The following is a 115,343-nucleotide window of genomic DNA, read 5'->3' as shown; positions in this document are numbered from 1 at the left end:
GTTAAAAGCTCTCATATGCTCGTCAAAGCGGATTGCGTTGCGCGATACAGTGCCTTTATCAAAATCAATTGCGCCCGGTAACAAGTTATTCAAAATGGTGTCTGTCTGCCCATAACGCACATTCTGGCGAACCTGGACAACATCATTAACTTGATGATTTAACTCATAACCTACGGTGAACTGTTCTTGCTGGAAGTGGTTGTAGCTGTAATCGCCAAGCAGTGTGTCGGTCACTATGCCGCCTGGCTTAGTCAGCACTGCAACCGTGCCGCCAGAGGTGTCCCGTAGATAATCTGCTCGGAGGGTCAAACTGGTATCGGCATTAGGCAACCAGGTTAATGACGGGGCCAGATAGACGCGGTTATCCTCCACACTCGGCCCATTGTGATACTTAAATTGGGTATCACTGTCACGGGCGACTCCGATCAGGCGATAGAGATAATGGCCATCATCATCAATTTTATCAGTGGTATCAAACCGCACTTGTCGGCGATTAAAGTTACCTAACTCGGTTTCTACCTCATGCACGCTCTTCGCCGATGGTTGCTTGCTGATGCGGTTAACAATACCGCCAGCATCGCCAAGACCAAACAGGGTCGATGACGGGCCACGGACAATATCAATACGTTCGAGGGCATAAGGCTCAGTGCGGAAATAGCTATAACTATTATTGAGTTGGCGTAAACCGTCGCGATAATCATTGGTGGTCAGAGCATTGAATCCGCGAATGTAAATCCAATCATAACCTTTGGGGTCAACACCGTAGGTTTCAGTTTTGACACCCGGAACATAGCGCAGCGCTTCTGTAACACTTTGCACATTTTGTTGGTCCATACGTTCGCGGGTAATGACCGAAACAGACTGAGGCACTTTTAGCAGCGGCGTATCGGTTTTGGTGGCGGAGTTGCTTTGCTGCGGCACTGTGCTGTTAGCCCCAGATTGCGCAGTCACTGTCAGGGTATCGGCGGAGGCCGACAGGCGCGTGATAATCACCGTGCCATTTTCTATATTAAAGCTCAGACCGCTGCCGCTTAATAGCCTCTGCAATGCCATCTGGAGAGTCATATTGCCTTGCAGTGCGGGAGCCGTTTTCTGTGCCACCAATTCCGGCGTCACGATCAGTTGTACGCCGTTCTGCTGTGCCACGGCATTGAGTGAGGCGATTAATGGCTGGGCTGGTAGCGAAACTGACAACGTGGCAGCACTCATTACCATCGGTGAAAAGACGCCCAACGTGACGGCTGCCATACCGGACCTCACGCGAGCACTCTGATAAAGCGTAAAAAGAGTCATGCAATTTTCCCCAGAAAAAAAAGAAATAAGAATCATTATCTTTCTGAAGACGAGGCTGATGCCAAAACCCTGACGTCGCGCTAAAAATATTTTTATCTTTTTTCTGGCGTTCAACGCGCCTGTATTTGCGTTTTGCCCGACTGAGTCGTGAGTTTCACCGGGAGGACTTTCGGCAGTACATGAACAAAGCTATCAATACGGTGCACATCAAAACTCCCACTGATACGCATTGCCGCTACTTTACTGTCCCCGAGGCGGTAAGGCATGTCGCCGTAGCGGGCGAACTCGGCTAAGGCCAAATCTAGCGGTGTACTATCGAAAACGACCCGTGATTGCCGCCAATCCGCGATAACTCCGGTGGTAGCTGATGGCTGGCGAGTCAGCTTGCCGTTGACATCACTTATTGCCCGCTGGGAGGCGCGTAACACCAGTATGTGGCTGTCCTCCGTGGCAAACCGCAGCTTAGCCATCGCGCGCCAGAAGGTATTTTCCCACCAGGTGCGCTGCCCAACACGCACCGCACCGCTGCTGACTTCAACTGCCACACCGTTGCCGCTCATCGAATGCGGAATATAGCGAACGCCAAACTCGGTGCCTAAAACCGTCAAACGTGACGGCCCGCTCAGCACAATAAAAGGCTGATCAGCAAGATGGCGGACTTGAAAATAGGCCTGGCCCTTACTCATGGTCACTTCTCGGCGCTGGGGATAATAAGCAACTTGTAGTTGGGTATCCGCATCAAGAGTGAGCAAGGTGCCGTCAGGAAGAGTCAGCTGTTTGGTTTCTCCACGTGCGGTTTGAACCAACGCGGTCATTGATGGAGGAGCAAGCCACTGGCTAGCGGGCCAAATCAGCACCAATAACATTAGCCCTAATAATAGCGGCCCTAATAACCGCGGTGCTGCGGAGAACGGCGACCAGCGCCGGAAAAAGGATTGAGTGGCAGGGGAAGCTTTACTCGGCAAGGAGCTACGCAGTTGTGCAATGTTCTCTTTTGGCAACTGGCCAACAGTTTGCCAAAGTTGCTCCATTTGCTGATAACGAGCCGCATTTTCGCCCTGCAATAACCACTCTTCAAACTGTCGCTGCTCACGGGCTGATAATCTATTTTGTTGTTTTGTTAGCCAGTGTAATGCTTGCTCGTCTGCCACCAAATACTGATCATTGCTGTTATTCATGGCGATCATCCTCACTTTTTTTGCCGACTTTCTTGTCGCGCCATTCTTGTTGCTGCCAACTTTCGTTACTCACTCGGCAAGCCAGCATTGCTCGAATAATATGCTTCTCGACCATATTGATGGATATTCCCATCTGGCTGGCGACCTCTTTTTGTGACAATCCATCAAATCGATGCAGGATAAAAGCTTCACGGCAGCGGGGAGGCAGAGCCTCAATAGTTTGGGTCATTAAAGCATTATACTGACTTTCTTCAATTAATTCGTAAGGTTGAAGATAAGACGGAGCAGCAAAATCTGACTCATCGGCTTCTTCCGAGGGTTCATGAATATGAGTATCGGGGCGGCGGTAGTGGTCAATCAGCAAATTGCGGGCGATGCGATACAGCAAACTGCGGTGAGAGCGAATCGGCAGGGGTACCGTCAACGCCCGAATAAAAGTTTCTTGGGCCAAGTCCTCCGCATGATCGCGGTTGCGCAGCTTCCGATTAATAAATCGATATAATTCAGTATAATACTTTTCGAAAGCAGGCACTTTTTTCTCAGAACAGGGAGGAAGAATAAGTTGTGATAATCATCTTAAACATAATAATTCTTTTTACAAATGATAATCATTTATATAAAAGTGTGAAATGTTGATGTTATGGCTCATCGATGTTGTCTTGGCGAACAACCAATAACCCGCGACCGGTTTTATTGGTACAGCCGTGGTCCGTGAACTGTCAGCCGCTGGGCATCAGGTTCTTGGGCTGACACGAAGTCAACAGGGCGCAGATTCGCTTGCCGCCGCAGGTGTCGAGGCACATCTTGGCGATATTGAAGATTTTAATAGTTTACAACGTGGCGCGGATTTAGCGGACGCGGTGATCCACACCGCTTTCAACCACGACTTTTTCACTTTTGTGGCGAATTGTGCAAGAGACCGACAGGCGATCGAGGCCATGGGTGCAGCGCTGAAAGGATCGCAGCGACCACTGATCATCACCTCCGGTGTTGGTATGGGGGCGATCGGAGCTAATACTTTGGCGGTTGAAGATTATTTCAATTCCGCTCACTCAAACCCGCGTAAGGCGTCGGAACTGGTCGGTATTGCTGTTACCCAGCATCCCGGCTGGCACTTCACCGGTGTCGATCCTTCGCCTGATATGCTCGCTATCTGTGCTGAGAAATTGCAACGCGAAGGCCTTAGCAACCGATGCACCCTAATTGAAGGCTATCTGGATGATGTGCCCGTCAGTGGTGACTATGATGTCGCCCTGTGTTTGTTAGTCATCCATTTTATTCAGGATGCTCAGCGTCTGGGAATTTATTCACAGATGAACGCTCAGTTGGCTCCAGGTGGAAGAATGATCGCGGCTGAAATTGCCGGAGATATGCAAGCTGATGATTTTGATGAAAAAATGGCGATGTGGGCAGCAATGCATTCTGTTGCCAGCAACACTGAGCGTGATGCACAAGAAATCAAAGCGCAGTTGCGTGAGCGTTTGTTGTTATTGGCTCCGGAACAAACCGAGCAGTTAATCGCCGCGTCCGGTTTTAATCCGCCACAGCGCTTCTTCCAGTCGTTACTGATTCATGGCTGGACGGCGAAAAAGCAAAAAACCAGCCGTTAAGCTGGTTTCTTTAAATAGTGGTGCCCGGACTCGGAATCGAACCAAGGACACGGGGATTTTCAATCCCCTGCTCTACCGACTGAGCTATCCGGGCAACGGGGCGCATTAAACCGTATTGGCCGCTGATCGTCAACGAATTTATAGCTTAAAACCACTAAAACTGTGTTGATCGCTCTCTTTTCAGGCAAAAAAGGAAAAGTCTTCACAAATTGGCCTAAAATTTTACCCCCACGCCGCTTAGCTCAATGCACCATTTTTTCGGCATTGAGCGACTTCCAATACATCTTCTGCCAGGCGTTTAGCGACTTCAACATCGACCAGTTGGCGTTTTACCAGCAACTTGCTCAGGCAACCTTCCAAAATCAACTCCATTTGCTGGGCGACCATCTCGGCATCATCAGCCTCCATCTCTCTTAGCAATTCCAGCGTATAGTGCAGCGAGGCTTCTTTTTGCTGCTCCGCCAATTGGTGGATAGGGTGGGCATCCTCGGGATAGAAGCTACAGGCCGCAATAAACAGGCAACCGGGATAGCGCTGGTTTTGGACTTGTTCACTGAGTGTTTGATAGCGCGCCAGTAGCTTTTGTTTCGGCGATAATGTCTCATCCAGCTGCAATTGACGCCGCCAGGTATCGATCTGCTGACCATGGTAGCGCAGGCAATCGTACAGCAATGCTTCGCGGTCTGGCCAGAAACGGGCCAGATCACTGACTTCGACGGAGACTTCTTTTGCCAGCATTTCCAGCGTAGTATTTGCCAGCCCTTTCTGTTCTAACAGATTGAGCGCACAGCTTAAAACTTGTTCGCGTTGCACGTTGCTCTCCTCCAACCTCTTCCCGGCAAGTATGGTTTTCCACTGCTGATTACGCAAATAAATGCATTGGCACTTTCTGCCAGCAGCCTCTGTACCTTATCACTACTACAGCCCGATTTTTCTAATTCTTTACCACTGAGTTATTAGCCAAACTATAACGGTAAGCTTATCGCATGATTTTTGTGGTTTCGCAGTCTGTGAAGCGGGGCGCATTTTATGGCGCATCTGCTTGCCATAGAGGAGCGGCGCTATACTAATAAGCATCCCGCTATCTTGGGCGGCAGCGGGTCGCTGATGAGATTGAATCATTTATGAAAATAGTCATTGCTCCAGACTCTTATAAAGAAAGTTTATCCGCGTTGGATGTTGCTGTGCAGATTGAAGCGGGTTTTCGTACCCAATTTCCTGACGCACAATATATCAAGCTGCCAGTTGCTGATGGCGGCGAAGGCACGGTAGAAGCTATGGTTGCGGCTACGGCCGGTCGAGTTATTAAGACCACTGTGACCGGGCCGTTGGGGGCAAAAATTGATGCCTTTTACGGCATATCCGGTGATAAAAAATGTGCATTTATTGAAATGGCTGCTGCCAGTGGGCTAGAGCTTGTCCCTCCATCTTTGCGTAACCCGTTGAAAACCACCTCTTATGGTACCGGTGAATTGATTTGCAATGCGCTTGATCAGGGCGTGAAACAGATCATTATCGGCATTGGAGGCAGTGCCACCAATGATGGTGGTGCGGGGATGGCACAGGCGCTGGGTATCAAGTTGCTGGATAAGCAAGGGAAGCAACTTGGCTTTGGCGGCGGTAAGCTGATTGAGTTGGCCGCGATTGATATTTCAGGGTGCGATCCGCGGATTAAACAGTGCCAAATCGATGTGGCTTGTGATGTCACCAACCCACTGACGGGGCGGGCAGGGGCTTCTGCTGTTTTCGGCCCGCAGAAAGGGGCCACACCTACTATGGTTGCTCAACTGGATGAGGGGCTACGGCATTATGCCGAGGTGATTAAACGCAATCTGGATGTCGATGTTGACCAGGTTGAAGGGGCGGGTGCGGCAGGGGGACTAGGTGCGGCGTTACTGGCTTTTTGCGGCGCGACCCTCAGTCCGGGGATTGATATTGTGACCGATGCGTTGGGGCTGGATGCTTTAGTCCGCGATGCCACTTTTGTCATTACCGGAGAAGGGCGGATGGATAGCCAAACCATTCACGGCAAAGTGCCTATCGGTGTCGCCAGAGTGGCCAAGCGTTATAACAAACCGGTGATTGGGATTGCCGGTAGCCTGACCGACGATGTGGATGTGGTGTATGAGCACGGATTGGATGCGATTTTTAGTGTGATTTACCGTGTTTGCACTCTGGAGCAAGCGCTGGATGATGCAGCAGACAATGTGTTCAGGACTGCGCGTAATATTGCTGCAACCTTGGCAATAGGCATGGCGGTGGGGAAAGCTAAAAACGAGGGTGAATGAGCCGGACTCAATGCTCATCCACCTAAAAGGATATTAATCAGTTAACAGCTAGCGCGGTAGATTTTGTAAATGCTGCAAGAATTCCGTCGCATTCATAAAACCGGTCACGCTGGCTGCGGGGATTTCATTGCCTTGCGAATCGAAAAACAGGATGGTCGGCAAGCCCAACACATTTAACTGTCTCAACAGCGCGCCATGTTCGGTGCTGTTGGCTGTTACGTCAGCCTGGAGTAATACAGTATCGGCTAGCTGGCGCTGAATCTTGTCATCACTGAAAGTGTATTTTTCAAACTCTTTACAGGCAACACACCAGTCGGCGTATAAATCCAGCATCACCGGCTGACCTTTCGCTTGGGCTAATGCCGCCTGTAACTGAGGTAAATTGGTCACTGACTTAAAACTTAAGTGCTTAATTTCACTCTGTTGTATATGGTTGCCGAAAGCCCAGTCTTGCAGCGGGCGAGCAGCCACCAGTAAGGCGGCCAGCAGCAATAACTGACAAGCTCGCGCCCAACCGGAGTGAGCTTTCAGACTTAATACAAATGCCCAGCCGAAGAAGGCGATCGCCAGCAAGCTCCATAAACGTAAGCCCCAAACATCCCCCAGCACTCTTTCCAGCAAGAACACGGGCAGCGCCAGAATGACAAAGCCGAAAGCTTCTTTGACATATTGCATCCACGGGCCACTGCGCGGGATCAGTTTGTTGCCGAACAGCGTCACAATCACCAGCGGAATACCCATTCCTAAAGCATACAAATATAGTGTTCCGCCACCGGCCAGCATATTACCGCTTTGGGCGATATACAGCAGAATGGCGCTGAGCGGGGCGGTGGTGCACGGCGAGCAAATTAGACCCGCCAGTGCACCCATGGCGAACACACCGGCTAGTGAACCGCCGCGCTGGCTGCTGCTCCATTGCACCAGTCGGGTTTGCAGTGATGAGGGCAATTGCAGCGAATAGAGGCCAAACATCGAGAGCGCCAATAGCACGAACAGCGCTGATAGCCCAATCAATACATAAGGGTGCTGTAGCGCGGCCTGAAATTGCAAGCCTGCCGCCGCAACCACCAGGCCGAGTAAGGTGTAAGTCAGCGCCATTCCTTGCACATATACTACCGCGAGCAGCAATATCCGCCGCTGACTGTGGGGCTTTTCACGCCCGAGAATAATAGCTGAAATCAGCGGGTACATCGGCAAGACACAAGGGGTAAAGGCGATGCCAATACCGATGAGCAACGCCCATAAAGGGGAAAATGGCAGCTCAGTTGGTGCCGGAGTTGTGGTGGCAGCGATTGGCGGCATGGTGACTACGGATGAACCGGCGGTGACAGCGGAGAGCGGAACCACCCGTGTTTCAGGGGGATAGCAGAAACCAGCCTCGGCACAGCCCTGATAAGTCACACTGACACTGGCCTGTTCACCGGCCTGTGTTATCGGGATTTTCAGTGTTAACTGTTGCTTGAAAATGGCAACTTCGCCATAGAATTCATCGTGGTGCGCTATACCCTCCGGCAAGATAAATGTTCCGAGAGTGGCATTTTTGGGCACGATTTTGATTTGCTGGCGATACAGATAATAGTCAGGATGAATCTGCCAACTCAGCGTGAGCTGGTCGCCTTGTTGGCGGAAATCAAAGGCAAAAGCTTGATCGACTGGAATAAACCGGCTCTGGGCGCTTTTGGGGCCCAAAGTGGCATTATCACCAAATAGTGAAGCTTGTGCGCTGTGCGGAGCGAGTAAAATGCTGCACAGCAGCAGAATCAGAGTAATGAAGCGTTGAGCCATGACAGGTAATCTTTATCTCCGTCCCGTACCGGCAGCACCAGCAATTCCGGTGTCTGGTAGGGGTGATGTTGTTTGATATAGCTGAGAAGCGCTTGCTGATGGCCGGTATTGCTCTTGAACAGAAGCTGGACTTCATACTCTTGCTGAAGTTTACCTTCCCAGTAGTAAATCGAGGTCGCACCCGGTAACAACGTAGCGCAGGCGGCCAGTTTTTCCCCCAGAACCTGCGCGGCTAAATCCTGTGCGCTGGCCTCATCAGGTGCGGTGCACAATACCACAATTGCATCACAATCAGACATTTTAACCTCATTGGTAGTGCTGTTCTATGGTGGTGTGGGAAATTTAGAGATAACGCAATGAGTGAAGTCATCGGCTTATAAAACGTACTATACCCTGAAGTCGGGGGAGGTCAGAAGATGATTTATATCACAGTGGAATAGATGCGATGAAGCTCGCAAATGAGAGTGGGGCGCATCGCGCGCCCCATTTACCGATGATAGATTGCAGAACCAGACCGCCCATCACGAAGCCGAAACAAACGGCCAGTGCAACCCCGATGGTTCCTGGGATGAAGAATGGATGGTTGAATACGAAGCGGCCAATACGCGTGGTGCCGGTGTCATCCATTTGTACTGCTGCAACCAGTGTTGGGTAGGTTGGCAGAATGAACAGACCAGAAACCGCTGCGAAAGAAGCAATCGCTGCCAGTGGTGAAACATTCAGTGCCATTGCCATTGGCATCAATGCCTTGGCAGTTGCAGCTTGTGAGTAAAGCAGTGCTGAACAGAAGAAGAAAATAACAGCCAGCAACCATGAGTGAGCTTGAATCAAGCTACCCGCAGTTTCTTTAATCCAGTCCAGGTTGTGTTGTACAAAGGTATCGCCCAACCAGGCTACACCAAGGATACAAATACAAGCACTCATCCCAGCTTTGAAGGTGCTGGAATTCAGTATTGAGTCGGTATCAACTGAACACACCATCGTGGTGATGGTCGCCACACTCAGCATGATGATCAGGATGGCGTTAGTGGTGTTCATCAGTGGTGTTGCCACCAGACCGACACTTGGGCTGTTGATGATGGCATATGCCACAACACACAACACACCCGCCAGGAACAGCAGTACGGAGGTTTTAGCCCGTGGTTTAATCACTTTAACCGTGTCGCCACGTAGAGTGACCAGACCTTCTTCTAAACGTTTTAGATAGACGGGATCATCAGACAGTTTGGAGTTAAAGCACCAGGAAACAATCAGTGACATCACAAACACCGCACATAGGGTGGATGGGATGACTATCATCAGTAAATGTAAGTAGCTGACGCCGTGGCCTTCCATGACGGAAGACATATAGACCACTGCCGCAGAAATTGGGGATGCGGTAATGGCGATTTGTGCGGAAACCACTGCGGTAGACAGTGGGCGGCAAGGTTTGATGCCTTGTTCTTTCGCCACTTCTGCAATCACTGGCAGGGCTGACAGAGAAATGTTACCTGTCCCGGCAAAGATGGTCAGAAAATAAGTGACCAACGGAGCAAGGATGGTGATGTGTTTTGGGTTCTTGCGCAGTAACTTTTCAGTTTGTTGCACCAGATAATCCATACCGCCTGCAACCTGCATTGCAGATATGGCGGCAATAACAGCCATGATAATTGAAATAACATCAAACGGAATGCTGCCGGGTTTGACACCAATAATCGCCAATACCAGAACCCCAATCCCCCCTGCAAAACCGATACCGATACCGCCCAACCTGGCCCCTAAAAAATGGCCAGCAGAACAATGACTAATTCTACGGCTATCATAGTGTTTACTCCTTGATCCAAATGAAAAATTAAAGTTAAAAAGTTGTGTTTGCTAGAAAGTAAAAAGGCACGCTGTCCAGAGGAGCATGCGTGCCTTATAGGGCTACCGGATGATTATTTTATTGTTCATTTTCATCGGTATAACGTTTTGCCTTATAGGCAGGATGCATCAGGTTCTCGACAGAGAAAATATCGTCCAACTCGGCTTCAGTTAATAAGCCGCGTTCCAGAACCACTTCCCGCACATTTTTGCCGGTTTCCGCACAAATCTTGCCCACGATGTCGCCATTATGGTGACCAATGAATGGGTTCAGATAAGTAACGATACCGATAGAGTTAAAGACATAACGCTCGCAGACTTCTTTGTTGGCCGTAATGCCATTGATGCATTTTTCCAACAGGTTGTAACAAGCATTTGTCAGGATGTGGATGGACTCAAACATAGCCTGGCCAATCACCGGCTCCATGACGTTCAATTGGAGCTGACCTGCTTCGGCCGCCATAGTAATGCAAGTGTCGTTACCGATCACCTTAAAACAAACCTGGTTAACAACTTCAGGGATCACCGGGTTTACTTTTGCCGGCATGATGGAAGAACCGGCCTGCAATTCTGGTAGATTGATTTCATTCAGACCTGTGCGTGGGCCAGAAGAGAGCAAACGTAAGTCGTTGCAGATTTTTGACATCTTAACAGCCAGACGTTTCAGTGCGCTGTGCACCATCACGTAAGCACCACAGTCAGAGGTCGCTTCAATCAAATCTTCGGCCGGAACACAAGCCAACCCACTGATTTCAGATAGTTTTTGTATCGCCAGCTGTGAGTAACCTTCTGGTGTATTCAGAGCAGTACCGATGGCTGTGGCACCTAGGTTAACTTCTAACAGCAACTCTGCGGTACGTTGCAGATTTTTGGTTTCTTCTTTTAATAACACCGCGAAGGCTTTGAATTCCTGCCCCAGTGTCATTGGTACTGCATCCTGCAATTGGGTACGGCCCATTTTCAAGATTTTTTCGAATTCTTTGGATTTTCTTTCGAAGCCTTCTTTTAACTGATTGATAGCATCAATGAGCTTCATGATGGAAGCATAAACCGCAATGCGGAAGCCGGTTGGATAGGCATCGTTAGTGGACTGACATTTATTCAGATGGTCGTTAGGGTTAAGGTATTGATATTCCCCCTTCTGGTGCCCCATCAGTTCCAGGCCGATATTGGCCAGAACTTCATTGGTATTCATGTTTAAAGAAGTACCGGCGCCGCCTTGGAACACGTCAACCGGGAACTGATCCATACATTTCCCTTTATCCAGAACTTCGTCACATGCCTGAATAATGACATCAGCAATTTTGCGTGGGATGGTATGCAACTCTTTGTTCGCCATCGCCGCTGCTTTTTTTACCATGACCATGCCGCGTACAAATTCTGGCACATCACTGATCTTGCTGTTACTGATATAGAAGTTTTCAATCGCACGCAGGGTATGAACACCGTAGTAAGCCTCTGCGGGGACTTCTCGTGTACCTAACAGGTCTTCTTCAATACGAATGTTATTTGACATGAGAACCTTCTCTAATCTGCTGTCTTGTTTTGTATTTGTTAACTGCATTATGTCGCCGTGAGCAATTATGATGCGGAAATGAACCTTGAGTACGGAAAGATTAACCATTCATCTTATTGCTGACAGGATCATATGCTGCTTAGTGATAAAAAGCCTTGAACTAGGATCACTATATGGCCGGAATTAATTGAGATGATCTGATATCTGTGATTTCTCTCACAGTTGTACTAATCAGTAATAAAAGTATGCACCTAACTTGAAAAGCGATTCAACCACCACCATTTTATTAGGGTCGACCCTCGTTGAAGGGGGCGCTGACGCTGAAATCCGCTAATAAAGGAAAAAACAGAGTCAGCGCCAGCCGGGTCAAGGTTTTCATGGTATCTGTCAGTCAGGTTCATCCTGATGAGAGGTACTGAATGATTGGAATAAGGAGAATGCGGTGCGTTGGTTACCGTTAGCGCTGATATTTTTATTGGCATATATAGAAATATCGATATTTATCAAGGTCGCAGCCGTATTGGGTGTGATGGTTACCCTATTGTTGGTGGTCTTCAGTTCCTGTGTGGGGATATCTCTGGTGCGCAATCAGGGGATAAAAACTTTCATGCAGATGCAACAAAAACTGGCGGCGGGTGAAAGCCCTGCGGCTGAAATGGTGAAAAGTGTCTCACTGGTATTGGCCGGTTTCTTATTATTGATCCCTGGTTTCTTTACCGACTTCATCGGCTTGTTGCTGTTATTACCACCGATTCAAAAATCGTTGACGTTAAAGCTGATGCCACATTTGAATATTTATCGTGGCGGCGGTTTTGGCACGGGCAGTGGCCCTATGGGTGGCGGAAATACCTTTGACGGTGAGTTTCAGCGCAAAGCCGATGACCACTTCATCGTCGAGCATCGTCCGGATGCTGATGATAAATCGACAGATAATCGTTTTAAAGAGGATAAATAAGCCATCCACTTCTCTAATGGGTTGTTTATTAATCATAAATTAATAAAATTAATTTCTAAGCTTTCTTTGGTGGGTCGGCGGAGAGATGGCTAAAATTAGCCCTCTCAGGACAAGAAAAAACTGAAATTTTTTTTGTCCTCTCCCTTGAAGGGATGTGAAGTCGCCCCCATTAAGATAGCCACGGTATCGGTTGTGAAGGCAAGCCGGTACTAATCCTAAACCTGATACGGACCTTCTCAATAGGAGAGCTATCAATGAAAATTCGTCCATTGCATGACCGCGTTATCGTCAAGCGCAAAGAAGTTGAATCCAAATCTGCTGGCGGCATCGTTCTGACTGGCACTGCAGCGGGTAAATCTACCCGTGGTGAAGTTCTGGCTGTCGGCAATGGTCGCATCCTGGATAACGGTGAGATCAAACCACTGGATGTGAAAGTTGGCGACATCGTTATTTTCAACGATGGTTACGGCGTGAAGTCAGAGAAGATCGACCATGAAGAAGTGTTGATCATGTCCGAAAGCGACATTCTGGCAATTGTTGAAGCGTAATTCGCGCTCTCTAATCTTCTGAACTGAACGAGTTAAGGGAAATCATACCAATGGCAGCTAAAGACGTAAAATTCGGTAACGACGCACGCATCAAAATGCTACGCGGCGTAAACATTCTTGCTGATGCAGTAAAAGTGACCCTGGGCCCGAAAGGCCGTAACGTAGTTCTGGACAAGTCTTTTGGCTCCCCAACGATCACCAAAGATGGTGTTTCGGTTGCGCGCGAGATCGAACTGGAAGACAAGTTTGAGAACATGGGTGCACAGATGGTTAAAGAAGTTGCCTCTAAAGCGAACGACGCTGCGGGCGACGGTACCACTACTGCAACGGTATTGGCTCAATCCATTATCACTGAAGGCCTGAAAGCAGTTGCGGCCGGCATGAACCCAATGGACCTGAAACGCGGTATCGACAAAGCAGTTATCGCTGCTGTTGAAGAGCTGAAAAAACTGTCTGTACCTTGCTCTGATTCTAAAGCGATTGCTCAGGTTGGTACCATCTCTGCGAACTCAGACTCAACTGTAGGTGAGCTGATTGCACAAGCGATGGAAAAAGTCGGTAAAGAAGGCGTTATCACCGTTGAAGAAGGTTCAGGCCTGCAAGACGAGCTAGACGTAGTAGAAGGTATGCAGTTCGATCGTGGCTACCTGTCTCCTTACTTCATCAATAAACCAGAAACTGGTTCTATTGAACTTGAAAGCCCATTCATCCTGTTGGCTGACAAGAAAATCTCTAACATCCGCGAAATGCTGCCAGTTCTGGAAGCCGTAGCAAAAGCCGGTAAACCACTGCTGATCATTGCAGAAGACGTTGAAGGCGAAGCCTTGGCGACTCTGGTGGTTAACACCATGCGCGGTATCGTTAAAGTGGCTGCGGTTAAAGCACCTGGTTTCGGCGACCGTCGTAAAGCTATGCTGCAAGACATCGCTACCCTGACTTCTGGTACCGTTATTTCTGAAGAAATCGGTCTGGAACTGGAAAAAACCACTCTGGAAGATCTGGGTCAGGCGAAACGTGTTGTTATCAACAAAGACACGACTATCATTATCGATGGCGTAGGCGACGAAGCTGCGATTCAGGGCCGTGTTGCTCAGATCCGTCAGCAAATTGAAGATGCAACTTCTGACTACGACAAAGAAAAACTGCAAGAGCGTGTGGCTAAACTGGCTGGCGGCGTTGCCGTTATCAAAGTTGGCGCTGCAACTGAAGTTGAAATGAAAGAGAAAAAAGCACGCGTTGAAGATGCTCTGCATGCAACCCGTGCTGCGGTAGAAGAAGGCGTGGTTGCTGGTGGTGGTGTTGCACTGATTCGTGCTGCATCTGCTATCACTGCTGCTGGCCTGAAAGGCGACAACGAAGACCAGAACGTCGGTATCAAAGTTGCTCTGCGTGCGATGGAATCCCCACTGCGCCAGATCGTCGTTAACGCCGGTGAAGAAGCTTCTGTTATCGCGAACAACGTTAAAGCGGGTTCAGGTAGCTACGGCTACAACGCGTACAGCGAAGAATACGGCGACATGATCGCGATGGGTATCCTGGATCCAACTAAAGTGACTCGTTCTGCTCTGCAGTACGCAGCCTCTATTGCTGGCCTGATGATCACCACCGAGTGCATGATCACTGATCTGCCACGTGATGACAAAGGCGGTGATATGGGCGCTGGCGGCATGGGTGGTATGGGTGGCATGGGCGGCATGATGTAATGCCCCCCAACCCTATAGCTTCATTGATTGCTGATTAAGCTATAAACCTAAAGCGAGTGGGGTAACCTGCTCGCTTTTTTTATGGGAATAAAACCTGCTATACACTAACACCTGTCATAACCTGGCCTCGTCCATGTTTTATACCCGTCATACTTCAAGCTGCATGTGCGTTGATTACTTTCTTGAGTAAGCTTATAGGGGATTTACTCAATTGCTGGCTTCCTGCAACTCGAATTATTTAGGGCATATACTCAGCCTTTTCTGATTCACATTTTGCAAACTCGCGCCCTAAAAGCAGTTTTATTTTGCTCTGTGTGATGATTGCAGGACTTTTTTTATCTGCGGGACACATTTAATGTGTAAACTGTTAATCATTAGCCATCAGTCTCGACATCGGGTACCTGGATAATTTCGGCAGCGAATGCCCCAACGGCAGCGGTGCTTTCTGGTAATCTTTAGCGTGATTCTCAACTTCGAATGGGGAAAAAAATGCGGATTAAAGTGTTACTTGGTCTTTCAGCGGCATTGTTGCTGGCAGGCTGTAGCTCCACTAATCAATTGAGTTCAGCGGGCGAGCAAGTGAAGTTCTCCGATACCAAACCGGGTAGTGAATGCCAGTTGGTTGGGCAGGTGACGGGGACTCAGAGCAATTGGATCTCAAGCGGTGAAAGTAGCTCGATGCGCGGTGCGGCAAATGATCTGCGCAATAAAGCAGCGGCAATGGGCGGCAATGTTATCTATGGCGCAACCAGCCCGAGTGAAACCTTCTTATCAAGCTTTGCACCGCTAGACAGCAAAATGGTCGGCGAAGTCTATAAGTGTCCTTGATATCTGAAGCTCGAACGTGAATAAATCAGGGGAGGCTATAGCATCCCCTGATTGTTATACCCGTCATCTTTCAAATTACAGATGTGTTGGTTACACTCAAGCACCCGAATTATTCATCCTGCATCAATCGGAGGTCTAGTGGTGTTTTGCTAGGTTGCCCCCCAACTTCTCGCGTTAAGCGCGGCACCAGATACCCAGACACACGCCGCAGTAATCCTTTCATTAATTGCCGAGCTTCATCGTCATCGACCATAAAATGAGCCGCACCTTGTACCTTATCCAGCACATGGATGTAATAAGGCAGAATTCCGGCATCAAATAATGCATTACTTAATGTTGCCAACACCTCAGCATCATTATTGACGCCACGTAACAACACACTCTGATTTAACAGGGTTACGCCCGCTTGTTTCAGCTGTGCCATACTGTCACGGAAAGATGCGTCAATCTCATTGGCGTGGTTGATATGTGTCACCATCACCACCTGTAATCGCGAATTACTCAGCCGCTGGCATAGCTCAGTGGTAATGCGCGCCGGGATGACGACCGGCAAGCGAGTATGAATACGCAACCGTTTGATGTGGGAGATACTTTCGATCTCGTCCAATAACCAACTGAGTTCGCTATCTTTTGCCATTAACGGGTCGCCGCCGGAAAAAATAATCTCATCCAGTTCAGGATGTTGGCGAACATAATCTAGTGCCTGACGCCAATTGGCCTTGTTGCCTTGGTTATCCTGATAAGGGAAATGACGGCGGAAACAATAGCGGCAATTGACAGCGCAGCCGCCCTTGACCAGCAATAGCGCGCGGTTACGATACTTGTGCAATAGGCCGGGAACAACACTGCGCTGTTCATCAAGTGGATCGTCGGTAAAACCGGGAGCGGCAATAAATTCTTCCCGTGCGGTGAGCACTTGAAGCAATAATGGGTCTGATGGGTTTCCCGGTTGCATGCGCGAAACGAATGCGCGGGGCACTCTTAAGGGGAATAAACGACGCGCAGCAGTACCTTGTTGCAGGTTAGGATGTTCATTTAACAGCAAAATTCTTAGCAATTCGTCCGGATCTGTAATTACATCGGCGAGTTGTTGCAACCAATCTTCTCTAATTGGCATGTTTCGGGTTACAATACTTGCCATTTTTTAGGCTTATTACCAGTTTCTTGAGGACCATCATGGCCAGTTATTATAGCAACGATTTTCGTCCCGGTCTTAAAATCATGTTCGAGGGCGAGCCTTATTCAGTTGAGTCCAGCGAGTTCGTAAAACCAGGCAAAGGCCAGGCTTTTGCTCGTGTTAAAATGCGCCGTCTGCTGACCGGCGGGCGTGTTGAAAAGACCTTTAAATCAACAGATTCTCTGGAAGGCGCAGACGTTAACGACCTCAACCTGACTTACCTGTACAACGACGGTGAGTTCTGGCACTTCATGAATAACGAGACTTACGAACAACTGCAAGCCGATGCTAAAGCCATTGGTGATAATGCTAAGTGGTTGATTGATCAGGCTGAGTGTATTGTAACTCTGTGGAATGGTCAGCCTATCGCTGTCACCCCACCAAACTTTGTTGAACTCGAAATTGTTGACACTGACCCAGGTCTGAAAGGTGATACTGCCGGTACCGGTGGTAAGCCTGCAACTCTGAGCACCGGTGCAGTGGTCAAAGTGCCACTATTCGTACAGGTTGGCGAAGTCATCAAAGTTGATACCCGCTCTGGCGAATACGTTTCTCGCGTTAAATAAGTCAGTAGGCCACAATGTTTCAGTTGTGACGAAAACTGCGCTGAGAACAAAAGAAAACCGCTTAATCGGCGGTTTTCTGCTATCTGGATTTGGCCCATTGACGACAGTGATTTAAGTCAGAAAAAGTGCAACATTGTTTTTTTGACTATGCTTATAGGGCGAATTTACTCACGCTCCATAAGGAATTTTTATCATGTTAAAGAAAAGCATCGCTATTATTTTCTCATTATTAGTTATCTCTTCATTGAGCGCCTGTAATACCACCAAAGGTGTCGGTAAAGATGTTCAAAGCGCAGGTAGTGCTATTGAGCGCAGTGCTGAATAAATCTCATACCCGTCATACTGCAAGCTGCATGAGTGTTGGTCACGCTCAATAACCCGAATCACTTACGACGCTCATCGGGATGAATGAGCCTCATCCTTGAGGCTCACCCTGCGGGCTAGCATAAATGCTGTTCAAATCTGTTCCCGACTGATTTGTTTCGCGCGCGCAGCTTTCCTGCAATTCGAATTATTTAGGGCATATATGTCGTGTTATCGGCAGTTATTGCCTACGGTTTTTTGGCGGGGCATGAGATTGCTGCTTATTATTTAGCGTGCTAATCTATCATTCTTATCTATCTGCTGTCTGGGACGACCCAGCACGCATCTATTTTTCTGGGGACGACCCCGCCTGAGTGAAGGGGTTTACCATGGCTTGGATTATTCTGGCTATTGCAGGTTTATTGGAAGTGATTTGGGCTATCGGTCTGAAGTATTCCCATGGTTTTACGCGGCTGACACCCAGTATTGTCACTCTGGTCGCGATGGCCGCCAGTGTTTTCTTATTGGCTTATGCCATGAAAACTCTACCGGCAGGCACGGCTTACGCGGTTTGGACCGGTATTGGTGCGGTGGGGACGGCCATTTTAGGTATTGTGCTGCTCGGCGAATCGGCCAGTTTGGCGCGAGTATTCAGTCTGGGGCTGATTTTAGCGGGAATAATTGGGTTGAAATTAGCGTCATAAATGACAAGGGGGCTCTCCCCCTTAGTCGATTCTATCGGTGGTATAGAAACCTGGGCCTTTCAATATCATTGCCCGGCGATAATTTTCCCCTGCTCCACCCAGATCAATTGCTCCACCAGGAAACCATAATTCTTCGCGATAGCGACCAGGCGGTCTCGAGTTTGGTTATCAATCGTCGGTGTGCGCGATAAAATCCACAGATATTCCCGGTTAGGGCCAGCAATCAAAGCATGTTGGTATTCATCATCCAAATCAATGACGTTATAGCCGCCATAGAATGGGCCAAAGAAAGAGACTTTCAGTGAAGCTTGCTGTGGGGAGCCAATGAAATAGGCTTTCCCGATACTCTCCTGCCATTGCTGTTTCTTCGTGTTATAACCCCGGTTAATGACTTTTACGCCGCCATCATCGCGGAGTGAGTAATTAGCCGTGACACGGTCTAACCCCCGCTCAAAGGAGTGGTCTAGCCGGGCAATTTCATACCACGTGCCGAGATAGCGGGGTAATTGGAAGTTATCGACGATTTTCACGTCTTTTGGCGGCGTTACACTACAAGCGACCGAAAGCAACGTCGCTATTATTACGGATAATTTTGACCACAGACGCATCTGTATTCCTTAATATTCCAATTATTAGTCTGTAATTGAGAATAGCTATCATCCATGAAAGACGCAAATGGATGAATCTGAGTTATTGGTGGGAATGGGGTATAAGCGGGAGAATAAAAAACGGCCCGGCATAAGCGCACGGGCCGCTGAGTGCGTGCGTGGACAATTACAGTGTCAGAACACCGATGATTGCAACCACAGTCAAAATGGCAGCCAGGCCATAGAAAACCCATTTCCCGGCAGGGATGTGGATTTTCAAATCATGCATGGCGTGGTGGATACGGTGTAAACCACACCACAGTGGCAGAATAATCATTAGCAGCAGGAATACGCGGCCAATGAAACTCTGACAAAATGCCAGTACGCGCTCGTAGCTCAATGCTTCGCCGGGGAAAGCGCCCAGAGGCAGCAAAATAGCCACTAACAGAATAACCGCGGGTGCAATAATGGCACTCCACATGCCGCCCGCACCAAACAGACCCCAGAAGATAGGTTCATCGGAGCGCTTAGGGACTTGATTCATCTTGTTCTCCTCCGGGTTAGAGTAAGGCAACGGCCAGAATAATCGCGGTAGCCACGATAGTCACAACCCACAGCGCCTTGATAACTGGCTCTGGACCCATTTTTTCGTCTTTAATAATAATATTGGCGGCTTTCGGTGCCAGTTCAAACCAGGTTTTGGTATGTAACACGGCGGCCAATAACGTAATGATATTGATCAGTAACACCAGCGGGTTTTGCAGGAATCCGACGAAACCTTCCCAGCCGGCCGGGCCACTTTTCAGTGCGAATACTCCGTAAATCAGCAGGATACTGAACCATACTGTGGGCACGGAGGTACCTTCACGCAACATATAAAAACGATAGAAACCGAGCTGTTGCCACCAGTTCGGGGCCATGGTACGGACGTAAGCTTTACGTTTAGTAGTCATTACTGTTTCCCCTCCCTTATTGTGGTTTCAGCATGGCGATCATGAAGTCTTTGGCACTCTCAACCTTGCCTTGCTGGATCGCAGCGGCAGGATCAACGTGTTTAGGACAAACTTCAGAACAGTAGCCGACGAAAGTACAACTCCAGACACCATTTTTGCCGTTAAGCTGTGGCATACGTTCTTTCTTACCGTGGTCACGGTTATCCAGATTGTAACGGTGGGCCAGAGTGATGGCTGCTGGGCCAATAAACTCAGGATTCAGACCAAACTGCGGGCAAGCGGCGTAGCACAGGCCACAGTTAATACAGCCAGAGAACTGATGGTATTTCGCCATCTGAGCAGGAGTCTGTTTATTCGGGCCGTCTTGTGGTTTGCGCTCATTGCCAATAATATAAGGTTTGATGGCTTCCAAACTCTCAATAAAGTGAGTCATATCAACCACTAAATCGCGTTCGATAGGGAAGTTACCCAGCGCCTCAACTTTCATCCCGCCGGTATATTCGCGCAGGAAAGTCTTACAGGCGAGTTTGGGCACCTTGTTGACCATCATGCCGCACGAACCGCAAATCGCCATCCGGCAAGACCAGCGATAAGACAGGTCAGGCGCCAAATTATCTTTGATATAACCCAGCGCATCCAGCAGAGAAGTCTGCTCATCGTAAGGCACTTCAAAGGTTTCGAAGTGAGGTTCGCTATCACGTTCCGGGTTATAGCGCATGACTTCCATTTTCAGGAGTTTCATATCAGTCATTCGCCTGCTCCTTATCCTTTAAATCTTTCGCATCTTTGGCGTCTTTCGCATCTTGCGCAGTGGCTTCACCACCATAAACGCGTTTTGCCGGTGCCAGCTTGGTAATTTTTACGTCGCTGAGTTCAAGGCGTGGTGCGCCGTTTGGATTATGGAAAGCGAGTGTGTGCTTGAGGAAATTAACATCATCACGCTCGGTGCAACCTTCATCCAGGCGCTGGTGCGCGCCGCGAGATTCTCTACGATTGAGAGCAGAGTGAGCCATACATTCGGCGACATCCAAACCATAACCCAGCTCAATGGTGTAGAGCAGGTCGGTATTGAACACACTGGAGTTGTCAGTAATTTTCACACGTTTGAAGCGCTCTTTCAGCTCAGCCAGTTTATCCACGGTTTTCTGCATCAGTTCCGGTGTGCGGTAAATGCCACAACCTTCTTCCATTGACAGGCCCATCTCATCGCGGATTTTGGACCAGTTTTCAGTCCCTTCCTGTTTCATCAGGTTACTCAGGCGTGTTTCCACATCACGGGTTTGGGCATCCAGCGCACTGCCGTTAGCGGGCCCGGTTTCCATGGCGCGCAAAGCGGCTTGTTCGCCCGCAAGACGGCCAAATACCACCAGTTCTGCCAATGAGTTAGAACCCAGGCGGTTTGCACCGTGCAGACCAACAGAAGAACATTCGCCGACTGCAAACAGCCCTTTGATTCGGGTTTCACACTGTTGGTTGGTTTCAATGCCGCCCATGGTGTAATGCGCGGTTGGGCGCACCGGGATGGGCTCTTTAACTGGATCGACACCGACATAAGCTTTTGCCAATTCACAAATAAATGGCAAGCGCTCAAGCAGTTTCTTCTCACCCAAATGGCGCAAGTCTAGATAGACCACATCGCCACGCGGTGTCGCGATAGTGCGGCCAGCGCGCCATTCATGCCAGAACGCTTGCGAAACTTTATCGCGCGGGCCCAATTCCATGTATTTGTTCTTTGGCTCGCCGAGCGGGGTTTCTGGCCCCATGCCGTAATCCTGTAAATAACGGTAGCCGTCTTTGTTGACCAGAATACCGCCTTCACCACGGCAACCTTCTGTCATCAAGATGCCAGAACCCGGTAGGCCGGTTGGGTGATACTGCACAAATTCCATGTCACGTAGTGGAACGCCGTGGTGGAATGCCATCCCCATACCATCACCGGTAACAATACCGCCGTTGGTGTTATAGCGATAAACCCGACCTGCGCCGCCAGTGGCCATGACCACCGCATTCGCACGGATTTGCACCCGCGTGCCTTCCATCATATTCATGGCAACAACACCACGAGCTTGGCCATCATCGACTAGAATATCTAGCACAAAGTGCTCATCAAAGCGTTGAATTTGCGGATATTTTAACGAGGTTTGGAATAGGGTATGCAGCATGTGGAAGCCGGTTTTATCCGCAGCAAACCACGTACGTTCAATTTTCATCCCACCAAAGCGGCGAACGTTAACAGATCCATCGGGTTTACGGCTCCATGGGCAGCCCCAAATTTCCAACTGCGCCATTTCTTCCGGGCAGCTATGAACAAAGTGGTCGACAACATCTTGTTCGCATAACCAGTCACCACCAGCGACGGTATCGTGGAAATGATAGTCAAAGGTATCGTGGTCCTGTGTGACAGCAGCTGATCCCCCTTCGGCGGCCACAGTGTGGCTGCGCATTGGGTATACTTTCGAGATCAGAGCAATCTTCAGCTGAGGGTTGGCTTCCGCTGCGGCTATTGCTGCACGTAAACCAGCGCCCCCGGCCCCGATAATGGCAAGATCGGCGTTAAAGGTTTGCACTGCGCTTCTCCATTGTTCAAATGTTCAAGTGAAAAATATATAAAGTGAATCTCTATTCTTAATGGCTTTTAATATTATTAGCTGGCTAACTGATTGGTTGTTAACCAGAATGATGTTATTAAGAATAGCTATTTCTTACTTTTTGCATGGGAATAATTATACCCAATGCTAATCAGTAGAAATTTGATGTGATCGATTGTTTTGTTTTATTTGAACCGCCTCAAGGGCATTACTAGCAAAAACGTGATCCCAAACAGGATATGCTGGGCAAAAGTCTTTTTCGCAGAGTGAAATGCTGAATCCGGGCGGGAAATCGGCCAAGTGAGTGACAGATTTGTCTGAGTGAGTAGATACGAGTAGACTGCACCCCCTGTTTGATTTCGGAGTTAACCACCATGAGCGAAACGGCAAGCTGGCAGCCGAGTGCACCCATCGCCAATTTGTTGAAGCGCGCAGCAATAATGGCAGAGATCCGGCGTTTCTTTACCGATCGCGGCGTATTAGAAGTTGAAACGCCCACCATGAGCCAAGCGACAGTGACGGACATTCATTTGGTCCCATTCGAAACCCGGTTTGTTGGCCCGGGCGCTGCCGATGGTTTGACGCTGTACATGATGACCAGCCCGGAATATCACATGAAGCGCCTGCTAGCGGCGGGCAGTGGTTCTATCTATCAAATGGGGCGCAGCTTTCGCAATGAAGAAGCTGGCCGTCATCACAATCCTGAATTCACTATGCTGGAATGGTATCGCCCGCATTATGATATGTACCGCTTAATGAATGAGGTCGATGACCTGTTGCAGCAAATTCTGGATTGCAACAGCGCGGAAACCTTGTCCTATCAACAAGCATTCTTGCGCCATTTGGATATTGATCCCTTGTCGGCGGACAAAGCGCAATTACGCGAAGCTGCGGCAAAACTGGATTTAAGCAATATTGCCGATACCGAAGAAGATCGCGATACGCTGCTGCAATTACTGTTCACCGTCGGGGTTGAACCTCACATTGGCCGCGAAAAACCGGCTTTTGTCTATCATTTCCCCGCCTCTCAGGCGTCCCTCGCCGTGATCAGCACTGAAGATCATCGTGTAGCAGAACGTTTTGAGGTTTACTTTAAAGGTATGGAACTGGCGAATGGCTTCCATGAGCTGACTGACGGTGATGAACAACTGAAACGATTTGAGCAAGATAATCGCAGTCGCGAAAAACGTGGTTTGCCACAGCATCCCATCGATATGAATTTGATTGCTGCCCTCAAGCACGGCCTGCCGGATTGTTCCGGTGTGGCGCTCGGGGTTGATCGTCTGGTGATGTTGGCGCTGGGCGCAGAAAGGTTGAGTGATGTTATTGCCTTCCCGGTAGATCGCGCTTAATTCCTCTTCGTCCTTGGCGCCGCAGCGGTGTTAGTTGCACTCGCTCACTCGAATCACTTACTACAATAAGTGATTCGAGATGCGCTCACTTGTACTTCTTCTTATCTCTGGCAGGGCTAAGATAATGGTTCGGTAAAAAATCGCGCCTTATATCCCGCCCTGAAAGGATATAAGGCGCATTGAATAACAATATATGTTCTATTAAAAACACAACAATAATATTGCCAGTTACTTTTAATATTTATCTATACCATGTTACCGATAAGTAATCTCCATGGTTAAATTACCGCTCACTCTCCCTAATGGGATCTTGTGAGTTTTATCCTGTACAATGGGAGACACATTCAGATCAATATGATTGTTGCTTGCCAGATTGCCCTGCCGACTTAATGTCGCCAGATTATATGTATGATTAAATTGCAGCGGCTGGCTGCTTTTATCCAGTAGCCTAAATTTCAGGTTATCTACGGGCATATTATTAGCAGCAACTGTATCAAGTATGCCTGGTGACGTTGAGTTACCGCTAAATACCACATCAGCGTTATCCGGTGGCAAGGTGCAGGTACTTTCCAGGGTCAGCGTTTTTGATACTGAGCGATCATTCTTCAGATCTTCGGTGGTAATATCCCCCAAATCAAATTCAGCCGGTACCCTTATATTACAGGTATTTCCCCGAAATCTGAATGTATATACGGCATTAATCGGAGCCATGGCTTTTGGCCCTGTGTTAGACTGAAGACCAAAACTCAAATTCAAATTCACTGTCTTGTCCTCCGAACCGTATTTTTTAAAAAAGCCCCTAAGTTTGACAAATACCACCCGAAAACCTTCAGGCCCGCTCTGGGTATCGGCGATTTTTATATAATTCTCATTAATCCTGAACCAATGCATGGCTTCCGTTACAAAGTTCGTATTAAATGCCCGAACTCTAGCCAGGAAATAGTAGCCAATCTCTGGTACATTGGAGCGATAGACCTGTGTAACGCCACGATATGGTGGTGGCAAGAATATATTACCTCCTACTGTCCCACGGCTGACGGCGTCGCCTTCAACCAGTAACCGATATTCCTTACTGTCACACTCTAAATGTGCTGAAATTCCTTGCACAAGATAGCTAGTTGCTGCCACTTCAGAATACGTTGGTAGTTTCTCAAACTGATCAACATTTATATCAACTATAGGTGAGTTATTGTAACTCTTTAAATGCATAGGGTTCACCGCACACCATGAAAAGGCTACCTGACTGTAAAAAAGAAACCCTAAGGCGATAAAAAACGGCTTTAACATATTCTGCATCTCCCGATATGATTATTGATGATAAATGCACCGACAGCGCAGCGCCTCTGGATAATAAGCTAAAAGCATGGTAGCTGATCGGGACCGAAAAAATGCACGTCCCTTATAACTGATATCACTGATTTGAATAAGCTACCGGAATTGCCTCAACAGAAATATTAATCATTTTCACTATATTACTTGTAAGTGATTTCCCTATTTAAATGATTATTTACCATTCCTCAATAGGTTCTTGCGATATATCTACCACAGAAACACCAACCTTGAGATTAATATGATTAACCTTAGGGAATATCCCCGTGCCAACGATGTCAGAATATAAGTATGATTAAATCGTAATGGCCGATAATCTCTGCCCAACATCGTAATATAGATAACCCCCATACTTAAATTGTTGACGACTTATCTTCCGGTTATCCCTTCTAGTGATAAGCGATGGTAATAGAAACCGCCCCGGTAAAGTCCCCAAAATCCCCCGCAGACAGTATTGTGCCTGGGCGCGGTTTGACCTGCGCCAAAAAAGAGGCATCGACCCTTCCCGTCCGCGCGCTATCACTGATTTCCACATATTCGGGGTTGAAAGGAATTGCCGTTGCATCATTTTTCATCAGTTGTAGATAGTAACTCTGAATATCTTGCTGCTGTTGCGTGGTTTGAAGTTTCAATTGGCCATCTCTATTCCATTGCCCGGTAACCGGTGTAAGACTCACCTGCACCCGGTTTAGTGTTCCTAGGTCATCACTGCAGTCAATTTCAAGCGGTACCCTGACCTGCGGTGCATTCGCTAGATCCCTAGCGGAATAGCTGCCCAAATCAATGGTTGAATCGATCCCTTTCCCCTGATTAATCTGGCAGGAGTTCATGATAATATTCGCGCGCACCACCACGGTGGCCGACCGTTGCAAAGTTCGCGTCAGTACGGCCGCCACATCCTGTACAACCCCCAGTGAAAAAAAGATTAATGCCAGGATCTGCAACACTTTTCGACGATAATAATCTCGGCTCATAGCACCACCTTGGCGGGATAAGGTTGGATACCCCCCTGATCGTTAATCGCATTCAAAATAAGCTCACCACTGGAATCCAACGGCGTTTTGATGGTGACCTCACTCATCGGCTTTAGCGTGGCAATATTGCGATCATCTTCTTTTTTCAGCTCAATCTTCTTACCGTTCAGCTGCACAGAGGAAATCGCAAGGTAATAAGGTGTCGGGTTTTTTAACATAAGATATCCACTGCTCTTTTTCAGTTGCAGTGTTTTTTCCGCATCCACACGCCCGGCAATCAGTGATGCTGGGCGATAAATCAGCTTCACCCGGGTGTTAATAGCCACTGCCAGCTTGTTTCCTTCACCGGTCGGGGCCGGGGGGATCTCCTGCACATTAATCCAGAATAGACTTTCCCGATCCTGCGGTAATTCGGCCAGATTCAGACCCAATATTCTGATAACCTGCTTTTTGCCACTGTCTACCGTAAAGAAGGTTGGTGCCGGCATAAAATTAACATTTGCTGCATCATCCCCGCTCTGAGAGTCTATCCAGACTTGGCCGCCGTAGGTTTTCGGCCCTTGGTTGTCAACCTCCACAGTAATAGCTTTCTTGTCCCCATTAAAAATAAAGCGGGTGCCGTTAAGCACAAAAGCTGCATGGCTTAATTGAGTGACGAACAACAGGGAAAGCACGAATGCTAGTAAACTGTAATGATATTTATGCCAATTATTATTTCTCACATATCACCTCTTGTACTGTTTGTTGATTGGCTGATAGCCCCGCCAGGGACAGACGACATTGCGTTTTATCCGGTTGCGTCAGGGTCAGCGCTTTCACCTTTTCATCATTCAGGCTGACAAAAAGGACGCCCCCTTTGGAGACAAACCCTGCCTCAGAACCTTTATCGGTTATTGCATAAGTATTGAAAGGTAACGTTTTTTTTGTGAGTTTATCCCGCACTCGTAGCAGGTAACGGCGCGTCTCCACATAATTAAATTGATAGAAATGTAATGACCGTTCTGTCGGGATGACATTTACACTGCTGTTTACCAGTTCAATATTAGCCGGCAGGTTATCCCCCCCCACCGAGATTTGGTTTTTCGTATAAGGCTGCAGATTGACCACAGCATCTCCAAAGCCGTTGGTTTGTAACCCCGAACTCAGGCTCACCCCCGCCAAATCTCCCACATTAACAACGGCAGCCGTCGTATACTGTTCTGCGGTCAGAACCGGATGAGAATTTCCCGCCTGCACCAGGCTGCCACCAATCTGGGCAGACATATTGCGGGCGCCGCGATTGTCCTGAGAATACGATAGGGCGGTATTGGCACTGTCAAAACTGTAACTGCTGCTAATAAATTGACTGACCACCTCACTTGAGCGGTTGATCCCGACGTTATAGGTCAGGCGATCTGTCACGTCCCCAGAAACACTCTGGCTGATATTCACCTTATGATTGTTGTCATACCCCACCGAAGTCGAACTGTAGTGATTGCGGTTAAATGCACTGAACGGCACGGCAAGAGACAGTCCGAAGCTAAACGTATCGCGCTGGTCCGGGTTGTAATTTGTATCGCTGTAGTTGGCCGATAATAGCAAAGAGGCTTTTTTTACGGGGACACTAAGACTCAGGGAAGCCCCGCTTTGTTTTTGACTATTCCAGTAAGACTGTGTCCAGTAAGAAGCATTCAGATAAGCGCTGCCCAGACGATGTGTAAATAGGGCTTCATAGCGCTGACGTGCATTGCTTTCACCGCGTTTGCTGGGGTAAAAATCGACGAAGTCAACATAGTTTTTATTGGTATAGCGATAACCTATCAGCTGTAACGTCGTATATTCCGCCAGATTTTTGGCGTATTTCAGTGCAGCGTTATAACCCTCGGTGATCCCCATTTTGGCATAGTGCGCCCGGGAACCTTGCATACTGGCAGAGACAGCCCCGAAACGGCCCATTGAGCGGGTTATTCCGACACCGGCATTTTGATAATCTTTATGCAGTACCAACGAAGTATTTAGGGTTAGCGGATTAAAACCATAGTCTATTTCTCCCTGCAGAAAAGGCGTGCGCAGTTTCTCCCGCGTGGCCGGATCATTCCGCCCTCGTTGCCTGTCATCACGGATCCCGGTGCTGAAAACATAATCCATATTACCGGGGCGCAGCAGCGAAGGCAGCACAGTCACTGGGAAGACCTGCACGGACTCCGAGCCGTCCTCCTCCCGCACGGTAACAATCAGATCGCCGTTCCCTACCATCCCCAGATCTCGTAAGACATACGGCCCAGGAGGCACCATCTGGGAGTAGAGGGTATAGCCGGATTGGGTGACAGTGATACGGGCATTACTTTTTGCCACCCCGGAAATAATCGGCGCATAACTGTGGTTACGCCAGCCGGTCATGTTCTGGTTATAGCGTAAAGACAGGCCATAAAATCCGAAACCGCTGTTCATGGCACTGCTGGTTTGCAATTTACCCAGCGCTAAATCACCACTGATTTCCCCCAATGCTGTGGATAATTGGTAATAGGGCACGACTGGGCCACTGTTTTTGCCGGTATACATATTACCCGAGAACACCCAACGCCCCATATTGGCATGCCCGTCAATACTGCCATAATACTGGCCCTCGGTACGGTTACCTTTATTTGCATTCAGCAGATAACGCAGGTTCACCCCCCTCGTACCATAATCCCAGTTACGATAGTCAACGTTATGGGTATCTTTCAGTGCGGCCTGTGGAATAGAAAGGCGTAATGCCTGAGCACCATAGTCGAAATGAACCGTTGAATCGGGCAATTGACTCAATATGTAGCAACCACGCACAGCATTAAAACCCGATTTAAAAAACTCGGGTTCAATATGGATACCATTCTTGGCCAGAAAGTCCGTCGACAGACAAACTCCTCGTTTATCATCATCTTTGAGAATAATATTGTCCCGGCCGATTTTTTTATCGTTTAAATAAATGTCGGCAAGATATTCCCCCGGAACAATCTCGCCATATCCCTGCTTAAATACAGCGGGAATTTCCCCACCGCCACGGATAAAACTGATATTAAAATCTTGTTTTTCCGCATGGACGGCTGTCTGGAAAACTAATGGAAATATAAGGCATATATTTTTTTTCACAAAATGCCCTCCCACTCCCCAATTAAGAAAGTGAATTAAAATTCTGTATTTATAAACTTACAGATGAACAGAAAATATATATTAAACAAACACCCGGTATTTACCGGGTGTTTGACGCCATAAGCCTGTCAAAATAACACTACTATCTAAAATAAGACGTCTGTTTACTTAGGGCGTAAATAGTATTGACTATTATTTATATACCGCGCTGAATGTCGCGTGAGACGTCACTGAACCCGCAGTTACAGCTGCACCACCACCAGTTGGAACCATGTGTGCACGCAATGAAATAGCGCCTGTATTGGCGGCCAGATCCATTTGATCTACGGTTTGGTGATTAGCACTGAAAGTCTGCCAGTTATTACCGTTGGTCATACCTTCCAGCTTGACGGATACGCCGCGCGCTGTACCGTTTTCATTAGCAAGATTATTTGAAGAGTCCCATGGCCCAGTGAAAGTCAGCTCAAGGGTTTTAGAGCCATCAGTACAGGCTTGCGCCGCACCAGTAGCCGGACGAAGGGTGAAGTTAACATCCTCAGATTTTGCCGCCGCCCCAGTTAAAGTCGTTGCAGAAACAACACCAAGGTCAATATCGTTGGCCTGAGTACCATCATTATTTAGTACTACCAAATCACAGGTGGTATCCGTTACTGAACCGTTAAAATTAACAATACCGGTACTTGCCGCAAATGACGAAGAGCTTGCAAGTAATACAGTCAATGGCAGCAGCATGAATTTATTTTTCACAATATTAATTCTCCATCAATAATACCTTGCGCATAATTTAATATACGAGGTAATACATTAGTTAAATAATGATTTAATAAAAATAGCTATTCGTGATAGCTCTCAGCATTTAAGTAGATCATCAAATATTGATCAAATTGTTTTTACAGATCATTTTTTTGTTTTTAATAGATAAAACCTATTAGATGTCATCTATCGATCGTTTTTACAGATCGATTATGTTGTGATAGATTAATGACAATCGAACGTAACCAAGAATGAATTGGTAAGACTTAATAAGTAAAAAAATATATATACATATAATTAAATTAGTTGGATTATTATTCATTATGACTTTAATTAATAATAAGACTGGCAATCTTTCATTAACTAATAATAATTCAAACAGATATATAACTATTGTACTTTTGTTTTATTTTAAATAGATAAATAGCGATTGAATCCAGAGGTGATTTATTTTTTTATTTAAAATAAATTTCTTATTACACGGATTTTCTTCACCGTGTTTTACTCGGTAGGTATCGTTGATGTCAAAAAAACTGGAGCAGGATCTGGCTATTTACCGGAAGAAAAAACTTTGGCGTTGCCCAGTATTTTTTCGGTATTACACGCCTGTCTCTACCGGAAAATATGACTGGGAATAACCCGGCCGATGATGAGTTGAATACCAGGTTGGGCGTGGGGGCGGCTATCGAGATATGGATACCCGGTTCCAGATAATGCCTTTTTATAAGAAAAGTTATGTTGGGGAAAGAAACCGTCACTGAAAAGAACATAAAGGGCTATAGCCTTATTCTTATACGGCGGGCGCAACACTGAAAACACATTATCAGTTGTCACCCCACTGACGTTTTTGGCGGGAAGAGGGAGTAATCCGTTATCCTGATATGATCGGTTAAAGTGAGAATGCCACCTTAAAATCATTATAGCGTTATCACTTTATCAAGACGTCCCTCAAAATAAGTGGCTAATGGGGACAATGCCAAATTCCAGCTCTGGATTGGACATTGTCTATTTTCTTTGGGCATTATGTCACCCTAAATAAAGTAACTTCAACAGGCTATTTTCATTAGGAAAAGAGCCTTATTGATCTTACAAACTGCCCGGCGTGCGGTTGCGATTCGAAGACACCACGCGCCCACGGCCCAAAGTTTCCAGACGGGCCTGGAATGGAGGGAATGGCAGGGTGATGCCGTGCTCGCGGTAACCGGCCAGAATCAACTGATGAATTTCATGGCGCAGTGGCATACGATGGCCCATTTCGGCGGCATAAATACGCAGTTCGAAAATCTGGATCCCTTGCTGGAGATCGACCAAATAGACCTCCGGTGGTGGGTTATCCAAGACCAAGGTGCAGCGGCGCGCGGCGGTCAGTAATACTTCCGTCACTTCCTCGCTGCTGGTTTCTGCTGGGGCCGGTACGGTCAAGACCACACGGGTAATGGAATCTGACAGCGACCAGTTAATAAATTGCTCAGTAATAAAGGCCTTATTCGGCACAATAATTTCTTTACGATCCCAATCTGAGATGGTTGTGGCGCGAGTATTAATTTTGGTGACGCTACCGGTGAGGTCACGGATAGTCACGGTATCGCCGATCCGGATCGGTTTTTCAAACAAGATTATCAAGCCGGAGACGAAGTTGGCGAAAATCTCCTGCAAACCAAAGCCTAACCCCAAACCCAGTGCGGCAACTAGCCACTGGAATTTCGCCCATTCGATCCCCAGCATAGAAAAACCGACCAAACCTCCGATCAGTATCAATAGATATTTGGTAATCGTGGAGATGGCATAACCGGTTCCAGGTGTCAGATCTAAGTGTTGTAACAGTGCCAACTCCAGCAACGCTGGGAAGTTACGCACCAGTTGGGTTGTGACGATCATCACCAGAATAGCGATCAGCAGTGATCCCATGGTGATCGCCTGTACTGATTCAATACCATTTATTGTCGATGAAGAATCCCACAAGCGAATATTTTCCAGGAAACCAAAAGCTGAGTGAATCTCAGACCACAGCACTATCACAGAAACTAACGCGATCATGGTCAGAATGGATCGCACCAGCCGCAGAGACTGCGCACTGATGACATCCAGATCAATCACCGGTTCTTCAACATCAATGGAACCTTCCGTGCTGTTATTGTGTGGCGTGGTATCGTCTTCGCCACGGGCACGTTGCGCCAGAATATCAGCACGGCGCTGTTTGGCGCGATCAAAGGCAATACGGCGGCGCTGAATCAGCATCCAGCGGCGGATAATATGATAAACCACCAACAGGAAGAACCAGATAGCGACCGAGGTCTCCAGACGGGCTAACAATGCCTGTGATGTGGTGAGATAACCCAGTGCAGATGCAAACGCTGCCACCAAGGGGGCAGACAGCAACAGCCCCCACAGTGCGGTGTTAACGATATTATCGCCAGAACCTTTTTTATCCAGATAGAGTGGGATACCCGCCCGTTTCAAGCTGTTGGTAACCAAACTTAAGGCAATACACAGCAAAATAAAGCACAACCGGCCCAGTGTGCCAGCGAATTCGCGGTCGTTATAATTCTCGAAGGTAATCAGGGCCATCATCAATGGGATAATCAACCACACTGACATGCGATAGAAACGCATTGCCCGCCCCACTTGGGTCGGTGACCAGCGGAAGTGGGTAATGAACAGGCCATGGGGATGGGCAAATGAGGCGCTTATCATAAACACCCACAGCACCGGCACGGTCGCGGTGACGGCATTGCCAATGGCGATAGCCATCGGATACGACCAGGCATTTTGCAAACCATACCCGACTGCTGCCCATAAGACAGGCAACGGCAGCGCCATCAGAATGGACCAAAATACGGTGCGTAATGTCAGGGAGAAATGGTCTTGTGTAACCTTACCAACACGGCTGCTGGCCCGCTCGAGGAAAGCATGATAATGACGCCGAGAACTGATACTGAAGCCGACAAACAGCAGTGCGCCAATAATTGGCAGCAATGTTTCTTGGCTAGTCATCATCATGACAAAGGCTTGGCTGAGCTGCGAAAGGGTGTCCAGTGACAGCAAGCGAGTGAGATCATGGGCGACGTTAAGCGGGTAAGAGAGTGATATCGGGCTAACATCCGCGACCCAAAACAGGTAACGATGGGTGGCCTCGCGCACTTCGCTTAAGGCGTCCACTAATTGGCTGTTGGCCACTTTCAGCTTGGTCAGCTCAAGAATCTGAGTGTCATAACCGGATAACAGAGAGTTCAATAACTCGCGTTGGGTGCGTAATTGGGCATCCAGAATCCGCTGTTGTTCCGTGGTCAATGGCGTGCCGTCGTCTTGCATGAGCCGGGTATTTTGCTGCTGTAACTTCTCCAGCATATCTTCATATTGCAGACGCTGAACCCGCAACTGGGCCATATCGCGATCCAATTGCTGATTTTTGGGCACATCTGGCAACCTCGCGACTTGTGCTCGCAATGCTTCACCTAACGCGGTTGAAACACCCAACCACTGCGCCTGCTCACGGATAGTGCTAAGTGCCTGCCGAACCTGCTGAGTTTGTGTGACAGCCTGGCGTTGCTGCGAGGAAATAAGGTCAATGCGCTGTACTTGCTGATTCAGCGCTTGAGACAAATCGCGGTTTATTTGCAACTGCTGGGTAATCGATTCAGGTAAATCACCGCCTTGTTCGGCCAGTAATTCTGTGCGCTCGAGCGCTTGTTCTGCCGCTTGTTGGCGCTGACTATTCAGGTTGTTACGCAAGCTCTGGAGTTGGGCATCGACCCGCTCCTGACGCTTTTTGTATAACTCGGCCCGTAGCCGGGAAAGCTCTTGGCGATTATTGGCGGAGAGTTGAGAAAGTTCCAGCTCATTGGCTTTCGCTTTGCGGGCCACGGCTTCAGCTTGTAATAAGGCCAACTGCGCTTGGGCTACTGGGGTCGCGGGGCTACTTTGCGCCTGAAGTCGTGTGCTGATTTCTGTCAGAATGCGCCGGGCTTCTGATTGCTGTTGCGGTAGCTGATTCAGTGACTCACTGATTTCCCGTGCGCGGTCTTGTTCCTGCTGTGACAGGCGGCTCAACTCTAATAATTGGCTGCTGACTTGCAGCACTTGCTGTTCCAGTTCGGACGTGGACAGATTGTTAGGGACCGGCAGAGGTTTATCCCCTTCCTGTGCCAATTGTTGGCGTAACTCACGGGTGAGCTTAGGAAAGTCATCAATCGCTTTTTGATACTGCTGGGCGCGGATATCAGACTCTTTCGCATCCGCTAACCAACTGAGGGCCCCTTGCAGCGCCTGAACAATTTCTGCTTGATTTACCATCCCTTTATTGGCTTCAGCCTGTTTCAGCTCTTGTCTGAGCTGATCTTCATTTGGCTGAGTTGCCGCATGAAGCGGCAGGGACAACAACATTACCAATGACAGTAAAATTGCAGAAAACCATGAAATTATTAGGCGCACGTAAGGGTTCCTTAACATCAATGTCTTGTTAGCCGAAAACTAGCACGGCGGGGTCGCGGGGATAGCTTCGGCTAATACTTCACCCATGCGGGTCACTGAGCCGCTGTTTAACTGTGGCGCTAAATGAACTTTGCCCTCAGCAAACAAGTTAATCACCGTCGAGCCCAATTTAAAGCGGCCCATTTCTTGCCCTTTCTCTAGCACGACAGCACCTTCAGCCCCGGCCTGTGGGTAAGTCCAGCGGCGAATAACCCCTTCGCGTGGTGGGGTAATAGTGCCCGCCCAGACGGTTTCTATGCTGCCCACGATAGTGGCACCCACCAGAATTTGCGCCATTGGGCCAAAGGCGGTGTCAAAGATACAAATGACGCGCTCGTTACGGGCGAACAGGTTAGGAACATTCGCTGCGGTCAATGGATTGACCGAGAATAAATCACCCGGCACATAAATCATTTCCCGCAATACACCATCACATGGCATATGCACCCGGTGATAATCGCGCGGAGCCAGATAGGTCGTGACAAACTGCCCATTCTGGAACTCAGCAGCCAGCATATAGTTACCTGCTAGCAAAGCTTCCACGCTGTAGTTGTGGCTTTTTGCCTGCAAGATTTGCCCATCATGAATGGTGCCTAACTGACTGATAGCGCCATCAGCCGGTTGAGCTAATAGATTTTCTTCAGCAACAATCGGGCGTGCACCGGCGCGTAGCGGGCGGACAAAGAATTCGTTAAATGTACGATAAGCAGAGAATTCAGGGGCTTGCGCTTCTTTCATATCAACTTTGTAATAGCGGGCAAACGCCTTGATGACCAGTTGCGTCAACCAGCCACCTTGTTTATCTGCGCCCCAGCCCGCCAAACGGGTCAGACCAAGCTTAGGAAGTAAATATTGTAATCTGATTTTGAGACTATCCAGCACGTAGACCTCTAGAATTGACTATGAATCTTAAAAATTGGGGGCGCATAGTATTGGTCTGCGCCCACGACTTTTCATCTATAAAACTGACGGTTATCTATAAAACTGACGGTTATCTATGAAATTGGGGGCCGACAGGAGACATCATTTCTCGTCACTATCTGATGTCTTGCGTGGCTTCGCCTGCTCCATACTTTCCAGAATTCGATGATAATTATCAAAGCGTTCCTCGGCAATTTTACCTTGCTCTACTGCTTCACGCAGTGCGCAGCCGGGATCGGTGGTGTGGCTACAATCGCGGAACTTGCAATGACCAAGATAATCACGGAATTCGACAAATCCTTGCGTAATTTGTTCCGGAGCCAGATGCCACAGGCCAAACTCACGTACTCCCGGTGAATCAATCACATCACCACCATGCTGGAAGTGATATAAACGAGCGGCGGTAGTGGTGTGCTGGCCCAGCCCTGAGTTGTCGGACACGGTATTGACCAGAATTTCATTATCTGTTGGTGGTAACAAGGCATTCAATAGGCTGGATTTACCTACCCCAGACTGACCGGCAAAAATACTTATCCGCCCAGCCAGCGCCTGTTCAAAAGCTTCCATCCCCTCACGGGTTTGGCTGGAAACTTCCAATACGTTGTAGCCAATCCGGCGATAGATATCCATCATGCCATCGACGAATTTGCGGCCGTCGGCGTCCAGTAAATCGATTTTATTCAGTACAATTAACGGCTCGACATCTAATGTTTCACAGGCCACCAGATAGCGGTCGATGATATTAAGCGAAAGTTCGGGCAAGATCGCCGAAACGATCACGATCTGATTAATATTCGCGGCGATCGGCTTCACACCGTCATACAGATCAGGGCGTGTTAGAACGGATGTCCGCTCGTGAACGGCTTCGACAATACCTTTAACGCGCACACCTTCCTGCGCTTGCAGGCCGGGACGCCAGACCACACGGTCACCCGTCACCAGTGACTTGATAGTGCGACGGATATTACAACGGTGCTGAACACCATCGGCAGCTTCCACATCGGCATGCTGACCGAAACGACTGATTACGATACCTTCTTGCGCATCGCCAAGCTGAGAGTCATCTAACTCAGGTTTTCTATCAGTGCGTAGCCGGCGCTGATGGTTAGCCTGTACACGGCGTTGCTGACCTTTCGACAGTTTATTCTTACTCACTGTGCCTCACTTGAATCTGCATATATCGCTGGTTGCGACCAAAAGGGCTATGATACACATTATTTTATCAATTAACCGTTTGTTCGGTAGTCTCACCGGCTAACAGGTAGGAAAAATCATGACAGAAAATCAAAATAATCTAATCTGGATCGATCTGGAAATGACCGGTCTTGATCCGCTGCGGGATCGGATCATTGAGATAGCTACTCTGGTTACTGATGCTAACCTGAATATCCTGGCAGAAGGCCCGGTGTTGGCCGTCCACCAGTCTGATGAGCAGCTTGGGCTAATGGATGAGTGGAATGTGCGCACGCATACCGGCAGTGGGTTGGTTCAGCGAGTTAAAGACAGCCCCTTTAGTGATAGTGATGCTGAATTGCAAACTATTGAATTTCTAAAGCAGTGGGTTCCGGCAGGCGTTTCCCCTATTTGTGGTAACAGCGTGGGCCAAGACCGGCGTTTCCTGTTCCGTTATATGCCAGAGCTTGAAGCCTACTTCCATTACCGTTATCTGGACGTGAGCACCTTAAAAGAACTGGCCCGCCGCTGGAAACCCGAGATTCTGGCTGGTTTTAAAAAGAAAAATACTCATCAGGCACTGGATGATATCCGCGAGTCAGTCGCTGAACTTGCTTATTATCGCGAGCATTTTATTCAATCTTAGTCCCTTTCGGCCTTGAAGCTGTGGGGGTGTTAGCTGCGCGCACTTACCCGAATCACTTACTGATGTAAGCTCATCGGGGCGCGTTTGCTGGCTGCCTACCTACAACTCCAATGACTTTGGGGAACCTTTCGGCCTTGAACCTGTGGGGGGCTTGCGAGTAGCCCGGCCTGCAATTTCAATAACTTTGGGTATATACTGTGTCAGGCGCTGGTAAAAACAGCATATTGCTGTTTTAATCGGCACTTGAATCAAAAAATGATTTTTTTGCTTTCAGGGGCTTGCGGCAAAACGGATTTCTCGTATAATGCGCACCCCGTACCGATGAAGAATTCGCGAGCTTGCGCAAACAGATTCAGTACTGGAAAGTATGACACAGAGCGGGAATAGCTCAGTTGGTAGAGCACGACCTTGCCAAGGTCGGGGTCGCGAGTTCGAGTCTCGTTTCCCGCTCCAATTTCTTGAATCAAAAGAGATTGGTCATAAAGAAATAATCAGTATAGAGATAAAAAGTATAGAAGTTGATGCGCTGTTTTTCTTTTATAGTGCATGACAGCGACGCGGGAATAGCTCAGTTGGTAGAGCACGACCTTGCCAAGGTCGGGGTCGCGAGTTCGAGTCTCGTTTCCCGCTCCAAATTTTTATTTTTTTGCGCTGGTCATTTCAGATAGTCAAATGCTGTTTTAACGGCATCTCAATGCGGGAATAGCTCAGTTGGTAGAGCACGACCTTGCCAAGGTCGGGGTCGCGAGTTCGAGTCTCGTTTCCCGCTCCAAAATGTTTCATTCAATCTTGTCTTAATTATCCACAGCCCAATCGTGCGCTGCACCTCGTTTCACATACATTGTATTAACTTCTTCAACAGAGTTATCCACAGATTCTGCTGTTTTTATATTCAGTTCATTATTTAACCACTTAAATTCCTGATTTAATAACAATTTGATTTTATTGCATATATTTTTATGTAAAAACGTTATGCCGATCACTTGTGCTTTTTTTCGCACTTGATTGCCAAGGTGTTTTTATTTTTATGCACAGGAAAAGTCTGGGTTCATTCATATTAAAAATAATTGAAAAAACCCTGCTCAATATCATGTGATATCAGGCAAAAGCGGCTTCAGGCATCTCGTGGCAGGCCTTTTTCAATCGCTCTCACCAGCCGTTTTTTCTGCGGCGATTGAACATCCCCAATCAGTGTAGACCGTCTTTTCAATTGCTGTGAGATGGCCCATTCAATATGTTCATCTAACATCGGATCTATGCCGCGGCGCGCTTCCAATGCCAACACGATATTATCGAGATAGGGCGCATTACCCAATGCCACTGAGATATTGCGTAACCAGCGCAGGTGACCAATTCGCCGGATGGCAGAGCCTTCGGTTATCCGTAAGAACTTCTCTTCATTCCAGCTAAATAAATCCAGCAACTGTGGGGTGTGCAGCACAACACGAGGGCTGAAATCTTCTTCGTCAGTTAATTGCGAAAAGCGGTTCCACGGGCAGATAAGCTGGCAATCATCACAACCATAAATACGATTGCCCATTAACGGGCGAAACTCTTCCGGTATTGCGCCCTCCAACTCAATGGTCAGATAGGAGATACAGCGGCGCGCATCAACAGTATAGGGCGCGACGATGGCCCCGGTCGGGCAGGTGGTGATGCAAGCAACACAACGCCCGCATTGTTCTTCTTGGGGTTTATCGATCGGCAGCGGTAGGTCAATGAGCAGCTCGCCCAAGAAGAACCAGGATCCGGCCTCACGATTTAAAATAAGTGAGTGCTTACCAACCCAGCCAATCCCTGCTTTAGCCGCCAGTGACCGCTCCATTATCGGGGCTGAATCGACAAACGGGCGGAAATTGATATCGTCACCGGTCTGTTCCAGGCAATAGCTCTGGATCATATCGCCCAGCTTTTTCAGGCGCTGGCGCAATAATTTATGATAGTCGCGGCCTAATGCATAACGGCTGACATAACCGAGTTCTGCATTCTTTAATGTGCTGGCAAATGCGGCCTTGGCAGGCAGATAATTCATTCGCACGCTAATTACCCGCAAAGTTCCGGGTAATAATTCATGGGGGCGCGCGCGCAGCATACCGTGGCGGGCCATCCAGGCCATTTCGCCATGATATTGTTTATCAAGCCAAGCCTGTAAGCGCGGTTCTTCCGCTGACAGATCTGTATCGCAGATGCCGACTTGCTGGAAACCTAGCGATTGCCCCCATTGCTTGATATGTTGGGCTAATTGATTCAGATCGAGGGGATGTGCCATGACGGACCATAGTAAGAAACAAATCAGTGTCAGTTTACCACACTCTGTTTTTTCTGCGGACTGGGTGCGCCAGAATGAGGCGATCGCCGCGGCACACTTCTCCCTGAGCTTATTTGACCTGATGGTGAGAGCCGGAAATGCAGCATTTGAACTGGCGCGAAAGCAATACCCCGCCGCGCGCCACTGGTTAATTTTATGCGGCCACGGTAATAACGGTGGCGATGGCTACATTGTTGCCAGCAGGGCATTAGCAGCGGGTCTGAATGTGACGCTGATTGCTTGTCCGGGCAATCGGCCCTTGCCCGCAGAAGCTCATCAGGCGCAATCTCAATGGCTGGCCGCGGGCGGCGTGATTAATCAACCTAATATCTTATGGCCACAACATATCGATTTAATTATTGATGGCTTACTCGGTATTGGTCTGCGAGCCGCGCCGCAAAGCGTTTATGCTACGCTGATTGACACGGCAAACCGCCATCATGCCGCAAAAATCTCCCTGGATATTCCGTCTGGGCTGAGTGCCGACAGTGGCGCGGCTCTCGGCTCAGTCATTCGCGCGGATCACACTCTGACTTTTGTCACCCTAAAGCCCGGTTTGCTCACGGGACAAGCCCGTGATTGGGTGGGGCATTTACACTGCAATGATTTAGGATTGGCACCATGGCTCGCCACTCAACCCGTACAAATTGAGCGCCTGACCGCCGGTAATCTGCCGCAATGGCTGAAACCGCGCCGCCCTTGCGCTCATAAAGGTGAGCATGGGCGATTATTGCTGGTGGGGGGCGATAAAGGGTTGGGCGGCGCGATTCGCATGGCGGGAGAAGCTGCGCTGCGTAGCGGTGCTGGGCTAGTGCGAGTACTCACTCACATTGAGCATGTGGCCCCGATGTTAGCTGCTCGTCCAGAGCTGATGGTGCAGGAGTTAACCGATGAAACCCTGGCGCAAAGTATGGATTGGGCTGATGTATTGGTGGTCGGGCCGGGATTAGGACAATCTGATTGGGGTCGAAATGCTCTGAATTTATTGCAACAAAGTGATAAACCAGCATTATGGGACGCTGATGCACTCAACTTGCTGGCATTAAATCCGCTGAAGCGTCAGAATCGGGTATTGACCCCTCATCCTGGTGAAGCTGCCCGCCTGCTTGGTTGCCGCGTCGCTGATATTGAGAGTGACCGCTTACTTTCCGCCCGTAACATCGTTAAACAATATGGTGGCGTGGTGGTCTTGAAAGGGGCTGGTACTCTTATTGCCAGTGAACAGGGCGAGATGGCGATTGCTGATGTCGGTAATGCGGGTATGGCCTCCGGCGGTATGGGGGATATTCTGTCCGGTATTATTGGGAGTTTGATAGCACAAAAGCTGGTGCTGTATGATGCCGCCTGTGCAGGTTGTGTTGTGCATGGCGTTGCCGCAGACAAACTGGCTGAAGTTCAAGGCACCCGGGGTTTACTGGCCACAGATTTGCTGTCAGTTATTCCGAAGTACGTTAATCCTGAGTTAGCAAAATAGATATCACAGAATGAAAGAACTCGTTTTACCTCTGCCCGATGAGGCAGCAACCGTTGCATTAGGAGGCGCTTTGGCTCATGCCTTCGAGGGTGCCAGTGTTATTTATCTATTCGGTGACTTAGGTGCCGGAAAAACAACGTTTAGCCGCGGCTTTCTTCAGGCCCTTGGCCATGCTGGGCATGTTAAAAGCCCGACTTATACCTTGGTTGAACCTTACGCGTTAGCCCCAAGGCCGGTTTACCATTTTGACCTGTATCGTCTGGCTGACCCCGAAGAGCTGGAGTTTATGGGTATTCGTGATTACTTTGATAAGCAAGCAATTTGTCTGGTGGAATGGCCACAACAAGGGGCTGGATTCTTACCTCAGGCGGATGTCGAGCTGCATTTAGCTTATCAGGCCGAGGCCCGCGAGGCCCGCCTGGTAGCCCTTTCTGATGCCGGTGCGGATGTATTGCGCCGTTTAGCTGCTGTGCAAGGATAATGTGATAATGATGCATAGCATTATGCGATTTAATTGCTTAACGCGACCAGGTTGTTGGACGAAAAAGACTTTCTGGCAGCCATCATTGGCAGCCGTCATGCTGATTATGGTGAGTTTATTTGCTCTGCCTTCCGCATTTGCCGCCAAACTTACCGACATTAAGGTCAACAATGGCCCGACTGAAAGCAAAGTGACACTCAGTTTTGATGGTCAGCCGGTGTATGCTTTCTTTTCTTTAAATTCACCTGAGCGGGTGGTGCTTGATGTCCGTCAAAGCGGCAATCTTTCCGGATTACCCCTGGAATTCAGTGGGCAGAATCTGCTGAAAAGAATTCGCTCCAGTACCCCGAAAGATGAACAAAGCACCCGTTTGGTGCTGGAACTGACACAAAAAGTCAAAACTCGCGCGGTGACTCAGCAGTCGGGCAACAATTACACCGTGGTGATCACCATGACTGCGGCGGCCAGTGCGCCGGTGCGGCAAACGCAGCCCACATTAAGCCAAAATAATGCGCCGCTGAACCAAACCAATACGCCGAGCCCCAACGCCGGGCGGTTAACTGCACCGGCGACGAATGCGGAATCACGGATCACCAGCGCTAATACCACGTCAGTAGCTAAAAATCCGTTTAACAACAAGCCGACGGTGGTGGTGAGCAGCGAGAACATCACGACGAATACTGCACGGCCGATAAAAACTGCCCGCCAGACCAATACCGCCAGTGCTGCGAACAGCTCCCGTGTGGTGGTGGCTATTGATGCTGGTCACGGTGGCCAAGACCCCGGCGCTATTGGACAAAATGGCTTGCAAGAGAAGAGTGTGACTATTGCTATCGCCCGTCGGCTTGAAGCGCTGCTTAACAGTGACCCGATGTTTAAACCGGTGTTAACCCGCAATGGCGATTACTTCATTTCGGTGATGGGCCGCTCTGATGTGGCGCGTAAGCAGGGCGCTAACGTGTTGGTCTCCATTCATGCTGATGCGGCACCTAACCGCAGCGCAACCGGAGCGTCAGTGTGGGTCTTGTCGAATCGCCGCGCTAACAGTGAAATGGGTAACTGGCTGGAACAGCATGAAAAGCAATCCGAATTGCTCGGTGGTGCTGGCGATGTGCTGGCCAACACCGCCTCTGACCCTTATTTAAGTCAGGCGGTATTGGATTTACAATTTGGTCACTCACAGCGGGTGGGCTATGACGTCGCCACCAAAGTGCTCAATGAGCTGCAAAGAGTGGGAGACATTCATAAACGTCGGCCTGAACACGCCAGTCTTGGGGTGTTACGTTCACCGGATATTCCGTCATTATTAGTGGAAACCGGCTTTATCAGTAATAGTACGGAGGAGCGGCTGCTTGGCAGTAGCGCGTATCAGGAGAAAATTGCTCAAGCCATTTATAAAGGTTTGCGCAGTTATTTCCTTGCGCATCCGCTACAAGCCGACCCAAAGGTCGAAAACCGCCCGCTTATTGAAACCGCGGCGGTTGATTCATCTTCACAGCGCTCAAGTGTTAGCCAGCCAGAGCCGGTGGTTAACAACATAGCAAGCAGCGGCAGGCCATCTGCCGCCAAACCCGCTGCGACGGGTAAAAGTCAGATTCATAAAGTACAGCGTGGTGAAACCTTATCCGGTATTGCTAGCCAATACGGCGTCAGCATGGCGCTGTTGCGGCAAAATAACACCCTGAAAAATGATGTCGTCTGGGTCGGGCAGCGCTTGAAAGTTCCCGCCTCGGGCACCGCTGCGGCTGCCGCGCCAAGAGCAGTGGCTAAAGCAAAGCCGAGCAAAAGCCAGCCGGTTAAACATCAGGTAAAACGCGGTGATACATTGTCGGCTATTGCTGCCAGATATGGTGTGTCGATGAGTGAGATTGAGCGGGCGAATAAGATAAAGTCAGGGAATGTCCAACTGGGGCAAACCCTCACTATTCCACAGTCGTAAGCGAAAGGAACTGCTATGCCAATTCAGATTCTACCCCCACAGCTTGCTAACCAAATTGCCGCCGGTGAAGTGGTAGAGCGGCCTGCCTCGGTAGTGAAAGAGTTGGTAGAGAATAGTCTGGATGCCGGTGCTACCCGAATTGATATTGATATCGACCGTGGTGGCGCGAAACTGATTCGCATTCGTGATAATGGCTGTGGCATTGGTAAAGACGATTTGGCATTGGCGTTGGCGCGCCACGCCACCAGTAAAATCAGTTCGCTGGAAGATTTGGAAGCTATTCTTAGTATGGGGTTTCGTGGCGAAGCATTAGCCAGCATCAGTTCAGTCTCGCGCCTGATTTTGACCTCGCGCACGGCGGAACAAAATGAAGCCTGGCAGGCGTATGCCGAAGGTCGCGATATGGCGGTGACCATCAAACCTGCTGCTCATCCGGTCGGCAGCACCCTTGAAGTGCTGGATCTGTTTTATAACACGCCTGCTCGCCGCAAATTTATGCGTACCGAAAAAACCGAATTTGGTCATATTGATGAAGTGGTGCGGCGCATTGCGCTGGCGCGCTTTGATGTGGCGATCAATCTCAGCCATAACGGTAAGTTAATGCGGCAGTACCGTGCCGCGACAGATCCTTCCCAACATGAACGCAGGCTGGCGAGTATCTGTGGCCCGGCGTTTTTGCAGCATGCGCTGGCGATTTCCTGGCAGCACGGTGATTTGACCATTCGCGGTTGGGTGGCAGATCCCGCCGCGAGCCGCACACTGAGTGAAATGCAATATTGCTACGTTAATAACCGGATGATGCGTGATCGGCTGATTAATCACGCAATCCGCCAGGCTTATCAAGATTTACTCAAAGACGACCAGCAACCCGCCTATGTGTTGTATCTGGATATTGACCCACATCAGGTGGATGTCAATGTGCATCCGGCTAAGCATGAGGTGCGTTTCCATCAAGCACGGCTGGTGCATGATTTTATTTATCAAGCGGTTACCACGGTTTTACAGCAAGCCGCTACCCCGCGGCTGAACATCAATGAAGATGGTGAAGAAATCGAAGCCCCGCGCTGGCAACCAGAAAATCGCGTGGCAGCAGGGGGGAATAAATATGCCCAACCGGAACCGGCGAAAACCGCGCCAGTGACGCGCACCTCTTCCCCCGAGCGAAGCGCCACGACAGAGCGGTCAATAGCCCGCGAACCCGCCCCAGCCTATAGCGCGGGCCAACCTTATCAAAAGCAACAAGGTGAATTATATCGCCAACTGGTACAGCCAGCCGTAGTGAATAAACCGGCGGCTGGAAGTCAAGCGGCGGTAGCGCCGCGTCAGAGACTTAATGACGAGCCACTGCGCGGCGATAATTACAGTTTTGGCCGGGTACTCACCGTGTTTCCGCCTTGCTATGCTCTTATTGAATATAAACAGGGCGTGGCATTACTGGAATTAACGGTTGCTGAGCGTTGGTTAAAGCAAGCTCAGTTGAATCCGCCCACGGAAGGGTTGCGCCCTCAGCCACTATTAATCCCATTAAAACTGACATTGGATAAAAATGAAGCGGCCGCCTGCCAGCGTCATCAGAAATTGTTAGTGACCATGGGAATAGAATTGGCGGTGGAACACGAAAAGGCGACTTTACGGGCAGTATCTTTACCATTACGCCAACAAAATTTACAAAAACTGATACCGGAACTGTTAGGCTATCTGTCGCAACATGAAGAGATATCGCCCGATGCTCTCGCCACATGGATTTCTCGCCATCTTGGCAGTGAACATGAGGTATGGAATGTGTCTCAAGCGATACAGTTATTGGCGGATGTTGAACGTCTTTGTCCACAGTTGGTAAAATCACCGCCAACTGGGCTATTACAACCTATTGATATAAAGGCTGCATTGGCAACCCTGAAACATGAATGATATTGAAAATCTAGACCGGCCACCGGCAATCTTTATTATGGGGCCAACTGCCTCGGGTAAAACGGCGTTCTCCATTGCGCTGAGACAGCGGCTACCTGTCGAACTTATCAGTGTCGATTCTGCCCTGATTTATCGCGGTATGGATATCGGTACCGCGAAACCCAGTGCAGAAGAGCTGGCATTAGCGCCACATCGGCTGATTGATATCCGTGATCCCGCGCAATCCTACTCTGCCGCTGATTTCCGTAAAGACGCATTAAAAGAAATGGCCGAGATTACCGCAGCCGGGCGTATTCCGCTGCTGGTGGGTGGCACGATGTTGTACTTTAAAGCGCTGTTGGATGGGTTATCGCCATTGCCGAGCGCAGACCCGCAAGTGCGCCAGCGTATTGAACAGCAGGCAGCATTACTGGGTTGGGAAGCATTACACCAACAATTGGCTGAAATCGATCCCATCGCTGCGGCGCGAATTCATCCTAATGATCCCCAACGGCTCTCCAGAGCACTGGAAGTTTTTTTTATTTCAGGTAAAACTCTAACAGAACTGACTAAAATTTCGGGTGAAACCTTACCTTATCGGGTTCACCAATTTGCGATTGCGCCTGTTAGCCGGGAACTGTTGCACCAGCGGATTGAATTACGTTTTCGTCAGATGCTGGATGCAGGGTTTGAAACTGAGGCTAGGGCGCTTTTTGACCGTGGTGATTTGCATACGGATATGCCAGCCATTCGTTGTGTGGGATACCGGCAGATGTGGTCTTATCTGTCCGGTGAGATTGATTACGACGATATGGTTTACCGCGGGATCTGTGCGACACGTCAACTGGCAAAGCGCCAAATGACCTGGTTGCGGGGCTGGAGTTCAGTCCAGTGGCTCGACAGTGATAAGCCGGGAGAGGCTTTAGACTCTGTAATACAGGTTGTTAGTGCATAGGTTGAATGATTGTGTACAATTGATTAGTACTCAACGCGCGGATTTTTTTACGCAGTTTATTTTCGAGCCGATAGGTTCTTAGTTAATAACAACAAGCAAATAAGGAAAATACAGAATGGCTAAGGGGCAATCTTTGCAAGATCCGTTCCTGAACGCATTGCGTCGTGAACGGGTTCCGGTTTCTATTTATTTAGTGAATGGCATTAAACTGCAGGGCCAAGTTGAGTCTTTTGATCAGTTTGTCATTCTGTTAAAAAATACAGTCAGCCAGATGGTGTATAAACACGCCATCTCTACTGTCGTGCCTTCTCGCCCGGTTTCGCATCACAGCAATAACCCGAGTGGTAGCACTAATAATTATCATGGTAGTAATCCATCTGCGCCGCAACAGCCGCAGCAGGATAGCGATGACGCTGAATAAAGCGCCTTGCTGGTCAACCATGACGGGGAACATAAGCAATGGATTCGGGCTTATGTTCTCCGCACTAGCGGTTTTGATCCGTTTGAGAGGTTGCACGTTTGTTTGACCGTTATGAAGGCGGTGAGCAGGCCGTACTGGTTCATATCTATTTCTCGCAAGACAAAAACTCAGAGGATCTGCGTGAGTTCGAAGCGCTGGTATCTTCTGCGGGCGTAGAAGCTTTGCAAATTGTGACCGGTAGTCGCAAAGCTCCGCATCCTAAGTTTTTTGTGGGCGAGGGAAAGGCAGTAGAAATTGCTGACGCAGTGAAAGCCAGTGGCGCGTCTGTTGTCTTGTTTGATCATGCCCTTTCCGCCGCGCAGGAGCGAAATCTTGAGCGTTTGTGTGAGTGTCGGGTTATTGATCGTACTGGGCTTATTTTAGATATTTTTGCCCAACGGGCCCGTACCCATGAAGGTAAATTGCAGGTCGAATTAGCGCAATTGCGTCATATTGCGACTCGCTTGGTACGCGGTTGGACGCATCTTGAGCGTCAAAAGGGGGGCATCGGCCTAAGAGGGCCAGGTGAAACCCAGTTGGAGACCGATCGCCGTTTGCTACGTGACCGCATCAGCTTGATTTTGAGCCGTTTGGAGCGAGTTGCAAAGCAGCGTGAGCAGGGGCGGCGTGCGCGCACCCGTGCTGATATTCCGACAGTATCTTTGGTGGGATATACCAACGCCGGTAAATCTAGCCTGTTTAACAAAATTACGGCAGCTGATGTTTACGCGGCTGACCAACTATTTGCTACGCTGGATCCCACTTTACGCCGTATTACTGTGGCTGATGTGGGCGATACAGTGTTGGCGGATACGGTAGGTTTTATCCGGCATTTGCCGCATGATCTGGTTGCTGCTTTTAAAGCGACATTACAAGAAACACGGCAAGCCTCATTACTGCTACACATTATTGATGCAGCTGATCCTCGGGTGGCCGAGAATATGGCCGCAGTCGATTCTGTATTGGCAGAAATCGAGGCGGATGAAATCCCTACATTATTAGTAATGAATAAAATTGATTTGTTGGATGATTTTATCCCGCGAATTGATCGCAACGAAGAAAATCTGCCAGTCAGAGTTTGGCTTTCGGCCCAAACCGGCGCAGGTATCCCGTTGCTCTTTCAAGCGTTAACGGAGCGTCTTTCAGGTGAAATCGCACACTTTGAATTACGTTTGCCGCCTCAGGCAGGCCGTTTACGCAGCCGTTTTTACCAGCTTCAGGCAATTGAAAAAGAGTGGATAGACGAGGACGGGAATGTCGGTATGGTGGTAAGAATGCCTATCGTTGATTGGCGTCGTCTCTGTAAGCAAGAGCAAGATTTGGTCAGTTATATTGTTAATGAGCCAGTACGGCTAATTGATTGATTATCTGATTTATTTTGCGAGATTAAGAGCCAGCTTCTTTGGCGTGTGCTCTTGGCCTGAAGAAAACCAATCATAGAAGAATGGAGCTAAAACATGGCGTGGAATCAGCCCGGTAATAACGGACAGGACCGCGATCCGTGGGGGAGCAGCAATAATAATGGCGGCAACTCTGGCGGAAATAACAATAATAATAAAGGTGGCCGTGACCAAGGGCCGCCCGATCTGGATGATATCTTCCGGAAACTGAGCAAAAAGCTAAGTAGCCTCACAGGCAAAGGTGGCGGCAACGGTAATGGCAACAATGGCGCGACACAAGGCCCTGCTTTTAGTGGGCGCATTGTGGGCATCGCTGTGGTTGCGGTTGTGGTTATCTGGGCGGCAAGTGGTTTCTATACAATTAAAGAAGCTGAGCGCGGTGTTGTGACTCGCTTGGGTAAATTAAGCCACATTGTGCAGCCAGGTTTGAACTGGAAACCGACTTTTATCGATGAAGTTACTCCGGTTAACGTCGAATCTGTACGTGAATTGGCTGCATCCGGGGTCATGCTGACCTCTGATGAAAACGTGGTTCGCATCGAAATGAACGTTCAGTATCGCGTAACTGACCCGGCCGCTTATCTGTTTAGCGTGACAAACCCGGATGACAGCTTGCGTCAGGCGACTGACAGCGCAGTGCGTGGTGTTATTGGTAAATACACCATGGACAAAATCCTCACCGAAGGCCGTACCATCGTTCGTAGCGATACTCAGCGTGTACTGGAAGAAACCATTCGTCCATACAAAATGGGTATCACTCTGCTGGACGTTAACTTCCAGGCAGCGCGTCCGCCGGAAGAAGTTAAAGCGGCGTTTGATGATGCGATTGCTGCCCGTGAAAACGAACAACAATACATTCGTGAAGCGGAAGCCTATACCAACGAAGTCCAGCCACGTGCCAATGGTCAGGCGCAGCGTCTGTTAGAAGATGCCCGTGCTTATGCCGCACGTAAAGTGTTGGAAGCGCAAGGTGAAGTTGCTGGTTTTGCCAAGTTGTTGCCTGAGTATAAGGCGGCACCGGAAATTACCCGTGAGCGTCTGTATATCGAAACCATGGAGAAAGTCCTCGGTCATACCCGCAAAGTGCTGGCGAATGACAAAGGTAATAGCCTGATGGTGCTGCCGTTGGATCAACTGCTGCGCGGACAAGGTGCTACAGAGAAAACGGATGGCAACAAAGACACCAGTCTGATTCGCTTGAATCCGCCTTCCTCTGCTAATAGCAGCCAAGAATCTGGTGCAAATAACTCGAATACCAGTTCAACCAGTGGCTCTATCATGGATCAGCGCCGAGCGAATGCTCAGCGTGATACTTCCACTCGCGTAGGGAGAGAATAACCAATGCGTAAGTCTATTTTACTTATCGTCGTTGTGGTGTTAGTCGCACTCTACGCTTCGCTGTTTGTGGTACAAGAAGGTCAACGCGGCATTGTACTGCGCTTTGGCAAGGTATTACGTGATAGTGATAACAAGCCGCTGGTGTACGCGCCGGGCCTGCACTTCAAAATACCATTTATCGAAACAGTGAAGACGTTGGATGCCCGTATTCAAACCATGGACAACCAGGCCGACCGTTTCGTGACTAACGAGAAAAAAGACCTGATTGTTGACTCATATCTGAAATGGCGCATCAGCGATTTCAGCCGTTACTATCTGGCCACTGGTGGTGGTGATGTATCTCAGGCTGAAGTTCTGTTGAAACGTAAATTCAGTGACCGTTTGCGTTCTGAAATCGGTCGCCTGAATGTACGCGACATCGTTACAGATTCACGTGGCCGTCTGACTTCAGATGTTCGTGATGCGCTGAATACCGGTAGTGTGGGCGATGAAGCCGTAACTACTGAAGCGGATGATGCTATTGCCTCTGCGGCAGCGCGTGTTGAACAGGAAACCCGTGGCAAACAGCCAGCGGTTAACCCGAACAGTATGGCGGCCCTGGGAATTGAAGTAGTTGACGTGCGTATCAAGCAAATCAACTTACCGGCAGAAGTCTCTGACGCTATCTTCCAGCGTATGCGTGCTGAACGTGAAGCGGTAGCCCGTCGTCACCGTTCGCAAGGTCAGGAAGAAGCCGAGAAGTTGCGTGCAACAGCTGACTATGAAGTGACACGTACTCTGGCAGAAGCAGAACGTCAGGCGCGTATTACACGTGGTGGCGGTGATGCAGAAGCGGCTCGTCTGTTTGCTGATGCATTCAGTAAAGACCCTGACTTCTATGCTTTCATCCGTAGCTTGCGCGCGTATGAAAATAGCTTCAGCAGCGGCAACGACGTGATGGTTCTGAGCCCTGAAAGTGATTTCTTCCGCTACATGAAATCGCCGGATAACTCGAGCAAACGTCCATAACGACTGTCGTGACAGCCCGTTTTTGACAGTAACAGTAAGGCCCGTTCACGCGGGCCTTTTCTATTTGAGGCCGCCTTTTCCATTTGATTGAGACAGAAAATGAATTCAACCATCTTATTAGCATTGGGTTTGGTTTTGGTACTGGAAGGGCTTGGCCCGATGCTTTACCCCAAAACCTGGCGCAAAATGATCCAGGCAATGACCGAATTACCTGATGCCACTTTACGCCGTTTTGGCGGAGGATTAGTGGTTGCAGGTGTCGTGATCTACTACATGTTGCGTAGCCGCATGGGTGGCTAAATGTAAGCACAAAAATTGTGCAGTTATGTGTTAAAAAGTACTGAAAGCAGCCGGATGAGATGTTAGAATCCTTTTTTAAGCAACCTGGTGATTTTTGAGATGGGTAAGAACGTCGTCGTACTGGGCACCCAATGGGGTGACGAAGGTAAGGGCAAGGTCGTTGACCTGCTGACTGAACGGGCTAAATATGTTGTGCGCTATCAAGGTGGTCACAACGCTGGCCACACTTTGGTTATCAACGGTGAGAAAACCGTTCTTCATTTAATTCCCTCAGGTATTCTGCGTGAAAACGTAACCAGCATCATCGGTAACGGTGTGGTACTGGCGCCTGACGCTTTAATGAAAGAGATGACAGAACTTGAAGCGCGCGGTGTGCCGGTACGTGAGCGACTGTTACTCTCCGAAGCATGCCCATTAATCCTGCCTTATCATGTAGCTCTGGATAATGCGCGTGAAAAAGCACGTGGTGCAAAAGCTATCGGTACTACCGGTCGTGGTATCGGCCCTGCCTATGAAGATAAAGTTGCTCGCCGCGGTCTGCGTGTAGGCGATTTATTCAACAAAGAAACTTTCGCGATCAAACTGAAAGAAATTGTGGATTACCACAACTTCCAGTTGGTGCATTACTACAAAGAAGAAGCGGTTGACTACCAGAAAGTGCTGGATGAAGTATTGGCAATCGCCGATATTCTGACCGCAATGGTTGTTGATGTTTCTGAATTGCTGGACGGTGCCCGCAAACGTGGCGATTTCATGATGTTTGAAGGCGCACAAGGCACTTTGCTGGACATCGACCACGGTACTTATCCGTATGTGACTTCATCTAACACCACCGCGGGTGGCGTTGCTACAGGTTCTGGCCTGGGCCCACGTTATGTTGATTACGTGCTGGGTATCGTGAAAGCCTACTCTACTCGTGTAGGTGCAGGGCCATTCCCGACTGAACTGAATGACGAAACAGGCGAGTTCCTGCGTAAGCAAGGCAACGAATATGGCGCGACTACTGGCCGTAGCCGTCGTACCGGTTGGCTGGATATCGTTGCAGTGCGTCGTGCTGTGCAGATCAACTCCTTGTCTGGCTTCTGCATGACTAAACTGGACGTGCTGGATGGCCTGAAAGAAGTTAAGCTTTGTGTTGGCTATCGTATGCCAGATGGTCGCGAAGTGACTACCACTCCGCTGGCGGCTGAGGGCTGGGAAGGTATCGAGCCAATCTACGAAACCATGCCAGGCTGGACAGAAACCACCTTTGGCGTGAAAGAACACAGTAAGTTGCCACAGGCAGCCCTGAACTACATCGCACGTGTAGAAGAGCTGACAGGTGTTCCGGTTGATATTATTTCTACCGGCCCAGATCGTGAAGAAACCATGATCCTGCGCGACCCATTTGATGCATGATTAATTAGCTGATGGCTAAATAATCAGAATTCAGACTTCAATAAACCGGGCTTAGGTCCGGTTTATTGTTTATACCCTTCTTGTATTGTTAACTGCAAAGTTAACTACTTTGGGTATAATTAGATGCAGAAATGACCTCGGATAAGCCGTTTTACATCAAAAGACTCGCCCTCCACCTAAAAGATTAGCCGCAAGCTTTATGGCTGGTTTATCATTCAAACTATAAGTTTCTAAATAGCACTTAGAATCGCACTTATAATCTATCCAAAACGTGTCATCTTAGATGGGTTTAAGCCGAGTAAACTGATACTCAGGGGTATATGTGCAGTTAACAAGTTTTACTGATTATGGTTTGCGGGCGCTGACTTATATGGCCTCGCTACCTCAAGGCCAAATGACCAGCATTTCTCAGGTAACTGAGGTCTATGGTGTGTCCCGAAATCATATGGTTAAAATAATCAATCAGTTGAGCCGTGTCGGGTTGGTCACTGCCGTGCGGGGGAAAAACGGCGGCATACGGTTAGGTAAACCGGCTGACCAGATTCGAATTGGTGATGTTGTTCGCCAGTTAGAACCTCTTTCTCTGGTGAATTGTAGTAGTGATTTTTGTCATATAACCCCCGCTTGCCGCCTGAAACAAGTGCTTAATCAGGCAGTACAAAGTTTCCTTAACGAGTTGGATAACTATACTTTAGCCGATATGGTTCAAGATAATGCCCCGCTCTATAAGCTATTACTTGTTGAGTAGCTTTTTGTTTAATAAAAAGATACATATACCCAAAGAACGTGGAGTTGCAGCTAAAGCCCCTGCGGCTTCAAGTAAGACGGGGATAGCAACCTGCTGCTGACAACGGAGGAACCGCAATGTCACAAGATCCATTCTTGGAACGAGAAGCAGAGAAATATGAGTCACCGATCCCTAGCCGGGAATTCATTTTGGCTCATCTCGCCAAGCGCGAAACACCCGCCAGCCGTGAAGAGCTGGCCAATGAACTTAATTTATCTGGTGAAGAACAGCTAGAGGCGCTGCGTCGCCGCCTGCGCGCAATGGAGCGTGATGGGCAATTGGTCTTCACCCGCCGTCAGTGCTATGCCTTACCTGAGCGCCTGGACTTATTGCGCGGGACAGTGATTGGCCACCGTGATGGTTTCGGCTTTTTACGGGTTGAAGGCAGTAAAGACGATCTGTATCTCTCCGCAGAGCAGATGAAAACTGCGATTCATGGTGATGTGGTCTTGGCCCAGCCGGTTGGCGCTGATCGCAAAGGCCGCCGTGAAGCCCGTATCGTGCGCGTATTAGTCCCGAAAACCAGCCAGATTGTCGGCCGTTACTTTACGGATGCCGGTACCGGTTTTGTGGTGCCGGATGACGGCCGCTTGAGTTTTGATATTCTGATCCCGCCTGATGCTATCTGCGGTGCGCGGATGGGCTATATGGTGGTGGTCGAGCTGACCCAGCGCCCGACTCGCCGCTCTAAAGCGGTGGGTAAGATTGTTGAAGTGCTCGGCGAGAATATGGGCACTAGCATGGCGGTAGATATTGCACTGCGTACCCATGAGATCCCGCATACTTGGCCGCCACAAGTTGAAAAGCAAGTTGCGGATCTGAAAGAACAAGTGCCGGAAGAAGCGAAAAAAGGGCGGGTGGATTTACGCAACCTACCTTTGGTCACTATTGATGGTGAAGATGCCCGTGACTTCGATGATGCGGTGTATTGTGAGAAAAAACGCGGTGGTGGCTGGCGCTTGTGGGTGGCGATTGCAGATGTCAGCTATTATGTACGCCCGCGCACTGCGCTGGATGATGAAGCTCGCAGCCGTGGTAACTCGGTTTACTTCCCGTCGCAAGTTGTGCCGATGTTGCCGGAAGTGCTGTCAAACGGCCTTTGCTCCCTGAATCCGCAGGTAGACCGCCTGTGCATGGTGTGTGAGATGACTATCTCCGCACAGGGTAAGTTATCGTCGTATAAGTTCTATGAAGCAGTGATGAGCTCCCATGCGCGTCTGACCTACACCAAAGTGTGGCGGATTATTGATGGTGAAGAGTCGCTGCGTGAACAATATAAGCCGCTGGTGCCGCATCTGTTAGAGCTGCACACCATGTACAAGGCGCTGGATCAAGCCCGTGCCGAACGCGGTGGTATTGCGTTTGAAACTGAAGAAGCCAAGTTTATCTTCAATGCCGAACGGCGCATTGAGCGGATTGAATCGACGGTGCGTAATGACGCGCATAAGTTGATTGAAGAGTGCATGATTCTGGCGAACATTGCTGCGGCGCGTTTTGTCGAAAAACACAACGAGCCGGCGCTGTTCCGGGTGCATGACCGTCCAAGTGATGACCATATCTCCGCACTGCGTAGCGTGCTGGGTGAGCTGGGCCTGACTCTTGGTGGCGGTTTAAAACCAGAGCCAAAAGATTATGCGGTGCTGATGGATGAAGTGGCGGATCGTCCGGATCATGAAATGCTGCAAACCATGTTGCTGCGTTCGATGAAACAGGCGATTTACGATCCGGAAAACCGCGGTCACTTTGGTTTGGCGTTAGCGTCTTATGGGCATTTCACCTCGCCAATTCGCCGTTATCCTGATTTGGCTATGCATCGGGCTATCAAGTACCAGCTCGCCAAAGAGCAGGGTAATGTGAAAGAGCGCTGGACACCCACCGGCGGCTGGCACAGTGAGTACGAAGACATGCTGCAATTGGGCGAACACTGCTCAATGACCGAACGCCGCGCTGATGAAGCTACCCGTAATGTGGCGGATTGGCTGAAGTGTGATTTTATGCAGGATCAGGTCGGTAAAGTCTTCACCGGGATCATTGCCAGTGTCACCGGCTTTGGTTTCTTCGTGCGCCTCGATGACTTGTTTATTGATGGTCTGGTGCATGTTTCCAGCCTGGATAATGATTACTATCGCTACGACAACATCGGCCAGCGCTTGATCGGCGAGTCTTCCGGTATGACCTATCGGCTGGGCGACACCGTAGAAATTCGCGTTGAAGCGGTACATATGGATGAGCGCAAAATTGACTTTGCACTGGTCTCCAGTACCCGTAAACCGCGCGGCGAAGGCAAAACGGCGCGTGATAAAGCCAAAAAAGCTGATGGTCAGCGCACTCTGCGCGATACCTCCACGGGGCGTGGTGGACGCGGTGCTTCATCTGGAGCACCGCGCCGTGATAATGCACCGGCAGGAAGTGGGCAGAAACGCCCGCGTCGCGCTAAAAAACCGGCAAACTTTGAACCGGATAGTGCTTTCCGTCCGGTAGATGCCGCCGCTACGTTAGATGAAAAAGCATTGGCCGAGAAAAAAGCCAAAGCGAAAGCGAAAAGAGCATCAGCTAAGACTAAGAAAATTGCCGCTGCCACTAAGGCCAAGCGCGCGAAGAAAAAAACCAGCAGCGACCAATAATGGCCTGCTGATTGTCGGGCGGCCCTGGTCGCCCGAATTCATTGATATTTAATCATTTATAAAAGAGCATCATGAGCGAAATTATTTACGGCATTCATTCCGTCAAAGCCTTGTTAGACAATGATCCACAACGCTTTTTGGAAGTTTTTATTCTGAAAGGTCGTGACGATCGTCGCCTACAGCCCTTGATTGCTGAACTGGAAGCTGCCGGTTTAGTGATTCAGGTTGCCAGCCGTCAATGGCTGGATTCACAGGTTGAAGGCGGTGTCCATCAGGGGATTGTGGCGCGAGTCCGTGAAGGGCGTCAGTATCAGGAAAATGACTTGCCAGCATTACTGGAAAGTGTCGAAACGCCTTTCCTGTTGGTGCTGGATGGGGTCACTGATCCCCATAATCTGGGCGCGTGCTTGCGCAGTGCGGATGCGGCGGGTGTCCACGCGGTTATCGTGCCGCGGGATCGCTCAGCGCAACTTAATGCTATTGCTAAGAAAGTCGCCAGTGGTGCTGCCGAAAACGTGCCATTAATTAAAGTGACAAATTTGGCGCGTACGCTGCGAGTGTTACAAGAGCACAATGTCTGGATTGTCGGGACGGCTGGCGAAGCTGACCACACGTTATATCAGAGCAAAATGACCGGCCCGATGGCGCTAGTGATGGGGGCTGAAGGTGAAGGTATGCGCCGCTTGACCCGCGAACACTGCGACGAGCTGATCAGCATCCCGATGGCAGGGAGTGTTTCTTCACTCAATGTGTCGGTGGCAACCGGGGTGTGTTTGTTTGAAGCGGTGCGTCAGCGAGCATTAAAAATTTAATATACCCGTCGCCCTTCAAGATGCAGAGGGGTTGGCTGCCTTCGTTACTCGGCCCGTCCATGGGCCTCGCCTCTGCGAGGCCGCTACAAGCAGCGTTCATACCGGCATTTCAATCAAGCCAGCATTCTCGAATGTTGGCTTTTTGCTTTTCGGATAGAGAGACTTTTCACCACTATCAGTCATATAGAGTAGATTAACCGCTGTTTGTGATAAGGCCGCCAGCAAAAAGCTTGGTCTGCACCATACCTAACTCTGACTTATGAATGACAGCTTTATAATGAGTATGGGAATGGAGGAAGGTATGGAGTGGCAGACTCACTTGGTTTTCAATCAGCCAGAGCCATTGTCGAACAGTAATTTATTTCTGTCTGATATGGCCCTGCGGGAAGCCGTGACACGGCAACAGGCGGGCTGGGATGGAGAAGATCTTTCTCGAATTGGTCTACAACTTGGTTCGCAGGAGTCACTTGAATTAGGGCGGCTGGCAAACGCCAATCCGCCGGAGTTATTGCGTTACGATGCTGCTGGACAGCGCTTGGATCAGGTGCGATTTCATCCGGCCTGGTATGTGTTAATGCAAGAATTGGTCAGCCACCGGGTGCATAATTTGCCGTGGCAAGAAGATGCCCGGAGAGGTTCTTTTGTGGCGCGCGCCGCACGGTTTATCCTACATGCTCAGGTAGAAGCAGGGACGTTATGCCCGATAACCATGACATTTGGCGCGATCCCGCTGCTGCAACAAACACTCCCGTCGTTATTCCAAAGTTGGCTACCGCCACTGCTTTCAGACCGCTATGACTCGCATCAAACTGTCGGTGACCAGAAACGGGGGTTATTGATTGGCATGGGCATGACGGAAAAACAGGGCGGTTCCGACGTGTTAAGTAACACCACCAGAGCCGAGCCACTGGAAGTGCGCGGCCATGGGGAAGCTTATCGATTGGTCGGGCACAAATGGTTTTTCTCGGTGCCACAAAGTGATGCACATCTGGTACTGGCGCAAGCGGAGGGCGGGTTATCTTGCTTCTTCCTGCCGAAAATATTGCCGGACGGCACCTATAACGCCATCCGCCTGGAGCGTTTGAAAGAGAAACTCGGCAACCGCTCTAATGCCAGCAGCGAGGTTGAATTTGATCATGCCACCGCCTGGTTATTGGGGGAGGAGGGTGACGGTATTCGCCAAATTCTAAAAATGGGCGGATATACCCGTTTTGACTGCGCGCTCGGTAGCCATGGCCTGATGAGGCGCGCTTTCTCCGTCGCGTTATATCATGCCTGGCAGCGGCAAGCTTTTGGTAAGGCGCTGGTTGAGCAACCTTTGATGCGGCAAGTCCTAAGCCGCATGGCATTGCGTTTAGAGGGTCATACCGCGCTATTGATGCGCTTAGCCAGCGCATGGGGAAAACCCGGCGAAGTTCACGAGCAGATATTTAGCCGATTGCTGACACCGGCGGCGAAATATCGCGTCTGTGGGCTGGGTAGCGGGTTTGTTGCGGAGGCGATGGAGGTACTCGGCGGGATTGGCTATTGCGAGCAAAGTGAGTTGCCGCGGATTTATCGGGAAATGCCGGTCAACAGTATTTGGGAAGGCTCCGGCAATATTATGTGCCTTGATGTGTTACGGACATTCCGCAAACTCCCCTCTGCGATAGATGTGCTTCAGCAAGAATTTTACCCAGTACGAGGGCAAAATCGGTTATTTGACCGCTCATGGCGGCAATTACAGCAGCGGCTGAAAAATCCTAAGGAAGAACAAGGGCGGGCGATAACCCAGCAACTGTTTGATTTGTGCTGTGCATCGCAATTACTGCGGTTTGCCTCCCCGCCGTTAGCCGATGCCTGGTGCCGCATGACACTCGATCATCGGGATCAATATATATTGCCAGAGGCTGTTTGTGCGCGGTTGTTGAGCCGCGCCACAGGGGTAGCGTGATGATAATGCAGTAATTTACTTATACAACAGGGCATTGGCATACCAAATGCCAGGGTAAATACTGTCGGACATCATGATAATCAAATAATAGGGCGCGCCACGGGCTGTCGCCCTGCGTTTAATTTCAGCTTCAATATCCATCGGGCTGCCAAATACTTGCGCCGAAACTGTTCCCACTTTTTGTAAGTTAAGGCTCTGTGCGCGGGTTATTTCTTGGGCATAGGGCTGAGCCACTGGTGGCGGGACTGGGGTGACGTGAAAAGCACTGCAGGCCGAGAGCACCAGAGTGATCAGTAAGAACACCATTGCGCGTTTTATCTTCATTTTTGCCTCTTTTTCAGCAGGGCAGTCACCGCCAAGCCCATTATTTCTCAAGTGTAACGCTCAAGCTCAAAGATGAGGGAATATCTTGGAAGAAATTAGTTTAAGACTTTATACCCGTCATACTTCAAACTGCATTAAGTTTTTAAGTCTATAAATCTGTTTTTCGTATTGATGCTGTGCTTGATAAATAAAGGATTCTCGCCATGATTGAGATGTCGCTGGAAAATATTAATGGGATTGAGGTCATCCATGCGGCCCCTGCGGGCCAGCGCCAGCAGCCGTTACCGACCATCTTCTTTTACCACGGCTACACCTCGTCAAAAGAGGTTTATTCCTATTTTGCTTATGCTTTTGCCCAAGCGGGTTTTCGTACGGTCATGCCGGATGCGGACATGCATGGCGCGCGTTTTGATGGGAATGAAGCTCAGCGATTCGCTTATTTCTGGGAGATCCTGAAATCGAATATTGATGAGCTGCCCGCGATTAAACAACATTATCAACAGGCGGGTTTAATTGATGGCGAGCGGATTGGTGTCGCGGGCGCATCAATGGGGGGAATGACGACCTTGGGGGCGTTTGCCCGCTATCCGTGGGTCAGTGTCGCCGCCGATTTTATGGGGTCAGGTTATTTTACCTCGCTAGCGCATACTTTGTTTCCACCATTGGAAGGTGGACAAGAGCTGAGCGCGGCAGAATTTGAGCGTCGTCTGGCACCTTTGACAGATTATGACCTTACCCATCAGTTAGCAAAAATTGCTGATCGGCCATTATTGGTTTGGCATGGTGAAGCGGATGACGTGGTACCGGCGGCAGAAAGTGCGCGGTTGGTTCAAGCACTGAAAATCAGTGGGCGCGATAAGCACCTGACCTATCTCACGGAAGCAGGGATTGGGCATAAAATCACCCCCACGGCCTTAGCGGCGGGGGCGCTTTTCTTTAGCAAAAATCTATAAAAACTTCAGTAAAGATCAATGAAAAACCCCCGACAAGCGGGGGGAATGGGGCTGCGGGCAATCTTTTTCTTTCTCTGTATTTCTGGGTGTTTCTCTGGTGTTGTATTTATCTATTGAATCTTAGCGGTAGAGAACGGCATTAACGTGTATGGAACTATTATCACCGGGTTCATGCATAGCAATTATCTGATAAGCGCTGGCACCGCGCTCATCGGCTAATTTGCTGAGTTGTGCTGTGGCATCATCAGGAGAAACCACATTGTGGCCTAGAGACAGTGCGCCGATACTGACGCGCTGTTGCTGCATAGCTTGTTGGGCGGTTATTTCTGTGGCCGCGAAAGTGCTGGTTGATAATACCAAGCCGAGTACGGCTGCGATGGTGAGAGTGTGTTTCATAGGTGACTCCAATATCTTATACCCGTGATATTTCAAGCTACCGGCGCGTTAGTTGCCGTCCTGCCACTCGAATTATGTAGAGTATGTTTATATACTTTGAATAACTTTCAGTTAGCTTCGCCGCTTGTTTTGCGGTGGATGTCAGTAATTTTAGTCGCTTTTGTTAATTTAAAAATACGTGATAATTGATTCACTTTGTCAAAAAAAATGAATAATATTTATTCAGAGTTAATGATTTTATTGAAAGATTTAACGGACTAATGGATTAACATCCATAGGTTCTGTCATGAACAAAAAGTGCGGTTTTAGCACCGTAATGGGTAGAACAAGAATAAATCCCCGGCAGTCCTTGAGTTTCAAACCGCCCGCAAGTATAGTTACGCGTCATTTTTCAGCCGCACACAAACACGTTCCTTGCCTCCATGGGCCGCGGTTGACCCTATCAGGAGGCTGAATAATCCGTAAGGAGCAATAATCGATGCGTCATTACGAAATCGTTTTTATGGTCCATCCTGACCAAAGCGAACAGGTTCCGGGCATGATCGAGCGCTATAGTGCAACAATCACTAATGCTGCTGGTACGATCCACCGTCTGGAAGACTGGGGCCGCCGTCAACTGGCTTATCCGATCAACAAACTGCACAAAGCTCACTACGTTCTGCTGAACGTTGAAGCCCCGCAGGAAGCGATCGATGAGCTGGAAACAAACTTCCGCTTCAACGACGCCGTTATCCGTAGCATGGTTATGCGCGTTAAACACGCGGTAACTGAAGCATCACCAATGGTTAAAGCGAAAGACGAACGCCGTGAGCGTCACGACTTCGCGTCAGAAGCCAATGATGATTCTGAAGCTGGGGATTCTGAAGAGTAATTGCCGTGGTGACCACTAATCGTCTGGTACTCTCTGGCACTGTGTGCAAGACGCCGGTTCGAAAAGTAAGTCCTTCTGGTATTCCGCATTGTCAATTTGTGCTTGAGCACCGATCAACACAGCAGGAAGCCGGATTTAGCCGACAAACATGGTGCAGAATGCCTGTTATTGTCAGCGGACAAAAGTCACAAGCATTAACTCACAGCATAACGGTCGGCAGTCAGTTAACCGTTGAAGGCTTCATTAGCTGCCATCAAGGCCGCAATGGGCTGAACAAATTGGTTCTGCATGCCGAGCAGATTGAATTTATAGATTCTGGAGACTAGCCAAATGGCACGTTATTTCCGTCGTCGCAAGTTCTGCCGTTTTACCGCGGAAGGCGTTGTAGAGATTGATTATAAAGATATCGCTACGCTGAAAAATTATGTCACTGAAAGTGGCAAAATTGTCCCGAGCCGTATTACCGGTACTCGCGCAAAATACCAGCGTCAGCTCGCCCGTTGTATCAAGCGCGCACGCTACCTTTCTTTGTTGCCGTACACTGATCGTCATCAGTAATCGGCCACTGTCCATTAACGACTTTGAGAGGATAAGGTAATGCAAGTTATTCTGCTTGATAAAGTAGCAAACCTGGGCAGCCTGGGTGACCAAGTGAATGTTAAAGCGGGCTACGCTCGTAACTTCTTGGTTCCACAAGGTAAAGCTGTTCCGGCAACTAAGAAAAACGTAGAGTTCTTTGAAGCACGCCGTGCAGAATTGGAAGCCAAATTGGCTGGCGTTCTGGCTGCTGCTGAAGCTCGCGCTGCTAAAATTAACGAACTGGTTAGCGTTACTATCGCTTCTAAATCTGGCGATGAAGGCAAACTGTTCGGCTCTATCGGTACTCGCGACATCGCAGACGCTGTAACTGCAGCTGGCGTTGAAGTGGCCAAGAGCGAAGTTCGTTTGCCGAATGGCGTTCTGCGTACCACTGGTGAGCATGAAGTTCACTTCCAGGTACACAGCGACGTATTCGCTAAACTGAACGTGATCGTGGTTCCAGAAGCATAAGTGATGCTGCTGTAACCTGCTAAAACGCCAGCCTTGTGCTGGCGTTTTGCTTTCTGGCGAAAGGGATATTTAGATAATACGTGGGGTTTCGAACAGAGGTTAGAATGTAGCGCTGGCCGCCACAATATCAAACTGGCATACCTCAGGGGCGACGCCAGAACACGTGTAATAGTTCAAAAACCCACCCTGTTCGTATTTCCAATGCGGTTTATCGCTAATCGATGCCAGCCAGGCTTTGTTTTCATAGAACATATCTATCTGCTTACCTTCAGCATGTAAGTTATAGGTACATTTTTGAAATTTCCCCCGTTTCTCCTCACTGCTGCCCTCGACAATCATCATGGCTTCACTGAAGTCTTTGATAGTACCGAATTGGGGAAGCTCTCCTTGCAAGGTTCCACTCCACTCAGTGTTATCCGCAGCTACCGCGGTATAGACGCCCGCTCCGTGTTTGATTTCATTGATCGCTGGGCAATGCAGTGTGGCCAATGCGCTAAATGGTGCAAAGAATAGGAACAAACAAGGTAATTTATATTTCATAATCACTCCCTTATGAGTATTTTCTGGTGTTATGGATGGAGTGAACCATCCAGAAACAACCTACCTCGGGAGCGGCGGGATAACACTATCAAAGAAAATAAGGGGTTAAACAGAAGAGGTTATGGGCGGCTGGGGTTAACGTTCGCGACGATAACTGCCATCGTTTTGCCGGCTAAATAGCACTTCGGTACTATTGGCGGATTCAATGGCCAGAGCCGCGACCACACCTTCTGCATCCAGCATGATTTTAACTTCTTGCCCGGCTTTGAGGTTACTGAGCGGTTTATCATTCCCTTCAACTTGCGCCATCGCAAAAACTTCATTCACCGGCAAGTTATTATCGCGGAACAGCTGCGCCAGGGTTTTCCCTGACTGAATCTGATAACTCTGCCAGTTCCCCTGTAACGGCGGTGTCTGTGGCGACGCCACCGTTGGAGGTGGCGGAGCATCAAGATGACCTTGTAATTGGGCCTGTAGCGGCACGTCAGTGGATGGCGCACTCACCGGGAAGGTGTTATTGGTGTTATCACGGGAAACCGGCCACAGCAGTGCCAGCAGTAATACCGTGGTCGCAATAATGACCCAGCGGCGGTGAAAGAGAGGCAAAGGCTCCATCCACTCAAAACTGTCCGGCAAATGCCAGATTTTCAGTAACAGTCCTTTAATTCCTTTTCCCTGTTCAGCTGCCGCAACCGTTTCTGGGGACACATTATTTTCAGTCGAGGCGATATCCTCAGCGGGAGAAATGTGTTCAGACGCACTGATTTCTGACATCAGATTTTGATCATCAGCATTTTTAGTCGCCGGCAAGACCCTCTGCCTGATACTCAGCCAAGTGTGCAACAATGGCTGATAAACTCGAGTGTTTTTCCTTCTCCTGGGCGCGATTCTGCCCATGATGACCTCTCTTCAACAACGTAAAACGACATAAATAATAAAATGGCACGATACCTATAGGCCTCTAAGTATAACCCTTCTTGCTTGAAATTGGGTTAAGTGGCTAACTGACTGATGCCAAAAGACAGAATATTATGAAGGGCCAGCTATTATTGTTTCTTTTTCTACGACAAAAGTCATCATTCGCGAAGCAAGATTTTACCGCGCTCCCCTGCTGCTGTTATGCTGGCGGCTTCGACATGATAAGCGACTAAAGGAAAATCCATGACAACCCCTTCTTTTGATAGCGTTGAAGCGCAAGCGAGCTACGGAATTGGTTTACAAATCGGGCAGCAATTGCAAGAGTCCGGGCTGGAAGGTTTACTGCCAGAAGCACTGTTGGCAGGTTTGCGTGACGCGATGGAAGGGAATACACCGACTGTCCCTGTTGATGTGATACATCGCGCGCTGCAAGAAGTGCATGAAAAGGCTGATAAAGTGCGCGTTGAGCGCCAGCAGGCCTTGGTAGAAGAAGGCAAAACATTCCTGGAAGAAAATGCCAAGCGTGATGATGTCACCACCACCGAGTCCGGGTTACAATTCTCCGTATTACAGGCGGGTGATGGCCCAATTCCATCTCGCCAGGACCGTGTACGTGTGCACTATACTGGCCGCCTGGTTGATGGCACGGTATTTGATAGCTCAGTTGAGCGCGGCCAACCTGCAGAGTTCCCAGTCAGTGGTGTCATTCCCGGTTGGATTGAAGCTCTGTCCATGATGCCAGTGGGGTCGAAGTGGAAGCTGTACATCCCGCACAACCTGGCTTACGGCGAGCGTGGTGCGGGTGCGACTATCCCACCATTCAGCGCATTGATGTTTGAAGTGGAACTGCTGGACATTCTGTAATTTTCGCGCGCAGTGACATAAAAAAGGGCGACATCATGTCGCCCTTTTTGCGTTTTAATCCATCAATTCAGGTTATTTCTTCTGTAAATCAACTTGATACACTTCAAAACCAATCTCGTCAGTACCCATTGCTTTCATTGGGTATTGTGCTTTTTGCTTAATAAATTCAGCGGCTTTAGCACTTGGCGAGGTTTCAAAGCGGATATCCAGCGGGTGCTGACTCTCAATATTCGCCAGACGCCAGTTGTTATCTGCTTGCGGGGTGACTTGCCCATGTTTTTTGGTTTCCGCACTGATATAAGCTGACAAAACCGCCCGGTTTTCATCCGGTGAGGCGAAGGCGATATGGCTATCACCGGTACCAGCAAACTTACCGCTATAGGCGCGATAATTGTTGGTCGCAATCAGGAAAGTCGCTTGCGGATCAATAGGTTTCCCGTTGAAAGTCAGATTTTTGATGCGCTCGGCTTTGTCATTAATCAGCACACATTCGCCATCATAGCGAGCGGGTTGGCTGACATCAATTTCATAGTTAACCCCGTCGATAACATCGAAATTATAGGTCCGGAAGCCATCCCAATTAATCAGCGATTGCGGCTTGCTGCTGTTGACATCAATTTGATTAAATTGCGCGGCAGAGCACTCCAGCCATTGTTTGACGTCCGCGCCACTGGCTTTGACCACCACTAAGGTGTTCGGGTAAAGATACAAATCGGCGGCATTGCGGAAGGTCAGCTCGCCTTTTTCCACCTCGACAAAACTGGCAGGGTCATTCTTACGACCACCGGCTTTAAAGGGCGCGGCGGCAGACAGCACCGGTAAATCAGCTAAATCAGGATCGCCCTGAATAAAGTGCTCGGTATAAGCGCGTTGGGCATTATTGACAATTTGTACAGTCGGATCGTCTTGGATCAGTGACAAATAACTGTACATATTATCCGAGGCTTTACCAATCGGCTGGCTGACAAAATCACGGGTGCCTTGGTGATCGGCTGCTAACACTTTGACCAAGTTGGTATTCTCGGCAGCTAATGATTTTTGTGTGGCTTTATCAAAGATAGGGCGGGCTTCGGCCTTAGCTTGAGTCACCTGCCAGGAACCTTGGTCATTATTCAACACAAAATCAACCACACCCAGATGGTCACCCCATTGGCCGGGCATCACTGCTGGGATACCGTTTAATGTTCCCTGCGCGATGTCCGCACCTTTGATAGCGGCAAAATCTTTGCTCGGGAAGACGGCATGGGCATGACCAAACATAATGGCATCAATTCCCGGCACTTGACTGAGGTAGTAAACCGAGTTTTCCGCCATGGTTTTGTAAGGGTCACTGGAGAGGCCAGAGTGGGGGATGGCGACCACTAAATCCGCACCCTGTTGGCGCATTTGCGGCACCCATTTTTTGGCGGTTTCGGTGATGTCATCGACGGTGACTTTGCCGCTGAGGTTGGCTTTATCCCATATCATGACTTGCGGGGGCACAAAACCAATATAGCCGATACGCAGATTATGGCTTTTCCCGTCGCGATCTTTGACCGGAGTGTCGACAATTAAATAGGGCTGAAACAGCGGTTTACCTGTTTTTACATCAATAACGTTGGCATTCACATAGGGGAATTTGGCTCCCGCCAGTGATTTTTTCAGATAATCCAGGCCATAATTAAATTCATGGTTGCCGATGTTGCCCACGGCATAATCCAGAGTGTTCATTGCCTTATAAACAGGGTGAATCTCACCGGCCTTTAGCCCTTTGGCGGCCATATAATCACCCAATGGGCTACCCTGAATCAGGTCGCCATTGTCCACCAGCACACTGTTAGTGGCTTGTTGGCGAGCGGCTTCAATGAGGCTTGCGGTGCGAACCAGACCAAACTTCTCGGTAGGTTTATCTTTGTAGTAATCGAAATCCATCATATTGCTGTGCAGGTCGGTGGTTTCCAGTACGCGCAAATCAACAGTAGCGGCCTGCGCGGTTGAGGTTACGACAGCAATCAGGCTGGCAAGGAGGGATAACGTCAGCGGACGCTTAAACATGGCTTTCTCCATTGTGTCTTTTCCATTAAGAAAACAATTCGACCTGTATCGCAAAAGAATATGTAAATTTAATAGGTCGTCATAGCAAAGTGTGAAGTTTGGCAGAAAATGCTGTCAGATAACGCCGAGATGCTCACAGTTGCAGCAGGTTAATTCCCCTGATTTTATTAAGGATTACCCCGCAAAGGTGGCTATTTGGCTGGAAAATTATTAGTCTGCCAAAGGGATGCTCGGCTTGGTAATGATTAATTTTTATTTTAGCTTTGCGTTCTAAAATGAATATAGAGTGAGTTCTTACTGGAACCCTTATGGATTTAAGCACCACTATCAATATTCGACATGACTCATAATACCAAGGGGTGGATGATGTTAGAGCAAATTTGCCAGTTGGCCCGCGAGGCAGGCGTGGCGATTATGGCGGTCTATCAGGGCGAGAAGCCCCTTGATGTGGCCCAGAAAAAAGATGATTCGCCGGTTACGGCGGCGGATCTCGCCGCTCACCAGATTATCAAAACCGGGTTAGCGGTATTGACCCCCGATATCCCGCTGTTATCAGAAGAAGATCCACCGACTTGGGCGGTGCGGCAGCATTGGCAGCGCTATTGGCTGGTTGACCCTCTGGATGGTACCAAGGAATTCCTGAACCGTAATGGCGAGTTTACCGTCAATATCGCCCTGATTGACCAAGGGGTGCCGGTGTTGGGGGTGGTTTACGCCCCGGTGACGGAGGTGATGTACAGCGCGGAAAACGGCCAAGCGTGGAAAGAAGAGTGTGGTCGGCGTATGCAGATTGAAGTGCGTGATGCCGTGCCACCGCTGGTGGTGGTCAGCCGCTCCCACAGTGATGCTGAACTGGAAGATTATTTGGCACAATTGGGTGAGCATCAGACGGTATCAGTCGGTTCATCACTCAAGTTTTGTCTGGTCGCCGAAGGCAAGGCGCAACTGTACCCTCGCTTTGGGCCAACCAATGTGTGGGATACCGCCGCCGGGCATGCTGTGGCGATGGCTGCCGGAGCGCAGGTGCACGATTGGCAGGGTAAACCGCTGTCTTATACCCCCCGTGAATCTTTCCTGAACCCCGGCTTTCGGGTGTCTTTGTTCTAATTTTATTGTTTCACTAGCTGGTGCAGTTGGTCGATGACCTGCTGCACTTCTGCGGGGGTTAGAGCCCCGTCCTTGAAAAATTTAACATTTCCTTGTTGATCCAGTACCACAATAGCCGAGCCTTTCTCCGCTAACCCCCAAGCCTTTTTGACATTCCCGGTGCTGTCGACCACAAACTGCGACCAAGGGAATTCCCGCTTATTGGTTTCAATACTATTACGCACAAATACCGCGGTGCCGAAGATGGCGTCATCGGTATTGACGATTGTCGTCGTTTGGTAATGTTCGTGTGGCAAATTAGCGTGCTTGATCGCTTCCACTAACGGCGCATTCAGTTCTTTTGCTGATGTGCGGCCCGCAATATGCTGGACAACTCGCACTTTTCCGGGCAATTGCGCGCTATTCCAGTTTTTGTAGCTAAACTGATCAGTAGCCTTATCATAATTTAATTCGCCTTTATCGCTGACACCTACCGGCGGTACTCGCTGGTCAATTTGAATAGTGAGAGCGCTGGCCATGAATGGGGTGAAAAGCAGCGATAATATAAGCAGGCTATTTTTTATCATGGGATGTCCTTTTGGATCTTATGGCTATTATGAGTCATGTCGGTACTTATTCCTGTGAACAGGTAAGTTTCCCAATAATAGGTGCAGATCAGAGGTCTGTCCTGTTTGTCTAAAATAATTATTTCTGACAGTGACTAGATGGTTATTCTGTTACAAACTCTCATTCTCTCTCAATTACACTGTAATATTGTGTAAATCCAGCATCAATGACTAGTTTTGTGGGAACTTAACGCCATACTCTTGGTCTATTACTCTGCAATTATCTTACGCTACCTGTGATCTTGGTCGCTAAGGCGCTAAAGGGTGTGTATCAGTGCTATGGGAGGAAAGTAAAACAATGAGGATCTTCCAACGTTACAATCCGGCAAAAATCGCGATGTATGTCAAAACACTGTTTCGCGGCCGGTTGTATATCAAGGATATGGGGGCTTTTGAGTTTGATAAGGGCAAAATTTTAATCCCAAAAGTTAGGGATAAACGCCACTTTGAGGTGATGTCGGAAGTTAACCGGCAAGTGATGCGCCTACAAACTGAAATTTAGTCACATCCCCAACCAATTGAATTGCGGCCCCTAATTAGGGGCCGCTAATGTTTTCAGGAATCACGATTTTGGTTAGCTGGCCGGCTATGCATCGCTGCTTTCATGCGGCGCTTTTGGCAATATGGGGGTCGGCTGGTCACTGAATCTGGTCACTAATAACTGGTCGATTTTGTAGCTATCAATGTCTACCACTTCAAACTTGTAACCGGCATACTTGACGAAATCGGTGCGCTTGGGAATTTTGCGCAGCATATACATCATAAAACCGCCGATGGTTTCATAATTGCCGGATTGCGGGAATTCATCAATATGCAGAACGCGCATGACATCTTCAATCGGGGTCCCCCCCTCAATCAGCCACGAGTTTTCATCACGAGCCACAATCTGTTCTTCTTGCCCTTGGCCGACTAAATCACCCATCAGTGTGGTCATCACGTCATTCAGGGTAATTATCCCCACGACCAAAGCATATTCGTTGAGAATAACCGCGAAGTCTTCACCCGCCGTTTTAAAGCTTTCCAGGGCTTCAGAGAGTGTCAGTGTATCCGGCACAATCAACGCCGAGCGGATTTGCACCCCACTGCTGAGCACCAAACTTTGGTTGCCCAACACCCGGTTCAGCAAGTCTTTGGAGTCAACATAACCCACCACTTGATCGATATGACCATCACAGACCAAAAATTTTGAATGCGGATGGGTCGAAATCTTTTCTTTGATGCTGTCTTCACTTTCCCGCAGATCAAAATAAATCACACTTTCGCGGGATGTCATGGAAGAGGGGACGGTGCGAGATTCCAGCTCAAAGACGTTTTCAATCAGCTCGTGCTCTTGTTTGCGTAATACCCCCGCCAATGCACCGGCCTCCACCACGGCGTAGATATCATCCGATGTTATATCGTCATTGCGAACCATTGGCAGCTTGAATAGGCGGAAGATTAGATTCGCCATCCCATTGAAGAACCAAACTAATGGGCGACAAATCATTATGCAGAAACGCATCGGGTTGACGATCCGAACGGCAACCGCTTCAGGTGAAATCATACCGATGCGCTTCGGGGTTAAATCTGCAAACAAGATAAATAAGCTGGTCACCAGAACAAATGAGCAAATGAAACTGACTTGATCAGCAAGCTCCGGCGACATAATGCGTTCGAATACCACTTTGAAAGTAGGGGAGAATGCGGCATCACCGACAATACCGCCGAGGATTGCAACGGCATTCAGCCCAATCTGGACAACGGTGAAGAAGATCCCAGGGGTCTCTTGTAATTTAAGAACCCGTAAGGCGTTGATGTCGCCTTCGTCCGCCAGAAGTTTTAATTTAATTTTTCGCGATGCTGCCAGTGAAATCTCTGATAACGAGAAGAAAGCACTCACTGCGATTAAAAATAGAATCAGTAAAATACTGTTTAACATAATCTGTCCGTGTCGTACCGACGATAGCGCCGGCGATCGTAAGGAAGGGCCATACTGTTATTTTCGGTTAATTCAATTATTTTTGATGAATTCTAATGAGTTCAATGTTGAATTCAAGATGACGGCAGAAAGCCGCTATCGGGCTGAGTAAACAGCCCGTAGTAGTATAGCAGCAGCGGCAAGAGCGCCGCCAGCCTTACAAATTAGGTGGCATACAAACGCCAATGCCACCCAGGCCACAATATCCCTGCGGATTTTTGTATAAATACTGCTGGTGGTCATCTTCGGCATAGTAAAACGGTAGGGCGGTGGCGATTTCACTGGTAATCACCCGGCGGTCACCGGCTTTTTCCATGGCTTGCTGGAACAGTGCTTTGCTCTCTTGCGCTTGCGCTTCCTGCTCGGGTGTCAGCACGTAAATGGCTGAACGATATTGAGTTCCGACATCACCCCCTTGACGCATTCCTTGAGCGGGGTCGTGATTTTCCCAGAAAATTTGTAATAGCTGTTTATAGCTAATCATGGCGGGGTCAAAAACCACGCGCACCACTTCGGCATGAGCGGTACGCCCGCTACACACTTCATGATAGGTTGGGTTTGGGGTATATCCACCACTGTAGCCTGTGGCAGTACTATAAACGCCTGGTTGCTGCCAAAACAGGCGCTCGACACCCCAGAAACAGCCCATGGCGAAGATGGCAACTTCCATATTTTCAGGGATATGCGTCATGGAGTGCCCATTAACCACATGGAGAGTTGCTACTGGCATCGGTGTCAGTCGCCCCGGTAAAGCATTCGCCACATCAATGACGGTAGTTTTATCAAAATTTTGCACCACAATAGACTCCGACGTTTACAGTTAATCCTAAGTTTACAGTAAATAACTAACAAGATGTTTACAGTGAATGGTTATAGATAGTTGTATCTGATTGCGAGTTTGCACACAATAAGACTCACTCCACGTTAATATAGCGACTTAAGGTGGAGTTTTAGGGGTAATAGGCTTAGATCGGTCTTTGTACGCGGGATAATATACTCGTCATACTTCAAGCTGCATGTGCGTTGGCTACGTTCAATCACCCAAATCACTTACAAAACAGTAAGTTCATCGGGTTTCTCTCGCTTGCCGCCTTCCTGCAACTCGAATTATTTAGAGTATAGTGTGTTTGATTGGACTTTTTTTTCACACATGCCCGCAAGATCGTTTTTTACAGGAAAGTAGACCTAATCAGGAGTTCGCGTGCCACGATACCCTATTCTATGCTTTTTGTGTGTATTGCTCGCCACACCTATCGCCTATGCGGCCAATGTTCGGTTGCAGGTCGAGGGTCTTAGCGGGGATTTAGAGAGAAACGTCAGGGCGCGTTTATCAACAATTGGCACTGATGAAATCACGGCTGATGGGCGTTTTCGCGCGCGGGTGGATGAAGCTATTCGTCAGGGGCTACGTGCTTTGGGGTATTACGACCCCACCATCACTTTTGATTTACAACAGCGCCCAGCGCCCGCACGGTCAGTTTTAATCGCCAAAGTGGTTCCCGGAGAGCCAGTCTTGATTGCCGGTGTGGATATCGTGCTGCAAGGTGGGGCGAAAACTGATCCCGACTATCAGGCGCTGGTACGCCGCGATACACCCAAAATTGGCTCGGTGCTTAATCATGGCGATTTTGATAATTTTAAAAGTTCATTGACCGGCCTGGCATTACGCCGGGGTTATTTCGATGCCAATATGATCAAAAGCCAGCTAGGCGTTGCCGCAGAACTGCGCCAAGCTTTCTGGGATATTGATTTCGACAGCGGCGAGCGCTATCGCTTCGGTAAAGTTATCTTTCAAGGCTCGCAAATCCGTGAGGATTTTCTGCAAAATTTAGTGCCATTTCATGAGGGGCAATTGTACTCCGCGGATGATCTGGCTGAACTGAACCGCCGTCTTTCTGCGACTAACTGGTTTAACTCCGTGGTGGTCTCACCCGATTTTCGCGATGCGAAAAAAACCAGAATTTTGCCGCTCGATGCCGTCGTGACGCCACGAACCGAGAATACAGTGGAGTTGGGGGGCGGTTATGCGACGGATGTCGGCCCGCGTTTGACCGCCAGTTGGCGTAAACCTTGGGTGAACTCCTACGGCCACAGTCTTACCACCAGCACCAGTCTCTCGGCCCCTGAGCAGACGCTGGATTTCAGCTATCGCATCCCGCTGTTAAAAAATCCGCTCGAACAATATTACCTGTTGCAGGGCGGTTTTAAACGCACGGATCTGAATGACACCAAATCAGATACCACCACCCTTAACGTCGCCCGTTTCTGGGATTTATCCAGCGGGTGGCAGCGGGCAATCAACCTGCGTTGGAGTCTGGATCACTTTACTCAGGGTAGTGTGACGGACACCACCATGCTGCTGTATCCGGGGGTGAGCATTAACCGTACCCGCCAGCGCGGTGGCGCAATGCCGGTCTGGGGTGATAGCCAGCGCTATTCCATTGATTGGTCTGATACTACCTGGGGGTCTGATGTTGATTTTGGCATCTTCCAGGCGCAAAACGTGTGGATACGCACCTTGGGTGAGAAAAACCGTTTTGTCGTGCGCGGCAATTTGGGCTGGATTGAAACCAATAATTTTGACCGTGTGCCGCCGTCACTGCGTTTCTTCGCCGGTGGGGATCGTAGCATTCGCGGCTATAAATTCCGTGATGTTTCTCCGCGCGACAGTGAAGGTAAGTTAACCGGCGCCTCTAAATTGGCCACCGGCTCCCTCGAATATCAATATAACGTTACCGGCCGATGGTGGGGGGCGGTATTCGTTGATACCGGTGAAGCGGTAAATGATATTCGCAAGAGTGATTTAAAAACCGGTGCCGGGGTCGGGGTGCGTTGGGCTTCCCCGGTTGGCCCGATTAAGCTGGATATCGCGAAACCTATTGGTGACAACGAAGCACGTGGCGTGCAATTTTATATCGGTTTGGGGCCTGAACTATGACTCGCATAAAAGAACCGACGCAAATAGAGGAACAGATGCCGGTAAAAAAACCGATGCCGGTAAAGAAACTAAGGTGGGTAAAGAGACTCAGTATTGCGTTTCTGCTCATTATCCTGCTGTTGGTCGGAACTGTGGCGGGCTTACTCGGCACCACCAGCGGTTTGCATTTTTTGATCAACAGTGCCGCGCGTTGGGTACCTGGCTTGGATATTGCCAGTGTCAGCGGGGGCTGGCGTGACCTGACACTCAAAGGTATTCAGTACCAAATGCCGGGTGTCAGTGTCAAAGCCGGGCAGTTCCATTTGTCTTTACAGCTCTCATGCTTGAAACGCAGTGAACTGTGCGTCAATGCGCTGACCGCACAAGATGTGGATGTGGTGGTGGATACCAAAGCTATGCCACCCGCGGCAGAAACCCCAGCCAGCACGGAGCCGATGGGCGAACTCAGTACCCCGTATCCTATTACCTTACGTTTGCTGTCGCTGAATAATGTCAAAGTGACTATTGATGACACCGCGATTTCGCTGGATGAATTCCGTACCGGCGCACATTGGCAGCAGCGGGCGTTAGACTTGATGCCGACTAAAATCAGTGGGTTATTGATAGCATTGCCGAAAACCGTGCCCGCTATTGTTCCTGATGCCGCAAAACCTGCGGTTGAAACCGCCATCGCCGTCAAAGAAGCGGTTGAGCAACAGGCCGCAGCTCCCGCACCCTCTGAAACCCCACTGGGCGAAACCTTAAAAGAACTGTTTGCCCAGCCGCTATTGCCCGAACTGCCGGACTTCCGGCTGCCACTGGATTTACAGATTAAAGCGATCTCAGGGCAACAGCTCCGGCTGACCGGCGATACCGATGTGCTTATCACGAGTGTTTTACTGCAAGCCAGTACCCAAGCAAACCGTATCATACTGAATACACTCGATATAAAATCGCCACAGGGGACATTGTCTGCCCAGGGTGAGGCAACACTGGCGGATAAGTGGCCACTGAGTATGACCGTCAACAGTGGGTTGAACATTGAGCCACTGAAAGGCGAGAGAGTGAAGCTGACTGTGGGAGGCGCACTACGTGAGCAACTCAAGGTCGCGCTTAATTTGTCCGGCCCGGTCAGTGCGCAGTTGGAGGCCGAAACCGCGTTGGCGCAGGCGGGTTTGCCAATGGCACTTACCCTGCAAAGCAAGCAATTGCGTTGGCCACTGAGCGGCGAACCTCAGTTTCAACTTGATAATCTCAGAATGCGGCTTAATGGGCAGGCGACAGATTATGCGCTGTCCATTCGCTCGGATTTTAAAGGAACCGACTTGCCGCCCGCGATTTTCACTTTGGATGGCAAAGGAAATGTCGAGCAATTCAATCTGACCCGCTTACGTCTGGCGGCACTGCAGGGGAATACTGACCTGACCGGCGTGGTGGATTGGAGCAAAGCTATTAGTTGGAACTCGGTATTAACCTTATCAGGCATTAATACCGCCAAACAGTGGCCGGAATGGCCAGCAAAACTGGATGGCAAGATTGTGACTCGCGGTAGTCTCCACGGCGGTAGCTGGCAATTACAGGTGCCGGAGCTAACACTGGACGGCAATGTAAAACAAAATCGCGTCACGGCGCGCGGTTCATTGACCGGCAATGCAGCGGGCCAGTGGCATATTCCTGGTATCAATCTGGCATTAGGGCGCAATAAGCTGGATGTCAAAGGCGACCTGAATGATAACTGGCTGCTTGATGCCAATGTCGATGCGCCACAACTGGATGGCGCGTTGCCGGGGTTGGGCGGTGTGGTTAAAGGGACGCTGAAATTACGCGGGAACCTGAAAGCGCCGCAGTTGTTGGCGGATCTCACTGCGAATCGTCTGCAATGGCAAGAATTGACCATTAACCGGGTCAAAATTGATGGCGATGTTCGCTCGACAGATCAAATTCAGGGCCAGTTAGCCATCAGAGTCGAGCAACTCAAACAAGCTGACTTGGTGGTCAGCCTCCTGACGTTGGATGCCCGTGGCAGTGAAAAACAGCATCAGTTGCGCCTGAATATGCAAGGTGAACCGGTTTCCGGCCAGTTGGCACTGGAAGGAAGTTTCGACCGGCAGCAGGAGCGTTGGCGTGGAACGCTGAATAACACGCGCTTTGATACACCGGTGGGTGAATGGCGCTTAAGCCGTGCCATGGCGTTGGATTACCAAAATACCCTCGAGCGGGTCACCATTGGGCCACATTGTTGGCTTAACCCGAATGCCGAGCTTTGTGTACCGCGTGCGATTGAAGCGGGGCCGAGTGGGCAGGCGAGTGTCGTCCTTAATCGCTTTGATTTAGCGATGATAAAACCTTTCCTTGGCCCGGATACCACCATGAGTGGCGTGTTTACCGGGCGAGCGGATGTGAATTGGACCGCCGGTGGCAACTTGCCGGATGTGCGGGTGTCACTCAGTGGTAATGGCGTCAAAGTCCAGCAAATGGTGCAGGGCAACCCGCTGCCGATTGCCTTTGAAACCCTGAATCTGAATGGTGGCATAGCGAATGGGCAGGTGCGGGCCGACTGGTTGATTAAGTTGGTGAATAATGGTCAATTCTCCGGGCAGGTGCAGGTGGCTGACCCGGAAGGGCGGCGTAATTTATCCGGTAACATTGCTATCAGTAATTTCTCGCTAGCAATGATTAACCCGATTCTGAGTGACGGTGAAAAAGCCGCGGGGACATTAAACGCCAATCTCCGTTTGGGCGGTAATGCGAAAAGCCCGTTAGTCTTTGGGCGCTTGGCGCTGGATAACGTGGATGTCGATGGCAGTTGGATGCCATTTGATATCACCGAAGGGCGTCTGGTGATGAATTTTGACGGGATGACCTCCACGCTGGAAGGGCTGATTCGCACCTCTCAGGGGCAACTCAATCTTTCCGGCGATGCCGACTGGCGTGATATCAATGCCTGGCGGGCCAGAATTGCGGCTAAAGGTAATAAGTTGCGGGTCACTGTGCCGCCGATGGTGCGGATTGATGTTTCGCCGGATATTGTTTTTGAAGCCACGCCGCAGCTGTTTACCCTCAATGGCTCGGTCGATATCCCATGGGCGCGTATTACCGTGCAAGAAGTGCCGGAAAGTGCTGTCGGCGTCTCACCTGATGAAGTGATGCTCAATAATGATTTGCAGCCAATTTCACCGCGTTCAACCAGTATTCCGATTAACAGTAATCTGGTGATTCGGGTGGGTAATGATGTTCGCCTGAATGCATTTGGCTTGAAAGCGCGTCTACAGGGCGATTTGAAAATGGTGCAGGATCAGCGCGGGTTGGGGCTGAATGGGCAGATTAATATCCCATCTGGTAGCTTCCGCGCTTATGGGCAGGACTTGATTGTTAACAAAGGGATATTGCTGTTTTCCGGGCCACCGGATCAGCCGTTACTTAATATTGAGGCAATCCGTAACCCTGATGCGACCGCCAACGGTGTGACGGCAGGTGTGCGGGTGACCGGCATGGCGGATTCACCACGGCTGGAGATATTCTCAGACCCAGCGATGTCGCAGCAAGAAGCATTGTCCTATTTATTACGCGGGCAGGGCTTGGGTAATTCAGGGGCCGACAGCGGCCTGATGACCTCAATGCTGGTCGGTATGGGTGTGGCGCAAAGTGGTAAACTAGTGGGTAAAATCGGCGAAGCATTTGGTGTCAGTAACCTGGCACTGGATACCCAAGGGGTTGGCGATAGCTCACAAGTGGTGGTGAGTGGTTATGTCACCAAAGACCTACAAATAAAATACGGTGTGGGTATATTTGATTCGCTGGCTACGTTAACATTACGTTATCGGTTGATGCCAAGGTTGTATCTGGAAGCGGTGTCTGGTATTGATCAGGCATTGGATGTGCTTTATCAGTTTGAGTTCTAACAATGCGAATTATTGTCTACGGCAGTTTACGGCGCAAGCAAGGTAATAGTCACTGGATGACGGACGCCCAGTTGTTGGGCGAGCATGACCTTGAAGGCTTTGATATGTACAATTTAGGTCATTATCCGGCAGTTGTCCCCGGAGATGGTACCGTGCATTGTGAAGTTTATCGTATTAACTCGTCTATTATGAATGAGTTAGATGAACTAAAAAGTAATACTAAGGATTATCGGCGTGAATTGATCCAGACGCCTTACGGCAGTGCCTGGATATATCTTTATCGTTTACCGATTGAAGGGTTACCACGTATTCACAGTGGCGATTGGCTCAAGCGCAATGAAGAAAATGAAAATCCACAAAGCTAAGCACCCATAGAAAAAATAAAAACACCGCACAATGGCGGTGTTTTTGCTGTTCACTCAAAAGGCACCTCTTCATGAGGTGCTTTTTGCTATGTACTTTTTTCAATGTAAAACAGAGGGTTACTTCTTCGCACGCTCGAAAGAAGACAAGATCTCAGCTTTAGCTGCGGCGGCATCTTCCCAACCGTCAACTTTCACCCACTTGCCGCTTTCCAGATCTTTATAATGCTCAAAGAAATGTTTGATCTGAGCTTTCAGCAGCTCTGGCAGATCTTGAACGTCTTTAACGTGGTCATATTCTTTGGTCAGTTTGCTGTGCGGAACCGCAACCAGCTTGGCATCTTCGCCCGCTTCGTCAGTCATTTTCAACACGCCAACTGGGCGGCAACGAATAACTGCACCTGGTTGCAACGGATACGGCGTTGGCACCAGCACATCAACCGGGTCCCCATCTAATGACAAGGTGTTGTTGATGTAACCGTAGTTGCACGGATAAAACATGGCGGTAGACATGAAGCGGTCTACAAACAGAGAACCAGTCTCTTTATCGATTTCATATTTGATCGGATCTGCATTGGCAGGGATTTCGATCACAACATAGATATCTTCTGGCAGGTCTTTACCTGCAGGTACGTCGTTCAAGCTCATGTCGGTTTCCTTTTATCAAACCAGAAATGGAGTGCTGGCTATTATAGCCAAGTCTTCTCTGAATTCCTGTCCTTTTCATTGCTTGATGGCGGTGAGATTACCTGAATCAGGGCTATTTCATTGAGATAAAATCCCGTCATTAGCTAAATGCATCTATTTTAAGCTGTTTTCCCGGTGACAGTTCAAGACGACTCTGTGATAGCCGATAACTTGATCAAACAATAAGACCGCCCGCTGTACTGCTAACACTTTGTAATCTTAACCATTTGCACACAACCGGAAAAAAACCGATGTTAAAAAAGATTACCATTAAAAATGGGCTTATTGCTCAATTAAGCCTTATGTCATTGATTTTATTAATTGTTAGTATCATTGGCGTAAATTCAATTCGAGAAAGCTCACGCGCATTGCAAGTTATCAATCAAATCCAGGGGGAGGAACTGGGATCATTATCGAATAGCTTCAATGCCACATTAAGCGCCAGAACTGAAGCCGCACTGGCAATCCATCAGTTAGAAATTGGGCTGATTGATGAATCATTAGAAACAGCAAAGCAGGCCGAAGAATCGTTGGCATTGTCACAAAAAGAGATGGCCCATTTTATTAGCGCGGTATCTGAGCGGGGAGACGGGCAGACACTGGCGACTAATATCCAGAAAAGCTATAAAGATTATGTAGATAAGGGTGTTACCCCCATGCTGGTTGCTATTAAAGCTGGCCATGCTGATGAGTATTATGAGGTGCTGGAAAAGAGCATTACGGCTATCAGTAAAGCTTTTAATAATGATGTCGTGGCTTTTCGCAGTTATGCGCAGAATGCTGGCCATCTACAAATTGATAAAGCCAATAGTGACGCCAGCATCAAACTGACGATCATTGTGGTTGCGGGGATAATTACCTTAACTTCTGCAGTGCTGGCTTGGTTTGCGCTTAAATACATTATTTTACGGCCATTGGAGCAATCAATTCATCAGTTGGAATATATAGCCGCTGGAGATTTAACCCACAGTATTAACAGTGAAGGCAACACGGAATTGGCTCGGCTGGCAAGAGCACTGGAAACCATGCAGCAATCGCTGGTGGTGTCTGTCAGTAATGTGCGCGATGTTGGTGAGCAAATTGGCGTGGGTTCGCGGGAGTTAGCCGCAGGTAACAACCATTTAGCCGCACGAACCGAAGAATCGGCATCTTCATTAGAACAGACTGCGGCCAGTATGGAGCAGTTGACCTCGACAGTGAAAATGAATGCTGAAAACTCAGATCAGGCTAATCGCCTGGCGATGAGTGTGTCGGACATCGCCAATAAAGGCAGCAAAGTCGTCAGTCATGTTGTGGATAAAATGCAGGCAATTACCACCAGTTCGCGCCGCATCTCCGATATTATTGCCGTTATTGACGGCATTGCGTTTCAGACTAATATCCTGGCGCTTAACGCCGCAGTTGAAGCAGCCAGAGCCGGTGAGCAGGGGCGGGGTTTTGCGGTGGTCGCGGGCGAAGTCCGTAACCTGGCTCAGCGCAGCGCACAATCAGCAAAAGAAATTAAAGATTTGATTATTGAATCGCAAACTCGGGTGCGGGAAGGTGCGGATATGGCTGAATTCGCAGGGAAAACTATGCATGAGATTGCTGATGAAGTCAGCCGCGTGACGGCATTGATGCGCGAGATATCAGCAGCTTCTTATGAGCAAAGCAGCGGTATTGAACAAGTGAATGTAGCAATTGCTCAAATGGATCAGGTTGCACAGCAGAATGCGACATTGGTCGAACAGGCCGCTGCGGCGACGCGTTCATTGGAGGAGCAAGCTGATGCATTGTCAGCCAGTATGGCGGTATTTAAATTACAGGGTGATGAGCTGGCGGTTATAGCATAAAAAAACAGCGGCTTAGTGGCCGCTATTTTCGGATACAAAACGTAAATATCCAGCCACCCGATAGGTGGTTTTAGGTTGATGTCAAACCTACTTAGAGTCCTGCGATAGAAGGATTTACCGCACCTAGGGGCACTCCGGTGGCTTACGCCACTACGACCCCAACGGCACGATTCTCCTTCATTTGACTTTGTCAGTAGTCTGAGCCACCCAATAGGTGGCTTTTATCATATTACTGAGCTTCTTCATCCGGGAATTTGGCGATAAAGCCTTCGGCATCTTCTACCATGGATTTTGTGCCGACGAAGAAAGGTGCGCGCTGGTGCAGTTTCTCCGGCACGATATCCAGAATGCGATTAACCCCATCAGTAGCTTTCCCGCCAGCTTGTTCTGCCAGGAACGCCATTGGGTTGCATTCATACAGCAAACGCAGTTTCCCTTGCGGATGGCTGGCTGTACTCGGATAAATATAAATACCGCCTTTCAATAGGTTACGATGGAAGTCAGCCACCAGCGAGCCAATATAGCGCGAGGTATAAGGGCGGTGAGTGGCTTCATCCTGCTCCTGGCAATACTTAATGTATTTCTTCACACCCAGAGGGAATTTAATGTAGTTCCCTTCGTTGATGGAATACATGCAACCGGTTGCGGGATAACGCACTTTTTCGCCGGATAAACAGAAAACACCCAGTGACGGATCATAAGTGAAAGTATGGACGCCATAACCCGTGGTGTACACCAACATGGTTGAAGAACCGTACACCACATAACCTGCGGCAACTTGTTTGGTACCCGGTTGCAGGAAGTCAGCTTCAGTAATCGGTGTACCAAATGGTGTGATGCGACGATAGATAGAGAAAATAGTACCGACGGACACATTCACGTCAATATTTGAAGAACCATCCAGTGGGTCCATCAGAACCACATATTTGGCATTTTCTGCGCGGCCACCATCAAAGATAACAATGTCATCTTCTTCTTCGGAGGCGATACCGGCCACTTCGCCACGCGCTTTTAGGGCTGCTTTCAATTTTTCATTGGCAAACAAGTCCAGTTTCATCTGGTCTTCGCCCTGAATATTTGAAACACCGCTCGCACCTAAAATATCAACCAGACCTGCTTTGTTGATGTCGCGATGAATGATTTTTGCGCCGAGTTTGATTGCTGAAAGTAATGCAGTTAATTCGCCGGTGGCGTGAGAGAAATCCAGCTGCTTCTCAACGATGAATTCGCCTAACGTTTTCATGACACAATCCCTGAATCTACGGTTAAATATCGATTTATTAACGAACAACTCACTTAATGGCAGCAGTGTAGCCCAAAGGTGAGAATGATTCATAGGCAATTCCATTTCTTCTCTTTGATTCTGAGCGGTAGAATGGTGACAAACTCGAAGCTTATTAATACGGAAAATTTATGCGCATTCACATATTAGGTATCTGCGGCACTTTTATGGGCGGCTTGGCCATGCTTGCTCGCTCATTAGGTCATGAAGTGACGGGATCGGATGCTAACGTGTATCCACCGATGAGCACATTGCTGGAGAATCAAGGGATCAATTTGATCCAAGGGTACTCTCCGGCTCAACTGGATCCCGCGCCGGATCTCGTCATCATCGGCAATGCCATGACTCGCGGTAACCCCTGTGTTGAAGCGGTTTTGGAACAAGGAATTCCTTATACTTCTGGCCCACAATGGTTGCATGATCATGTGTTACCGGAGCGCTGGGTATTGGCTATTGCCGGCACTCACGGTAAAACCACCACTGCCGGGATGGTGACCTGGATACTGGAAGCTTGCGGTTATGAGCCCGGTTTTGTCATTGGTGGCGTGCCAGGTAATTTTGATGTCTCTGCCCGTTTAGGTAATAGCCCATTCTTTGTTATTGAAGCGGATGAATATGATTGCGCCTTCTTTGATAAGCGCTCTAAATTTGTTCACTACAGCCCAAGAACCTTGGTTATGAATAACCTCGAGTTCGATCATGCTGATATCTTTGATGATCTTAAGGCGATCCAGAAGCAATTTCATCATTTGGTGCGCTTGGTTCCAGGAACAGGCAAAATTATCGTGCCGGATAATGACAATCATTTGAAACAAGTGATGGCTATGGGCTGCTGGAGTGAACAAGAGCTGGTGGGCGAAACGGGTAGTTGGTTTGCACGTAAAGTTGCGGTAGATGCCAGTGTCTATGAAGTGTTCCTCGACAATGAATTAGTGGGCGAGGTCAGCTGGTCATTGGTGGGTGAGCATAATATGCATAATGGTTTGATGGCCATTGCCGCCGCTCGTCATGTGGGCGTGTTACCGGCAGATGCTTGTCGGGCGCTGGGTGATTTTATTAATGCGCGCCGCCGATTAGAATTACGCGGTGAAGCTCATGGGGTCACGGTTTATGATGATTTTGCTCATCACCCCACGGCAATTCTCGCGACACTGGCGGCCCTGCGCAGCAAAGTGGGTGGAACTGCACGAATTTTGGCTGTATTAGAACCGCGTTCTAACACCATGAAGTTAGGGATGTGTAAAAACGAACTGGCGCCTTCATTGGGCCGAGCTGATGAAGTGTTCCTGTTCCAGCCGCAGCATATTCCTTGGCAAGTGGTCGAAGTTGCCGAGGCCTGTATTCAGCCAGCGCATTGGAGTGCTGATATTGATACGTTAGTTGATATGGTTGTCAAAACAGCGCAACCAGGAGATCACATTCTGGTGATGAGTAACGGCGGTTTTGGTGGGATTCACGACAAGTTATTGAATGCTTTGAGCCAAAAAGCAGAGCACCAAGCTCAAGCTCAGGAATAAACTGGATAAAAAAATCCCCCGCAAAGCGGGGGTAAAAGGGTTCGTCGGATAGACGACGAGGGATTATTTTGTTGCGGTGCTGATTTAATTCACCAACTTGTTTCAATCGATACTCTATTCAATATGCTGGAAATGAATGTTTCAACAGATTGAATAAACCATCATGCTGGAAAGTATGCCCCTACGAGCGGGGCATTTACTTTCATTCTTAGCGCTTATGCTTATTTATAAATCTTAGCTGTTGCGTGCCAGCCATTGTCATCATTAATGCCAATGATTTTGTAAGCGGTAGCGCCTTTGCTATCTGCTTTATCGGCAATTGCCTGCTCAATATCAGAAGGTGCGCCAGTAATGCCGCTAACACTAATAGCCCCCAAATCAGTCATTTTGCTTGCTTGAGCTGCATCAACTGATTGTGCTGCTGATGCGCCGAAAGCGACAACAGAAAGTAAGCTTAAAGCTGTTAGAGTTGTTTTGATTTTCATGATGATTATCCTGGATAAGATTTAACAACCCAAAAACGCTTATCATGTATTTTGGTGCTTTTGGCTTGTTGATTTTACTGTTTATTTAACGTGAATTTTAATGGTGATTTCGCCGCCATTCTTCAGGTGTTTATTACCGATGGCGGCCAACTTAACCATTATTGGTAAAAGCGATTATTGATAGATCTTGGCAGTAGCATGCCAATTATTCTCTTCACGAGCTTCAATCACTTTGTAAGCTTTAGCACCCATGGCATCTGCTTTCTCAGACAGCGCCTGACGGATATCAGAAGGTGCGCCATTCAAGCCACTGACGGTAATAGTTCCCATCGGCTGTAAGTTCGTGGCTTGGCTTTCACTGATGGAATCAGCTGCAAAAACACCAAATGACAGTGCAGATAGAATGCTCATGGTCGCGATAGCAGTTTTAACTTTCATTTTATTGCCTCTATTTATTCTTTTATCACTTCAAAGGAAGTGTGATTTACGTCACGAAAATGAGTATACATCTAGTAACTAAGAATATTAATAGCTCGCTAATAATATTTAACGTCACTTTACCTGTTGTTATTACTTTTTAAGAACTAAAAGGAATAAAAAATGATTAAAAAACAGCATGTTTGTTAAAAAAGGTATTTATTTCAATGAAATGAGTGTTTTTGACTAAAAGTGCGAAAGCGTATGGTGGGTTTGACCGCAAATAAGAGGAAAACAGAATTATTTTGTGGCTTAGAGAGAAATAGGGAGTCAGATACCCTGGTTAGGGTTAAAGAGGTCGATGAAAAGGGAATAGAGAGAAAGGGATCAAAAGCATAATGCGGCGCATCATCACGCCGCACCAGATAAATACCGAGTTAAAGTTCTTGTTCGAACAAACGGAGGATAGCTTCATGTAACTGTTCGACAGTGAAACCTCTGGCCGGCGTAGTGAAAATGGTGTCGTCACCAGCAATACTGCCAAGAATACCTTCCGCTTTACCTAATGAGTCCAGCAGGCGGGCGATCAACTGTGCCGCTCCTGGGCTGGTATTAATCACGACTACCGAATCGTTATAGTCGACATCCAATACCAAGTTTTTTAGTGGGCTGCTGGTTGTCGGAACCCCTAATTCAGCCGGTAAACAATAAACCATCTCCATTTTTGCATTACGCGTTCTGACGGCACCAAATTTGGTCAACATACGCGAAACTTTGGACTGGTTAATATTTTCGAAACCTTCTTCCTGCAAGGCTAAAACGATTTCACCTTGAGAACTGAATTTTTCTTCTTTCAATAACGCTTTAAACGCCTTGATAAGATCTTCTTGTTTGGCGGGGTTACGCATTGTTTATGCCCTGAACAGTCAATCGTGAATAGGATTATTATGCATATAAATGAATTTTTATGCAACATGACTATGGAGTATTGGCGATAAAAGCCCTGATATCAAGGTACGCTGGAATGTTAACATCATCTTACTGTTACAATTATGCTAAATAAGCTTTTATTAACATTTGGTTTGAGTAGCTAAAATGTTATTAAAATGATGTTGTTTTGATGTGAAAAAAGGGTGTAATGTAACCGCCGATTAACCTGTCATGAATACTGCGAGGAATTTTAGAATAATGTGCGCTATATCATTAATGAATAAGCGATTTACTCTAAAATATACAAACCTTATGCGCCTTTTTGATGCGTGATATCTCAATCTGACTGTTAATAGATTGTGTTTAAAATCGCAATAAATTAAGGTTCGTAAATAGATGAATTCACGGCAAATTTAAATTAAATATAATAAGGAGTATAGGATGAAAGTTGCAGTTCTCGGTGCCGCTGGTGGTATCGGCCAGGCCCTCGCTCTTCTACTCAAGACCCAGCTTCCTTCAGGTTCAGATCTCTCATTATACGATATCGCCCCAGTGACCCCTGGTGTTGCGGTTGATCTGAGCCATATCCCGACCGCTGTTAATATTAAAGGCTTCAGCGGTGAAGATGCTACTCCAGCCCTGGTAGGGGCAGATATTGTTCTGATCTCTGCGGGTGTAGCACGTAAACCTGGTATGGACCGTTCAGATTTGTTCAATGTTAACGCCGGTATCGTGCGTAACCTGGTTGAGCAAATTGCGCGTACTTGCCCGAAAGCATTAATTGGTATCATTACTAACCCCGTTAATACCACGGTTGCTATTGCAGCAGAAGTGCTGAAAAAAGCCGGTGTTTACGACAAAAACAAATTATTCGGTATTACCACACTGGATGCCATTCGCTCAAATACCTTTGTGGCTGAACTGAAAGGTAAGCAACCTCAGGATATCGAAGTGCCGGTTATTGGTGGCCACTCAGGTGTGACCATCCTGCCATTACTTTCACAGATTCCAGGTATCACCTTCACAGAACAAGAAGTTATTGATCTGACAAAACGTATCCAGAATGCAGGTACTGAAGTGGTTGAAGCGAAAGCCGGTGGTGGGTCAGCGACCCTGTCTATGGGGCAAGCTGCGGCGCGCTTTGGTCTTTCTTTGGTTCGCGCTCTGCAAGGCGAAAGCAATGTTGTGGAATGTTCTTACGTTGAAGGCGATGGCAAATATGCCCGCTTCTTTGCTCAGCCAATTCTATTGGGCAAAAACGGCGTAGCAGAACGTAAAGATATCGGCAAATTGAGTGCTTTTGAACAACAAGCGCTGGAAAGTATGCTAGATGTCCTGCACAAAGATATTGAGTTAGGCGAGCAGTTCGTCAAATAAATCTGTGTAGCAGGGGCTAAAGTAGCCCCTGAAATGACACCATCAACCGCCAAAGTCGTTTATTGGCGGTTTTTTTATGCCTGGGCAACAGGCTGGCGAATCCTCACTTTTCGGTCGATAAGGGCACCGGTTTTTGAATCAAAATAGCGTGTTGGCCAAATTTCGGAAGGATGAATGTCCAGGCATTCTGCAATCAACCATTCCCCCTTGGGCCAAGGGCGTGTTAGCGCATTAGCCAGTGTGGATGAACTTAAACCTGCTTTGCGAGAGACCGCCGCCAGAGTGGTGTCTTTCTTACGTAGTGCAGCAATGATGTCGGCAGGGTGCCAATCAGATTTCCTTAAAATCATCTTTAATCCTTTTTTTTTCTAAGCCGCTGACGTGTTAGTGATATAAATAACGGTACATTGTTAATCGTACGATGAACAGAAAGTAATCATTTAGAAGTATACTAACATTTATTTTCTGAAAGATTTTAAATGTTTTCTAAATATTCCTTTTTTGTGTCATAACGCATATTAGGAAGCAACACCATGAAAAAAGAGTGGTTTGCCGCTAAGGAATTGGCAGGTCTTGATGGGTTACCGTCATCACCACAAGGGGTCAACCTCATGGCTAAACGTGAGGGATGGGAACAGCGCCGCCGCCGTGGTGTTCAGGGTAAGGCTGTCGAGTATCACATTGAGAGTTTACCTGTCACTATATTGAATTCATTACAGTTAAGAGAAGAGCCAGCTCAATATACGGCAACGCGACAGGACCCTCTGGTGCTATGGGTTGAAGCGTATTATCGTTTTACCGCGGCTGAGCGTGAACAAGTTATCGCATTTATTTTTCGTGAGGGCGCTAAAAGCTTAATAGAACGACTAACGATAGATGAGCGTGGATAATGGCGGGCCAGGTACAGCTTTTGTCATAAATGAAACATAATATATTTAGGGTATTTAATTCTTTAATATCAAAGTATTTATGTGTCTTTCACTGTTTTGGTGTCAAAAAAGAAAACTCCGGCATAATACGCCAGAGTTTCCTAATGGTTTCTTAAAACGAGCGTTGAACAGCAATGTGGGCCAACCCTTCCAGTGCCAGTCGATATTCGCTTTCAGGGAGAATCTGCAAAGCAGCAATGGCTTTATCGGCTTCTTCCTCGGCGCGCTGACGGGTGTAGTCCAGTGAGCCGCACTGCTGCATAGCCACTAATACTGGCTCCAGTAAATGGCGGCCATTTCCTTCTTCAATGGCTTGCCGAATCATTGCGGCTTGCTCTGACGTCCCATTACGCATGGCATGCAGTAAGGGGAGTGTCGGCTTGCCTTCATTGAGGTCATCACCGGTATTTTTACCCAAAGTGGTGCCATCGGAACTGTAATCCAGCAAGTCGTCGATAAGTTGGAAAGCGGTGCCCAGATAGCGGCCATAATTCTGTAATGTGAGCTCCTGCTCTGGCGTGGCGTCAGACAATATAGCCGCAGACTGTGAAGCCGCTTCGAACAAGCGCGCTGTCTTGCTATAGATGACCTGCATATAGTTTTCTTCGGTGATGTCCGGATTATTGCAATTCATTAACTGCAAAACCTCACCTTCAGCAATCACGTTCGTGGCTGCTGACATCAATGTAAGCACCCGCAGTGATTCAAGGCTGGTCATCATCTGGAATGAGCGCGTATAGATATAATCGCCCACCAATACACTGGCAGCATTACCAAAGGCGGCGTTGGCCGTAGCCTTACCTCGACGCATATCGGATTCATCGACGACATCATCATGCAGCAGAGTGGCTGTATGAATAAATTCAATCAATGCTGCGACCGTGATATGTTTGGTCCCTTGATAGCCAAGCGCTCGAGCCACCAAAACAGCGATCATGGGGCGAATTCGTTTGCCGCCGCCACTGATAATGTAATGGCCCAATTGATTGATGAGAACAACATCAGAGTTCAATTGGTCGAGAATGGTTGTGTTTACAGCCGCCATATCTGGCGCGGTTAAGTCGATAATCTTTTCTAGGTTCATTGTTATATTCAGCTGTTTTTCTCTTTAACTGCGATGAGATTACCGCCCACATTATTACATGACGTTCCCTGAGACTATGATTGTACTTGAAAAATCCATCAAATAAACGAGATGTAAGAAACTGTGCTTTTTTTCTTCTCTTGGGCTGATTATATACTTGTCATTCACTACATTTTTGCGTAGAATTCGCGCCCTATTGTGAATATTTATAGTGCGCTCTGGACTACAAAAGTGGAGTGCGCGGAAAGCGGAGTTTTATATGTACGCGGTTTTCCAAAGTGGTGGTAAACAACACCGAGTAAGCGAAGGTCAGACCATTCGCCTGGAAAAGCTGGACATCGCAACTGGTGAAACTGTTGAGTTTGACCAAGTTCTGATGATTGCTAACGGTGAAGAAATCAGTATCGGCGCTCCTTTAGTCGATGGTGGCAAGATCAAGGCTGAAATAGTTGCTCACGGTCGTGGCGAGAAGATTAAGATTGTTAAATTCCGTCGTCGTAAGCATTACCGTAAGCAGCAAGGTCATCGTCAGTGGTTCACTGATGTCAAAATCACCGGCATCAGCGCTTAAGATTTAGGAGAGCGGATAAATGGCACATAAAAAGGCTGGTGGCTCGACTCGTAACGGTCGTGACTCCGAAAGTAAACGTCTTGGCGTAAAACGTTTTGGCGGCGAAGCAGTTCTGGCAGGCAGCATCATCGTTCGTCAGCGTGGCACTAAGTTCCATGCAGGCATCAACGTTGGTTGCGGCAAAGACCATACTCTGTTTGCTTTGGCTGACGGTAAAGTCAAGTTCGAAGTTAAAGGTCCGAAAAACCGTAAATTTATCAGCATCGAAGCTGAATAAGTTTTTCGCGTCCTGTAAATAGATGTAAGCCCTGCAATTTCGTTGCGGGGCTTTTTACATTTCTGGGTTAACCCCCCTGGTAAAAAATGGATACGAAGCAGCAGGCTGGTTTAGGTATTTTTTTGGCACTGACCACTGCCGTATTCTGGGGTGCCTTGCCGATCGCAATGAAGCAAGTGCTCGAGGTCATGGAGCCTTATACCATTGTTTGGTATCGTTTTATGATGGCGGCTATCGGCTTGGGAATTATTCTGGCTTCACGTCGTCAGTTGCCCTCGCTTAAACTTTTTAGCCAACGTCGCTGGTTGGTGTTACTGATTATTGCGACCTGTGGCTTGCTGGGGAATTTCATCTTCTTCAGTTCATCATTACAATATCTCAGCCCGACCACATCTCAGGTCATTGGGCAACTTTCACCCGTCGGGATGATGGTTGCCAGTGTGCTGATTTTAAAAGAGCGGATGCGCATCAACCAGATTATTGGTGCGATTATGCTGATTTGTGGCCTGATGTTATTTTTTAACACCAGTTTGCATGAAATTTTTACTCGTTTGACTGATTACACTCTTGGCGTGGTATTGGGGGTTTGTGCCGCGGTTGTCTGGGTGAGTTATGGTGTTGCCCAGAAAGTGCTATTAAGGCGTATGGCATCGCAACAAATCTTATTATTGTTGTACACTTTATGTGCAATTGCATTGTTCCCACTCGCAAAGCCAGCGGTTATTTTTCAGTTAAATGGGTGGCAGTTTGCCTGTTTATTATTTTGTGGGGTTAATACCCTGGTTGGTTATGGTGCTTTGGCTGAGGCCATGGCGCGCTGGCAGGCAGCGCAGGTAAGTGCGCTCGTCACATTGACGCCGCTATTTACCTTGTTTTTTTCAATTTTATTGGCGCTGGCCTGGCCAGATATGTTCGCCGCACCATCTCTCAACCTTGTGGGATATGTCGGCGCATTCGTGGTGGTGGCAGGTGCAATGTTTTCCGCAATTGGGCACCGTTGGTGGCCACGTCGGACAGAGATAAACCCGGTTGCTGCGCAAAAATAGCAGCCTGGTGAATGATTTACGGAGAAAGTAAATGAAGTTTGTTGATGAAGCTACGATTTTGGTTGTAGCCGGTGACGGTGGTAACGGTTGTGTCAGTTTCCGTCGCGAAAAATATATCCCTAATGGTGGCCCTGATGGTGGCGACGGTGGTGACGGTGGCGATATTTACCTGCTGGCTGATGAAAACCTCAACACGCTGATTGATTACCATTTTGTGAAATCTTTCCGTGCTGAACGTGGGCAGAATGGTCAGAGCCGTGACTGTACCGGTAAACGGGGTAAAGACATCACCATTAAAGTCCCAGTGGGCACACGCATACTGGATCAGGGGACCGGTGAGATTGTCGGTGATATGACCCGTCATGGTCAGCGCCAGATGGTCGCAAAAGGCGGTTTCCACGGATTAGGTAATGCCCGTTTCAAATCCTCAGTTAACCGTGCCCCGCGTCAGAAAACTATGGGTACTGAAGGCGAGACTCGTGATCTGACGTTAGAGCTGTTACTGCTGGCTGATGTCGGGATGCTGGGGTTACCTAATGCGGGTAAATCAACCTTTATCCGCGCGGTTTCTGCCGCTAAACCAAAAGTTGCTGATTATCCATTTACCACTCTAATCCCAAGCTTGGGTGTGGTGCGTATGGATTACGAGCAGAGCTTTGTGGTTGCCGATATTCCTGGTCTGATTGAAGGCGCTTCAGAAGGTGCTGGCTTGGGTATTCGTTTCCTAAAACATTTGGAACGTTGCCGCGTGCTGCTGCACTTAGTTGATTTGGCACCCATTGATGAATCTGATCCGGTTCAAAATGCCAAAGTCATTATTAATGAGTTGCAACAATACAGTGAAAATCTGGCTAAGAAGCCGCGCTGGCTTGTTTTCAATAAGATTGACCTGTTAGACCCAGAAGAAGCTGAAGCACGCGCTAAGGCCATTGTAGAAGCTCTGGGATGGGAAGATAAGTATTATATGATCTCGGCTGCCAATCGCGACAACGTGAATGCGCTGTGCTGGGATGTCATGAACTTCATTAACTCGCAACCCAAAGAGATGGCTATTGCTGAAAGCGCGCCAGAAAAAGTTGAATTCATGTGGGATGACTATCACCGTGAGCAACTGGCTGAAGTGGAAGCAGAAGCGGAAGATGAAGACGATGATTGGGATGAAGAAGATGATGACGGCATCGAGTTTATCTACGAACGTTAATTGTCTCGTTGTTGTTTTTCAGTAAAAATTATAGTTTTCCAGTAAAGATTATAGTTTGGTAGTAAAAAATAATTGAAACAAAGGCTACCTTTCATGGTGGCCTTTTTGTTTATAAAACAGATGATTATAAAGTTGATATTTGAACTACTGACTTTAGCTATGGGTGGTCGTCGGTATCCAACATTGCGCTTTTAACCCGGAGCGATCAGTGCGATTCTCCAGCGTTAGACGGCCTTGGTGCAGTTGGGCAATTCGGATCACAATATTCAACCCTAAGCCGCTGCCGCCATAGCGCTGATCCATACGGCGAAACGCCTGAGTCAGTTCACCGGCTTGTTCCTGCTTTATTCCCGGCCCTTCATCTATGATTTGCAGCAGGTTGCCCTGAGCTTCGGTCGCGAGTTTGACGGATATTTGGCTGCCTACCGGGCTGTAACGATGTGCATTTTCAACCAAATTACGTAGCATCAAACGCAGCAATGTAGCATCGCCCTGAGTCTGAGCATCAGGGGGAAGTGCCCACAGTAGAGTTTGCTGGCGCTGAGCACACATTTCCTCCAGCTCTTCTTTCAGGGGGTGCACCACGTTTTCTATCCAATCGAGAGTCTGATAAAGGCCGCTGGCAAAGTTTTGCCCGGCCCGCGACAACATCAATAATTGCTCAATGGTATGTATTAATAAATCAATTCGGTTAATAAGCGGCTTACTTTCAGCAATACCTTGCTGTTCCATTAACTCAAGGTGCAGCCGAATACCGGCAAGCGGAGTGCGAAGCTCGTGCGCAGCATCGGCGGTGAACAGGCGCTCCTGTTGAATAGTATTGGAGAGCCGGGATAGCAACTGATTAAGGGTCGAGGTGACCGAGACAATTTCTTGCATATCACTGTTAACAATCACGGGCGTCAGGTTGTCTGCGGAGCGTTCAGCCAGTTTCTGCTGTAATTGGTCTAGTGGCCGAATAATCCAACTGATTGCCCAGAAAGAGAGCAGCAGGGTGATGGCCATCATGATAAGTGACGGTGCAAGCAGTGAGGCAATGGCTTCGGCTATTTCAGTATCAACCCGTTCATTACGCACTTTGGCACTGAGGGTTTCATCGACCAAAAAGCTGATTTGCTCTTGGCTTTCATGCCATAACCAAAATGCGCTGATCAACTGGGTAATCAGTAATATTAAGGCTAGCATCAAAATGAGACGGCGCCGCATACTAATCATCACAGTACTTCCAGCCGATAGCCAATACCTCGGACGGTTCGGATCCTGTCTTTACCTAATTTACGCCGCAGATTGTGAATATGGACTTCCAACGTGTTGGAACCGAGATCGTCATTCCAGGTATAGAGATCCTGTTGTAACAACTCACGATTGACGGTTTGACCGGCCCGCATAATTAAACGTGAGAGAATCGCAAACTCTTTGGGAGTCACTTCCAGCGGTTGACCTTGCAAACACACTTGTTGGGTAGACAGATTAAGACTTAGGTCATCTTGCTGGACCAAATTGTCACTTTGTCCTTGATAGCGGCGGATCAGCGCTCGAACACGGGCCAGTAATTCTGCGAGTGCGAAAGGTTTTATCAAGTAATCGTCAGCGCCAGCATCCAGCCCATCAACTCTATCCTCAAGTGCATCTCGAGCTGTCAGAATAAGCACCGGTAGCGTGACATGCTCGCGCCGCCATTGACGAAGCAATACGGTACCATCTTGGTCCGGTAAACCGAGGTCAAGAATCACCATACTGTATTGACTGGTGATCAACAAACTGTGCGCTTCTGCGGCAGTACCCGCGCAGTCGCAGGGATAGCCCGCGCTGGTCAACGCCATGGCGATCCCTCGTTGTAACAGTTCGTCATCTTCAACAATCAATAGTTTCATGGTTTTTAGCTATTCTAATAAGAGTTTTAGTTGTTCTGATAAATATCTTTATACAGACGACTTTCGAAACGAACTAATGGTGCCCGACGATTTTTTTGGTCTTCAGGTGGTACCGCATAACCGGATAAGAATTGGACAAAGGCCATACGCTGCCCACTGGCGGTAGTAATAAATCCAGCCAGATTGTACACGCCTTGCAAAGCACCTGTTTTAGCTGAAACCTTGCCGTCAACCCCGGCTTCGTGCAGCCCACCACGATAACGTAATGTGCCGTCGTAGCCTGATAACGGCAGCATCGAGATAAAGTTAAGTTCTTGATCATGCTGAGCAATATATTGCAATGCCTGCATCATGGTCGCCGGTGAAATAAGGTTATGGCGGGATAAGCCCGACCCATCCACCACAATACTGTTCCCCAGATCCACGCCCGCTTTTTGGCGTAATACCTGCCGCACTGCATCCGCACCGGCGCGCCAAGTACCTGGCACTCCAAACCGCTGATGGCCAATAGTTCTAAATACTGTGTCCGCAATCATGTTGTCAGACTTTTTCAACATTATTTTCAACAAGTCATGTAGCGGCGCTGATTGCGCTTGAGCTAACAGGGTACCCGCTGGATTAGGTGTAGTTTGGCGGCGCAAGCTGCCATCAATTTGGATATCCGCTTTCTTCAATTCATCCTTCAAAATAGCCCCGGCATAGCTGGCACCATTTTGTACTGCGAAGGCCAAGGGCAGCGGCTCACTGCGCTGTGTTAGGCAGCCCGTCAGAGTAAATCGGTTTAACTCACCGGGCACCACATCTAATTCGCAATATTGTGCATCAGGCGAACCTTTGGCTAAGGTGCGCACTTCACTGAACATCTGCACCGGGTAATAAGATGCGACTCGGATAAATGCCATATCGCCCGGATTCGGTGCGCTATAAAGGGAGACTGAAAAACAGTTCCGGTCGACAATAGCCGCAGCTGGCGGGGCGCTAAAGCATTGCGTCATGTCGTTCCACGGCCAACCAGGGGCTTTGTCATGGCTGGCAAAAACCGATGTATCGATAATCAAATCACCGGCGATTTGTTTTACACCGGATTTTCTGAGTGTCGCCACCATATTACGCAACTGTTGGCGTGTTAAGGTGGGATCGCCATCAAAACGGGCAATTAAATTACCGCGTAATACACCGTCCGTGATTGTGGCGTGGCTTTCCAATGTGGTATTAAAGCGAAAATCTGGGCCCAGTTGTAACAATGCCGCCAACGCGGTCAGAACCTTTTGCGTACTGGCAGGTAATGCCATCTGCTGAGCGTGATAGTCTATTGCCGGGGTGGTGGCCCCGATTTTTTGTACGACTAACGCAAGATTTGCCCCATCAGGCAGATATTGTGTGTAATTCTCAACTTGAGCCGCATTGGCATTAGATATGCTGATATTGATCGCAATAGCACAGGCCAATCCACTGACAATTCGTGAAAAATGCATAATTTCGATATAACTGCTGAGTAACGTGTTGCCATACTACGGTGCAACGAGGGCGAAAGTAAACGATGACCCTAAAGGAACTCTACGTTAAAATGCATATCAAAATGCAAAATTGATCCTGACTTGGGGTTTTAGCTCCGGGGGTGATTTTTTTGTTTATCGCCTGGAGGCGGGTAAAGTATCAGGCTTGCCGCATTTTCATTCGAAGACGTTAGGATGACGGTTTTTTGAACAGGATAGATTTAGAGGTATTTAAAAGATGAAACAGATTCCGATGACGGTAAATGGCGCAGAAAAATTGCGTGAAGAGCTGGATTTTTTAAAAGGCGTTCGTCGCCCTAAAATTATTGCTGATATCGCGACTGCCCGTGAACATGGCGATTTAAAAGAAAATGCGGAATATCACGCAGCCCGCGAGCAGCAAGGGTTCTGTGAAGGTCGTATTCAAGAAATAGAAGCAAAGCTCTCTAATGCGCAGGTGATTGATATCACCAAAATGCCCAATAATGGCCGCGTTATTTTTGGTTCCACTGTGCGTGTATTAAATGTGGTGTCTGAAGAAGAGCAGCAATACCGGATTGTGGGTGATGATGAAGCTGATTTTAAACAAAATCTTATTTCCGTTAACTCACCTATTGCTCGTGGCCTGATTGGTAAAGAAGTCGATGACGTGGTTGTTATTCGTACTCCAGGTGGCGAAGTAGAATATGAAATTCTTAGCGTAGATTATGTGTAATACTTGTTCAACTGAACAGTCAGCACGTATTATTTATAAAAAATGAAGTTGTAAAGAAAAGTAAAAGGCCGCTTGCGGCCTTTTATCAGAACAAAGTGCATGGCACCTTTTCTCTAAAACAAGCGTCATTAACGCGGTAAAATAATTTTGCGCTCTTTCGCTGGGCGATAGAGCACTAAAATATTACCGATGATTTGGACGTTAACGGCACCGGTCTCACGTACGATGGCATCAGCAATTAGGGCTTTGGTTTCACGCTCTTCAGCAGTGATCTTCACCTTAATAAGTTCATGATGTTCCAGCGTTTGTTCGATTTCAGCCAGCACCCCTTCGGTTAATCCGTTATTGCCTAACATGACTACTGGCTTTAATGGATGGGCCAAGCTTTTCAGGTGCTGTTTTTGTTTGTTATTCAGATTCATCGTCTTTTTTGCTTAAGTTGGGATTGAAAACGGTTCATTCTACCGCCATCTCATGTGTATCACCAAATCGGTCTACGCCGAGAGGGAGTTTACGCGAGCTAAGCAATAGATGCGCGGACTCTTAATTAAGATAGTTGGAAAAAGAGATGTCTAATAAAAAGCGTTCAGGTAGCTCGAGTCGCTGGTTACAAGAACACTTTAGCGATAAATATGTCATTCAGGCACAGAAAAAGGGGCTTCGCTCCCGTGCCTGGTTTAAACTTGATGAAATACAACAAAACGATAAACTTTTTAAACCCGGTATGACAGTCGTCGATTTAGGTGCTGCACCCGGAGGTTGGTCTCAATATGTTGTAACCCAGATCGGCGGTAAAGGGCGAGTCATCGCATGTGATCTTCTACCAATGGATCCTATCGTTGGTGTCGATTTCCTTCAGGGCGACTTTCGTGATGAACTGGTTCTGAAAGCTTTACTTGAGCGCGTTGGGGATAAAAAGGTTCAGGTGGTCATGTCTGATATGGCCCCGAATATGAGTGGTACTCCGGCAGTTGATATACCTAAATCAATGTATCTGGTTGAATTAGCTTTGGAAATGTGTCGTGATGTACTTGCACCAGGCGGAAGTTTCTTGGTGAAAGTGTTCCAGGGAGATGGCTTTGATGAATACCTACGGGAAATTCGCTCCCTGTTTACGAAAGTTAAGATTCGTAAGCCAGACGCTTCTCGTGCGCGATCACGTGAAGTGTACATTGTAGCGACAGGGCGGAAACTGTAGTACCCTAACGCTGTTTGTTAACACAGTTGTAATATGAGGTTAATCCCTTGAGTGACATGGCGAAAAACCTAATTCTCTGGTTAGTTATTGCAGTCGTATTGATGTCTGTATTCCAGAGCTTTGGACCCAGCGAATCGAATGGTCGTAGAGTGGATTACTCTACTTTCATGTCCGACGTAACCCAAGATCAGGTTCGTGAAGCACGTATCAATGGACGTGAAATTAACGTCAGTAAGAAAGATAACAGCAAATATACGACTTTCATTCCGGTCAACGATCCAAAGCTGTTAGATGTCTTATTGACTAAAAATGTGAAAGTTGTTGGTGAGCCACCGGAAGAACCGAGCTTGCTGGCATCTATCTTTATTTCTTGGTTCCCAATGCTGTTGCTGATTGGGGTCTGGATCTTCTTTATGCGTCAAATGCAGGGCGGCGGCGGCAAAGGGGCAATGTCCTTTGGCAAGAGCAAGGCCCGAATGCTGACAGAAGATCAGATAAAAACTTCTTTTGCTGATGTGGCCGGTTGTGACGAAGCAAAAGAAGAAGTCAGTGAATTGGTTGAATATCTACGTGAGCCAAGCCGTTTCCAGAAATTGGGCGGTAAAATTCCGAAAGGCGTTTTGATGGTTGGCCCTCCGGGGACGGGTAAAACCTTGCTGGCGAAAGCCATTGCAGGTGAAGCTAAAGTGCCATTTTTCACCATTTCGGGTTCTGACTTCGTAGAAATGTTTGTTGGTGTGGGTGCATCCCGTGTCCGTGACATGTTTGAACAGGCTAAGAAAGCCGCGCCTTGTATCATCTTTATTGATGAAATTGATGCGGTAGGCCGTCAACGTGGTGCAGGTCTGGGCGGTGGTCACGACGAACGTGAACAGACTCTGAACCAAATGCTGGTTGAGATGGATGGTTTTGAAGGCAATGAAGGCATCATCGTCATTGCGGCAACTAACCGTCCAGACGTTCTTGACCCAGCGTTGCTGCGTCCAGGCCGTTTTGACCGCCAGGTTGTGGTGGGTTTACCGGATGTCCGTGGTCGTGAGCAGATTTTAAAAGTCCATATGCGCCGTGTGCCATTAGATACCGATATTGATGCTTCCGTCATCGCTCGTGGTACACCAGGCTTCTCTGGTGCTGACCTGGCTAACTTGGTCAACGAAGCTGCACTGTTTGCCGCTCGCGGTAACAAACGTGTTGTTTCAATGTCTGAGTTCGAGAAAGCGAAAGACAAAATTATGATGGGTGCGGAACGCCGCTCCATGGTAATGACAGAAGCGCAGAAAGAATCGACGGCATACCATGAAGCAGGGCATGCGATTATTGGTCGCTTGGTACCTGAGCATGATCCAGTACATAAAGTGACCATTATCCCGCGTGGTCGTGCGTTGGGTGTGACATTCTTCCTGCCGGAAGGTGATGCAATCAGTGCCAGCCGCCAGAAACTGGAAAGCCAGATCTCGACTTTGTATGGTGGTCGTCTTGCTGAAGAAATCATTTATGGCCCGGAGAAAGTCTCTACCGGTGCATCGAATGATATCAAAGTTGCTACTTCTATCGCGCGTAACATGGTGACACAGTGGGGTTTCTCCGAAAAACTGGGGCCGTTACTGTATGCTGAAGAAGAGGGCGAAGTGTTCCTTGGCCGTTCTGTTGCGAAAGCCAAGCATATGTCCGATGAAACAGCGCGTATTATTGATCAGGAAGTTAAATTACTTGTTGAGCGTAACTATCAGCGTGCACGTACTTTGCTGATGGAAAACATGGATGTTCTGCATACCATGAAAGATGCTTTGATGAAGTATGAAACTATTGATGCGCCACAGATTGATGACTTGATGAATCGCAAAGAAGTTCGCCCGCCTGCGGGTTGGGATGATGTGACCAAAAATAAATCATCTGACAACGATAGTACGCCAAAGGCACCAACGCCGGTTGATGAGCCACATACACCAACGCCGGGCAATACAATGTCAGAGCAGTTGGGCGATAAGTAAGTCTACTGTTGGCATCTATACTCTAAATAATTCGAGTTGCAGGAAGGCGGCAAGTGAATGAATCCCGATGAGTTGACGACAGTCAATGATTCGGGTGAGAGAGAGCAGCCAACGTACATGTAGCTTGAAGTATACCGAGTATAAAGCGTTGTGATTAATATAAACCTCGGGCTTGCTCGAGGTTTTTCTTTTTTTAAGGCGCAATAGTATGCATTTAACGGCTAGAGGTCTGAAGTTGGATCTCACTCGCCCACAGGTTATGGGTATCCTGAATGTCACACCAGATTCATTTTCGGATGGTGGGCATCACAATAATCTTGATAAAGCATTGCAACACGCTCAACTGATGTTATCAGCGGGGGCTACACTAATTGATATTGGTGGTGAGTCCACTCGTCCCGGTGCAGATGAAGTCAGTGAGCAAGAAGAGCTTGATCGGGTCGTGCCTGTCGTGGAAGCATTGGCGAAACGTTTTGATGTTTGGTTATCGGTAGATACATCCAAAGCGGCGGTAATCACTGAGTCAGCTCGTGTCGGTGCTCACCTAATCAATGATATTCGTTCGTTGCAAGAACCCGGTGCGCTTGAAGCGGCGGCAAAAACCGGCTTGCCGGTGTGCCTGATGCATATGCAAGGGCAGCCACAAAGTATGCAGCAGTCCCCCCATTACGATGATCTTATGACTGATATAAATCAGTTTTTTAAGCACCATATTGGCCGTTGTGTTGCGGGCGGTATCGCAAAAAGTAAATTGTTACTCGACCCAGGCTTCGGTTTCGGTAAAAATCTGGCGCATAATTATCAGCTACTGGCACGGTTGGCCGAACTTCACCATTTTGAACTGCCATTATTGGTCGGAATGTCACGAAAATCTATGGTTGGGCAGCTATTAAATGTCCCGCCACAACAACGGGTTATCGGGAGTGTCGCTTGCGCGGTCATTGCTGCAATGCAAGGCGCGCAGATTGTCAGGGTGCATGATGTAAAAGAAACTGTCGAGGCGATGCGTATCGTCGAGGCAACACTTTCAGCGAAGGGATAAATAAAAATTATGAGTAACCGTAAATACTTTGGTACAGATGGCATTCGCGGCAAAGTGGGTGACAGCCCGATTACGCCAGATTTTGTATTAAAGCTCGGCTGGGCTGCCGGTAAAGTTCTGGCTCGACATGGTTCTCGTAAAATTATCATCGGTAAGGATACGCGCATTTCTGGCTATATGCTGGAATCAGCACTCGAAGCGGGTCTAGCTGCTGCGGGGCTATCAGCCTCATTTACCGGCCCTATGCCAACCCCTGCGGTTGCTTATTTGACGCGAACTTTCCGCGCAGAAGCGGGCATCGTGATTTCGGCATCTCATAACCCTTTCTATGATAATGGCATTAAATTCTTCTCAATCGACGGCACTAAATTGCCTGATGATGTGGAAGAGGCGATTGAAGCCGAGATGGAAAAACCATTAACTTGCGTAGAATCTTCGGAACTGGGTAAAGCCAACCGTATCGTGGATGCTGCGGGCCGTTACATTGAGTTTTGCAAAGGGACCTTCCCGAGCGAACTCAGCTTGAATGAGCTGAAAATTGTGGTCGATTGCGCTAATGGCGCAACTTATCACATAGCGCCAAGCGTATTGCGCGAGCTAGGTGCAACCGTTATTACCATCGGCTGTGAGCCTGATGGGATGAACATTAACGAAAAATGTGGTGCGACTGATGTCCGTCTGCTGCAAGAACGTGTTCTTGCTGAAAAAGCGCATGTTGGGCTGGCATTTGACGGCGACGGTGACCGGCTGATGATGGTCGATCATTTGGGTAATAAGGTTGATGGCGACCAGATCCTCTATATCATTGCTCGTGAAGGTTTACGTCAAGGCCAGTTGAAAGGCGGTGCTGTCGGCACTCTGATGAGCAATATGGGGCTGCAACTGGCATTGAAAGAGCTGGGTATTCCATTTGTTCGCGCTAAAGTCGGCGACCGCTACGTGCTGGAAGCTATGCAGGAAAAAGGCTGGAGGATTGGTGCTGAAAACTCAGGCCACGTGATCCTGTTGGATAAAACCACCACTGGTGATGGTATTGTAGCTGGTTTGCAGGTGCTGACTGCGATGGTGCGTAACCATATGAGCTTGCATGATTTATGTAGTGGTATGAAATTATTGCCACAAATCTTGGTCAACGTGCGTTTCTCTGGTGATCACAATCCTCTGAAATCAGAGGAAGTTGAAGAAGTTACTCGCCAAGTTGAAAAAGAGCTGGGTGATCGTGGCCGAGTTCTGTTGCGTAAGTCAGGTACTGAGCCCTTAATCCGAGTGATGGTTGAAGGTGATGCTGAAGAAGCACTGATTTCTGAAATGGCGAATCGAATTGCCGATGCGGTAAAAGCGGCAGGTTAATGATTTTTTAGCGGGGGAGGGGGTACTCCCCCCTATAAATTATGCTGAAGTTGAATAACTTGACGCTTTTTTCCGCAAATAAACCTATGTGATGAAATTGCCCTTGCGTGTACTAGACGCTTTGGTTAGTATTCACACCCGCTTAAGTGGGTGAATAAGTCCCCCGCTTGATGGGTGAGAAGCATTTGGCATGCGGTGAACCCGCAAGGATACAGGTACAACTATGTACGAAGCTCTTCTGGTTATTTTCTTGCTGATTTCGATTGGGCTAGTTGCTCTGATCATGTTGCAGCAAGGTAAAGGCGCGGATATGGGAGCCTCATTCGGAGCAGGTGCTTCTGCAACTCTGTTCGGTTCGAATGGTTCCGGTAACTTTATGACCCGCATGACGGCTGTATTGGCGGCATTGTTTTTCGTCATCAGCTTGATTTTGGGCAATATGAGCACCAACCAGGGCAATAAAGGCAGCGAGTGGGAAAATCTGGGTCAGCCAGCAAAAGCTGAGCAGACTACAGCACCCGTAGCGCCGACTAAGCCGAGTAGTGATATCCCGCAGTAATGTTTCAAAAGAAGTTAGTCGTTAGAAATAGAAAGAAAGTTTTAAAGTGGTTGTGAAGACTGAATTAGTAAAAACAACCATTTGAATCAGTGCCGGGGTGGTGGAATTGGTAGACACGCTACCTTGAGGTGGTAGTGCCCGATTGGGCTTACGGGTTCAAGTCCCGTCCTCGGTACCAAATCAGACAGATAACTTGCTTTTTTGTCGTTATCAACGTAATATTTGCCACGTTTTCGGACGCGGGGTGGAGCAGCCTGGTAGCTCGTCGGGCTCATAACCCGAAGGTCGTCGGTTCAAATCCGGCCCCCGCAACCACTTTCCTAAAGTGTTTTTTTTCAAATGTTGTATTCGGTAGACCTCAGATACTTTCGATTTCAATTTGAAAAAAATACTTGTCAGAAAGTTGTACCGAAGCCGCTTTGCGGCAAACAGGGTCCAGTTGCATAAAGCCCCGAATTTCGGGGTTTTTTGTTATTTGACAGCAGAATCACTGGGCTATTAGGCCCTTTTTTTATGTCTTGGGGGTGGGCTTGTCCACATTAGAACAAAAGTTAACAGAGATAATTTCAGCACCGGTAGAGGCCTTAGGCTATGAATTAGTCGGCATCGAGTTCATCCGGGGGCGCCAATCGACGCTACGAATCTATATTGATAGTGACGACGGAATCACTGTTGATGCTTGTGCTGATGTCAGCCACCAGGTCAGCGCTGTCTTGGATGTCGAAGATCCCATTACGGTCGCTTACAACTTAGAAGTTTCCTCTCCGGGCCTTGAACGCCCAATGTTCACTGCTGAACACTATACTCGTTACCTTGGTGAAGAAGTTACTTTGGTGTTGCGTATGGCTATGCAGAACCGCCGTAAATGGCAGGGCATTATCAAAGCCGTTGATGGTGAAATGATCACGGTTACTGTGGATGGAAAAGATGAAGTGTTCGCGCTGAGCAACATCCAGAAAGCGAACCTGGTACCCCACTTTTAAAGTTTGGATGAGGCAACTAGGATGAACAAAGAGATTCTGGCTGTTGTAGAAGCAGTTTCCAATGAGAAATCCCTTCCGCGCGAGAAGATTTTTGAGGCGTTGGAAACCGCTCTAGCGACAGCGACCAAGAAAAAATACGAACAAGAAATTGAAGTTCGCGTCAGCATCGACCGTAAAACCGGTGATTTCGACACTTTCCGTCGTTGGGTTGCCGTTGACGAAGTCACGATGCCAACCCGCGAAATTACGTTAGATGCGGCTCAATATGAAGATCCATCGATCCAGTTGGGCGATTATGTTGAAGATCAGATTGAATCTGTCACTTTTGACCGCATCACAACCCAAACAGCCAAGCAAGTTATCGTACAGAAAGTGCGTGAAGCTGAACGGGCTATGGTGGTTGAACAATTCCGCCAGTATTTAGGTGAGATTGTTACCGGTACGGTTAAGAAAGTTAATCGCGATAGTATTGCACTGGATCTGGGTCATAATGCCGAAGCGGTTATTAACCGCGAAGACATGCTACCGCGTGAAAACTTCCGCCCAGGCGACCGTATCCGTGGTGTTTTGTACGATGTGCGTCCAGAAGCTCGCGGTGCTCAGCTGTTTGTCAGCCGTTCACGCCCTGAGATGCTGATCGAACTGTTCCGCATTGAAGTGCCAGAAATCGGCGAAGAATTGATCGAAATTAAAGCCGCTGCCCGTGATCCGGGTTCGCGTGCTAAAATTGCGGTTAAAACCAACGACAAACGTATCGACCCGGTCGGTGCTTGTGTCGGTATGCGTGGTGCCCGTGTTCAAGCTGTTTCTAGCGAACTTGGCGGCGAGCGCATTGATATTGTATTGTGGGATGATAATCCAGCCCAGTTTGTTATTAATGCCATGGCACCAGCTGATGTTGCGTCAATTGTGGTCGATGAAGACAAACACACCATGGATGTTGCCGTTGAAGCCAGTAACCTGGCACAGGCAATTGGTCGTAATGGCCAGAATGTGCGTTTAGCGGCACAGCTGAGTGGCTGGGAACTGAACGTAATGACGGCGGACGATCTTCAGGCGAAGCATCAGGCCGAGGCTCATGCCGCTATTGATACCTTCACCAAATATCTTGATATCGACGAGGACTTTGCCACCATCTTGGTAGAGGAAGGTTTCTCTTCTCTGGAAGAATTGGCTTACGTGCCAATGAAAGAACTTCTGGAAATCGATGGTCTTGACGAAGATACGGTTGAAGCGCTGCGTGACCGCGCCAAAGCTGCATTGACCACGCTGGCCCTGGCACAAGAAGAAAGTCTTGGCGACCAAAAACCCGCTGATGATCTGCTGAATCTGGCTGGTCTGGAACGTAGCATGGCATTTAAATTGGCTGCGCGCGGTGTGTGTACGCTGGAAGATCTTGCCGAGCAGGGTATCGATGATCTGGCAGATATTGAAGGGCTTAGCGATGAGCAAGCCGGCGAGCTGATAATGGCTGCACGTAATATCTGTTGGTTTGGCGATAACGCGTAATAAACTGTAGCAGGAAGGAACAGCATGACAGATGTAACCGTAAAATCGCTGGCAGCTGAGATTCAGACTCCAGTTGATCGCCTGGTACAGCAATTTGCTGATGCAGGGATCAAAAAGTCTGAAGTAGACTCAGTTACCCAGCAAGAAAAAGAGACATTGCTGGCGCACTTAAACCGTGAACACGGTAGTGCGCCTAATAAACTCACGTTGCAACGCAAAACGCGTAGCACCTTGAATATTCCGAGCACCGGCGGAAAAAGTAAATCGGTGCAAATCGAGGTCCGCAAGAAACGCACTTATGTAAATACGCCGGAAGCTGAACAAGCGAAAGCGGAAGAGCAGGCACAGCGTGAAGCGGAAGAGCAGGCACAACGTGAAGCGGAAGCAGCAGCGCAGAAAATCGCTGAAGAAAAAGCTAAACGAGCGGCCGAAGAACAAGCGAAACGTGAGGCCGCTGAAAAAGCTAAACGCCAAGCAGCGGAAAAAGAAAAAGTGACGAATCAACAAACCGACGAAAAAACCAAGCCAGCTCAGACTGATAAAGCACGCCGTGAAGCTGAAGCTGCCGAGCTAAAACGCTCTGTAGAAGAAGAAACACGCCGTAAGGTCGAGGAAGACGCTAAACGCGTTGCTGAGGAAGCCCGTAAAATGGCAGCCGAAAATGAAGGTAAATGGCCAGCCCCTGTGGCTGAGCAGACTGAATCTGCAGATTACCACGTAACCACCTCACAACATGCGCGCGCCGCGGAAGATGAAAACGACGCCAAAGTTGAAGGTGATCGCCGCAGCCGCACTCGTGGTGGTAAAGCAACTAAACAGAAGAAAGGCAATAAACTCTCCGAGTCTAAAGCTGATCGCGAAGAAGCACGTGCTGTTGGCCGTAAAGGCAAACGTAAACCAAGCACATTACAACAGAGCTTCAATAAGCCTGTTGTTGCCGTTAACCGCGATGTAGTGATTGGCGAAACGGTAACTGTTGCTGAATTGGCAAACAAAATGGCTGTTAAAGGCTCTCAGGTCATCAAAGCAATGATGAAACTGGGTGCAATGGCAACCATTAACCAAGTTATTGATCAGGAAACAGCACAGCTGGTTGCTGAAGAGATGGGCCACAAAGTCATCCTGCGTCGTGAAAACGAGCTAGAAGAAGCGCTGATGAGCGACCGTGATACCGGCGCTGAAGCTGCAGCTGAGCACCGCGCTCCAGTTGTGACTATCATGGGCCACGTTGACCACGGTAAAACTTCTCTGCTGGATTACATCCGCTCCACGAAAGTGGCGTCAGGTGAAGCCGGCGGCATTACACAGCACATCGGTGCTTATCACGTTGAAACTGAAAACGGCATGATCACTTTCCTGGATACTCCAGGACACGCCGCGTTTACTTCAATGCGTGCCCGTGGTGCTCAGGCGACTGATATCGTGGTGCTGGTTGTTGCAGCCGACGATGGCGTGATGCCACAAACTATCGAAGCTATTCAGCATGCTAAAGCGGCAAACGTGCCGGTTGTGGTTGCAGTGAACAAAATCGATAAACCAGCCGCTGATGCAAATCGTGTTAAAACTGAATTGATTCAATACGGTATCATATCCGAAGATTTTGGCGGCGATGTTCCATTCATCGAAGTCTCTGCGAAAGTCGGTACCGGTATTGATAATTTGCTGCAAGCGATTCTGCTACAAGCTGAAGTCATGGAACTGAAAGCCGTTCGTACTGGCATGGCAAGTGGTGTTGTTATCGAATCCTTCTTGGATAAAGGCCGTGGCCCAGTTGCTACCGTGCTGGTTCAACAAGGTACGCTGAACAAAGGTGATATCGTCCTGTGTGGCTTCGAGTATGGCCGCGTGCGTGCGATGCGTGACGAGCTGGGCCGTGATATCACGTCTGCAGGTCCGTCTATTCCGGTTGAGATCCTGGGCTTGTCCAGTGTTCCGGCTGCCGGTGATGAAGTGACCGTTGTTCGTGACGAGAAGAAAGCCCGTGAAGTTGCACTGTATCGTCAGGGCAAATTCCGTGAAGTTAAGCTGGCTCGTCAACAGAAATCTAAACTGGAGAACATGTTTGCTAACATGACCGAAGGTGAAGTTTCTGAACTGAACATCGTCATCAAGTCTGATGTACAGGGTTCTTGTGAAGCTATCTGTGATTCACTGGAAAAACTGTCTACCGATGAAGTGAAAGTCCGCATTGTGGGTTCAGGCGTTGGTGGTATCACTGAAACTGATGCAACACTGGCCGCAGCTTCTGGCGCAATCATCCTTGGCTTTAACGTTCGTGCTGATGCTTCAGCGCGTCGTGTTGTAGAAACTGAAGGCTTGGATCTGCGTTACTACTCAGTCATTTATAGCTTGATTGATGAAGTTAAGCAGGCGATGAGTGGTATGCTGGCACCTGAGTACAAACAACAAATCATTGGTTTGGCTGAAGTTCGTGATGTATTTAAATCACCGAAATTTGGCGCCATTGCAGGTTGTATGGTTACTGAAGGTGTGATTAAGCGTAATAATCCAATCCGTGTTCTGCGCGACAACGTGGTTATCTATGAAGGCGAGCTGGAATCTCTGCGCCGTTTCAAAGATGACGTTAACGAAGTCCGTAATGGTATGGAATGTGGTATCGGCGTTAAGAACTACAATGACGTCCGTACGGGTGATGTGATCGAAGTCTTCGAAATTATCGAAATCAAACGTACTATCGATTAATCGCCTCAGATCTGCTTATATCCATTTGGGGGGCCTTGGCCCCCCAATTTGTCTGGAGAATCCCAATGGCAAAAGAATTCAGCCGTTCTCAGCGCGTTTCACAAGAAATGCAAAAAGAGATCGCACTCATCTTACAGCGCGAAATCAAAGACCCTCGCGTTGGCATGGCAACCGTGTCAGGCATCGAGCTATCTCGTGATTTGGCTTACGCTAAAGTCTTTGTGACCTTCCTGAATGTGTTAACCGACAATGCTGATCCGGATACAGTAAAAAATGGCATTAAAGCACTGCAAGATGCCTCCGGTTATATCCGCACTCTGCTGGGTAAAGCGATGCGTTTGCGTATCGTGCCAGAACTGACTTTCGCCTATGACAACTCTCTGATTGAAGGGATGCGGATGTCTAACCTGGTGACTAACGTCATCAAAAATGATGCAGAACGTCAGGTTAATCCAGGAAACGACGAGGAGAAGTAATGGGTCGTCCACGTCGTCGCGGCCGTGACATTAACGGCGTTCTGTTATTGGATAAGCCGCTGGGCCTCTCCTCTAATGACGTTTTACAAAAGGTAAAACGCCTCTTTAGCGCAAACCGCGCAGGTCATACCGGTGCACTTGATCCTTTGGCGACCGGCATGTTGCCTATCTGTTTGGGCGAAGCGACCAAATTTTCCCAATTTTTGCTAGATTCAGATAAACGCTATCGTGTTGTGGCCCGTTTAGGTCAACGGACTGATACCTCGGATGCCGAAGGCGCATTAATCAGCGAGCGGGAAGTTAATGTCACGCAAGCGCAGATGGATGCCGCTCTGGACAGTTTCCGTGGTGACAGCCAGCAAGTGCCGTCGATGTATTCTGCGTTGAAGCATCAAGGTAAGCCGCTGTATGAATATGCCCGTCAGGGCATTGAAGTCGAACGCGAAGCACGCAGTATTACTGTGTACGAACTGCTGTTTATTCGCTGGGAAGGCAATGATCTGGAGCTGGAAATCCATTGTTCCAAAGGCACCTACATCCGCACTATTGTTGATGATTTGGGTGAATTGTTGGGTTGCGGCGCACATGTTAGCTATTTGCGCCGTTTGCAGGTAGCGACTTATCCAAGTGACCGCATGGTAACTTTAGATCAGTTAATCGCGATGGTTGAAGCGGCACAAACTGAAGAGCGTTCGCCAAATTCGGAACTGGATGCGTTGCTATTGCCGATGGACAGTGCAGTATTAAATTTCCCAGAAGTCAATCTGTTACCTGCTGTTGCTGCTTATGTAAAACAAGGGCAGCCAGTGCATGTAGCCGGTGCGCCTGGCGAAGGAATGGTCCGTATCACTGAAGGCGAAGAGCGTAATTTCATTGGTATTGGCACTATTGCAGAAGATGGCCGTGTGGCACCTAAGCGCTTAGTGGTAGAATATGCTGAGTAGCGCCGAGCGGCTACCTTGCGATCCCGCGGTTCAAAGAGTAGAATAGTGCGGCTTACATATTGGGTTGCTGAATTAGAGATCGGCGCCTGTCTTAATTTATCTATATATTTGGAGTTGTATCATGTCTCTAAGTGTTGAAGCGAAAGCTAAAATCGTTGCTGACTTCGGTCGCGGTGCCAATGACACCGGTTCAAGCGAAGTTCAGGTTGCTCTGTTGACTGCTCAAATTAACCATTTGCAAGGTCATTTCTCCGAGCACAAAAAAGATCACCACAGTCGTCGTGGTCTGCTGCGTATGGTATCCACGCGTCGTAAGCTGCTGGACTACCTGAAGCGTGAAGATGTATCGCGTTATGCTTCCCTGATCGAGCGTCTGGGTCTGCGTCGCTAAGTCTGCGAGTTTCGGGAGAAAGGGGCCAAATTGGCCCCTTTTTTCTAAGAAGCAATGATAAAATACGCTAGTATATTGTTGTTGTTCTATAGAATTTGTCTACCCAATAGATTTCGAGATGTAGGAAGGCGGCAAGCGAAAGAGTCCCGATGAGTTTACATAAGTAAGTGATTCGGGTGATTGAACGCAGCCAACACAGCTACATCTCGAAAGATGACGGGTATAAATAGGATCTTCCAGTGCAGAGGTTCGCGCGGCTAATGAGAGACTTTAACTCAATGGGAGTTAAGGGTTGTCATTAGTCGCGAGGATGCAGTGTGAAGGTATTAGTAACAGGTGGATGAGATCGTCAATACGATCCGGCACCGCATAGTATAAGGATACTATTTTGCTGACTCCGATTATTCGTAAATTCCAGTACGGCCAACATACCGTCACCATCGAAACTGGCATGATGGCTCGCCAGGCAACTGCTGCTGTAATGGTAAGCATGGATGACACCGCAGTATTCGTCACTGTTGTTGGCCAAAAGAAAGCTAAACCAGGCCAGAGCTTCTTCCCTCTGACAGTTAACTATCAGGAGCGTACTTACGCTGCTGGCCGTATCCCAGGTAGCTTCTTCCGTCGTGAAGGCCGCCCAAGTGAAGGCGAAACGCTGACTTCACGTCTGATTGACCGTCCGATTCGCCCACTGTTCCCAGACAGCTTCCTGAATGAAGTTCAGGTTATTGCGACTGTTGTTTCTGTTAACCCACAAGTTAACCCAGATATCGTGGCACTGATTGGCGCATCAGCTGCGCTGAGTCTGTCAGGTATTCCATTCAACGGCCCAATTGGTGCTGCGCGCGTTGGTTTTATCAACGACCAATACGTGCTGAACCCAACCACTGATGAGCTGAAAGAAAGCCGTCTGGACTTGGTTGTTGCTGGTACTGCTGCTGCAGTATTGATGGTTGAGTCAGAAGCACAAATTCTGTCTGAAGATCAAATGTTGGGCGCGGTTGTCTTCGGCCACGAACAACAACAAGTTGTGATTGAAAATATTAACGCTCTGGTTGCTGAAGCAGGCAAACCGAAGTGGGATTGGCATGCAGAACCAGTGAATGAAGCGCTGCACGCGCGTGTTGCTGAGTTGGCCGCCGCTCGTCTGGGTGACGCATACCGCATCACCGAGAAACAAGAGCGTTACACACAAGTTGATGCTATCAAAGCTGACGTGACTGAAGCGCTGTTAGCGCAAGACGATACTTTAGATGCTTCTGAAATTCAGGATATCCTGGGCAGCGTTGAGAAAAACGTTGTGCGTAGCCGTGTATTAGCTGGCGAACCGCGTATTGATGGCCGCGAAAAAGACATGATCCGTGGTCTGGATGTGCGTACCGGCGTATTGCCACGTACTCATGGTTCAGCGTTGTTCACTCGTGGCGAAACTCAGGCACTGGTTACTGCAACCCTGGGTACCGCACGTGATGCACAAAATATTGATGAGCTGATGGGTGAGCGTACTGACTCATTCCTGCTACACTATAATTTCCCTCCATATTGTGTTGGTGAAACCGGTATGGTTGGCTCACCGAAACGTCGTGAAATTGGCCATGGCCGTCTGGCGAAACGTGGTGTGTTGGCAGTGATGCCAAGTCCGAGCGAGTTCCCTTACACTGTCCGTGTGGTTTCTGAAATCACCGAGTCTAACGGTTCTTCCTCAATGGCTTCTGTTTGTGGTGCTTCTCTGGCCCTGATGGATGCAGGTGTACCGATTAAAGCCGCTGTTGCTGGTATCGCAATGGGTCTGGTTAAAGAAGATGAAAACTTTGTTGTTCTGTCTGATATTCTGGGTGACGAAGATCACTTGGGCGACATGGACTTTAAAGTAGCCGGTAGCCGTGACGGTATCACCGCACTGCAAATGGATATTAAAATTGAAGGTATCACTCGCGAAATCATGCAGGTGGCTCTGAACCAAGCTAAGGGTGCGCGTCTGCACATTCTGGGTGTTATGGAACAGGCTATTAGCACTCCACGCGGCGATATCTCTGAATTTGCTCCACGTATCTACACCATGAAAATCAATCCTGAGAAAATTAAGGATGTGATTGGTAAAGGTGGTTCTGTGATCCGTGCGCTGACTGATGAAACTGGCACCACCATTGAAATCGAAGATGATGGCACCATTAAGATTGCAGCAACTGACGGCGACAAAGCGAAACATGCTATTCGTCGTATCGAAGAAATTACTGCTGAAATCGAAGTGAACCGTATCTATGCGGGTAAAGTGACTCGTATCGTTGATTTCGGTGCATTTGTGGCAATCGGCGGCGGTAAAGAAGGTCTGGTGCATATCTCTCAAATCGCTGACAAGCGCGTAGAGAAAGTGACTGACTATCTGCAAATGGGCCAAGAAGTCCCAGTAAAAGTCATGGAAGTTGATCGTCAGGGCCGTATCCGCCTGAGCATCAAAGAAGCGACTACTCCTGACGCAGAAGCACCGGCTCCAGAAGCAGCAGAATAATTAGTATTCCACAGCTCCTTGCTGATGTGAGGAGCTGTGTTATCTCGAGGGCAGGATGCTCTTGTGTTAAACAAATGGATGAAAGGATATTTATCCAATGTTTGTCTTCGGGAGTAGGAAATGAAGCCTTTCTTGCGCTGGTGTTACGTTGTGACAGCACTGATGCTGGCAGGATGCAGCAACCATGATTGGCGTAAAGACGAGGTATTAGCAATTCCGTTGCAACCTACGTTGCAGCAGGAAGTGATTCTGGCGCGCATGGAACAAATCCTTGCAAGTCGGGCACTTACGGATGATGAGCGCGCGCAGCTTTTATATGAGCGCGGAGTGCTGTATGATAGCCTCGGGCTACGGGCACTAGCGCGAAATGATTTTTCGCAAGCGTTAGCTATTCGTCCTGATATGCCAGAAGTTTTTAACTATCTGGGCATTTATTTAACGCAGGCAGGCAATTTTGATGCTGCCTATGAAGCGTTTGATTCTGTACTAGAGCTTGATCCAACTTACAATTACGCGCGTTTAAACCGGGGTATCGCTCTGTATTATGGCGGTCGACTCCCGTTGGCGCAGGATGATCTGCAGGCGTTTTATCAAGACGATCCAAATGATCCCTTCCGTTCGTTATGGCTGTATTTGGTGGAAAGAGAAATCGATCCTAAGACAGCTGCAGTAGCGCTACAACAGCGCTATGAAAAATCGGACAGAGGGCAATGGGGATGGAATATTGTCGAATTCTACTTGGGCACAATTAGCGAAAAAACGCTGATGGAAAGGCTCAAGGCAGATGCAATGGATAACACTTCGCTCGCTGAGCATCTCAGTGAAACTGACTTCTATTTAGGTAAACATTACCTAAGTCTGGGGGACAAGAACACTGCTTCGGCGCTGTTCAAACTGACGGTAGCTAACAACGTTCATAACTTTGTTGAGCACCGCTATGCATTGTTGGAATTGGCGCTTTTGGGCCAAGAACAAGACGACCTATCGGAATCGGACCAGCAATAGCTGACGAACAACTATTAGCCTGATATACCTTGGTTTTTGCCAACGTTAATCACCCTAACAGGTGATGGCCTTTTTGTTCGTTTTATAATCTAATTTGAGCCGGTTCACACTTTTCAATGAAAATGACTGAAAATTTTCTCGACGAGTTATGTAGACTGGCTGCCATTATTAATGAGGCACGTGTACATGACTACTGAGCTTGAAACCTCTTTTGCTGATCTGGGGCTGTCCGCTCCAATTCTTTCCGCTCTGACTGATCTTGGTTATGAAAAACCATCTCCTATTCAGTTGGAATGTATTCCACACCTGTTGAACGGCCGTGATGTTCTCGGCATGGCGCAAACCGGTAGTGGCAAAACAGCCGCCTTTGGTCTGCCGCTGTTGCACAACATTGACCCAACATTGAAAGCGCCACAGGTATTGGTGTTAGCACCGACCCGTGAGTTGGCTATTCAGGTTGCACAGGCATTGACTGACTTTTCAAAACATATGGACGGCGTTAACGTGGTGGCCCTGTATGGCGGTCAGCGTTATGACGTTCAATTACGCGCTTTGCGCCAGGGGCCACAAGTTGTTGTCGGTACCCCAGGTCGTCTGTTAGACCACCTGAAACGCGGTACTCTTAACCTGTCCAACCTAAGCGGTTTAGTGTTGGATGAAGCAGATGAAATGCTGCGCATGGGCTTTATCGAAGACGTCGAAACTATCATGGCGCAGATCCCGGCTGAACATCAGACCGCTCTGTTCTCTGCCACCATGCCAGAAGCGATTCGTCGTATCACCCGCCGCTTTATGAAAGAGCCACAGGAAGTACGCATTCAATCTAGCGTGACTACCCGTCCTGACATTAGCCAGAGTTTCTGGAGAGTCGGTGGTGGTTATAACAAGAAAGAAGCGTTGGTTCGTTTCCTGGAATCTGAAGATTTCGATGCAGCCATCATCTTCGTGCGTACCAAAAATGCGACGCTGGAAGTTGCAGAAGCTCTGGAACGCAGTGGTTACAACAGCGCTGCATTGAACGGCGACATGAACCAAGCGCTGCGTGAGCAGACACTGGATCGCCTGAAAGATGGCCGTCTGGATATCCTGATTGCGACTGACGTTGCTGCTCGTGGGCTGGATGTTGAACGTATCAGCTTGGTTGTAAACTATGATATCCCTATGGATTCAGAGTCTTATGTTCACCGTATCGGCCGTACTGGGCGTGCGGGTCGTGCAGGCCGTGCATTACTGTTCGTAGAGAACCGTGAACGTCGTCTGTTACAGAACGTTGAACGTACTATGAAGCTGACTATCCCTGAAGTTCAGTTGCCAAACGCAGAATTGCTGGGCGAGCGCCGCTTAGCTAAATTCGCAGCGAAAGTGGGCCAACAGCTGGAAAGCAGTGATTTGGATATGTACCGTGCGTTGCTGGCGAAGCTGCAACCAGAAGAAGAGTTTGATCTCGAAACTCTGGCTGCTGCACTGTTGAAAATGGCACAGGGCGAACGTCCTTTGATCCTGCCACCGGAAGCACCACGTCGTCCACAGCGTGAATTTAATTCTCGCGATGACCGTGGTAGTGATCGCGGCCGTGATCGTAATGACAGCCGTCGTGAACCTCGTTCTGACAACCGTGACGGTGGCGAGCGTCCAGCACGTCGCGAACGTCGTGATGTTGGCGAGATGGAACTGTACCGGATTGAAGTGGGCCGTGATGATGGTGTTGAAGTTCGTCATATCGTTGGCGCTATCGCTAACGAAGGTGATATCAGCAGCCGTTATATCGGTAACATCAAGCTGTTTGCTTCGCATTCAACTATCGAGCTGCCAAAAGGCATGCCGGGTGAAATGTTATCTCACTTCACCCGTACCCGTATCCTGAACAAGCCGCTGAACATGCAGCTGTTGGGTGATGCACAGCCGCATGAGCGTCGTGAGCGCCCTGCAGGTGGTAATGGTGGTGAGCGTCGTGGCGGTGCTGGTCGTTCAGCTGGTGGCGAACGTCGTGAAGGCGCAGGTGCTCCTCCTCGTCGTTCATTCGGAAGCGATCGTGCTCCAGCGGGTGGTGGCGAACAACGCCGTGGTAATCGCGATGGTCAGCGCTCAGCTGCACCTGCACCCCGCCGCGATGATGCCGCAGCGCCAGCCGCACCTGCTCGCCGTCGTTTCGGTGATGCATAAGTCTTAGTCATCTCTGATGATTAAAAAAAACCAGCCTTCGGGCTGGTTTTTTTATGTCTGCAATATTCAACTTGTGAGTGAATTACAGGCGCTCGGCGGGTTGCAAGTTTTGCTGCAAACCGGCCACTATCTCAAATGAATACAATCGTGCCTGGTGATCAAAAATCTGGCCATTGACCATCAATTCATCGGCCTGAGTTTCGCGCAATAGTGACTGAAGCCCGTGCCGGACTTTACTTTTATCGCCAATGATAGACAGACGTAGCGCTTGGTCGACACCAAATTGTTCGGCTGGCGAGCAGATTTTCTCCATATCGTCGATGGGTGGCGGTAATTGGCCCGGTGTGCCACGGCGCAGATTGACAAACTGCTGCTGCATCGAAGTAAACAGGAAACGGGCATCACGCTCACTATCTGCGGCCACGACATTCACACACACAATCGCATAAGGTTTTGGCCACTGAGCGGAAGGTTTGAAATTCTCCCGATACAATTTGAGTGCCTGGAATAGCATGTCTGGTGCAAAATGCGAGGCGAAAGCAAAGGGCAGGCCCATGGCGGCTGCTAATTGCGCGCTATACAAGCTAGAGCCCAGCAGCCACAGCGGGACATGCAAACCCTGACCGGGGACGGCTTGTACCGCTTGCCCAGGTTGCGCATCAGCAAAGTAGTTTTGCAGTTCACGCACATCAGACGGGAAGTTATCTACCTCACCGGATAAGTGGCGGCGTAGTGCCATCATAGTGCGCTGATCACTGCCGGGGGCACGACCAAGGCCGAGATCGATGCGGTCAGGATACAGTGAGGCAAGGGTACCAAACTGTTCAGCTATCACCAGCGGTGAATGGTTTGGCAGCATCACGCCACCTGAACCGACACGGATGGTGCTGGTGCCACCGGCAATATAGCCAATTAGCACGGAGGTCGCGGCGCTGGCAATACCCGTCATATTATGGTGTTCAGCCAGCCAATAGCGGTGATATCCCCATTTTTCAGTATGTTGGGCTAAGTCCAGCGAGGCATGAAATGCATCTCGTGGGGTCTTGCCCTGCGCTATTGGTGATAAGTCGAGAACTGAAAGTGGCACGGCCTGTTTGTCAGTCATAGAATCGTCCATCTTAACCTTATGTCGAGTCGCTTGAAGGGCGAGTGCGTTTATTAACAAACGCATTAATTTTAAAAGAATAACTACGAATGACTATATTCACGGTGTGAGTCAATAACAGCCATATTAGTCATGCATGAATAAGAGCATAATCGAAATAGTGTCTTTCGGGAGGGGAATAAATGCGGCCTGAGAGGGAGATAGATTGTCTGAGTGAATAAATGGGGAGAGCCGTGGCCCCCCTCATAATCTATTAGGACACCAATTCTAACCCTGCTAATCGCCGCCAGTAGCCGTTACAATCGGCTTTATCAGCTAAAGTCAGGGGAACTAAACCTTGTTCGTTGGCGCGGAACTGGTCGATAACATTCAGCGTCTCAATACCTTGTGGCGAAAGACGGACGATATCCACCAAACCTTGCATGGAAATCAAATCATTACCGAGGTTATAGCAATAGCCACTCTGAGTTTGAATGCCATTGAGAATAAACACTTGTTGGTCTTCTTGTGAGAGTACTGGCCGCCCTTGCGGGTACTTAATACAGCAAGTTTCACATTGGTCTTTGGCCAGGTTTTCTGAACGCGCAGTAAAACAGCGGGCAGAATAAGCCAATGGCAGATGGCCGTAGCTCAATACT

The 115,343-nt window shown here is 48.6% G+C and carries 105 protein-coding genes, 6 tRNA genes and 2 pseudogenes (2 of these 113 running past the window's edge); 66 read left to right on the top strand and 47 right to left on the bottom strand.

Annotation, left to right across the window (positions count from 1 at the left end; genetic code table 11):
* The 3 genes from DX162_RS04285 to DX162_RS04275 all read right to left on the bottom strand — a co-directional run.
* Positions 1-1,293: the 5' portion of a TonB-dependent siderophore receptor gene (locus DX162_RS04285; RefSeq protein WP_071777659.1), read on the bottom strand. It extends 1,056 nt beyond the left edge of the window; only the first 1,293 of its 2,349 coding nucleotides appear in the window; its start codon is at positions 1,291-1,293; its stop codon lies beyond the left edge, outside the window.
* 110 nt (positions 1,294-1,403) lie between these two features.
* Positions 1,404-2,471: a FecR family protein gene (locus DX162_RS04280; RefSeq protein WP_032820421.1), complete on the bottom strand. Its 1,068-nt coding sequence runs from the start codon at positions 2,469-2,471 to the stop codon at positions 1,404-1,406.
* A complete protein-coding gene (locus DX162_RS04275; RefSeq protein ID WP_004391812.1) occupies positions 2,464-3,003 on the bottom strand; it encodes an RNA polymerase sigma factor in 540 nt (179 codons plus the stop codon). Before DX162_RS04275 ends, DX162_RS04280 begins: the two co-directional genes overlap by 8 nt.
* 160 nt (positions 3,004-3,163) lie before the next feature.
* On the opposite strand from DX162_RS04275, the gene DX162_RS04270 reads away from it, so the two are divergent.
* On the top strand, positions 3,164-4,081 hold the full coding sequence (locus DX162_RS04270) for a class I SAM-dependent methyltransferase (protein ID WP_080548334.1): 918 nt from the start codon (positions 3,164-3,166) through the stop codon (positions 4,079-4,081).
* A gap of 18 nt (positions 4,082-4,099) precedes the next feature.
* On the opposite strand, the gene DX162_RS04265 is transcribed toward DX162_RS04270, so the two are convergent.
* A tRNA-Phe gene (locus DX162_RS04265) sits at positions 4,100-4,175 on the bottom strand.
* Between the two features lie 143 nt (positions 4,176-4,318).
* Positions 4,319-4,894, bottom strand: coding sequence for a transcriptional regulator (locus DX162_RS04260; protein WP_004391814.1), 576 nt, complete (start codon positions 4,892-4,894; stop codon positions 4,319-4,321).
* Positions 4,895-5,205: 311 nt separating this feature from the next.
* On the opposite strand from DX162_RS04260, the gene DX162_RS04250 reads away from it, so the two are divergent.
* The gene (locus tag DX162_RS04250; protein WP_004391815.1) at positions 5,206-6,369 is read left to right on the top strand and encodes a glycerate kinase; all 1,164 of its coding nucleotides are present in this window, start codon (positions 5,206-5,208) and stop codon (positions 6,367-6,369) included.
* A 48-nt stretch (positions 6,370-6,417) separates the two neighbouring features.
* On the opposite strand, the gene DX162_RS04245 is transcribed toward DX162_RS04250, so the two are convergent.
* From DX162_RS04245 to aspA, 4 genes and pseudogenes are all read right to left on the bottom strand, one after another.
* A complete protein-coding gene (locus DX162_RS04245) occupies positions 6,418-8,154 on the bottom strand; it encodes a protein-disulfide reductase DsbD (protein ID WP_032820426.1) in 1,737 nt (578 codons plus the stop codon).
* A complete protein-coding gene (gene cutA, locus DX162_RS04240) occupies positions 8,130-8,453 on the bottom strand; it encodes a divalent cation tolerance protein CutA (protein ID WP_004391819.1) in 324 nt (107 codons plus the stop codon). The genes DX162_RS04245 and cutA overlap by 25 nt, the downstream gene beginning before the upstream one ends.
* A gap of 205 nt (positions 8,454-8,658) precedes the next feature.
* A pseudogene (locus tag DX162_RS04235) lies at positions 8,659-9,956 on the bottom strand (anaerobic C4-dicarboxylate transporter); the annotation flags it as partial.
* Between the two features lie 119 nt (positions 9,957-10,075).
* On the bottom strand, positions 10,076-11,512 hold the full coding sequence (aspA, locus tag DX162_RS04230; RefSeq protein WP_004391821.1) for an aspartate ammonia-lyase: 1,437 nt from the start codon (positions 11,510-11,512) through the stop codon (positions 10,076-10,078).
* A 442-nt stretch (positions 11,513-11,954) separates the two neighbouring features.
* On the opposite strand from aspA, the gene DX162_RS04225 reads away from it, so the two are divergent.
* The 4 genes from DX162_RS04225 to DX162_RS04205 all read left to right on the top strand — a co-directional run bounded on the left by DX162_RS04225 (position 11,955) and on the right by DX162_RS04205 (position 15,546).
* Positions 11,955-12,467: an FxsA family protein gene (locus DX162_RS04225; protein ID WP_032820427.1), complete on the top strand. Its 513-nt coding sequence runs from the start codon at positions 11,955-11,957 to the stop codon at positions 12,465-12,467.
* 254 nt (positions 12,468-12,721) lie between these two features.
* Positions 12,722-13,015 carry a co-chaperone GroES gene (locus DX162_RS04220; protein ID WP_004391824.1) on the top strand — a complete coding sequence of 98 codons (294 nt, stop codon included), beginning with the start codon at positions 12,722-12,724 and terminating at the stop codon, positions 13,013-13,015.
* A 50-nt stretch (positions 13,016-13,065) separates the two neighbouring features.
* Positions 13,066-14,718, top strand: coding sequence for a chaperonin GroEL (gene groL, locus DX162_RS04215; RefSeq protein ID WP_049561618.1), 1,653 nt, complete (start codon positions 13,066-13,068; stop codon positions 14,716-14,718).
* A gap of 489 nt (positions 14,719-15,207) precedes the next feature.
* Positions 15,208-15,546 carry a DUF4156 domain-containing protein gene (locus DX162_RS04205; protein WP_005175566.1) on the top strand — a complete coding sequence of 113 codons (339 nt, stop codon included), beginning with the start codon at positions 15,208-15,210 and terminating at the stop codon, positions 15,544-15,546.
* A gap of 109 nt (positions 15,547-15,655) precedes the next feature.
* Here DX162_RS04205 and epmB read toward each other — a convergent pair whose 3' ends face one another.
* Positions 15,656-16,687 (bottom strand): EF-P beta-lysylation protein EpmB, encoded by a 1,032-nt coding sequence (gene epmB / locus DX162_RS04200; protein ID WP_032820428.1) that lies wholly within the window; start codon positions 16,685-16,687, stop codon positions 15,656-15,658.
* Between the two features lie 35 nt (positions 16,688-16,722).
* On the opposite strand from epmB, the gene efp reads away from it, so the two are divergent.
* From efp to sugE, 3 genes are all read left to right on the top strand, one after another.
* Entirely contained in the window at positions 16,723-17,289 is a 567-nt protein-coding gene (gene efp, locus DX162_RS04195) for an elongation factor P (RefSeq protein ID WP_049561631.1), read from the top strand.
* 193 nt (positions 17,290-17,482) lie between these two features.
* Positions 17,483-17,614, top strand: coding sequence for an entericidin A/B family lipoprotein (locus tag DX162_RS04190; protein WP_004392446.1), 132 nt, complete (start codon positions 17,483-17,485; stop codon positions 17,612-17,614).
* A gap of 367 nt (positions 17,615-17,981) precedes the next feature.
* Positions 17,982-18,296: a quaternary ammonium compound efflux SMR transporter SugE gene (gene sugE, locus DX162_RS04185; RefSeq protein ID WP_004392447.1), complete on the top strand. Its 315-nt coding sequence runs from the start codon at positions 17,982-17,984 to the stop codon at positions 18,294-18,296.
* 65 nt (positions 18,297-18,361) lie between these two features.
* Here the strand turns inward: sugE and blc are convergent, their stop codons facing one another.
* The 5 genes from blc to frdA all read right to left on the bottom strand — a co-directional run bounded on the left by blc (position 18,362) and on the right by frdA (position 22,403).
* Positions 18,362-18,904 (bottom strand): outer membrane lipoprotein Blc, encoded by a 543-nt coding sequence (gene blc / locus DX162_RS04180; protein WP_032820813.1) that lies wholly within the window; start codon positions 18,902-18,904, stop codon positions 18,362-18,364.
* Between the two features lie 166 nt (positions 18,905-19,070).
* A complete protein-coding gene (gene frdD / locus DX162_RS04175) occupies positions 19,071-19,427 on the bottom strand; it encodes a fumarate reductase subunit FrdD (protein WP_004392449.1) in 357 nt (118 codons plus the stop codon).
* A gap of 16 nt (positions 19,428-19,443) precedes the next feature.
* Positions 19,444-19,836 carry a fumarate reductase subunit FrdC gene (gene frdC, locus DX162_RS04170; RefSeq protein ID WP_032820814.1) on the bottom strand — a complete coding sequence of 131 codons (393 nt, stop codon included), beginning with the start codon at positions 19,834-19,836 and terminating at the stop codon, positions 19,444-19,446.
* Positions 19,837-19,852: 16 nt separating this feature from the next.
* Positions 19,853-20,587 carry a succinate dehydrogenase/fumarate reductase iron-sulfur subunit gene (locus tag DX162_RS04165; RefSeq protein WP_032820816.1) on the bottom strand — a complete coding sequence of 245 codons (735 nt, stop codon included), beginning with the start codon at positions 20,585-20,587 and terminating at the stop codon, positions 19,853-19,855.
* On the bottom strand, positions 20,580-22,403 hold the full coding sequence (frdA, locus tag DX162_RS04160; RefSeq protein WP_004392452.1) for a fumarate reductase (quinol) flavoprotein subunit: 1,824 nt from the start codon (positions 22,401-22,403) through the stop codon (positions 20,580-20,582). Before frdA ends, DX162_RS04165 begins: the two co-directional genes overlap by 8 nt.
* A 395-nt stretch (positions 22,404-22,798) precedes the next feature.
* Between frdA and epmA the strand changes: the two genes are divergently transcribed.
* A complete protein-coding gene (epmA, locus tag DX162_RS04155; protein WP_032820817.1) occupies positions 22,799-23,776 on the top strand; it encodes an elongation factor P--(R)-beta-lysine ligase in 978 nt (325 codons plus the stop codon).
* Positions 23,777-24,031: 255 nt separating this feature from the next.
* On the opposite strand, the gene DX162_RS04150 is transcribed toward epmA, so the two are convergent.
* The 9 genes and pseudogenes from DX162_RS04150 to rsgA form a co-directional block, all read right to left on the bottom strand.
* Positions 24,032-25,063, bottom strand: a complete 1,032-nt coding sequence (locus DX162_RS04150; RefSeq protein ID WP_032820819.1) for a fimbrial protein — start codon at positions 25,061-25,063, stop codon at positions 24,032-24,034.
* A gap of 431 nt (positions 25,064-25,494) precedes the next feature.
* The gene (locus tag DX162_RS04145) at positions 25,495-26,079 is read right to left on the bottom strand and encodes a fimbrial protein (protein WP_032820820.1); all 585 of its coding nucleotides are present in this window, start codon (positions 26,077-26,079) and stop codon (positions 25,495-25,497) included.
* Positions 26,076-26,801: a fimbrial chaperone gene (locus DX162_RS04140; protein ID WP_050413829.1), complete on the bottom strand. Its 726-nt coding sequence runs from the start codon at positions 26,799-26,801 to the stop codon at positions 26,076-26,078. The genes DX162_RS04145 and DX162_RS04140 overlap by 4 nt, the downstream gene beginning before the upstream one ends.
* On the bottom strand, positions 26,791-29,187 hold the full coding sequence (gene pefC / locus DX162_RS04135; RefSeq protein WP_032820821.1) for a PefC/AfrB family outer membrane usher protein: 2,397 nt from the start codon (positions 29,185-29,187) through the stop codon (positions 26,791-26,793). Before pefC ends, DX162_RS04140 begins: the two co-directional genes overlap by 11 nt.
* 192 nt (positions 29,188-29,379) lie before the next feature.
* Complete coding sequence (locus DX162_RS04130; RefSeq protein WP_004392458.1) at positions 29,380-29,934, bottom strand: fimbrial protein; 555 nt, start codon at positions 29,932-29,934, stop codon at positions 29,380-29,382.
* 923 nt (positions 29,935-30,857) lie between these two features.
* Positions 30,858-31,017, bottom strand: a pseudogene (locus tag DX162_RS22535) (IS256 family transposase); the annotation flags it as partial.
* 9 nt (positions 31,018-31,026) lie between these two features.
* Positions 31,027-34,371 carry a miniconductance mechanosensitive channel MscM gene (mscM, locus tag DX162_RS04120; RefSeq protein ID WP_032820822.1) on the bottom strand — a complete coding sequence of 1,115 codons (3,345 nt, stop codon included), beginning with the start codon at positions 34,369-34,371 and terminating at the stop codon, positions 31,027-31,029.
* A gap of 39 nt (positions 34,372-34,410) precedes the next feature.
* Complete coding sequence (asd, locus tag DX162_RS04115) at positions 34,411-35,292, bottom strand: archaetidylserine decarboxylase (protein WP_004392461.1); 882 nt, start codon at positions 35,290-35,292, stop codon at positions 34,411-34,413.
* Between the two features lie 141 nt (positions 35,293-35,433).
* A complete protein-coding gene (gene rsgA / locus DX162_RS04110; protein ID WP_004392462.1) occupies positions 35,434-36,486 on the bottom strand; it encodes a small ribosomal subunit biogenesis GTPase RsgA in 1,053 nt (350 codons plus the stop codon).
* 118 nt (positions 36,487-36,604) lie between these two features.
* On the opposite strand from rsgA, the gene orn reads away from it, so the two are divergent.
* The 4 genes from orn (at position 36,605) to DX162_RS04085 (ending at position 37,922) form a co-directional block, all read left to right on the top strand.
* Positions 36,605-37,150 (top strand): oligoribonuclease, encoded by a 546-nt coding sequence (gene orn, locus DX162_RS04105; protein ID WP_004392464.1) that lies wholly within the window; start codon positions 36,605-36,607, stop codon positions 37,148-37,150.
* Between the two features lie 377 nt (positions 37,151-37,527).
* Positions 37,528-37,603: transfer RNA gene (locus tag DX162_RS04095), tRNA-Gly, on the top strand.
* Between the two features lie 104 nt (positions 37,604-37,707).
* Positions 37,708-37,783, top strand: a tRNA-Gly gene (locus DX162_RS04090).
* 63 nt (positions 37,784-37,846) lie between these two features.
* Positions 37,847-37,922, top strand: a tRNA-Gly gene (locus DX162_RS04085).
* Positions 37,923-37,944: 22 nt separating this feature from the next.
* On the opposite strand, the gene DX162_RS22265 is transcribed toward DX162_RS04085, so the two are convergent.
* Both DX162_RS22265 and queG read right to left on the bottom strand, forming a co-directional pair.
* Positions 37,945-38,151, bottom strand: coding sequence for a hypothetical protein (locus DX162_RS22265; RefSeq protein WP_032820824.1), 207 nt, complete (start codon positions 38,149-38,151; stop codon positions 37,945-37,947).
* A 113-nt stretch (positions 38,152-38,264) separates the two neighbouring features.
* Complete coding sequence (gene queG / locus DX162_RS04075; protein WP_004392468.1) at positions 38,265-39,419, bottom strand: tRNA epoxyqueuosine(34) reductase QueG; 1,155 nt, start codon at positions 39,417-39,419, stop codon at positions 38,265-38,267.
* Between queG and nnr the strand changes: the two genes are divergently transcribed.
* The 15 genes from nnr (at position 39,418) to DX162_RS04000 (ending at position 58,257) form a co-directional block, all read left to right on the top strand.
* On the top strand, positions 39,418-40,932 hold the full coding sequence (gene nnr, locus DX162_RS04070; RefSeq protein ID WP_004392467.1) for a bifunctional ADP-dependent NAD(P)H-hydrate dehydratase/NAD(P)H-hydrate epimerase: 1,515 nt from the start codon (positions 39,418-39,420) through the stop codon (positions 40,930-40,932). The genes queG and nnr overlap by 2 nt on opposite strands.
* A gap of 10 nt (positions 40,933-40,942) precedes the next feature.
* Positions 40,943-41,413 carry a tRNA (adenosine(37)-N6)-threonylcarbamoyltransferase complex ATPase subunit type 1 TsaE gene (tsaE, locus tag DX162_RS04065; RefSeq protein ID WP_004392469.1) on the top strand — a complete coding sequence of 157 codons (471 nt, stop codon included), beginning with the start codon at positions 40,943-40,945 and terminating at the stop codon, positions 41,411-41,413.
* A gap of 97 nt (positions 41,414-41,510) precedes the next feature.
* On the top strand, positions 41,511-43,352 hold the full coding sequence (gene amiB / locus DX162_RS04060) for an N-acetylmuramoyl-L-alanine amidase AmiB (RefSeq protein ID WP_004392470.1): 1,842 nt from the start codon (positions 41,511-41,513) through the stop codon (positions 43,350-43,352).
* A 15-nt stretch (positions 43,353-43,367) separates the two neighbouring features.
* Positions 43,368-45,263, top strand: coding sequence for a DNA mismatch repair endonuclease MutL (mutL, locus tag DX162_RS04055; protein WP_004392471.1), 1,896 nt, complete (start codon positions 43,368-43,370; stop codon positions 45,261-45,263).
* Positions 45,256-46,197 (top strand): tRNA (adenosine(37)-N6)-dimethylallyltransferase MiaA, encoded by a 942-nt coding sequence (gene miaA, locus DX162_RS04050; RefSeq protein ID WP_032820825.1) that lies wholly within the window; start codon positions 45,256-45,258, stop codon positions 46,195-46,197. Before mutL ends, miaA begins: the two co-directional genes overlap by 8 nt.
* Positions 46,198-46,312: 115 nt before the next feature.
* Complete coding sequence (gene hfq, locus DX162_RS04045; protein ID WP_004392473.1) at positions 46,313-46,618, top strand: RNA chaperone Hfq; 306 nt, start codon at positions 46,313-46,315, stop codon at positions 46,616-46,618.
* 98 nt (positions 46,619-46,716) lie between these two features.
* Positions 46,717-48,021, top strand: coding sequence for a ribosome rescue GTPase HflX (hflX, locus tag DX162_RS04040; protein WP_004392475.1), 1,305 nt, complete (start codon positions 46,717-46,719; stop codon positions 48,019-48,021).
* Positions 48,022-48,114: 93 nt separating this feature from the next.
* Complete coding sequence (hflK, locus tag DX162_RS04035) at positions 48,115-49,395, top strand: FtsH protease activity modulator HflK (RefSeq protein ID WP_004392476.1); 1,281 nt, start codon at positions 48,115-48,117, stop codon at positions 49,393-49,395.
* Positions 49,396-49,398: 3 nt separating this feature from the next.
* Positions 49,399-50,403 (top strand): protease modulator HflC, encoded by a 1,005-nt coding sequence (gene hflC, locus DX162_RS04030; protein ID WP_004392477.1) that lies wholly within the window; start codon positions 49,399-49,401, stop codon positions 50,401-50,403.
* Between the two features lie 99 nt (positions 50,404-50,502).
* The gene (locus DX162_RS04025) at positions 50,503-50,703 is read left to right on the top strand and encodes a DUF2065 family protein (RefSeq protein ID WP_004392478.1); all 201 of its coding nucleotides are present in this window, start codon (positions 50,503-50,505) and stop codon (positions 50,701-50,703) included.
* Positions 50,704-50,802: 99 nt separating this feature from the next.
* Positions 50,803-52,101, top strand: coding sequence for an adenylosuccinate synthase (locus tag DX162_RS04020; RefSeq protein ID WP_004392479.1), 1,299 nt, complete (start codon positions 50,803-50,805; stop codon positions 52,099-52,101).
* 322 nt (positions 52,102-52,423) lie between these two features.
* Positions 52,424-52,849, top strand: coding sequence for a nitric oxide-sensing transcriptional repressor NsrR (gene nsrR / locus DX162_RS04015; RefSeq protein ID WP_004392480.1), 426 nt, complete (start codon positions 52,424-52,426; stop codon positions 52,847-52,849).
* 116 nt (positions 52,850-52,965) lie between these two features.
* Positions 52,966-55,512, top strand: a complete 2,547-nt coding sequence (rnr, locus tag DX162_RS04010; protein WP_004392481.1) for a ribonuclease R — start codon at positions 52,966-52,968, stop codon at positions 55,510-55,512.
* A 71-nt stretch (positions 55,513-55,583) separates the two neighbouring features.
* Positions 55,584-56,324 carry a 23S rRNA (guanosine(2251)-2'-O)-methyltransferase RlmB gene (gene rlmB, locus DX162_RS04005; RefSeq protein WP_004392482.1) on the top strand — a complete coding sequence of 247 codons (741 nt, stop codon included), beginning with the start codon at positions 55,584-55,586 and terminating at the stop codon, positions 56,322-56,324.
* A gap of 289 nt (positions 56,325-56,613) precedes the next feature.
* Positions 56,614-58,257, top strand: a complete 1,644-nt coding sequence (locus DX162_RS04000; RefSeq protein WP_032820826.1) for an isovaleryl-CoA dehydrogenase — start codon at positions 56,614-56,616, stop codon at positions 58,255-58,257.
* Between the two features lie 15 nt (positions 58,258-58,272).
* Here the strand turns inward: DX162_RS04000 and bsmA are convergent, their stop codons facing one another.
* A complete protein-coding gene (gene bsmA, locus DX162_RS03995) occupies positions 58,273-58,581 on the bottom strand; it encodes a biofilm peroxide resistance protein BsmA (RefSeq protein WP_032820827.1) in 309 nt (102 codons plus the stop codon).
* Between the two features lie 203 nt (positions 58,582-58,784).
* On the opposite strand from bsmA, the gene yjfP reads away from it, so the two are divergent.
* Positions 58,785-59,534, top strand: coding sequence for an esterase (gene yjfP / locus DX162_RS03990; RefSeq protein WP_004392486.1), 750 nt, complete (start codon positions 58,785-58,787; stop codon positions 59,532-59,534).
* A 120-nt stretch (positions 59,535-59,654) separates the two neighbouring features.
* Here the strand turns inward: yjfP and DX162_RS03985 are convergent, their stop codons facing one another.
* Positions 59,655-59,930, bottom strand: coding sequence for a YdgH/BhsA/McbA family protein (locus DX162_RS03985; protein ID WP_004392487.1), 276 nt, complete (start codon positions 59,928-59,930; stop codon positions 59,655-59,657).
* Between the two features lie 478 nt (positions 59,931-60,408).
* Here DX162_RS03985 and rpsF point away from each other — a divergent pair, with 478 nt between their 5' ends.
* From rpsF to rplI, 4 genes are read left to right on the top strand one after another with little or no spacing between them, the layout of a single operon-like run.
* Positions 60,409-60,801, top strand: a complete 393-nt coding sequence (gene rpsF / locus DX162_RS03975) for a 30S ribosomal protein S6 (protein ID WP_002210153.1) — start codon at positions 60,409-60,411, stop codon at positions 60,799-60,801.
* Between the two features lie 5 nt (positions 60,802-60,806).
* A complete protein-coding gene (gene priB, locus DX162_RS03970; RefSeq protein ID WP_049613473.1) occupies positions 60,807-61,127 on the top strand; it encodes a primosomal replication protein N in 321 nt (106 codons plus the stop codon).
* Positions 61,128-61,131: 4 nt separating this feature from the next.
* The gene (rpsR, locus tag DX162_RS03965; RefSeq protein WP_004392491.1) at positions 61,132-61,359 is read left to right on the top strand and encodes a 30S ribosomal protein S18; all 228 of its coding nucleotides are present in this window, start codon (positions 61,132-61,134) and stop codon (positions 61,357-61,359) included.
* A 39-nt stretch (positions 61,360-61,398) separates the two neighbouring features.
* Positions 61,399-61,851 carry a 50S ribosomal protein L9 gene (gene rplI / locus DX162_RS03960; protein WP_004392492.1) on the top strand — a complete coding sequence of 151 codons (453 nt, stop codon included), beginning with the start codon at positions 61,399-61,401 and terminating at the stop codon, positions 61,849-61,851.
* Positions 61,852-61,950: 99 nt separating this feature from the next.
* Here the strand turns inward: rplI and DX162_RS03955 are convergent, their stop codons facing one another.
* Together DX162_RS03955 and DX162_RS03950 are read right to left on the bottom strand one after the other, a co-directional pair.
* Entirely contained in the window at positions 61,951-62,391 is a 441-nt protein-coding gene (locus DX162_RS03955) for a DUF3757 domain-containing protein (RefSeq protein WP_004392493.1), read from the bottom strand.
* A 135-nt stretch (positions 62,392-62,526) separates the two neighbouring features.
* Entirely contained in the window at positions 62,527-63,288 is a 762-nt protein-coding gene (locus DX162_RS03950) for an OapA family protein (RefSeq protein WP_032820829.1), read from the bottom strand.
* A gap of 264 nt (positions 63,289-63,552) precedes the next feature.
* On the opposite strand from DX162_RS03950, the gene DX162_RS03945 reads away from it, so the two are divergent.
* Positions 63,553-64,173 (top strand): BamJ family beta-barrel-assembly machinery protein, encoded by a 621-nt coding sequence (locus tag DX162_RS03945; protein ID WP_004392495.1) that lies wholly within the window; start codon positions 63,553-63,555, stop codon positions 64,171-64,173.
* Between the two features lie 72 nt (positions 64,174-64,245).
* On the opposite strand, the gene DX162_RS03940 is transcribed toward DX162_RS03945, so the two are convergent.
* On the bottom strand, positions 64,246-66,219 hold the full coding sequence (locus DX162_RS03940; RefSeq protein ID WP_004392496.1) for a bifunctional 2',3'-cyclic-nucleotide 2'-phosphodiesterase/3'-nucleotidase: 1,974 nt from the start codon (positions 66,217-66,219) through the stop codon (positions 64,246-64,248).
* Positions 66,220-66,573: 354 nt separating this feature from the next.
* Between DX162_RS03940 and cysQ the strand changes: the two genes are divergently transcribed.
* Positions 66,574-67,314 carry a 3'(2'),5'-bisphosphate nucleotidase CysQ gene (gene cysQ / locus DX162_RS03935; RefSeq protein WP_032820830.1) on the top strand — a complete coding sequence of 247 codons (741 nt, stop codon included), beginning with the start codon at positions 66,574-66,576 and terminating at the stop codon, positions 67,312-67,314.
* Positions 67,315-67,316: 2 nt separating this feature from the next.
* On the opposite strand, the gene DX162_RS03930 is transcribed toward cysQ, so the two are convergent.
* Positions 67,317-67,880, bottom strand: a complete 564-nt coding sequence (locus DX162_RS03930; RefSeq protein WP_032820831.1) for a YtfJ family protein — start codon at positions 67,878-67,880, stop codon at positions 67,317-67,319.
* A gap of 337 nt (positions 67,881-68,217) precedes the next feature.
* On the opposite strand from DX162_RS03930, the gene DX162_RS03925 reads away from it, so the two are divergent.
* Entirely contained in the window at positions 68,218-68,421 is a 204-nt protein-coding gene (locus DX162_RS03925; RefSeq protein ID WP_011815437.1) for a DUF1107 domain-containing protein, read from the top strand.
* Positions 68,422-68,505: 84 nt separating this feature from the next.
* On the opposite strand, the gene paeA is transcribed toward DX162_RS03925, so the two are convergent.
* A complete protein-coding gene (paeA, locus tag DX162_RS03920) occupies positions 68,506-69,837 on the bottom strand; it encodes a polyamine export protein PaeA (protein WP_004392501.1) in 1,332 nt (443 codons plus the stop codon).
* 196 nt (positions 69,838-70,033) lie between these two features.
* The gene (gene msrA, locus DX162_RS03915) at positions 70,034-70,672 is read right to left on the bottom strand and encodes a peptide-methionine (S)-S-oxide reductase MsrA (RefSeq protein ID WP_080548369.1); all 639 of its coding nucleotides are present in this window, start codon (positions 70,670-70,672) and stop codon (positions 70,034-70,036) included.
* A gap of 405 nt (positions 70,673-71,077) precedes the next feature.
* Between msrA and tamA the strand changes: the two genes are divergently transcribed.
* Genes tamA through DX162_RS03895 form a run of 3 tightly spaced genes read left to right on the top strand, consistent with a single transcriptional unit; the run spans position 71,078 to position 77,060 of the window.
* A complete protein-coding gene (tamA, locus tag DX162_RS03905; protein WP_032819262.1) occupies positions 71,078-72,814 on the top strand; it encodes an autotransporter assembly complex protein TamA in 1,737 nt (578 codons plus the stop codon).
* Between the two features lie 53 nt (positions 72,815-72,867).
* Positions 72,868-76,695 carry an autotransporter assembly complex protein TamB gene (gene tamB / locus DX162_RS03900; protein WP_193754088.1) on the top strand — a complete coding sequence of 1,276 codons (3,828 nt, stop codon included), beginning with the start codon at positions 72,868-72,870 and terminating at the stop codon, positions 76,693-76,695.
* Positions 76,696-76,697: 2 nt separating this feature from the next.
* Positions 76,698-77,060 carry a gamma-glutamylcyclotransferase family protein gene (locus DX162_RS03895; protein ID WP_004389203.1) on the top strand — a complete coding sequence of 121 codons (363 nt, stop codon included), beginning with the start codon at positions 76,698-76,700 and terminating at the stop codon, positions 77,058-77,060.
* A gap of 117 nt (positions 77,061-77,177) precedes the next feature.
* Here DX162_RS03895 and ppa read toward each other — a convergent pair whose 3' ends face one another.
* Complete coding sequence (gene ppa / locus DX162_RS03890; RefSeq protein WP_004389204.1) at positions 77,178-77,705, bottom strand: inorganic diphosphatase; 528 nt, start codon at positions 77,703-77,705, stop codon at positions 77,178-77,180.
* 290 nt (positions 77,706-77,995) lie between these two features.
* Between ppa and DX162_RS03885 the strand changes: the two genes are divergently transcribed.
* Complete coding sequence (locus tag DX162_RS03885; protein ID WP_004389205.1) at positions 77,996-79,576, top strand: methyl-accepting chemotaxis protein; 1,581 nt, start codon at positions 77,996-77,998, stop codon at positions 79,574-79,576.
* A gap of 229 nt (positions 79,577-79,805) precedes the next feature.
* Here DX162_RS03885 and fbp read toward each other — a convergent pair whose 3' ends face one another.
* Positions 79,806-80,819, bottom strand: coding sequence for a class 1 fructose-bisphosphatase (fbp, locus tag DX162_RS03880; RefSeq protein WP_004389206.1), 1,014 nt, complete (start codon positions 80,817-80,819; stop codon positions 79,806-79,808).
* Positions 80,820-80,989: 170 nt separating this feature from the next.
* Between fbp and mpl the strand changes: the two genes are divergently transcribed.
* A complete protein-coding gene (gene mpl, locus DX162_RS03875) occupies positions 80,990-82,375 on the top strand; it encodes a UDP-N-acetylmuramate:L-alanyl-gamma-D-glutamyl-meso-diaminopimelate ligase (protein WP_004389207.1) in 1,386 nt (461 codons plus the stop codon).
* 221 nt (positions 82,376-82,596) lie between these two features.
* On the opposite strand, the gene DX162_RS03870 is transcribed toward mpl, so the two are convergent.
* From DX162_RS03870 to argR, 3 genes are all read right to left on the bottom strand, one after another.
* Positions 82,597-82,860 carry a YdgH/BhsA/McbA-like domain containing protein gene (locus tag DX162_RS03870; protein WP_004389208.1) on the bottom strand — a complete coding sequence of 88 codons (264 nt, stop codon included), beginning with the start codon at positions 82,858-82,860 and terminating at the stop codon, positions 82,597-82,599.
* A gap of 174 nt (positions 82,861-83,034) precedes the next feature.
* Positions 83,035-83,298 (bottom strand): peroxide/acid stress response protein YhcN, encoded by a 264-nt coding sequence (gene yhcN, locus DX162_RS03865; RefSeq protein WP_004389209.1) that lies wholly within the window; start codon positions 83,296-83,298, stop codon positions 83,035-83,037.
* Positions 83,299-83,714: 416 nt separating this feature from the next.
* Entirely contained in the window at positions 83,715-84,185 is a 471-nt protein-coding gene (gene argR / locus DX162_RS03860) for a transcriptional regulator ArgR (RefSeq protein ID WP_004389210.1), read from the bottom strand.
* A 463-nt stretch (positions 84,186-84,648) separates the two neighbouring features.
* Between argR and mdh the strand changes: the two genes are divergently transcribed.
* Positions 84,649-85,584, top strand: a complete 936-nt coding sequence (mdh, locus tag DX162_RS03855) for a malate dehydrogenase (protein WP_004389211.1) — start codon at positions 84,649-84,651, stop codon at positions 85,582-85,584.
* Positions 85,585-85,658: 74 nt separating this feature from the next.
* Here the strand turns inward: mdh and DX162_RS03850 are convergent, their stop codons facing one another.
* Entirely contained in the window at positions 85,659-85,934 is a 276-nt protein-coding gene (locus tag DX162_RS03850) for a helix-turn-helix domain-containing protein (protein ID WP_004389212.1), read from the bottom strand.
* A 183-nt stretch (positions 85,935-86,117) separates the two neighbouring features.
* Here DX162_RS03850 and DX162_RS03845 point away from each other — a divergent pair, with 183 nt between their 5' ends.
* Positions 86,118-86,474 (top strand): DNA-binding protein, encoded by a 357-nt coding sequence (locus DX162_RS03845; RefSeq protein ID WP_098081007.1) that lies wholly within the window; start codon positions 86,118-86,120, stop codon positions 86,472-86,474.
* A 151-nt stretch (positions 86,475-86,625) separates the two neighbouring features.
* Here the strand turns inward: DX162_RS03845 and ispB are convergent, their stop codons facing one another.
* Positions 86,626-87,597 (bottom strand): octaprenyl diphosphate synthase, encoded by a 972-nt coding sequence (gene ispB / locus DX162_RS03840; RefSeq protein WP_004389214.1) that lies wholly within the window; start codon positions 87,595-87,597, stop codon positions 86,626-86,628.
* A gap of 259 nt (positions 87,598-87,856) precedes the next feature.
* On the opposite strand from ispB, the gene rplU reads away from it, so the two are divergent.
* The 4 genes from rplU (at position 87,857) to cgtA (ending at position 90,692) form a co-directional block, all read left to right on the top strand.
* Positions 87,857-88,168: a 50S ribosomal protein L21 gene (rplU, locus tag DX162_RS03835; RefSeq protein WP_004389215.1), complete on the top strand. Its 312-nt coding sequence runs from the start codon at positions 87,857-87,859 to the stop codon at positions 88,166-88,168.
* Between the two features lie 19 nt (positions 88,169-88,187).
* Complete coding sequence (gene rpmA / locus DX162_RS03830; protein WP_002210179.1) at positions 88,188-88,445, top strand: 50S ribosomal protein L27; 258 nt, start codon at positions 88,188-88,190, stop codon at positions 88,443-88,445.
* 86 nt (positions 88,446-88,531) lie between these two features.
* A complete protein-coding gene (locus DX162_RS03825) occupies positions 88,532-89,491 on the top strand; it encodes a DMT family transporter (RefSeq protein ID WP_004389217.1) in 960 nt (319 codons plus the stop codon).
* 31 nt (positions 89,492-89,522) lie between these two features.
* Complete coding sequence (gene cgtA, locus DX162_RS03820) at positions 89,523-90,692, top strand: Obg family GTPase CgtA (protein WP_004389218.1); 1,170 nt, start codon at positions 89,523-89,525, stop codon at positions 90,690-90,692.
* Between the two features lie 153 nt (positions 90,693-90,845).
* Here the strand turns inward: cgtA and pmrB are convergent, their stop codons facing one another.
* The 3 genes from pmrB to dacB are packed head-to-tail and all read right to left on the bottom strand — an operon-like array spanning position 90,846 to position 94,041.
* Positions 90,846-91,907: a two-component system sensor histidine kinase PmrB gene (gene pmrB / locus DX162_RS03815; RefSeq protein WP_032819267.1), complete on the bottom strand. Its 1,062-nt coding sequence runs from the start codon at positions 91,905-91,907 to the stop codon at positions 90,846-90,848.
* Positions 91,907-92,566 (bottom strand): two-component system response regulator PmrA, encoded by a 660-nt coding sequence (gene pmrA / locus DX162_RS03810; RefSeq protein WP_004389220.1) that lies wholly within the window; start codon positions 92,564-92,566, stop codon positions 91,907-91,909. The genes pmrB and pmrA overlap by 1 nt, the downstream gene beginning before the upstream one ends.
* A 26-nt stretch (positions 92,567-92,592) precedes the next feature.
* Positions 92,593-94,041 (bottom strand): serine-type D-Ala-D-Ala carboxypeptidase, encoded by a 1,449-nt coding sequence (gene dacB / locus DX162_RS03805; protein ID WP_004389223.1) that lies wholly within the window; start codon positions 94,039-94,041, stop codon positions 92,593-92,595.
* 259 nt (positions 94,042-94,300) lie between these two features.
* Here dacB and greA point away from each other — a divergent pair, with 259 nt between their 5' ends.
* The gene (greA, locus tag DX162_RS03800; RefSeq protein WP_004389224.1) at positions 94,301-94,777 is read left to right on the top strand and encodes a transcription elongation factor GreA; all 477 of its coding nucleotides are present in this window, start codon (positions 94,301-94,303) and stop codon (positions 94,775-94,777) included.
* A gap of 128 nt (positions 94,778-94,905) precedes the next feature.
* On the opposite strand, the gene yhbY is transcribed toward greA, so the two are convergent.
* On the bottom strand, positions 94,906-95,199 hold the full coding sequence (yhbY, locus tag DX162_RS03795) for a ribosome assembly RNA-binding protein YhbY (RefSeq protein ID WP_004389225.1): 294 nt from the start codon (positions 95,197-95,199) through the stop codon (positions 94,906-94,908).
* A gap of 146 nt (positions 95,200-95,345) precedes the next feature.
* On the opposite strand from yhbY, the gene rlmE reads away from it, so the two are divergent.
* The 17 genes from rlmE to DX162_RS03705 all read left to right on the top strand — a co-directional run bounded on the left by rlmE (position 95,346) and on the right by DX162_RS03705 (position 113,600).
* The gene (gene rlmE / locus DX162_RS03790; RefSeq protein WP_032819268.1) at positions 95,346-95,975 is read left to right on the top strand and encodes a 23S rRNA (uridine(2552)-2'-O)-methyltransferase RlmE; all 630 of its coding nucleotides are present in this window, start codon (positions 95,346-95,348) and stop codon (positions 95,973-95,975) included.
* Positions 95,976-96,031: 56 nt separating this feature from the next.
* Positions 96,032-97,966, top strand: a complete 1,935-nt coding sequence (gene ftsH, locus DX162_RS03785; RefSeq protein ID WP_032819269.1) for an ATP-dependent zinc metalloprotease FtsH — start codon at positions 96,032-96,034, stop codon at positions 97,964-97,966.
* Between the two features lie 208 nt (positions 97,967-98,174).
* Complete coding sequence (gene folP / locus DX162_RS03775; RefSeq protein ID WP_004389228.1) at positions 98,175-99,008, top strand: dihydropteroate synthase; 834 nt, start codon at positions 98,175-98,177, stop codon at positions 99,006-99,008.
* A gap of 9 nt (positions 99,009-99,017) precedes the next feature.
* Positions 99,018-100,358, top strand: coding sequence for a phosphoglucosamine mutase (glmM, locus tag DX162_RS03770; RefSeq protein WP_004389229.1), 1,341 nt, complete (start codon positions 99,018-99,020; stop codon positions 100,356-100,358).
* 223 nt (positions 100,359-100,581) lie between these two features.
* Complete coding sequence (gene secG, locus DX162_RS03765; protein WP_004389230.1) at positions 100,582-100,917, top strand: preprotein translocase subunit SecG; 336 nt, start codon at positions 100,582-100,584, stop codon at positions 100,915-100,917.
* Between the two features lie 91 nt (positions 100,918-101,008).
* Positions 101,009-101,095, top strand: a tRNA-Leu gene (locus tag DX162_RS03760).
* A gap of 60 nt (positions 101,096-101,155) precedes the next feature.
* Positions 101,156-101,232, top strand: a tRNA-Met gene (locus tag DX162_RS03755).
* Positions 101,233-101,447: 215 nt separating this feature from the next.
* Positions 101,448-101,900: a ribosome maturation factor RimP gene (rimP, locus tag DX162_RS03750; RefSeq protein WP_005156279.1), complete on the top strand. Its 453-nt coding sequence runs from the start codon at positions 101,448-101,450 to the stop codon at positions 101,898-101,900.
* Between the two features lie 21 nt (positions 101,901-101,921).
* Complete coding sequence (gene nusA, locus DX162_RS03745) at positions 101,922-103,409, top strand: transcription termination factor NusA (protein WP_004389232.1); 1,488 nt, start codon at positions 101,922-101,924, stop codon at positions 103,407-103,409.
* Positions 103,410-103,433: 24 nt separating this feature from the next.
* Complete coding sequence (infB, locus tag DX162_RS03740) at positions 103,434-106,112, top strand: translation initiation factor IF-2 (protein WP_004389233.1); 2,679 nt, start codon at positions 103,434-103,436, stop codon at positions 106,110-106,112.
* 65 nt (positions 106,113-106,177) lie between these two features.
* Positions 106,178-106,588 carry a 30S ribosome-binding factor RbfA gene (gene rbfA / locus DX162_RS03735; RefSeq protein WP_032819271.1) on the top strand — a complete coding sequence of 137 codons (411 nt, stop codon included), beginning with the start codon at positions 106,178-106,180 and terminating at the stop codon, positions 106,586-106,588.
* Entirely contained in the window at positions 106,588-107,532 is a 945-nt protein-coding gene (gene truB, locus DX162_RS03730; RefSeq protein ID WP_004389234.1) for a tRNA pseudouridine(55) synthase TruB, read from the top strand. The genes rbfA and truB overlap by 1 nt, the downstream gene beginning before the upstream one ends.
* A 121-nt stretch (positions 107,533-107,653) precedes the next feature.
* Entirely contained in the window at positions 107,654-107,923 is a 270-nt protein-coding gene (gene rpsO / locus DX162_RS03725; protein ID WP_004389235.1) for a 30S ribosomal protein S15, read from the top strand.
* A 388-nt stretch (positions 107,924-108,311) separates the two neighbouring features.
* Entirely contained in the window at positions 108,312-110,432 is a 2,121-nt protein-coding gene (gene pnp / locus DX162_RS03720) for a polyribonucleotide nucleotidyltransferase (RefSeq protein ID WP_004389236.1), read from the top strand.
* Between the two features lie 120 nt (positions 110,433-110,552).
* Positions 110,553-111,437: a lipoprotein NlpI gene (gene nlpI, locus DX162_RS03715; RefSeq protein WP_032819273.1), complete on the top strand. Its 885-nt coding sequence runs from the start codon at positions 110,553-110,555 to the stop codon at positions 111,435-111,437.
* 116 nt (positions 111,438-111,553) lie between these two features.
* The gene (gene yrbN, locus DX162_RS22900) at positions 111,554-111,634 is read left to right on the top strand and encodes a protein YrbN (protein ID WP_096335046.1); all 81 of its coding nucleotides are present in this window, start codon (positions 111,554-111,556) and stop codon (positions 111,632-111,634) included.
* On the top strand, positions 111,624-113,600 hold the full coding sequence (locus DX162_RS03705) for a DEAD/DEAH family ATP-dependent RNA helicase (protein WP_004389238.1): 1,977 nt from the start codon (positions 111,624-111,626) through the stop codon (positions 113,598-113,600). Before yrbN ends, DX162_RS03705 begins: the two co-directional genes overlap by 11 nt.
* An 82-nt stretch (positions 113,601-113,682) precedes the next feature.
* On the opposite strand, the gene DX162_RS03700 is transcribed toward DX162_RS03705, so the two are convergent.
* Both DX162_RS03700 and DX162_RS03695 read right to left on the bottom strand, forming a co-directional pair.
* Positions 113,683-114,705: a luciferase-like monooxygenase gene (locus DX162_RS03700; RefSeq protein ID WP_004389239.1), complete on the bottom strand. Its 1,023-nt coding sequence runs from the start codon at positions 114,703-114,705 to the stop codon at positions 113,683-113,685.
* A gap of 253 nt (positions 114,706-114,958) precedes the next feature.
* Positions 114,959-115,343 carry the end of a U32 family peptidase gene (locus DX162_RS03695; RefSeq protein ID WP_004389240.1) on the bottom strand. Its footprint extends 494 nt past the window's final position, so only the last 385 of its 879 coding nucleotides appear in the window; its start codon lies beyond the right edge, outside the window; the stop codon is at positions 114,959-114,961.

The sequence above is a fragment of the Yersinia kristensenii genome, from assembly GCF_900460525.1.
GTDB lineage: Bacteria > Pseudomonadota > Gammaproteobacteria > Enterobacterales > Enterobacteriaceae > Yersinia > Yersinia kristensenii.
This window is presented reverse-complemented; position numbering and strand designations above follow the sequence as displayed.

Excerpts from the sequence above, each read along its gene's own strand:
- rnr (WP_004392481.1), top strand. The coding sequence starts at position 52,966 with ATGTCACAAGATCCATTCTTGGAACGAGAAGCAGAGAAATATGAGTCA.
- rbfA (WP_032819271.1), top strand. The coding sequence starts at position 106,178 with ATGGCAAAAGAATTCAGCCGTTCTCAGCGCGTTTCACAAGAAATGCAA.
- glmM (WP_004389229.1), top strand. The coding sequence starts at position 99,018 with ATGAGTAACCGTAAATACTTTGGTACAGATGGCATTCGCGGCAAAGTG.
- fbp (WP_004389206.1), bottom strand. The coding sequence starts at position 80,819 with ATGAAAACGTTAGGCGAATTCATCGTTGAGAAGCAGCTGGATTTCTCT.
- rpsF (WP_002210153.1), top strand. The coding sequence starts at position 60,409 with ATGCGTCATTACGAAATCGTTTTTATGGTCCATCCTGACCAAAGCGAA.
- yrbN (WP_096335046.1), top strand. The coding sequence starts at position 111,554 with ATGAAAATGACTGAAAATTTTCTCGACGAGTTATGTAGACTGGCTGCC.
- orn (WP_004392464.1), top strand. The coding sequence starts at position 36,605 with ATGACAGAAAATCAAAATAATCTAATCTGGATCGATCTGGAAATGACC.
- pmrA (WP_004389220.1), bottom strand. The coding sequence starts at position 92,566 with ATGAAACTATTGATTGTTGAAGATGACGAACTGTTACAACGAGGGATC.
- ppa (WP_004389204.1), bottom strand. The coding sequence starts at position 77,705 with ATGAGCTTGAACGACGTACCTGCAGGTAAAGACCTGCCAGAAGATATC.
- sugE (WP_004392447.1), top strand. The coding sequence starts at position 17,982 with ATGGCTTGGATTATTCTGGCTATTGCAGGTTTATTGGAAGTGATTTGG.
- DX162_RS03955 (WP_004392493.1), bottom strand. The coding sequence starts at position 62,391 with ATGAAATATAAATTACCTTGTTTGTTCCTATTCTTTGCACCATTTAGC.
- DX162_RS03945 (WP_004392495.1), top strand. The coding sequence starts at position 63,553 with ATGACAACCCCTTCTTTTGATAGCGTTGAAGCGCAAGCGAGCTACGGA.
- rpmA (WP_002210179.1), top strand. The coding sequence starts at position 88,188 with ATGGCACATAAAAAGGCTGGTGGCTCGACTCGTAACGGTCGTGACTCC.
- rlmE (WP_032819268.1), top strand. The coding sequence starts at position 95,346 with ATGTCTAATAAAAAGCGTTCAGGTAGCTCGAGTCGCTGGTTACAAGAA.
- tsaE (WP_004392469.1), top strand. The coding sequence starts at position 40,943 with ATGAAAGAACTCGTTTTACCTCTGCCCGATGAGGCAGCAACCGTTGCA.
- DX162_RS04190 (WP_004392446.1), top strand. The coding sequence starts at position 17,483 with ATGTTAAAGAAAAGCATCGCTATTATTTTCTCATTATTAGTTATCTCT.
- DX162_RS03895 (WP_004389203.1), top strand. The coding sequence starts at position 76,698 with ATGCGAATTATTGTCTACGGCAGTTTACGGCGCAAGCAAGGTAATAGT.
- DX162_RS03705 (WP_004389238.1), top strand. The coding sequence starts at position 111,624 with ATGACTACTGAGCTTGAAACCTCTTTTGCTGATCTGGGGCTGTCCGCT.
- hflC (WP_004392477.1), top strand. The coding sequence starts at position 49,399 with ATGCGTAAGTCTATTTTACTTATCGTCGTTGTGGTGTTAGTCGCACTC.
- DX162_RS04165 (WP_032820816.1), bottom strand. The coding sequence starts at position 20,587 with ATGACTGATATGAAACTCCTGAAAATGGAAGTCATGCGCTATAACCCG.
- rlmB (WP_004392482.1), top strand. The coding sequence starts at position 55,584 with ATGAGCGAAATTATTTACGGCATTCATTCCGTCAAAGCCTTGTTAGAC.
- mpl (WP_004389207.1), top strand. The coding sequence starts at position 80,990 with ATGCGCATTCACATATTAGGTATCTGCGGCACTTTTATGGGCGGCTTG.
- DX162_RS03930 (WP_032820831.1), bottom strand. The coding sequence starts at position 67,880 with ATGATAAAAAATAGCCTGCTTATATTATCGCTGCTTTTCACCCCATTC.
- aspA (WP_004391821.1), bottom strand. The coding sequence starts at position 11,512 with ATGTCAAATAACATTCGTATTGAAGAAGACCTGTTAGGTACACGAGAA.
- hflK (WP_004392476.1), top strand. The coding sequence starts at position 48,115 with ATGGCGTGGAATCAGCCCGGTAATAACGGACAGGACCGCGATCCGTGG.
- DX162_RS03850 (WP_004389212.1), bottom strand. The coding sequence starts at position 85,934 with ATGATTTTAAGGAAATCTGATTGGCACCCTGCCGACATCATTGCTGCA.
- nnr (WP_004392467.1), top strand. The coding sequence starts at position 39,418 with ATGACGGACCATAGTAAGAAACAAATCAGTGTCAGTTTACCACACTCT.
- blc (WP_032820813.1), bottom strand. The coding sequence starts at position 18,904 with ATGCGTCTGTGGTCAAAATTATCCGTAATAATAGCGACGTTGCTTTCG.
- cutA (WP_004391819.1), bottom strand. The coding sequence starts at position 8,453 with ATGTCTGATTGTGATGCAATTGTGGTATTGTGCACCGCACCTGATGAG.
- tamB (WP_193754088.1), top strand. The coding sequence starts at position 72,868 with ATGCCGGTAAAGAAACTAAGGTGGGTAAAGAGACTCAGTATTGCGTTT.
- argR (WP_004389210.1), bottom strand. The coding sequence starts at position 84,185 with ATGCGTAACCCCGCCAAACAAGAAGATCTTATCAAGGCGTTTAAAGCG.
- miaA (WP_032820825.1), top strand. The coding sequence starts at position 45,256 with ATGAATGATATTGAAAATCTAGACCGGCCACCGGCAATCTTTATTATG.
- bsmA (WP_032820827.1), bottom strand. The coding sequence starts at position 58,581 with ATGAAGATAAAACGCGCAATGGTGTTCTTACTGATCACTCTGGTGCTC.
- pmrB (WP_032819267.1), bottom strand. The coding sequence starts at position 91,907 with ATGATTAGTATGCGGCGCCGTCTCATTTTGATGCTAGCCTTAATATTA.
- DX162_RS04145 (WP_032820820.1), bottom strand. The coding sequence starts at position 26,079 with ATGAGCCGAGATTATTATCGTCGAAAAGTGTTGCAGATCCTGGCATTA.
- queG (WP_004392468.1), bottom strand. The coding sequence starts at position 39,419 with ATGGCACATCCCCTCGATCTGAATCAATTAGCCCAACATATCAAGCAA.
- epmB (WP_032820428.1), bottom strand. The coding sequence starts at position 16,687 with ATGGCAAGTATTGTAACCCGAAACATGCCAATTAGAGAAGATTGGTTG.
- mdh (WP_004389211.1), top strand. The coding sequence starts at position 84,649 with ATGAAAGTTGCAGTTCTCGGTGCCGCTGGTGGTATCGGCCAGGCCCTC.
- DX162_RS04000 (WP_032820826.1), top strand. The coding sequence starts at position 56,614 with ATGGAGGAAGGTATGGAGTGGCAGACTCACTTGGTTTTCAATCAGCCA.
- DX162_RS04205 (WP_005175566.1), top strand. The coding sequence starts at position 15,208 with ATGCGGATTAAAGTGTTACTTGGTCTTTCAGCGGCATTGTTGCTGGCA.
- truB (WP_004389234.1), top strand. The coding sequence starts at position 106,588 with ATGGGTCGTCCACGTCGTCGCGGCCGTGACATTAACGGCGTTCTGTTA.
- DX162_RS04025 (WP_004392478.1), top strand. The coding sequence starts at position 50,503 with ATGAATTCAACCATCTTATTAGCATTGGGTTTGGTTTTGGTACTGGAA.
- amiB (WP_004392470.1), top strand. The coding sequence starts at position 41,511 with ATGCTGATTATGGTGAGTTTATTTGCTCTGCCTTCCGCATTTGCCGCC.
- paeA (WP_004392501.1), bottom strand. The coding sequence starts at position 69,837 with ATGTTAAACAGTATTTTACTGATTCTATTTTTAATCGCAGTGAGTGCT.
- DX162_RS03940 (WP_004392496.1), bottom strand. The coding sequence starts at position 66,219 with ATGGAGAAAGCCATGTTTAAGCGTCCGCTGACGTTATCCCTCCTTGCC.
- DX162_RS03985 (WP_004392487.1), bottom strand. The coding sequence starts at position 59,930 with ATGAAACACACTCTCACCATCGCAGCCGTACTCGGCTTGGTATTATCA.
- groL (WP_049561618.1), top strand. The coding sequence starts at position 13,066 with ATGGCAGCTAAAGACGTAAAATTCGGTAACGACGCACGCATCAAAATG.
- DX162_RS04020 (WP_004392479.1), top strand. The coding sequence starts at position 50,803 with ATGGGTAAGAACGTCGTCGTACTGGGCACCCAATGGGGTGACGAAGGT.
- yhbY (WP_004389225.1), bottom strand. The coding sequence starts at position 95,199 with ATGAATCTGAATAACAAACAAAAACAGCACCTGAAAAGCTTGGCCCAT.
- DX162_RS03845 (WP_098081007.1), top strand. The coding sequence starts at position 86,118 with ATGAAAAAAGAGTGGTTTGCCGCTAAGGAATTGGCAGGTCTTGATGGG.
- ftsH (WP_032819269.1), top strand. The coding sequence starts at position 96,032 with ATGGCGAAAAACCTAATTCTCTGGTTAGTTATTGCAGTCGTATTGATG.
- rplI (WP_004392492.1), top strand. The coding sequence starts at position 61,399 with ATGCAAGTTATTCTGCTTGATAAAGTAGCAAACCTGGGCAGCCTGGGT.
- DX162_RS04220 (WP_004391824.1), top strand. The coding sequence starts at position 12,722 with ATGAAAATTCGTCCATTGCATGACCGCGTTATCGTCAAGCGCAAAGAA.
- cgtA (WP_004389218.1), top strand. The coding sequence starts at position 89,523 with ATGAAGTTTGTTGATGAAGCTACGATTTTGGTTGTAGCCGGTGACGGT.
- nlpI (WP_032819273.1), top strand. The coding sequence starts at position 110,553 with ATGAAGCCTTTCTTGCGCTGGTGTTACGTTGTGACAGCACTGATGCTG.
- epmA (WP_032820817.1), top strand. The coding sequence starts at position 22,799 with ATGAGCGAAACGGCAAGCTGGCAGCCGAGTGCACCCATCGCCAATTTG.
- DX162_RS03700 (WP_004389239.1), bottom strand. The coding sequence starts at position 114,705 with ATGACTGACAAACAGGCCGTGCCACTTTCAGTTCTCGACTTATCACCA.
- rplU (WP_004389215.1), top strand. The coding sequence starts at position 87,857 with ATGTACGCGGTTTTCCAAAGTGGTGGTAAACAACACCGAGTAAGCGAA.
- DX162_RS04250 (WP_004391815.1), top strand. The coding sequence starts at position 5,206 with ATGAAAATAGTCATTGCTCCAGACTCTTATAAAGAAAGTTTATCCGCG.
- greA (WP_004389224.1), top strand. The coding sequence starts at position 94,301 with ATGAAACAGATTCCGATGACGGTAAATGGCGCAGAAAAATTGCGTGAA.
- DX162_RS03825 (WP_004389217.1), top strand. The coding sequence starts at position 88,532 with ATGGATACGAAGCAGCAGGCTGGTTTAGGTATTTTTTTGGCACTGACC.
- dacB (WP_004389223.1), bottom strand. The coding sequence starts at position 94,041 with ATGCATTTTTCACGAATTGTCAGTGGATTGGCCTGTGCTATTGCGATC.
- nusA (WP_004389232.1), top strand. The coding sequence starts at position 101,922 with ATGAACAAAGAGATTCTGGCTGTTGTAGAAGCAGTTTCCAATGAGAAA.
- efp (WP_049561631.1), top strand. The coding sequence starts at position 16,723 with ATGGCCAGTTATTATAGCAACGATTTTCGTCCCGGTCTTAAAATCATG.
- folP (WP_004389228.1), top strand. The coding sequence starts at position 98,175 with ATGCATTTAACGGCTAGAGGTCTGAAGTTGGATCTCACTCGCCCACAG.
- DX162_RS03925 (WP_011815437.1), top strand. The coding sequence starts at position 68,218 with ATGAGGATCTTCCAACGTTACAATCCGGCAAAAATCGCGATGTATGTC.
- DX162_RS03870 (WP_004389208.1), bottom strand. The coding sequence starts at position 82,860 with ATGAAAATCAAAACAACTCTAACAGCTTTAAGCTTACTTTCTGTTGTC.
- rpsO (WP_004389235.1), top strand. The coding sequence starts at position 107,654 with ATGTCTCTAAGTGTTGAAGCGAAAGCTAAAATCGTTGCTGACTTCGGT.
- DX162_RS03885 (WP_004389205.1), top strand. The coding sequence starts at position 77,996 with ATGTTAAAAAAGATTACCATTAAAAATGGGCTTATTGCTCAATTAAGC.
- rpsR (WP_004392491.1), top strand. The coding sequence starts at position 61,132 with ATGGCACGTTATTTCCGTCGTCGCAAGTTCTGCCGTTTTACCGCGGAA.
- DX162_RS04150 (WP_032820819.1), bottom strand. The coding sequence starts at position 25,063 with ATGTTAAAGCCGTTTTTTATCGCCTTAGGGTTTCTTTTTTACAGTCAG.
- secG (WP_004389230.1), top strand. The coding sequence starts at position 100,582 with ATGTACGAAGCTCTTCTGGTTATTTTCTTGCTGATTTCGATTGGGCTA.
- DX162_RS04245 (WP_032820426.1), bottom strand. The coding sequence starts at position 8,154 with ATGGCTCAACGCTTCATTACTCTGATTCTGCTGCTGTGCAGCATTTTA.
- cysQ (WP_032820830.1), top strand. The coding sequence starts at position 66,574 with ATGTTAGAGCAAATTTGCCAGTTGGCCCGCGAGGCAGGCGTGGCGATT.
- DX162_RS03950 (WP_032820829.1), bottom strand. The coding sequence starts at position 63,288 with ATGGGCAGAATCGCGCCCAGGAGAAGGAAAAACACTCGAGTTTATCAG.
- hfq (WP_004392473.1), top strand. The coding sequence starts at position 46,313 with ATGGCTAAGGGGCAATCTTTGCAAGATCCGTTCCTGAACGCATTGCGT.
- mutL (WP_004392471.1), top strand. The coding sequence starts at position 43,368 with ATGCCAATTCAGATTCTACCCCCACAGCTTGCTAACCAAATTGCCGCC.
- yhcN (WP_004389209.1), bottom strand. The coding sequence starts at position 83,298 with ATGAAAGTTAAAACTGCTATCGCGACCATGAGCATTCTATCTGCACTG.
- DX162_RS04280 (WP_032820421.1), bottom strand. The coding sequence starts at position 2,471 with ATGAATAACAGCAATGATCAGTATTTGGTGGCAGACGAGCAAGCATTA.
- infB (WP_004389233.1), top strand. The coding sequence starts at position 103,434 with ATGACAGATGTAACCGTAAAATCGCTGGCAGCTGAGATTCAGACTCCA.
- yjfP (WP_004392486.1), top strand. The coding sequence starts at position 58,785 with ATGATTGAGATGTCGCTGGAAAATATTAATGGGATTGAGGTCATCCAT.
- frdC (WP_032820814.1), bottom strand. The coding sequence starts at position 19,836 with ATGACTACTAAACGTAAAGCTTACGTCCGTACCATGGCCCCGAACTGG.
- ispB (WP_004389214.1), bottom strand. The coding sequence starts at position 87,597 with ATGAACCTAGAAAAGATTATCGACTTAACCGCGCCAGATATGGCGGCT.
- frdD (WP_004392449.1), bottom strand. The coding sequence starts at position 19,427 with ATGAATCAAGTCCCTAAGCGCTCCGATGAACCTATCTTCTGGGGTCTG.